Annotated in this window: 98 protein-coding genes (2 of these 98 cut by a window edge); 36 read left to right on the top strand and 62 right to left on the bottom strand. The window is 35.5% G+C overall.

The features are described from left to right. The 8 genes from LNQ34_RS21140 to clpB form a co-directional block, all read right to left on the bottom strand. Positions 1–1,282, bottom strand: partial view of a hypothetical protein gene (locus LNQ34_RS21140; RefSeq protein ID WP_230001144.1) — the 5' portion only. It extends 68 nt beyond the left edge of the window; 1,282 of the gene's 1,350 nt are visible here — the first part of the coding sequence; the start codon lies at positions 1,280–1,282; its stop codon lies beyond the left edge, outside the window. 4 nt (positions 1,283–1,286) lie between these two features. Then, positions 1,287–2,003 (bottom strand): Ig-like domain-containing protein, encoded by a 717-nt coding sequence (locus LNQ34_RS21145; RefSeq protein ID WP_230001145.1) that lies wholly within the window; start codon positions 2,001–2,003, stop codon positions 1,287–1,289. Between the two features lie 293 nt (positions 2,004–2,296). Then, entirely contained in the window at positions 2,297–3,184 is an 888-nt protein-coding gene (locus LNQ34_RS21150) for a DUF808 domain-containing protein (RefSeq protein WP_230001146.1), read from the bottom strand. A 444-nt stretch (positions 3,185–3,628) separates the two neighbouring features. Continuing rightward, positions 3,629–4,669: a hypothetical protein gene (locus LNQ34_RS21155; RefSeq protein ID WP_230001147.1), complete on the bottom strand. Its 1,041-nt coding sequence runs from the start codon at positions 4,667–4,669 to the stop codon at positions 3,629–3,631. A gap of 112 nt (positions 4,670–4,781) precedes the next feature. Continuing rightward, positions 4,782–5,819, bottom strand: coding sequence for a hypothetical protein (locus tag LNQ34_RS21160; RefSeq protein ID WP_202702482.1), 1,038 nt, complete (start codon positions 5,817–5,819; stop codon positions 4,782–4,784). Positions 5,820–5,931: 112 nt separating this feature from the next. Beyond that, entirely contained in the window at positions 5,932–6,975 is a 1,044-nt protein-coding gene (locus LNQ34_RS21165; protein ID WP_230001148.1) for a receptor L domain-containing protein, read from the bottom strand. A gap of 22 nt (positions 6,976–6,997) precedes the next feature. Continuing rightward, entirely contained in the window at positions 6,998–7,489 is a 492-nt protein-coding gene (locus tag LNQ34_RS21170; RefSeq protein WP_230001149.1) for a T9SS type A sorting domain-containing protein, read from the bottom strand. Between the two features lie 135 nt (positions 7,490–7,624). Next, positions 7,625–10,228 (bottom strand): ATP-dependent chaperone ClpB, encoded by a 2,604-nt coding sequence (clpB, locus tag LNQ34_RS21175; RefSeq protein WP_202702485.1) that lies wholly within the window; start codon positions 10,226–10,228, stop codon positions 7,625–7,627. A 207-nt stretch (positions 10,229–10,435) separates the two neighbouring features. Between clpB and ytxJ the strand changes: the two genes are divergently transcribed. After that, positions 10,436–10,825: a bacillithiol system redox-active protein YtxJ gene (gene ytxJ / locus LNQ34_RS21180; RefSeq protein WP_202702486.1), complete on the top strand. Its 390-nt coding sequence runs from the start codon at positions 10,436–10,438 to the stop codon at positions 10,823–10,825. 84 nt (positions 10,826–10,909) lie between these two features. Here ytxJ and LNQ34_RS21185 read toward each other — a convergent pair whose 3' ends face one another. The 13 genes from LNQ34_RS21185 to LNQ34_RS21245 all read right to left on the bottom strand — a co-directional run bounded on the left by LNQ34_RS21185 (position 10,910) and on the right by LNQ34_RS21245 (position 26,893). Beyond that, positions 10,910–12,076: a hypothetical protein gene (locus LNQ34_RS21185; RefSeq protein ID WP_230001150.1), complete on the bottom strand. Its 1,167-nt coding sequence runs from the start codon at positions 12,074–12,076 to the stop codon at positions 10,910–10,912. Next, positions 12,073–13,074, bottom strand: coding sequence for a DUF2157 domain-containing protein (locus LNQ34_RS21190; protein WP_230001151.1), 1,002 nt, complete (start codon positions 13,072–13,074; stop codon positions 12,073–12,075). Before LNQ34_RS21190 ends, LNQ34_RS21185 begins: the two co-directional genes overlap by 4 nt. A gap of 185 nt (positions 13,075–13,259) precedes the next feature. Next, the gene (gene argH / locus LNQ34_RS21195) at positions 13,260–14,540 is read right to left on the bottom strand and encodes an argininosuccinate lyase (RefSeq protein WP_230001152.1); all 1,281 of its coding nucleotides are present in this window, start codon (positions 14,538–14,540) and stop codon (positions 13,260–13,262) included. 237 nt (positions 14,541–14,777) lie between these two features. Further along, a complete protein-coding gene (locus LNQ34_RS21200; protein WP_230001153.1) occupies positions 14,778–15,848 on the bottom strand; it encodes a M20 family metallo-hydrolase in 1,071 nt (356 codons plus the stop codon). Between the two features lie 85 nt (positions 15,849–15,933). Then, the gene (gene argB / locus LNQ34_RS21205) at positions 15,934–16,710 is read right to left on the bottom strand and encodes an acetylglutamate kinase (RefSeq protein ID WP_230001154.1); all 777 of its coding nucleotides are present in this window, start codon (positions 16,708–16,710) and stop codon (positions 15,934–15,936) included. Positions 16,711–16,801: 91 nt separating this feature from the next. Next, complete coding sequence (locus tag LNQ34_RS21210; protein WP_230001155.1) at positions 16,802–17,749, bottom strand: N-acetylornithine carbamoyltransferase; 948 nt, start codon at positions 17,747–17,749, stop codon at positions 16,802–16,804. An 88-nt stretch (positions 17,750–17,837) separates the two neighbouring features. Then, positions 17,838–18,599 carry a glutamate 5-kinase gene (proB, locus tag LNQ34_RS21215; RefSeq protein WP_230001156.1) on the bottom strand — a complete coding sequence of 254 codons (762 nt, stop codon included), beginning with the start codon at positions 18,597–18,599 and terminating at the stop codon, positions 17,838–17,840. A 184-nt stretch (positions 18,600–18,783) separates the two neighbouring features. Next, positions 18,784–19,977: a glutamate-5-semialdehyde dehydrogenase gene (locus tag LNQ34_RS21220; protein ID WP_230001157.1), complete on the bottom strand. Its 1,194-nt coding sequence runs from the start codon at positions 19,975–19,977 to the stop codon at positions 18,784–18,786. 87 nt (positions 19,978–20,064) lie between these two features. Next, positions 20,065–21,204, bottom strand: a complete 1,140-nt coding sequence (locus tag LNQ34_RS21225) for an aspartate aminotransferase family protein (protein WP_230001158.1) — start codon at positions 21,202–21,204, stop codon at positions 20,065–20,067. 78 nt (positions 21,205–21,282) lie between these two features. Beyond that, positions 21,283–22,260, bottom strand: a complete 978-nt coding sequence (argC, locus tag LNQ34_RS21230) for an N-acetyl-gamma-glutamyl-phosphate reductase (protein ID WP_202702496.1) — start codon at positions 22,258–22,260, stop codon at positions 21,283–21,285. Further along, positions 22,253–23,446 carry an argininosuccinate synthase gene (locus tag LNQ34_RS21235; RefSeq protein WP_017497102.1) on the bottom strand — a complete coding sequence of 398 codons (1,194 nt, stop codon included), beginning with the start codon at positions 23,444–23,446 and terminating at the stop codon, positions 22,253–22,255. Before LNQ34_RS21235 ends, argC begins: the two co-directional genes overlap by 8 nt. A gap of 66 nt (positions 23,447–23,512) precedes the next feature. Next, on the bottom strand, positions 23,513–24,154 hold the full coding sequence (locus tag LNQ34_RS21240; protein ID WP_017497103.1) for a GNAT family N-acetyltransferase: 642 nt from the start codon (positions 24,152–24,154) through the stop codon (positions 23,513–23,515). A 468-nt stretch (positions 24,155–24,622) separates the two neighbouring features. Beyond that, positions 24,623–26,893, bottom strand: coding sequence for a M1 family metallopeptidase (locus LNQ34_RS21245; RefSeq protein ID WP_230001159.1), 2,271 nt, complete (start codon positions 26,891–26,893; stop codon positions 24,623–24,625). Positions 26,894–27,079: 186 nt separating this feature from the next. Between LNQ34_RS21245 and LNQ34_RS21250 the strand changes: the two genes are divergently transcribed. The 3 genes from LNQ34_RS21250 to LNQ34_RS21260 all read left to right on the top strand — a co-directional run bounded on the left by LNQ34_RS21250 (position 27,080) and on the right by LNQ34_RS21260 (position 29,182). After that, on the top strand, positions 27,080–27,931 hold the full coding sequence (locus tag LNQ34_RS21250) for an aldose 1-epimerase family protein (RefSeq protein ID WP_202702498.1): 852 nt from the start codon (positions 27,080–27,082) through the stop codon (positions 27,929–27,931). An 11-nt stretch (positions 27,932–27,942) separates the two neighbouring features. Beyond that, positions 27,943–28,500 carry a GNAT family N-acetyltransferase gene (locus tag LNQ34_RS21255; RefSeq protein ID WP_230001160.1) on the top strand — a complete coding sequence of 186 codons (558 nt, stop codon included), beginning with the start codon at positions 27,943–27,945 and terminating at the stop codon, positions 28,498–28,500. A gap of 127 nt (positions 28,501–28,627) precedes the next feature. Further along, positions 28,628–29,182: a DUF3575 domain-containing protein gene (locus LNQ34_RS21260; protein WP_230001161.1), complete on the top strand. Its 555-nt coding sequence runs from the start codon at positions 28,628–28,630 to the stop codon at positions 29,180–29,182. 1 nt (position 29,183) lies between these two features. Here the strand turns inward: LNQ34_RS21260 and LNQ34_RS21265 are convergent, their stop codons facing one another. Together LNQ34_RS21265 and LNQ34_RS21270 are read right to left on the bottom strand one after the other, a co-directional pair. Continuing rightward, complete coding sequence (locus LNQ34_RS21265) at positions 29,184–29,411, bottom strand: VF530 family protein (protein WP_230001162.1); 228 nt, start codon at positions 29,409–29,411, stop codon at positions 29,184–29,186. Positions 29,412–29,513: 102 nt separating this feature from the next. Then, positions 29,514–30,152, bottom strand: a complete 639-nt coding sequence (locus tag LNQ34_RS21270) for an outer membrane beta-barrel protein (RefSeq protein ID WP_202702501.1) — start codon at positions 30,150–30,152, stop codon at positions 29,514–29,516. 141 nt (positions 30,153–30,293) lie between these two features. On the opposite strand from LNQ34_RS21270, the gene smpB reads away from it, so the two are divergent. Together smpB and LNQ34_RS21280 are read left to right on the top strand one after the other, a co-directional pair. Then, on the top strand, positions 30,294–30,749 hold the full coding sequence (gene smpB, locus LNQ34_RS21275) for an SsrA-binding protein SmpB (protein WP_017497111.1): 456 nt from the start codon (positions 30,294–30,296) through the stop codon (positions 30,747–30,749). A gap of 301 nt (positions 30,750–31,050) precedes the next feature. After that, a complete protein-coding gene (locus tag LNQ34_RS21280; protein WP_202702502.1) occupies positions 31,051–32,100 on the top strand; it encodes a Fic family protein in 1,050 nt (349 codons plus the stop codon). Between the two features lie 32 nt (positions 32,101–32,132). Here LNQ34_RS21280 and LNQ34_RS21285 read toward each other — a convergent pair whose 3' ends face one another. Continuing rightward, positions 32,133–32,774, bottom strand: a complete 642-nt coding sequence (locus tag LNQ34_RS21285; protein WP_017497113.1) for a protein-L-isoaspartate(D-aspartate) O-methyltransferase — start codon at positions 32,772–32,774, stop codon at positions 32,133–32,135. Positions 32,775–33,308: 534 nt separating this feature from the next. Here LNQ34_RS21285 and LNQ34_RS21290 point away from each other — a divergent pair. The 10 genes from LNQ34_RS21290 (at position 33,309) to LNQ34_RS21335 (ending at position 44,385) form a co-directional block, all read left to right on the top strand. Next, positions 33,309–35,492, top strand: a complete 2,184-nt coding sequence (locus LNQ34_RS21290) for a prolyl oligopeptidase family serine peptidase (RefSeq protein ID WP_230001163.1) — start codon at positions 33,309–33,311, stop codon at positions 35,490–35,492. A 250-nt stretch (positions 35,493–35,742) separates the two neighbouring features. Beyond that, positions 35,743–36,816 (top strand): sensor histidine kinase, encoded by a 1,074-nt coding sequence (locus LNQ34_RS21295; RefSeq protein WP_202702504.1) that lies wholly within the window; start codon positions 35,743–35,745, stop codon positions 36,814–36,816. A 2-nt stretch (positions 36,817–36,818) separates the two neighbouring features. Further along, the gene (locus LNQ34_RS21300) at positions 36,819–37,541 is read left to right on the top strand and encodes a LytR/AlgR family response regulator transcription factor (RefSeq protein WP_202702505.1); all 723 of its coding nucleotides are present in this window, start codon (positions 36,819–36,821) and stop codon (positions 37,539–37,541) included. Positions 37,542–37,635: 94 nt separating this feature from the next. Further along, complete coding sequence (locus tag LNQ34_RS21305) at positions 37,636–38,601, top strand: Gfo/Idh/MocA family protein (protein WP_230001164.1); 966 nt, start codon at positions 37,636–37,638, stop codon at positions 38,599–38,601. A 91-nt stretch (positions 38,602–38,692) separates the two neighbouring features. Next, on the top strand, positions 38,693–39,586 hold the full coding sequence (locus tag LNQ34_RS21310; protein WP_017497120.1) for a 3-hydroxyacyl-CoA dehydrogenase family protein: 894 nt from the start codon (positions 38,693–38,695) through the stop codon (positions 39,584–39,586). Positions 39,587–39,598: 12 nt separating this feature from the next. Next, positions 39,599–40,258: a YggS family pyridoxal phosphate-dependent enzyme gene (locus LNQ34_RS21315; RefSeq protein ID WP_230001165.1), complete on the top strand. Its 660-nt coding sequence runs from the start codon at positions 39,599–39,601 to the stop codon at positions 40,256–40,258. A gap of 67 nt (positions 40,259–40,325) precedes the next feature. Beyond that, entirely contained in the window at positions 40,326–41,687 is a 1,362-nt protein-coding gene (locus tag LNQ34_RS21320) for an exonuclease domain-containing protein (protein ID WP_230001166.1), read from the top strand. Between the two features lie 30 nt (positions 41,688–41,717). Then, positions 41,718–42,557, top strand: a complete 840-nt coding sequence (locus LNQ34_RS21325) for an ion transporter (protein ID WP_202702509.1) — start codon at positions 41,718–41,720, stop codon at positions 42,555–42,557. Between the two features lie 85 nt (positions 42,558–42,642). Further along, on the top strand, positions 42,643–43,563 hold the full coding sequence (gene miaA / locus LNQ34_RS21330) for a tRNA (adenosine(37)-N6)-dimethylallyltransferase MiaA (protein WP_230001167.1): 921 nt from the start codon (positions 42,643–42,645) through the stop codon (positions 43,561–43,563). Between the two features lie 75 nt (positions 43,564–43,638). Then, positions 43,639–44,385 carry an acyl-[acyl-carrier-protein] thioesterase gene (locus LNQ34_RS21335; RefSeq protein WP_202702511.1) on the top strand — a complete coding sequence of 249 codons (747 nt, stop codon included), beginning with the start codon at positions 43,639–43,641 and terminating at the stop codon, positions 44,383–44,385. A 121-nt stretch (positions 44,386–44,506) separates the two neighbouring features. Here LNQ34_RS21335 and LNQ34_RS21340 read toward each other — a convergent pair whose 3' ends face one another. The 18 genes from LNQ34_RS21340 to LNQ34_RS21425 form a co-directional block, all read right to left on the bottom strand. Next, on the bottom strand, positions 44,507–45,010 hold the full coding sequence (locus LNQ34_RS21340) for a tetratricopeptide repeat protein (protein ID WP_202702512.1): 504 nt from the start codon (positions 45,008–45,010) through the stop codon (positions 44,507–44,509). A gap of 76 nt (positions 45,011–45,086) precedes the next feature. Continuing rightward, on the bottom strand, positions 45,087–45,776 hold the full coding sequence (prfH, locus tag LNQ34_RS21345) for a peptide chain release factor H (RefSeq protein ID WP_202702513.1): 690 nt from the start codon (positions 45,774–45,776) through the stop codon (positions 45,087–45,089). Beyond that, a complete protein-coding gene (locus LNQ34_RS21350) occupies positions 45,764–46,375 on the bottom strand; it encodes a hypothetical protein (protein ID WP_230001168.1) in 612 nt (203 codons plus the stop codon). Before LNQ34_RS21350 ends, prfH begins: the two co-directional genes overlap by 13 nt. Before the next feature lie 12 nt (positions 46,376–46,387). Next, a complete protein-coding gene (locus LNQ34_RS21355) occupies positions 46,388–47,779 on the bottom strand; it encodes an RtcB family protein (RefSeq protein ID WP_202702515.1) in 1,392 nt (463 codons plus the stop codon). 3 nt (positions 47,780–47,782) lie between these two features. Next, complete coding sequence (locus tag LNQ34_RS21360) at positions 47,783–48,529, bottom strand: hypothetical protein (protein ID WP_230001169.1); 747 nt, start codon at positions 48,527–48,529, stop codon at positions 47,783–47,785. 615 nt (positions 48,530–49,144) lie between these two features. Beyond that, entirely contained in the window at positions 49,145–49,861 is a 717-nt protein-coding gene (locus LNQ34_RS21365; RefSeq protein WP_017497133.1) for a response regulator transcription factor, read from the bottom strand. A gap of 3 nt (positions 49,862–49,864) precedes the next feature. After that, the gene (locus tag LNQ34_RS21370) at positions 49,865–51,451 is read right to left on the bottom strand and encodes a sensor histidine kinase (RefSeq protein ID WP_230001170.1); all 1,587 of its coding nucleotides are present in this window, start codon (positions 51,449–51,451) and stop codon (positions 49,865–49,867) included. Between the two features lie 59 nt (positions 51,452–51,510). Further along, on the bottom strand, positions 51,511–52,107 hold the full coding sequence (gene coaE / locus LNQ34_RS21375) for a dephospho-CoA kinase (RefSeq protein ID WP_089078003.1): 597 nt from the start codon (positions 52,105–52,107) through the stop codon (positions 51,511–51,513). Positions 52,108–52,109: 2 nt separating this feature from the next. Continuing rightward, positions 52,110–53,108 (bottom strand): glycosyltransferase family 2 protein, encoded by a 999-nt coding sequence (locus tag LNQ34_RS21380; RefSeq protein WP_202703248.1) that lies wholly within the window; start codon positions 53,106–53,108, stop codon positions 52,110–52,112. A 127-nt stretch (positions 53,109–53,235) separates the two neighbouring features. After that, positions 53,236–54,426 carry an enoyl-ACP reductase FabV gene (gene fabV, locus LNQ34_RS21385; RefSeq protein WP_230001171.1) on the bottom strand — a complete coding sequence of 397 codons (1,191 nt, stop codon included), beginning with the start codon at positions 54,424–54,426 and terminating at the stop codon, positions 53,236–53,238. Positions 54,427–54,495: 69 nt separating this feature from the next. Then, a complete protein-coding gene (locus LNQ34_RS21390) occupies positions 54,496–55,194 on the bottom strand; it encodes a hypothetical protein (RefSeq protein WP_202703246.1) in 699 nt (232 codons plus the stop codon). A 53-nt stretch (positions 55,195–55,247) separates the two neighbouring features. Further along, positions 55,248–56,900, bottom strand: a complete 1,653-nt coding sequence (gene recN / locus LNQ34_RS21395; protein WP_230001172.1) for a DNA repair protein RecN — start codon at positions 56,898–56,900, stop codon at positions 55,248–55,250. Positions 56,901–56,949: 49 nt separating this feature from the next. Then, positions 56,950–57,834, bottom strand: coding sequence for a type IX secretion system protein PorD (porD, locus tag LNQ34_RS21400; protein WP_202703244.1), 885 nt, complete (start codon positions 57,832–57,834; stop codon positions 56,950–56,952). 74 nt (positions 57,835–57,908) lie between these two features. Continuing rightward, positions 57,909–59,123, bottom strand: coding sequence for a bifunctional phosphopantothenoylcysteine decarboxylase/phosphopantothenate--cysteine ligase CoaBC (gene coaBC, locus LNQ34_RS21405; protein WP_230001173.1), 1,215 nt, complete (start codon positions 59,121–59,123; stop codon positions 57,909–57,911). A 9-nt stretch (positions 59,124–59,132) separates the two neighbouring features. Next, positions 59,133–59,450 carry a DNA-directed RNA polymerase subunit omega gene (locus tag LNQ34_RS21410; RefSeq protein ID WP_007807938.1) on the bottom strand — a complete coding sequence of 106 codons (318 nt, stop codon included), beginning with the start codon at positions 59,448–59,450 and terminating at the stop codon, positions 59,133–59,135. A gap of 9 nt (positions 59,451–59,459) precedes the next feature. Then, positions 59,460–60,254 carry an outer membrane protein assembly factor BamD gene (locus LNQ34_RS21415; protein WP_202703242.1) on the bottom strand — a complete coding sequence of 265 codons (795 nt, stop codon included), beginning with the start codon at positions 60,252–60,254 and terminating at the stop codon, positions 59,460–59,462. Between the two features lie 298 nt (positions 60,255–60,552). Then, on the bottom strand, positions 60,553–61,434 hold the full coding sequence (gene dapA / locus LNQ34_RS21420; RefSeq protein ID WP_017497142.1) for a 4-hydroxy-tetrahydrodipicolinate synthase: 882 nt from the start codon (positions 61,432–61,434) through the stop codon (positions 60,553–60,555). Between the two features lie 16 nt (positions 61,435–61,450). Continuing rightward, complete coding sequence (locus LNQ34_RS21425; RefSeq protein ID WP_202703241.1) at positions 61,451–61,963, bottom strand: DUF6913 domain-containing protein; 513 nt, start codon at positions 61,961–61,963, stop codon at positions 61,451–61,453. 47 nt (positions 61,964–62,010) lie between these two features. Between LNQ34_RS21425 and LNQ34_RS21430 the strand changes: the two genes are divergently transcribed. Both LNQ34_RS21430 and LNQ34_RS21435 read left to right on the top strand, forming a co-directional pair. Further along, positions 62,011–62,790 carry a 5'-nucleotidase C-terminal domain-containing protein gene (locus tag LNQ34_RS21430; protein ID WP_202703240.1) on the top strand — a complete coding sequence of 260 codons (780 nt, stop codon included), beginning with the start codon at positions 62,011–62,013 and terminating at the stop codon, positions 62,788–62,790. A gap of 27 nt (positions 62,791–62,817) precedes the next feature. Beyond that, positions 62,818–63,729 carry a bifunctional metallophosphatase/5'-nucleotidase gene (locus LNQ34_RS21435; protein ID WP_017497145.1) on the top strand — a complete coding sequence of 304 codons (912 nt, stop codon included), beginning with the start codon at positions 62,818–62,820 and terminating at the stop codon, positions 63,727–63,729. Here the strand turns inward: LNQ34_RS21435 and LNQ34_RS21440 are convergent. From LNQ34_RS21440 to rpsF, 10 genes are all read right to left on the bottom strand, one after another. Then, positions 63,719–64,414 (bottom strand): lysoplasmalogenase family protein, encoded by a 696-nt coding sequence (locus LNQ34_RS21440; RefSeq protein WP_202703239.1) that lies wholly within the window; start codon positions 64,412–64,414, stop codon positions 63,719–63,721. The two genes, LNQ34_RS21435 and LNQ34_RS21440, sit on opposite strands and share 11 nt — an antisense overlap. Then, positions 64,401–66,407: an NAD-dependent DNA ligase LigA gene (gene ligA, locus LNQ34_RS21445; protein ID WP_230001174.1), complete on the bottom strand. Its 2,007-nt coding sequence runs from the start codon at positions 66,405–66,407 to the stop codon at positions 64,401–64,403. Before ligA ends, LNQ34_RS21440 begins: the two co-directional genes overlap by 14 nt. A 246-nt stretch (positions 66,408–66,653) precedes the next feature. Further along, positions 66,654–68,591 carry an OmpA family protein gene (locus tag LNQ34_RS21450; protein ID WP_230001175.1) on the bottom strand — a complete coding sequence of 646 codons (1,938 nt, stop codon included), beginning with the start codon at positions 68,589–68,591 and terminating at the stop codon, positions 66,654–66,656. 12 nt (positions 68,592–68,603) lie between these two features. Further along, positions 68,604–69,536 carry a PorP/SprF family type IX secretion system membrane protein gene (locus tag LNQ34_RS21455; protein WP_202703236.1) on the bottom strand — a complete coding sequence of 311 codons (933 nt, stop codon included), beginning with the start codon at positions 69,534–69,536 and terminating at the stop codon, positions 68,604–68,606. 46 nt (positions 69,537–69,582) lie between these two features. Further along, positions 69,583–82,176: an Ig-like domain-containing protein gene (locus tag LNQ34_RS21460; protein WP_230001176.1), complete on the bottom strand. Its 12,594-nt coding sequence runs from the start codon at positions 82,174–82,176 to the stop codon at positions 69,583–69,585. A gap of 1,227 nt (positions 82,177–83,403) precedes the next feature. Next, positions 83,404–83,877, bottom strand: a complete 474-nt coding sequence (locus LNQ34_RS21465; RefSeq protein ID WP_202704417.1) for a DUF6495 family protein — start codon at positions 83,875–83,877, stop codon at positions 83,404–83,406. A gap of 119 nt (positions 83,878–83,996) precedes the next feature. Next, positions 83,997–87,167 carry a TonB-dependent receptor gene (locus LNQ34_RS21470; protein ID WP_230001177.1) on the bottom strand — a complete coding sequence of 1,057 codons (3,171 nt, stop codon included), beginning with the start codon at positions 87,165–87,167 and terminating at the stop codon, positions 83,997–83,999. A 100-nt stretch (positions 87,168–87,267) separates the two neighbouring features. Beyond that, positions 87,268–87,708, bottom strand: a complete 441-nt coding sequence (rplI, locus tag LNQ34_RS21475; protein WP_070908551.1) for a 50S ribosomal protein L9 — start codon at positions 87,706–87,708, stop codon at positions 87,268–87,270. A 68-nt stretch (positions 87,709–87,776) separates the two neighbouring features. Then, a complete protein-coding gene (gene rpsR / locus LNQ34_RS21480; RefSeq protein WP_002987043.1) occupies positions 87,777–88,073 on the bottom strand; it encodes a 30S ribosomal protein S18 in 297 nt (98 codons plus the stop codon). Between the two features lie 5 nt (positions 88,074–88,078). Then, positions 88,079–88,420 carry a 30S ribosomal protein S6 gene (gene rpsF / locus LNQ34_RS21485; RefSeq protein ID WP_007810575.1) on the bottom strand — a complete coding sequence of 114 codons (342 nt, stop codon included), beginning with the start codon at positions 88,418–88,420 and terminating at the stop codon, positions 88,079–88,081. 177 nt (positions 88,421–88,597) lie between these two features. On the opposite strand from rpsF, the gene LNQ34_RS21490 reads away from it, so the two are divergent. Then, the gene (locus tag LNQ34_RS21490) at positions 88,598–89,296 is read left to right on the top strand and encodes a LytR/AlgR family response regulator transcription factor (RefSeq protein ID WP_026110001.1); all 699 of its coding nucleotides are present in this window, start codon (positions 88,598–88,600) and stop codon (positions 89,294–89,296) included. Between the two features lies 1 nt (position 89,297). Here the strand turns inward: LNQ34_RS21490 and priA are convergent, their stop codons facing one another. The 6 genes from priA to nadC all read right to left on the bottom strand — a co-directional run bounded on the left by priA (position 89,298) and on the right by nadC (position 95,412). Further along, positions 89,298–91,748 (bottom strand): replication restart helicase PriA, encoded by a 2,451-nt coding sequence (gene priA, locus LNQ34_RS21495; protein WP_230001178.1) that lies wholly within the window; start codon positions 91,746–91,748, stop codon positions 89,298–89,300. Between the two features lie 184 nt (positions 91,749–91,932). Beyond that, positions 91,933–92,166 (bottom strand): hypothetical protein, encoded by a 234-nt coding sequence (locus LNQ34_RS21500; RefSeq protein ID WP_230001179.1) that lies wholly within the window; start codon positions 92,164–92,166, stop codon positions 91,933–91,935. Between the two features lie 86 nt (positions 92,167–92,252). Continuing rightward, positions 92,253–92,996: a subclass B1 metallo-beta-lactamase gene (bla-B1-FLAV, locus tag LNQ34_RS21505; protein ID WP_230001180.1), complete on the bottom strand. Its 744-nt coding sequence runs from the start codon at positions 92,994–92,996 to the stop codon at positions 92,253–92,255. Positions 92,997–93,015: 19 nt separating this feature from the next. Further along, entirely contained in the window at positions 93,016–93,447 is a 432-nt protein-coding gene (locus tag LNQ34_RS21510; protein ID WP_202703767.1) for a DUF2147 domain-containing protein, read from the bottom strand. A 1-nt stretch (position 93,448) separates the two neighbouring features. Further along, complete coding sequence (locus tag LNQ34_RS21515; protein ID WP_070908557.1) at positions 93,449–94,372, bottom strand: YihY/virulence factor BrkB family protein; 924 nt, start codon at positions 94,370–94,372, stop codon at positions 93,449–93,451. Positions 94,373–94,554: 182 nt separating this feature from the next. Next, positions 94,555–95,412, bottom strand: a complete 858-nt coding sequence (gene nadC, locus LNQ34_RS21520; RefSeq protein WP_202703765.1) for a carboxylating nicotinate-nucleotide diphosphorylase — start codon at positions 95,410–95,412, stop codon at positions 94,555–94,557. A gap of 194 nt (positions 95,413–95,606) precedes the next feature. Here nadC and LNQ34_RS21525 point away from each other — a divergent pair, with 194 nt between their 5' ends. The 7 genes from LNQ34_RS21525 (at position 95,607) to rlmH (ending at position 101,330) form a co-directional block, all read left to right on the top strand. After that, entirely contained in the window at positions 95,607–96,707 is a 1,101-nt protein-coding gene (locus tag LNQ34_RS21525) for a DNA alkylation repair protein (RefSeq protein ID WP_230001181.1), read from the top strand. A 365-nt stretch (positions 96,708–97,072) separates the two neighbouring features. Beyond that, complete coding sequence (locus LNQ34_RS21530) at positions 97,073–97,954, top strand: pirin family protein (protein ID WP_230001182.1); 882 nt, start codon at positions 97,073–97,075, stop codon at positions 97,952–97,954. 3 nt (positions 97,955–97,957) lie between these two features. After that, entirely contained in the window at positions 97,958–98,353 is a 396-nt protein-coding gene (locus tag LNQ34_RS21535) for an OsmC family protein (RefSeq protein ID WP_202703762.1), read from the top strand. 6 nt (positions 98,354–98,359) lie between these two features. Beyond that, positions 98,360–98,644: a GNAT family N-acetyltransferase gene (locus LNQ34_RS21540; RefSeq protein WP_070908561.1), complete on the top strand. Its 285-nt coding sequence runs from the start codon at positions 98,360–98,362 to the stop codon at positions 98,642–98,644. 410 nt (positions 98,645–99,054) lie between these two features. Then, positions 99,055–100,473 (top strand): amidohydrolase family protein, encoded by a 1,419-nt coding sequence (locus tag LNQ34_RS21545; RefSeq protein WP_230001183.1) that lies wholly within the window; start codon positions 99,055–99,057, stop codon positions 100,471–100,473. Between the two features lie 71 nt (positions 100,474–100,544). Beyond that, positions 100,545–100,853 (top strand): antibiotic biosynthesis monooxygenase family protein, encoded by a 309-nt coding sequence (locus tag LNQ34_RS21550; RefSeq protein ID WP_230001184.1) that lies wholly within the window; start codon positions 100,545–100,547, stop codon positions 100,851–100,853. Between the two features lie 3 nt (positions 100,854–100,856). Then, positions 100,857–101,330, top strand: a complete 474-nt coding sequence (rlmH, locus tag LNQ34_RS21555) for a 23S rRNA (pseudouridine(1915)-N(3))-methyltransferase RlmH (RefSeq protein ID WP_026982293.1) — start codon at positions 100,857–100,859, stop codon at positions 101,328–101,330. 78 nt (positions 101,331–101,408) lie between these two features. Here the strand turns inward: rlmH and LNQ34_RS21560 are convergent, their stop codons facing one another. Further along, positions 101,409–102,056, bottom strand: coding sequence for a hypothetical protein (locus LNQ34_RS21560; protein ID WP_230001185.1), 648 nt, complete (start codon positions 102,054–102,056; stop codon positions 101,409–101,411). Between the two features lie 48 nt (positions 102,057–102,104). Continuing rightward, positions 102,105–102,929, bottom strand: a complete 825-nt coding sequence (gene folP, locus LNQ34_RS21565; RefSeq protein WP_230001186.1) for a dihydropteroate synthase — start codon at positions 102,927–102,929, stop codon at positions 102,105–102,107. Positions 102,930–103,348: 419 nt separating this feature from the next. On the opposite strand from folP, the gene LNQ34_RS21570 reads away from it, so the two are divergent. From LNQ34_RS21570 to tpiA, 4 genes are all read left to right on the top strand, one after another. Next, positions 103,349–103,891 (top strand): DUF1599 domain-containing protein, encoded by a 543-nt coding sequence (locus LNQ34_RS21570; RefSeq protein ID WP_230001187.1) that lies wholly within the window; start codon positions 103,349–103,351, stop codon positions 103,889–103,891. A gap of 91 nt (positions 103,892–103,982) precedes the next feature. Continuing rightward, positions 103,983–105,083: a BT_3928 family protein gene (locus LNQ34_RS21575; protein WP_230001188.1), complete on the top strand. Its 1,101-nt coding sequence runs from the start codon at positions 103,983–103,985 to the stop codon at positions 105,081–105,083. A gap of 420 nt (positions 105,084–105,503) precedes the next feature. After that, positions 105,504–105,998, top strand: coding sequence for a TlpA family protein disulfide reductase (locus LNQ34_RS21580; RefSeq protein WP_230001189.1), 495 nt, complete (start codon positions 105,504–105,506; stop codon positions 105,996–105,998). Between the two features lie 72 nt (positions 105,999–106,070). Continuing rightward, positions 106,071–106,823 (top strand): triose-phosphate isomerase, encoded by a 753-nt coding sequence (gene tpiA, locus LNQ34_RS21585; protein WP_230001190.1) that lies wholly within the window; start codon positions 106,071–106,073, stop codon positions 106,821–106,823. A 1,029-nt stretch (positions 106,824–107,852) separates the two neighbouring features. On the opposite strand, the gene LNQ34_RS21590 is transcribed toward tpiA, so the two are convergent. Next, a complete protein-coding gene (locus tag LNQ34_RS21590) occupies positions 107,853–110,192 on the bottom strand; it encodes a hypothetical protein (RefSeq protein WP_230001191.1) in 2,340 nt (779 codons plus the stop codon). Beyond that, positions 110,152–111,288: a hypothetical protein gene (locus LNQ34_RS21595; RefSeq protein WP_202702968.1), complete on the bottom strand. Its 1,137-nt coding sequence runs from the start codon at positions 111,286–111,288 to the stop codon at positions 110,152–110,154. The genes LNQ34_RS21590 and LNQ34_RS21595 overlap by 41 nt, the downstream gene beginning before the upstream one ends. A 113-nt stretch (positions 111,289–111,401) precedes the next feature. On the opposite strand from LNQ34_RS21595, the gene prmA reads away from it, so the two are divergent. From prmA to LNQ34_RS21625, 6 genes are all read left to right on the top strand, one after another. Then, positions 111,402–112,235: a 50S ribosomal protein L11 methyltransferase gene (gene prmA, locus LNQ34_RS21600; RefSeq protein ID WP_017496581.1), complete on the top strand. Its 834-nt coding sequence runs from the start codon at positions 111,402–111,404 to the stop codon at positions 112,233–112,235. A 118-nt stretch (positions 112,236–112,353) separates the two neighbouring features. Continuing rightward, complete coding sequence (locus LNQ34_RS21605; RefSeq protein ID WP_026109999.1) at positions 112,354–112,629, top strand: ATP-dependent Clp protease adaptor ClpS; 276 nt, start codon at positions 112,354–112,356, stop codon at positions 112,627–112,629. A gap of 64 nt (positions 112,630–112,693) precedes the next feature. After that, positions 112,694–113,965: a sterol desaturase family protein gene (locus LNQ34_RS21610; RefSeq protein WP_230001192.1), complete on the top strand. Its 1,272-nt coding sequence runs from the start codon at positions 112,694–112,696 to the stop codon at positions 113,963–113,965. A 7-nt stretch (positions 113,966–113,972) separates the two neighbouring features. Beyond that, a complete protein-coding gene (locus tag LNQ34_RS21615) occupies positions 113,973–114,650 on the top strand; it encodes a lysoplasmalogenase (protein WP_202702970.1) in 678 nt (225 codons plus the stop codon). 112 nt (positions 114,651–114,762) lie between these two features. After that, positions 114,763–115,215: a 2-dehydro-3-deoxyphosphooctonate aldolase gene (locus LNQ34_RS21620; RefSeq protein ID WP_202702971.1), complete on the top strand. Its 453-nt coding sequence runs from the start codon at positions 114,763–114,765 to the stop codon at positions 115,213–115,215. A gap of 28 nt (positions 115,216–115,243) precedes the next feature. Then, positions 115,244–115,343, top strand: partial view of a hypothetical protein gene (locus tag LNQ34_RS21625; protein WP_230001193.1) — the start only. 221 nt of this gene lie beyond the right edge of the window; 100 of the gene's 321 nt are visible here — the first part of the coding sequence; the start codon lies at positions 115,244–115,246; the stop codon falls past the right edge of the window.

The following is a 115,343-nucleotide window of genomic DNA, read 5'->3' on the forward strand; positions in this document are numbered from 1 at the left end:
TTCTTGAACAATTTGTACTAAAATTACTATCCGTAACAGTTACCGTATAATTAGAACTTTCAGTTGCCTTGTAAGAACTATTGTTTGCACCAATTATATCAATAGTGTCTCGTTGCCATTGGTATAAGAACCCGGGCTTTTCAATTGCTTTCAAAACTACACTGTCACCATCACAAAATGTAGTAGGACCAATAGCTGTTATTGATGCATCAGGCAATGGATGTACTATAACTGATGTAGCTTTTGAAATAGCTGAGCAGCCATTTGCATCAATAACCTTAAGTGTATAATCTGAACTTTCTGTTGCCTTGTAAGAGGCTGAAGTACCTACGATAACATTGTTTTTATTTCTCCATTCATATGATAAATTAGTTTTCATCTTCGAAAGTAATGTAACACTACCACCCTCACAAAATTCTAAGGACTCAGCTGGTAAAATTGTAATTTCGGCAACAGGAAGAGGATTGACTTTAACGCTAATTGGGGCCGATGTTTTTATACAATTATTTCCATTTGTAACCTGTACACTATAATCGGAGCTTTCTGTTGCAACATAGGAACTGTTTACTGCACCTATAATATCCATTCCGCCTTTTTTCCATTGATATTTCAAATTAGATCCAGTATTTGCATTTAGTACCACACTTCCACCAAAACAAAAAGTAGTAGATCCTTTCGGGGTAATCTCAGCCAATGGTAACGGGTTTACAACAACAATCCCGCTAGAAGCAATACTAACACATCCTAAAGAATTTTTCACTTTTACACTATAATTACCCGCTGTACCAGTAGTAATACTTGAAACATTACCGGGATTTCCTCCAGAGGGTGTGGTCCATTCATAAACATAGTCATTTCCAGTATCTGCGGGGGTTACTGTCGCATATAAAGTTGCTTTCGAACCTTCACAAATCACAGCATCATTTACTGTAACTACCGGAAGATCCACAATGGTTACCACTAAAGTAACTTTATCTCCTGAACAAGCAGAATTAGTTTCTGTTACCTCTAAATGATACTCCCCTACTGGAGTAGATCCCCAATCTACGGTAATAGAATTAGTGTTTTGATTCTGAATAACCCCGGAAAACATTGCCTCAACTACACGCCAATTATATGTAGAACCCGGAGTTCCCGATACGCCATCAGCCAAATCAACTGAGTATTTCTTACTTGTGCCAAAACATACCTTTTGCGTAGAAGTTGTTAATTGGGCTTGTACAGATGAGAAAAAAAATACAGTTAATAAAACCAGTACTTTTTTTAGAATTTTATGTGTCAAAATTTTAATCATGAGTAATTACAGAAGTCTGCGGTATATTTATAATATTATAAGTCTTTATTGTTTCACAGTTTAAATTTCCCCGTAATTTAATTTTCACGATACCTTCTTTTAAAAATTTTACCTCTCCGGTTTCAGGATCTACCGTCGCAAGACTTGGGTCAGAACTTGACCAGGGTTTTGCTGGTAAAACAATAGCAGATGATTTTAGATAAACACTTTTACTTTTACAGGGATAAAATGGAATTTCGGGCTCAATTATTTTTGGCGGGGGATCATAATTATTAATTGCATTAAATCTCATAATTACATTATTTAAATCCAGACATCCGCTTTTTGATATGATCACGTATGCACCTGAATAAAAAGCCTGTGAATTAAACTGAATTGTTGATTGCTTGCATTTTATACAATCAGATGCATCGTCGTTTGATGCTAACAATACACCCGAACTATTATACAAAGCCAGAAAAGTATCTTCTGATGATTCCCCAACGGTTGTAAATGTATAGGTATTATTGAACGTTAAAGGAGATAAATTAATTCTAAGCTGTCCTCCTGATGGGTGTGTAACCCATTGAAAAGAACAAACCGGATTATATAAAACCGAATCTGTAAAAGTAGGCACACATTGCCCATGCACAATTCCTAGAAAAAAGTAGAAAAAAAAGAGTAAATTTCTTTTTTTTCTATAATATATAACACCTGATTTATTCTCCAAAAACCACCCCACTTTTTTTCATTATTGAAAGGCAAATTTATAAAAAAAAGAATACAAATTACAAGTGATAGTTAAAAATTAACATTTATTTTCTTTCAAAACAGCAAAGTTAAACAAAACACTATAATTCATACTGTAAGTATTTTATTACTACTAGTCTGTCAAATATACTTACCCATCGGATTAAAACACTTTAAGCATTAAAAAAATATTTACAATACTCAAAAAAAAAAAAAAAAAAAAACACCAGCCTTTCGACTGGTGTTTGTTGTATTTATGGTGCTATTTTTTTTTTAAGCAACTTCTTTTTTACCAAATATCTTTTTAAACAGACTTATTACAGCCAATACTGCAAAACCTAGCACTAAACCTGTCACAAATTCTTTTATGATAGAAGGAACATTAATTTCTTCCATTAGATGATGTAAAAACGGAATATAGTGTACAAAGATTCCTCCTGCTACTAAAATCAAAGCTATTGTACCAATCACGGTTAAACTTTTAATGACCAAAGGCAATGCTTTTACTAGTATGTTTCCAATAAATTTCGATATGCTTTTCTCTTTTTTACTGAATTTAATAAGCTTATACCCTGCTTCATCCATTCTTACAATAAGTGCCACGATACCATAAACACCAACAGTTGCCACTAAGGCAATTATTGACGTTACTATGATTTGCTGACTAAGAGGCTGACCCATTACGGTACCTAAAGCAATAATCACGATTTCGACTGATAAGATAAAATCGGTTACGATCGCCGATTTTATTTTTCCTTTTTCAGCTTCTAAAATTTCTTCTTCTGTAAACGTTTCATCTGTGATTCCCTCCGATTCTTCGTGATGGTGCGGAAATATAAATTCGTAGATTTTCTCTGCTCCTTCGTAAGCCAAAAATAAACCTCCAAGTACCAGAATTATAATGATAGCTACCGGCAAAAAAGCACTTAACACAAAAGCAATTGGTAAAATAATCACTTTATTCAATAAAGACCCCTTGCTAATTGCCCATAATACCGGAAGTTCTCTCGAGGATGCAAACCCTGAAGCTTTCTCCGCATTTACGGCCAAATCATCACCCAAAATACCTGCTGTTTTTTTTGCTGCAACTTTACTCATTACTGCAACATCATCCATGATTGCTGCGATATCGTCTAATAGTACGAAAAAACCTGATGCCATTATACTTATTATGTTTTAGAAAAATCACTTAATTAACTGGTTTTAAATACACCAAATTAATCCGTAATCCTCGTTGTTTATTGCTGCGAATCTAAGACTTTTTTGTTGATTCTTCTAGCCAAAAATTAACTGCATTGTCCTAAAAGCACCCAAATAATAATAAACACGAAAATAGTTCCAAAACAGCCTCCACCTAATTTTTTCGCACCGTAACCCGCTATTAATCCTCTAAAAATATTGTTCATTGTATTTCGATTAAGATTATTCCTCTTTTTATTTGATTTTCAAACCACTATAGTAAAGATCATCACTTTATTGCCAATTATTTTACATTACTTTCAGAAAAATTTATATCATTTATGGAATTATGAGTTCGCGTTCAAACAAAAAAAACAGTATTTCTACTGGTGTCTTTTTGGATATTATTCATAAAAAGAAGTTCATTTAATCTGTTGCGACAGAATAGCCTCTGCTTACTAAAGTTGCTTTATCGGTAATACCTTGTCCTGTAGGAGGAGCTGGAGGATTCTGATCCTGTAACTGAACATAACTTCCTGTGTTAGAAGGAAGATTAAGCAATCTGTGTAAAATTAGATTAACTTGTGAACTCGAAAGCGCATTTTTATTAAAATTAATGGATAAATTTTTATCTGTAATTAAGGCTAATGATGGCAATTCGATAGAAGTAAGAATCTTATTATTACTAAAATAAAGCCCTTTACATGAAGTTAACAAAGGAAATAAAATAGAAGTTAAAGACGGATTATTTAAAATACCTGTGTCGTATCCATGCAGTGTTTTCATAAGAGGAAACCCAATTGAAGTAAGTTTGTCGTTATTTGACACGTCCAAATCGTTATACACTTCAGCAAGGTTACTTACATTCACATTCACTAACTTTAAGTTATTTTGGATCTTCAAATTTATTAAACTCTTTATTACACTTAAATCTAAAGTCGTTAAGTTTGTCGTACTGGTTACATAAATATTTTCTGTATAAGGCCCCAATTCAGCGATAATCTGTGCTGCTGCCTGCGCATCTGTGACATCTCCCGTTATAACAATACTTGGTTTTCCTTTATTTTGGCTGCTTCCCGCATACAAGGCATAAGGCACACTCAACAACTGACTTGTACCGCTAATGGTGTAGTTACTTCCTCCTGTTGGATCAATTTCTGTCTTGATAAAGTGCGATCCTGCTCCCCAGTTTATTCCTGAAAAAGTTCCTGTAGTTGGTGTTCCTCCTCCTATTTCTATAGTGGCTAATCCATTGTTGTTTGTTGTGGTGGTTTGGGTTTCTACATAAGAAGCAGTGCCACTTGTTGATCCTAATAATATACTGGTTTTAATACTCACCAGAGTACCTGCAACCAATGTACCATCCGTTTTACGAATAACCGATTGGTAGCTCATTTTTTGCGGAGCCTGGGCAAATAAAAAGGTAAAAGAACTTAATAATAGTAATGCTAGAGTAATTTTCTTCATATATTTTTCTTGATTTTAGAATGTTAATCTTTTATGATCTTACTGTATTTATCGGATATTCTTCCAAGAACCTAAATTTATTAGAAACCTAAATAAAAAGAATTCCAATAAACTAGTCCGTAGTAACTGAATTACCTGCATTTATTAAAGCTGCTTTATCGATAAGTCCTTGACCAGTAGGAGGAGCTAGTGGATTTTGTCCTTGTAATTGAATCGATTTTCCTAAAGCAGGTAAAACATCTTTTAGTTTACTTAACAACGAATTAACCTGAGAACTTGGTAATGCATTATCACCAAATCCAATTTGCTTACCAGTAGTAAGAGATAACGTAGGTATATTAATCGTATTCAAGCTCGAATTAGAGGTAATATACAAACTATTAATTTGGGTTAGTAGTGGAAAAGAGACTGACGCTAAAGACTTATTATCGTATATCGTAGCCTGATCATCTCCTAATATTACGTTTAATACTGGAAATACAATTGAACTCAATTTTTCGTTATATCTTATATTAAATTCATCCTGAACTACACTAAGATTGTCAAACTTTACAGCAACTAGTTTAGAATTAAAACTTATATCAAGATAAAATATTCTTTTTAATACGCTCAAATCTAAAGTTGTCAGGTTTGTGGTACGAGTCACATAAATCTTCTCTGTGTGAGGCCCAAACTCAGCCAGTATTTGTGCCGCCGCCTCTGCATCTGTGACATCTCCCGTTATAAAAATAGTTGTTTTTCCTTTATTTTCACTACTTCCCGCATACAAGGCGTAGGGTACACTTAAAAGCTGACTGGTACCACTAATGGTGTAGTTACTTCCTCCTTTTGGATCGATTTCAGTTTTGATAAAGTGTGATCCGGCTCCCCAATTTATTCCGGAAAAAGTTCCGGTAACGGGTGTTCCTCCACCGATTTCTATAGTAGCCAATCCATTGCTGTTTGTTGTGGTGGTTTGTGTTTCTACATAAGAAGCTGTACCAGTTGCTGAGCCAGCCAGGATACTCGTTTTAATACTTACTAAAGTACCTGCAACCAACGTCCCATCCGTTTTTCGAACAACCGATTGGTAGTTCATTTTTTGCGGAGCCTGCGCAAACAAAAAGGTAAAAGAGCTCAATAATAGTAAGGCAAGAGTAATTTTTTTCATATATTTTTCTTGATTTTAGAATGATAATCTTTTATAATATTACTGTATTTATTGGATATTCTTCCAAGAACCTAAATTTACTAGAAACCTAAACAAAAAGAATTCCAACAAACTAATCCGTAGTAACTGAATTACCTGCATTAATTAAAGCTGCTTTATCGATAAGCCCTTGTCCTGTAGGAGGAGCGGGTGGATTTTGTCTGTTAAAATGAAAATTTTTATCTGAAGCTGGTAAAACATTTAATAGTTTACTTAATAATAAATTGACCTGAGTACTTGAAAGAGCACAACCTACAAATTGAAGAGTTTTAACTTTACCATCCAATGACGCTAGAGAAGATAAGTCTACTGAACTAAGTGCCGGGTTAGCATTTGCATAAAGATTTTTAACTCTGATCAACGCGGGAAAAGAAAGTGATGCTAATGATTCGTTGCCCATAATTTCAAAATCACTTCCACCACGTATCACTTTCAAAGCCGGAAATGACAGAGATGCCAATTTTGGATTATTATAAATATATATCGAATTATTAATTTCACTAAGATTTCTAAAATTTACAGAAACCAATTTCAAATTATCATTTATTTTTAAATCTATTACTTTTTCTACCGCACTTAAATCCAAAGTTGTCAAATTTGTTGTACCAACAATGTAAACATTTTCTGTTTCAGGTCCAAATTCAGCTTTAATCTGTGCCACAGCTTCCACATCTGTAATATCTCCACCTATAAAAATAGTCGTTTTTCCTCTACTTTGACTGCTTCCCGCATACAACGCATAAGGTACACTTAACAACTGACTTGTACCACTAATAGTGTAATTACTACCTCCTGTTGGATCGATTTCGGTCTTGATAAAATGGGATCCCACACCCCAATTTATTTCTGCAAAAGTTCCGGTAACAGCTGTCCCTCCACCTATTTCTATAGTGGCTAATCCATTGCTGTTTGTTGTGGTGGTTTGGGTTTCTACATAAGAAGCAGTGCCACTTGTTGATCCTAATAATATACTGGTTTTGATACTCACTAAGGTACCTGCAACCAATGTCCCATCCGTTTTTCGAACAACCGATTGGTAACTCATTTTCTGTGGAGCCTGTGCAAATAAAAAAGTAAAAGAACTTAATAATAGTAATACGAGAGTAATTTTCTTCATGTATTTTTCTGCTGTTATAATTTTATTTTTTGATGATTTTAAAAGTTTTTATCGTCTTGCCTTCTTTACTTACTGCCAGAAAATAAATCCCATGGTTTAATTGCTGCATGGGTACACTTGTTTCGGAGCCTGTAATTTTTAAATTTTCGGATACGATTTTTCCTGTCGTATCAAAAAGCCTGCAAGACAAATCATTCCATTCTTCTTTGGTAATGACTAAAGTAAGCACATCAACAGCAGGGTTTGGATAAGCAGTCATGACAAGGTCAATACCTTTAAATTCATCATTACCCAAAGTAATTACCTCATAAGGCTGTTGAACACCTTGCAAAACGGAACCATTATCACCGGTCAAACTCACATAAGCGATCTGTCCAACCGAATAACTAGAACTGCCCCCGCTTCCGGTTGCATTTCCTCCTGCAACTACTACATTTTGTTGAGAATAACCATTGGTTACAAATAAAACAGCGGTAATAAATAAAATTGAAAAAGTGCGTTGATTTTCTTTCATATAATTGTTTTACTGATTAGTCATTCAAATATAGAATAATTATTATACAGAATATTATTACCAAGAAAAGATTGTGTAAAAAAAAACACCAGCATTTCTGCTGGTGTTTCCCATACTTCATAATTAACTGAAAAATTATTCTTCCTTATGTGTTTGATTTCTAAAAACCAATTGCCCGTCAAAAGCGTCTAACAGGATGATACTGTCTGTTGTAATTTTTCCTGCCAGAATTTCTTTTGACAGCTGATTTAGTACTTCTCTCTGAACGACTCGTTTTACAGGTCTCGCACCAAACTGAGGATCATAACCTTTGTCTGATAAGTACGCAATAGCTTCCGGAGTGGCATCCATTGTAATACCTTGCAGTGCCAGCATTTTTGTAACACTCTTCAGCTGTAAACCTACAATTCTGGAAATATTATCTACGGTTAAAGGTGTAAACATCACGATCTCGTCAATACGATTGATAAATTCCGGACGAACAGTTTGTTTCAGTAATCCTAAAACTTCAACCTTTGCCGATTCAGTAGCTGATTCAATACTTCCTTTTAAGTTTTCAAACTTATCCTGTATAATCTGACTTCCCATATTAGAAGTCATAATAATAATGGTGTTTTTAAAATCAGCCAGACGTCCTTTGTTATCCGTCAAACGACCTTCGTCTAAAACCTGAAGCAGAATGTTAAACGTGTCCGGATGCGCTTTTTCGATCTCATCTAACAGAATAACAGAATATGGTTTTCTACGAACCGCTTCAGTCAGCTGGCCACCTTCATCATACCCCACATACCCAGGAGGCGCACCTACCAAACGGCTCACACTATGACGTTCCTGATATTCACTCATATCGATACGGGTCATGGCATTTTCGTCATCAAAAAGATATTCCGCCAAAGCTTTAGCCAACTCCGTTTTACCCACTCCGGTAGTTCCTAAAAACAAGAACGTTCCAACGGGTTTTTTCAAATCCTGCAAACCGGCACGGCTTCTGCGTACAGCATCACTCACCGCTTCAATTGCCTCTTCCTGACCTACCACACGTTTGTGCAATTCGTCTTCCAAATGCAATAATTTTTCTCTTTCGGTCTGAAGCATTTTCATCACCGGAATTCCGGTCCATTTTGCAACCACTTCAGCAATGTCTTCACGGGTTACTTCTTCTTTAATCAAAGAATTACCAGATTGAAACTCCAGCAATTGCTTTTGTAACAGCTCCTGACGTTCCTGCGCTTCTTTTATTTTACCATAACGAATTTCGGCTACTTTTCCATAATCACCATCACGTTCCGCACGTTCCGCTTCGTATTTAAATCCCTCTATTTCGAGTTTTACCGCCTGAATTCCGTCTACAATATCTTTTTCTGATTTCCATCTAGCATAGATCTCATTACGCTCTTCTTTTAAGTTCGCGAGATCCATACCCAGGATTTTCAGTTTGCTTTCTTCTTTTTCACGCTTAATGGCTTCAATTTCAATCTCCAGCTGCATGATTTTACGATCCAATACATCCAGCTCTTCAGGTTTTGAATTGATTTCCATGCGCAGTTTCGAAGCGGCTTCATCCATCAAATCGATAGCTTTGTCCGGCAAAAAACGATTGGTAATGTAGCGCTGTGACAATTCTACCGCAGCGATAATGGCCTCATCTTTAATCTGAACTTTATGGTGCGTTTCATACTTTTCTTTAATTCCACGTAAGATCGAAATCGCACTTTCTGTGTCTGGCTCATCAATTAAGATTTTTTGGAAACGACGTTCCAGCGCTTTATCTTTTTCAAAATACTTTTGATATTCATCCAAAGTTGTTGCTCCGATTGCTCTTAATTCACCACGAGCCAAAGCCGGTTTCAGAATATTAGCTGCATCCATCGCGCCTTCTCCTCCACCTGCACCTACAAGCGTGTGAATTTCATCAATGAACAAAACAATATCTCCATCGGCAGAAGTAACTTCTTTTACTACTGCTTTTAAACGTTCTTCGAATTCACCTTTAAACTTTGCACCGGCAATTAATGCTCCCATATCCAAAGAGAAAACGATTTTATCTTTTAAGTTTTCCGGCACGTCACCATCTACAATTCGGTGCGCCAGTCCCTCTGCGATAGCCGTTTTACCAACTCCCGGTTCTCCGATTAACATTGGGTTGTTTTTGGTTCTTCGTGTTAAAATCTGTAATACACGACGGATTTCCTCGTCACGTCCGATGACAGGATCAAGTTTTCCGGTACGAGCCAGTTCGTTTAAATTTTTAGCGTATTTGTTTAATGAATTGTACGTTTCTTCAGCTGAAGCCGATGTTACTCGTTCTCCTTTTCGGAGTTCTTCAATGGCAGCCTTAAGCCCTTTTCCAGTAACTCCCTGATCTTTTAAAATCTGTGAAACTTTGCTTTTAGAATCAAAAATAGCTAAAATTAAATGTTCGATAGAAACGTATTCATCGTTCATTTTTTGGGCAATAATTTCCGCTTCATTCAATGCTTTGTTTGCGTCTCTGGAAAGTAATATATCACCTCCCGAAACTTTTGGAAAGCTTGCAATAGTGCTGTCTAATATTTGTAAAAACAGCGGTACATTTACGTTTAGTTTTTTCAAAATAAACGGAGCAACATTTTCATCTACTTCAAAAATAGCTCTAAAAATGTGTTCATTTTCAATCTGTTGTTGTCCGTTGCGTTGCGCCAGTTGCTGCGACAACTGTATAGCCTCCTGCGACTTTATTGTAAATTTATTTATATTCATATGTATAGGATTTAGGATTGATTATTAGTGATATTGTTCGATGTACTTAAAATTACAATTTATTGGATTAAATTTTTAACTTTAAATATTCTAACTTTGCTCAAGAACATTCAAATTATATTCCACACTAAAAATACAGACAAAATGTCGCTTAAAATTGATTTTTAATCTATTTTTAACGTCAAAAAGTCATAAAACAAGTCAAATATGAGTTTTTTAAATTCAATCTTCGGAAATTCAGAGTCAGCAGACACTCCAAAAAGCAATGTAAATTGGACTCAATTAACCGATGTTGCCCAATTAATGGAAATCGAAGCGATATCCAACGAAAAACCGGTAGTCATTTTTAAACACAGTACAAGATGCAGTATTAGCCGTATGGCTTTGAAGCAATTCGAACGTGAATATGCTCTAGAAGATACTGTAGGTGCTTATTTTTTGGATTTAATAGCGTATCGTGATGTCTCAAACGAAATTGCATCGCGATTCAGTGTCTACCACGAATCTCCACAATTAATCCTGATCAGAAACGGGAAGGCTGTTTATGATGTTTCTCACAGCGATATTGATGCAGAAGCATTAAAAAATAAAATCTAGATTTTTTTTGTAAAATGCGAGATGTGAAATGTTACTAGGATAGTTTCACATCTCACATTTTACATATAACATCTCACATTTAACTTAAAAAGTTCCTTCTGAGCCTCCTCCACTGAAACCGCCACCTCCAAAATCCATTGGAGAGTCTTCTGGCTTCGCTTCGGGTTTTACTCCAAATGCCGAAGCAACAATTAAGGTTTCCATATTTAAAAATGGGTTTGACGAATTCAATCGATCCGGTTTAAATGTTAGACCACTTTCTTTGTCTTTAAGTTTCTTTATTGAAAAATAAGCTATTGCAAACAAAACTATCCCGCCAATTGTCAGCGCAATTTCTATTGGTAAAACCGAATAATAAAACCGAATGGTATAAATTGAAAAGCCTACCGCTAAAAAACTAATCCAAAGTAAAATTCGATCCTTAGTTTTCAAAGCCTGAACCAAATACACAAGAGGCACGATCAAGGTAAAACCATAAAAGAAAAAAGCAAATGGTATGTCCTTCCCTATAACAATTGGATTATCCATAAAAGCCACCGAAAGTTCCCTAACCACTAAATAATTACAAGAAAGATAAAACAATATCAGACAAAAACTATTGGCAAACAGAAGCCCATTATAGTGATACGTTTCGGTTAGTTTTTGAATATTCTTCTTAGTAAAAAAGTAAAATCCTGCCGAAAACAATAGCGTTACAAAGGGTAAAATCATTTTTCCAATTTCTCCCAGTTCTAATAGCCCAAAGAATAAAATAGCAGCCGAAGCCATGCAAAACACCAATAATGCCGGCAAATTCAAATATCTTCTATAAAGCAAAAAGGATTTAAATGCCACAAAAATGGCAATTATGAGCTCGTATCCTTCGGTAGTGATTGCCACCGCAATTCCTAAATTCAAAATTGATCCTAAAACAAAAGCATCGTCTAAACCGTGTCGGTAATATTTCAGATTAGCCAAAAGTTCGGCTCCAACAAAACCAACCAAAGCAAAAATGTAACAGCAGATACTGAAAAAGAATTGCTCTCCGCTAAGTCCTAATAATGAAATGGCTCCGCAAATGGAGAGATACAACAATGATCCCAGCAGAAAAAATCCCAGTCGAACCAAAATATTGTTTTGCATTTTAAAAGCAGTCAACTCACTTTTAATTCTATCTTTCTGATTTTTATCTATAAAACCAGCTGAATACAGAGAAGCTGCTTCTTCTATTAAAGTTAAATCATCTAATTCCTCTTTATCGTATGCTGTCATGCTGCAATTTCTTTATTGAATTTCTTAATTAATTTAATGAATAGTATGATTGAACCTATAAAATATAAAGGAAGTATTAAAATAAATAATTCCCAGATATCAGAAAAATTAATACTCTCAAAAACTCTAAACACGAATATATTGAGACCTATATAAGCATAAATAATCATAAAAACATACAATGAAATGGCTTTAAGCTTGTAGCTTGCTTTATAAAAATAATACGTTGACGCAGCCAAAACAATTGCAAAAAGTACCCAAATACCATCTGTATAAAAATCCGTCAGGTTATGAATTAATGCAATACTGGCAATGTGCAAGGCAAAAGTGTGATAAATGATATTGAAATGCGTTTTTAACTGAATTCTGGAGCTGTAAACGGTCCATAAAATAAGTAAAACAGCCAATAAAATTGCCGAATAACTTAAACTTGGATCCTGGTAGAAATTACTGTTATTGACCAAATCCTGTGGTGTAACGGAAAGTCCGACATAAGCTGCCAAACCAGTAATCGCGATTGTCAAAACGCTTTTATTATCGAAATAATACGCACAAAAGAAACTTACCAGAGTTGGAATTAAAGTTGCCAGTCCGTAATGCGTTCCGAAGGTTTGGTACTGGAACTGTAAATACCCAATAAAAATACAAGTAAGTATAGTAGCGGCCAAAACCAAGTATTCTAAAACCGGATGCTCAAAGGTAGTTTCTGTTTTTTGAAATCCTCTGGCATTTTTAAAACAGAAGTAAAAACAAACTCCAATAACAATCAACAACAACGAAAGAATTGCAATGTGACCTATTGAATCAATATTTTTATAAATTAATATTCCGATTCCTGAAGTAAACAACAATACGGACAAGTACAGGGCTAATTTAAGTTCTGCATTTAACGAAAAAATATTCAATCCGCGATAGGACGTAATTTCCTCATACTTATTTTTACTCAATAATCCCCTTTCCCAAAGGCCTTTGGTGGCCTGATCATCAAACTTATTCATACTTTACTTTTCAAACTAAAAATCAAAAATAAACTTTTTTTATCAAGAACAATCATCGTAAGTAAAAAAAAACCTACTAAAGTCAATCATTAAAACGCAAAACCCGAATACTTTTAAACTGTAATAATCAAAAAAAACCGATTCGCATCAGATACAAATCGGTTTTTTTGATTGGTTCGCTTCCTTTATAAAGCTGCTTTCATTTTATCTTTAATGGCATTCAGGCATAAATTGTTGATACTGCCTTCATGGGTGTGTTTTGTTTCTTTAGGCGATTGGTAGGTTCCGGCTTCCAATTGTTCTGCAACTTCTTTGTACGCGTCTCTGAAAGGTATACCAGCTACTACCATTTCGTTTAAAGTATCTACTGTAAACAAATAATCGTATTTTTTATCTTTCAGTATGTTATCTTTTACGCTAATATCTTTTACAGAAAAAATAGCAATATCCAGACAGGCTTTTAAGTTTTGAATCGCAGGAAACAAACCTTCTTTTAAAAGCTGAAAGTCTCTGTGGTAACCACTCGGTAAATTATTGGTGATTAAAGTTATTTCGTAAGGAAGTGACTGAATCTTATTGCATTTTCCTCTGATCAATTCAAAAACATCCGGGTTTTTCTTGTGAGGCATAATACTGGAACCTGTTGTAAGATGCGATGGCAAACTTATAAAATCAAAGTTCTGGCTCATATACAAACAAACGTCCATGGCAAATTTTGACAAGGTTGCAGCGACACTGCTCATAGCAAAAGCTACTGTTTTCTCTGCTTTTCCACGGCTCATTTGAGCAGCAACGGCATTGAATTTTAAGGTTTCAAATCCTAATTCCTGAGTGGTAAAAGTTCTGTTGATTGGGAACGAGCTTCCATATCCTGCGGCAGATCCCAGCGGATTCTGGTCGACTACTTTCGAGGCTGCATTTAACATGGTGACGTCATCAATTAAGCTTTCGGCGTAGGCTGAAAACCACATTCCAAAAGACGATGGCATCGCAATCTGCAAATGTGTATATCCGGGTAACAAAACATTCTGATGTTTCTCTGCTGATTCCATCAACAAATCAAAAAGTGTTTTTACCTGCTCTTTTATTGCTTTTAACTCATCTTTTAAATACAAATGAACATCTACCAAAACCTGATCATTACGGGAACGCGCTGTGTGAATTTTTTTTCCGGCGTCTCCCAGTTTTACGGTGAGTAAATACTCTATTTTGGAGTGTACGTCTTCAAAACTGTTTTCTATTTCGAAATTTCCAACAGCAACATCAGCAATAATCTCATTTAACGCATCCACTAAAGAAGTGGTTTCTTCCTGAGTTAACAAACCAATTTGCCCGAGCATTTTGGCATGAGCGATTGAACCTAAAGCATCATATTTTGCTAAAACTAAATCCAGTTCACGATCGTTTCCTACAGTGAATTGTTCGATTTGTTTATCTGTTGGTATTCCTTTTTCCCAAAGTTTCATAACTTAGATTTTTAGACTTCTTAGATCGTTAGACTACTTAGATTTTTAGATCTTAATTTTCTAATTTATTCTAATGTTGTCGTTTATATTGTTGGTGTTTCTAGCCCCGATCGCAGTGGAAATCCTTTTATTTTTTTCTTTAAAAAAATAAAAGATTACTTCACTTAATTCTCATTTTAATCGGAGTTCAGTGAACTTCGTTTGGAACGGATAGCGGGAAATAGCTCCTAATTAATATTATAATTTAAAGAAATCGGTTAGTATTTTGATATACAAATCGATTCCTTCTTCAATTTCATTTACAAAAATAAATTCATCTGCTGAATGTGAACGCAGGGTTTCACCAGGTCCTAGTTTTAAAGACTGGCAACTCAAAACGGACTGATCTGAAAGTGTAGGCGAACCATAAGTAGTTCTTCCTAAAGCGATTCCGGCTTGTACCAAACCATGTGCAACCGGAATTGATGAAGCATTCAGGTGCATTGATCTTGGTGTTACTTCGGCGTTTACATTGGCTTTTACTACTTCCAAAATTTCGGTATTCGAATAACAATCAGTCACACGAATATCGACCACTAAATCACATTCTGACGGCACTACATTGTGCTGTTTTCCTGCACTGATTTGTGTTACGGTCATTTTTACAGGTCCTAGAACCTCTGAAATTTTATCGAATTTATAATTTTTAAACCATTCCATTACGGGAATTGATTTATAAATAGCATTATCGTCGTTTTGATGTGCAGCATGACTCGCAGTTCCTTTGACTTTTACATCTAAAACTAACAATCCTTTTTCGGCAACTGCTAACTGCATTAAAGTAGGTTCACCTACAATAGCGCAATCTAATTGGGGTAAGTGCTTTAAAACGCTGTTTAAACCATTCTTTCCGCTGCTTTCTTCTTCGGCAGAAGCTACAATAACGATATTATGCGATAAGTTTTGGTTTTCGTAGAAGTGTACAAATGTTGCCAGCAACGAAACCAGACAGCCTCCGGCATCATTACTTCCTAATCCAAATAATTTCCCATCCTTTTCGATGGCTTTAAACGGATCGTTAGTATAAGCCTGATTAGGTTTTACGGTATCGTGGTGTGAGTTTAATAAAAGTGTTGGTTTATTTTCATCGAAATATTTGTTGAAAGCCCACACATTATTGTTTTCTCTTTGAAAAGGAATTTCGTTTTGATTGAACCAATTTTCGATTAAAAGGGCTGTTTGGTCTTCTTCACTTGAAAAGGAAGGGGTCTCGATAAGACTTTTTAATAAATTAATTGCTTCTTTAGTAAGCGTTTCTATGTTTTTCATTTTTATTAGGTACTGAGGCACTAAGATTCTGAGGTTATAAGACTGCAAAAGTCTTGGTTTCTTAGGAACTTAGCAACTTTTTCTTTTATAACGTAATCGTTGTATGTGGAATCTCTGAATTTTGAAGCATTTTGTGGTGTCCAATTTTAATTTGCTGTACTCCTCTTGACAAACTATTGAAGCAATTATCTAATTTTGGAATCATTCCTGAATGGATTACTTTTTCTTCTTTAAGTTTGTTGTATAAGGCTTCGTTGATTTCGGTTATTACTGATGTATCGTCTTCTGAATCCTGCAAAACGCCTTGCTTTTCAAAACAATAGGTCAATGTAACCTCAAAAACTTCAGATAAAGCAATGGATAACTCACTTGCAATGGTATCGGCATTGGTGTTTAACAATTGTCCGTTTTTGTCATGTGTGATGGCACAGAAAACAGGAACAATTCCGTTTTCTAATAACGTAGCCAATAACTTGGTATTAACTTGTTTTACATCTCCCACAAAACCATAATCAATTGTAGGATGATTTCGTTTTACAGACTGGATTAAATTTCCGTCGGCTCCTGAAAATCCGATCGCATTATTGTCTTTTGCCTGTAATTGTGCTACAATATGTTTGTTGATTTGGCCTGCGTAAATCATGACTACAACATCAAGCATTGCGGCATCTGTAATTCGACGCCCCTCAATCATTTGTGGTACCAATCCAATACTTTGAGCCATTTTTGTAGCCGATTTTCCTCCACCGTGAACTAATACTTTATGACCTTCAATCTTAGAAAAATCAGTTAAGAATTGCTCTAACTCCGCCGGATTATCGATGATGTTTCCACCTATTTTTATTATTGTAACTTTTTCCATGAGGTTCTAAGTTGCTAAGGTTCTAAGGGACTAAGTTTTTTTCAACAGTTTCTCAGCATCTTAGAAACTCAGAACCTTAGTACCTCCAAAATTATAATTTCTTCAAAATCTTCTGTAAAACTAACTGTGCTGAATACGTTCTGTTATTGGCTTGCTGAATTACAATTGAATTCTTACCGTCAAGCACTTCATCGCTTACAATAACGTTACGACGAACAGGAAGACAATGCATGAATTTCCCATTGTTAGTTAAAGCCATTTTCTCGGCCGTAACAGTCCAGTTTGAATCTGTATTGGTTACTTTTCCGTAATCGTTAAAATTGCTCCAGTTTTTTACGTATACAAAATCGGCATTCTCAAACGCTTTGTCTTGATCGTGTTCTATTTTACAGTCTTTTGTGATTTCGGGGCTAAGTTCGTAACCTTCGGGGTGTGTGATTACAAAATCCATATCTTTTTGCATTTGCATCATTTCTACGAATGAATTGGCAACGGCCTGTGGCAAAGCTTTCGGGTGAGGCGCCCAGGAAAGTACTACCTTGGGTTTATGCTTGGTTTTGTATTCTTCCATGGTAATAGCATCCGCCAAAGACTGCATCGGATGACGAACAGCACTTTCCATATTAACTATGGGTACGGTTGCATGTTTCAAAAACCCTGAAATTACTGTTTCAGCATAATCTTTTTCTTTGTCTGCCAGACCTGCGAAAGCACGAATGGCAATAATATCGCAATACTGAGACACTACTTCTGCAGCTTCTTTAATGTGCTCTGACGCACCGGAATCCATAATGGCTCCGTCTTCGAATTCTAATGTCCAGCCTTCGTTGGTAAAATTCATCACCATAACATTCATCCCTAAGTTTAGAGCTGCCTTCTGAGTGCTCAAACGCGTTCTTAAACTTGGATTGAAAAATAACATCCCTAAGGTTTTATTCTTCCCTAAGGCCTGATTTTTAAGCGGGTTCTTTTTAATTTTTAACGCCCCTTTTACCCATTTTGATAAGGAGTCGATATCTTGTATTGAAATGTAATTCATTGTTTTTTCTTTTTAATTTAGATAATGTGATAATTAGAAAATTGGATAATTGTGTATTATCTAATTAACTAATTTTCTAATTGACTCATTAGATTATTTTAGTAAAAGGTATCTCATCCTTTATAGCCTTCAAAATAAAATTATCATCTAATCCATTTACGATCCAGGTTTCAATATTGGCTGCTTTTGCAATTGCGGCAGCTTCTATCTTCGACTGCATCCCTCCTGTTCCATGTGATGATTTTGATTCTCCAATTTCTTTTTCCAATATTTTTAAATCCTGTACCAATTTGATTGTTTTCGGAATTTCATCGTGAATAGAATCTTTGGTATAAATCCCATTTGTATTGGTAGCAATAATCAGAATATCAACATTTAAAAGAACGGCTGTCAGTGCTGCCAATTTATCGTTGTCTCCAAACCGAATCTCATCTGTGGCAACCGTATCATTTTCATTAATAATCGGGATGTAATTGTTTTCTACCAAAACGTTTATGGTATTGACAATATTGACTTTAGACTGCTCTTTCTCGAAATCAGAATAAGACAATAAACACTGCGAAGTCAACAAACCTAAATCGCTGAAATTCTCATGAAAAATCCGCATCAAATGGGGTTGGCCAATTGAAGCTAATGCTTGTTTCACTACAATTTCTTTTCCTTTACTTTCGAGCTTTACAAATTGCTTTGCCGCTGCAATTGCTCCGGAACTCACAATTACAAACTCGTATTCTTTGTTTAAAGCTGCAATCTGCATTCCGAGGTCTTCAATCTTTCCCCGTGAAATATGATTGGTTTCTTTGGTTAAAGTATTACTTCCAATTTTTAATAAAATCCGCTTTTTTGACATGCTGTATTTTTTTTACCGCAAAGGGCGCAAGGTTTTTTTATACTGTTTGTGTTTACAAATGCTAAGTTCGCGAAGCTTTGTTTTTGATAAATTCCAATCTTTAAAAGTCCAAATTCCAATAATTTAAAGTCTAAAATTCTAAGAAGTCTAACAATCTAACTGTCTAATTATCTAATTGCCTCAATTACCTAATTTGCCCTTCTCCATACACGTACCATTTATTGGTTACGAGATGCTGAAGTCCGATAGGGCCCCGCTGATGCAATTTATCAGTACTTATCGCTAATTCTCCTCCCAGGCCAAACTGACCTCCATCTGTAAAACGTGTTGAGGCATTTTGATAAACGGCTGCAGTATCCACGGCATCCATAAATTCCTGTGCTGCCTTATCGTCTCTTGTAATAATTACTGCCGAGTGTCCTCCACAATATTTATTTATTTTTTCGATTGCCTTTTCTTCAGAATCAATGCTTCCGATTACTATTTTATAATCCAGAAATTCCTCGTACCAAATATCTTCGCTTTGAAGTGTTTCTGTATCTTCAAAACTTTTTAGCGACTCATCAACAATTACTTCTACTTTATACTGTTTTAATTCTTCGATTAAAATAGCTGTAAATCCTTCAAAATTGGGTAGTTTCGAATCTATTAAAACCTTATCGACTGCGTTACAGGCTGAAATTTTAGAGGTTTTGGCATTTATAATGATTTTCAAAGCCAAATCTGTATCTGCTTTTTCATGAACGTAAACAAAGTTATTTCCTCGTCCGCTTACAATAACCGGGCAAGTGGCATGTGCTTTTACAAACTCAATTAACTTTTCTCCTCCTCTTGGAACAATTAAATCTACTTTTTGAGTTGGTTTTTCTAAAAAGGTCTGAGTCTCTGCGCGATTAAAATTCAAATATTCCACCCAGTCCTTCGAAACTCCATTTCTCTCTAAAGCCTGATGCCATAGACTCACAATTTTCAAATTCGATTTTAAAGCTTCTTTTCCTCCTTTCAATAAAATCTTATTTCCGGATTTGAAAGCTATTCCCCCGGCTTCGATTGTAACATCGGGGCGGGATTCGTAAATGATTAAAATCGTCCCGAAAGCGGCCGTTTTGTTAATCACTTTTATGCCATTATCATGAATAAAATGAAAACGTTCAACTCCAACGGGATCTTCTTGTGAAGCCAGTTGATTGAGTGATACAATCATTTCATCCACTTTTTTATCATCTACCTTTAAACGCTCTTCCATTGCTAAGTCTGAGCCGTCATAATCAGCAAGATCTTCCTGATTGGTTAAGATAATCTGGTTCCGCTCCTGCTCGACCAGCTGCGCCATAACACGCAAAACCAGATTACGTTTTTCAATTGATAATGGGTTCATTTTTTTGGTTTAATTGGTTAGTTGTTAATTCATGTAATCGATTAATCAAATAAACGATTAAACGAATTAACAGTATATGGTTAAACTTTAATTTTTAAGTTCTTCCAAACTCTCTTTTAAAGCTTTTACAAACGTATCAATGTCTGCTTTTTTTACGGTAAGCGGCGGTAAAATTCTAAGTAGATTTTTGTTGTTGGCACTTCCTGTAAAAATGTGTTTTTCGATGATTAGTTTTTTCCTTAAAGCTGCTACATCAAAATCAAATTCTACTCCAAGCATCAAACCTTTTCCTTTTACTTTTTTAATTCCTTCAACTTCTTTAATTTTTTCTAAGAAATAAGCTGAAACTTCGTTTACATTCTTCTGCAACTCCAGTTTTTCAATTACATCCAGCACTGCAATTCCTGCAGCACATGATAAATGACTACCTCCAAAAGTGGTTCCCAACAATCCGAAACTTGCTTCAAATTTTGGAGAGATTAAAATAGCTCCAACGGGAAAACCATTCCCCATTCCTTTGGCAACCGAAATAATATCAGCGTTGATTCCGTGATGTTGAAAGGCGAAAAATTTTCCACTTCTTCCATACCCTGACTGTACTTCGTCTAAAATCAAAACCACATCATGCTTTTTACAGGCTTTTTCTAAAGCTTGAAAAAATTCAGTTGTTCCCTCGTCTAAACCTCCTACTCCTTGAATTCCTTCTATAATTACTGCTGTAACATCACCTTTTGCAAGTTCTGCCTCAACTAATTCGATTTGATTTAGGGGTAAAAAAGTAACTTCCTGTTGCGCATTTATTGGTGCAACAATTTTTTTATTATCAGTAACCGCAACTGCTGCAGAGGTTCTCCCGTGAAAAGAATTATCAAAAGCTACAACTCTTGATTTTCCGTTATGAAAAGAAGCTAATTTTAATGCATTTTCGTTAGCTTCAGCACCTGAACTGCATAAAAACAATTCATAATCTTCTAATCCGGAAAGCTTTCCTAATTTCTGAGCCAGCTCTACCTGTAATGGATTCTGAATCGCGTTGGAATAAAATCCTAACTGATCCAATTGGTTCTTTAATTTAGTTACGTAATCCGGTTGTGTATGGCCAATCGAAATTACACCATGTCCGCTGTACAAATCTAAGTATTCTACTCCTTTGTCATCTACAATTGTACAATCTATAGCTTTAACCGGAGTGATGTCGTATAATGGGTAAACGTTGAATAAGTTCATTTGTTTTTGTTTAATTGTTTAATCGTTGATTTGTTTAATCGATTAACCGAATTAACGATTAACCGCTTAACCAACAATTTAAAATCCGCTTGGTTTCAATTTTAAACCGGTGGTTTCTTCTAATCCGAACATTAAATTCATATTTTGAATGGCTTGTCCTGAAGCACCTTTGGTTAAATTATCAATAATTGAAGTGATCAGAATCCGGTTTCCTTTTTTCATTAAACTAATGATACATTTGTTCGTCTGAACAACTTGTTTCATATTGATGTTTGTCGTTGTCACAGTCACAAAAGGCTCATTTTTATAGAATTCTTCGTATCTGGATACCGTCTGTTCCAGACTTTCATCAGAAATGGTATAAAGTGTGGCAAAAATTCCTCTTGGAAAATCTCCTCTGTTTGGAATAAAGAGTAATTCACTTTCAAAATCATCTTGTAACTGAACTATGCTTTCCCCAATTTCTCCCAAATGCTGGTGTTCGAAAGCTTTGTAATGTGACATATTGTTGTTTCTCCAGCTAAAATGAGACGTTTCTGAAAGTCCCACTCCCGCTCCGGTACTTCCGGTTGTTGCATTAATATGTACATCATTAAGCAACAGATCACTGTTTGCTAAAGGCAGCAGAGCCAATTGGATCGCTGTAGCAAAACAACCCGGATTTGCAATATAATTTGCCTTTTTGATCGCCGGTTTATTCAATTCCGGAAGACCATAAACAAAATCTTTTCCTTCAAAATGGGCATCTTTGTTCAATCTGAAATCATTTCCCAGATCGATGATTTTCGTGTGGCTTGCAAACTGGTTCTCTTTCAAAAACGAAATAGATTTTCCGTGACCAAGACATAGAAACACCACATTTACATTCGGATTAACCACATCTGTAAAGTTCATTTCGATATCTCCCATCAAATCCTGATGCGCTACAGAAAGCGGTTTTCCTGAATTGGTTGTACTGTAAACAAAATCGATGTTTACTTTGGGATGATACATTAAGATTCTGATGAGCTCTCCGGCTGTATAGCCTGAGCCACCAATTATTCCGATATTAATCATGATCTAAATGGTTTACAGATGAAAATATGTTTTGAGCATTACCTAAAATCTTAATAAATCCTTTTGCATCGTCAGATGTCCACGCATTATTCATTTCTCCATACTGACCAAAACCTGTATTCATTAGATCATTTTTAGATTCAATTCCATCAAGTGAAAAATGATAAGGTTTTAGCGAAACTGTTACAGTTCCGTTGACTGTTTTTTGAGTATCCTGCAAAAAGGTTTCGATATTACGCATTACCGGATCTAAAAACTGACCTTCATGGAATAACATTCCGTACCAATTTCCTAATTGTTCTTTCCAATATTGCTGCCATTTACCAAGTGTATGTTTCTCTAATAAATGATGGGCTTTGATAATAATTAAAGGTGCAGCGGCTTCAAAACCAACTCTTCCTTTAATTCCGATAATCGTATCACCTACGTGAATGTCTCTCCCGATAGCATAAGCATTTGCCAGCTTTTCAAGTTTGACAATATTTTTTTCAGGAACATCTTTTTTACCGTTTAATGCCACTAATTCTCCCTGCTCAAAATGCAAAGTCACTTTTTCTTCTCCTTCTTTTTGCAATTGTGAAGGATAAGCTTCACTTGGCAGAGGTTCACTTGACGTTAAAGTTTCTTTACCTCCAACACTAGTTCCCCAAAGTCCTTTGTTAATTGAATATTGTGCTTTCTCCCAAGAATAATGCACTCCATTTTTAGACAAATAATCTACTTCTTCTTGTCTTGAAAGTTTTAAATCTCTAATTGGAGTAATGATTTCAATTTCGGGAGCAATAGTCTGGAAAATCAAATCGAAACGGATTTGATCATTTCCTGCACCCGTACTTCCGTGTGCAATGGCACTTGCTCCAACTTTTTTAGCATATTTGATTGCTTCAATTGCCTGAAAAACACGTTCAGCGCTCACTGATAGCGGATATGTATTGTTTTTTAACACGTTTCCGAAAATCAAATATTTTATAGCTTTGTCATAATATTTGTCTACAATTGTTAGGTTTGCGTGTTGTGCACTTCCTAATTCATACGCTCTCTTTTCGATAGCTGACAATTCTTCTTCATCAAATCCTCCTGTATCTACCAGAACCGTATGAACTTCGTATCCTTTTTCATTTTTTAAATATTTCAAACAATACGAGGTATCTAATCCTCCACTATAAGCTAATACAACTTTTTTCATTTTTTATAATTTAGGCCAATACTTTCGTATTTAGCAAGTTTGAGATTCTAATTTTTAGTTTATTTTTTAAGATAAGAACCCGAAAAACAATGTTTTATTCAGGAACAAAGCTTGTTTGATTTTTTTCAATCTGCTTAAAACCGCTACGTTAAATGGGTGTTTTGGCGGATCTTTTTGTTTGTCTTTCGGGTCATGCAACATCCCTGTACAAAGACACATTTTGTTTTCTTTGCTTTTTAAAATTTCGTAATTCGTACAGGTTTTACATCCAGCCCAAAAACTTGGATCGGTAGTCAGTTCGGAAAAAGGTACAGGTTTATATCCTAAGTCAGAATTTATTTTCATAACCGCCAAACCTGTTGTAATACCAAATATCTTGGCATCAGGATATCTTTCCAGAGAGTAATCGAAAACTTTTGATTTGATTTTTTTGGCTAAGCCTAAACTTCTGTAATCCGGATGCACAATTAAGCCGGAATGAGCAACAAACTTTCCGTGCTCCCAACTTTCGATGTAACAAAAACCTGCAAATTTTCCGTCTGCCAAAGCAATCATCGCATCACCATTCGACATTTTTTTCTGAATGTATTCAGGAGTCCTTTTAGCAATCCCGGTGCCTCTTAACAAGGCTGATGATTCTATTGTATCGCAAATTTCCTGTGCGAATTTGAAGTGTTCTTCCTGAGTAACAACAATAGAGATTTTCATTTCAATAGTTGAAGTTAGAGTTAAAAATTAAAACGTATTGTTTAGTTTGAAATCCTGAATTCAATCCAATAAAAATAAGCAAAATAGAAGTAACATTCTCAAAATCAAAAACTTGATTAAGAAAATTTAAAAAACAATATATACTTTTAGGATATGTTTGTCCAATGGACAAATGATGTGATTTCAAAATGAAAAATGAATATAAATAAATACGCGGCGAAAAACTCTGTGGATACTATAGAGATAGTGTCCGTACTTCGGGAGAAGTTACAGCTGAGTTTGTCCGTGACAAAGAAGTTATATGTAAACTTATTTTATTCATCGACTGCAAAAGTACACTATTTTTTTATTTACAAAACAAAAAAATAAAATTCTAACATTTTTTTTACAGAATGTTAATATTGGTCCATAAAAAACCCGATAGTTAAAAATAACTATCGGGTTCTTAAGTATTTACTTTTTTATATTTTAATTTTTAGTAAACGGTATTGCATCACCGCTACTCAAAATAATCATATCAAAACCTGTTTTAGCCTCATTAAATTTGAACTTTAGTCCAGCTTCAGCTGATTGAAAGACATCTTTTTCATTTTCTACCGCCTTTACTGTAAACTTCGGATAGTTTGTTATCAGAACATTCAATGCATTATTCTTTTCTGTAAAATCGATTTTCAAAGGAGCTTTTGAAGTTGAGTAGGTTCCTAAATAACCATCCAAAACTACATCTTTTTCTATTTTACCGTTACTGGTTGTCCAAACATTATTAGCATCATTATTGTCCGGAAAAACATGATCCGGATCAAGCGTGATACTTTCTATTTCTTCAGTAGAATTGTGTTTAAACGTCCAAACATTGTTACGTTGCCATACTTCAACAGGCAATTTAACTCTTGTCACTTTCCCGCTTTTAGTTTTCACATCTAAAATAACCGGCATAGGCATTTTATCGAAATTCTCAACTGTGATTGCAACTCCTTTTGACGGATCATTTTTTATGTACTTAATTGAATTGATCCCCTGATTAAAGTGCCAATTGTTTACAAACCAGCTTCTCCAGAACCAGCTTAAATCTTCACCTGCAACGTTTTCCATTGATCGGAAGAAATCATCCGGCTGAGGATGTTTATAAGCCCAACGTTCGATATAAGTACGGAAAGCAAGATCAAAACGCTCTTTTCCTAAAATCTGCTCTCTTAAAATTACCAAACCAGAACCCGGCTTAAAATAACACAGCATCCCAATATTAGCCTCTTTCATATTATCAGGAGAACTCATTATAGTTTCCAGATCCGGTCTTGTGAATGGCTCTGCTAATTTGTGCAAATTCGATGGCGCTTCTTTATATTCGCCCTTATTAAATTCCTCAGTGCTTAATGAATTAATAAAAGTATTAAATCCTTCATCCATCCAGGCGAACAATCTTTCGTTTGAACCTACAATCATAGGAAACCAGATATGTCCAAATTCATGATCGGTTACCCCCCATAAATCTTGTCCTTTTGACTCCCAGCTACAAAACACAATACCAGGATACTCCATTCCTCCTTCATTTCCTGCAACGTTTGTGGCCACCGGATAAGGATATTCAAACCATTTTTTAGAATAGTGCTCAATTGATGCTTTTACATATTCAGTAGAACGCCCGTAAGCTTCTTTTCCGCCACTTTCTACCGGATAAGCTGATAAAGCCAATGCCTTTTTACCACTAGGCAGATTAATTTTGGCACCGTCTAAAACAAAAGCAGCCGAAGAAGCCCATGAAAAATCACGAGCATTTTTTATTTGATAATGCCATGTTTTCTCTCCTGTTGTTTTTGAATTTGCTGTTGCAGCAACTTCTTCGGCAGAACGAATTGTTACGGTTTTATCGCTTTGCCCCGCTTCTTTATAACGCTTAAGTTGTTCTGCAGGCAATACTTCTGCTCCATTTATTAATTCTCCCGATCCCACAACATAATGATTTGCAGGTACCGTTAGTTTTACATCAAAATTTCCATACTCTAAATAAAACTCTGATGCACCCAAGTAAGGGGCAGTATTCCATCCTTTTACGTCATCGTACACACACATACGCGGATACCATTGCGCAATTGTAAAAATTTTACCGTTTTTAGTTTCCAAAACTCCCATTCTGTCCGATCCTTCAAAAGGCGCAATGAAAGAAAACTCAATTTTAATTTTTACAGCTCCCCCTTTTGATACTAATGTTTCAGGAAGAAATATCTGCATTCTGGTATCTGTAACTACATATTTTGCTTCAATTTCAGTCTTTTTCTTTCCACCTGAAATTACTTTAACTGATTTAATTTTGTTTCCTCCATCAAAAACCTGTCCCTGAGCACCGTTACGGCTTCCCGATAGCGGCACCACCGCATTCCCTCTTGAATCACTTTTGAATAAATTCTGATCTAAATTCAACCATACAAATGACATTTTTTCCGGACTATTATTGGTATAAGTAATTTCATCTGTACCGGTAATCTCATTTGTAGTTCCGTTTAATTTTGCCGTTATCTGATAATCGGCTCTATTTTGCCAATATTCAACTCCCGGCTGACCGTTTGCAGAGCGCGTTGGTGTCCCATTTTTGGTATAAAAATTTGGCCCAAACGCATCGTGGTAATCGTAATTGTTAACAGGATTTACTACTGTTGCAGGAGGTGTTTGCTGTGCCCAGACAGAAGAAACTCCAACAAACAAAGCCATGGTTAATAAGGCTTTTGAGGATTGTTTTTTCATAATTTTTAGCTGTTTATGTAGCAAATTAATGAAAAAAAAAGCTATTTACAGAGAAATTATAAAACGTAAATCCAATTTTAGCAAAATTTTATGCAAAAAATATTTTAAGCTATTTTCCTAAAAAAATAAAATTTATAAAATATATTTACATCAACATATCAGTAATCTTTTTCAATTTCAAACACTTTGAATACAACTATCAACAATTCAGCGATAAGCGTCTCAATAAAACATTCTGGAGCAGAATTATTCTCATTAAAAGACAATCAAAATAAAGAATACATATGGGAAGGTAATCCAGACTTCTGGGGCAAACATTCTCCGGTACTTTTCCCGATTGTGGGCACCCTGAAAAACAACACTTATACGATTGATGAAAAAGAATACCAATTGCCGAGGCACGGTTTTGCCCGCGATATGGACTTTCAATTGATCAACAAAAATGAAAACAGTGCAATCTTTGCTCTAAAATCAAATACCGAAACACTCCAAAAATATCCTTTTGAATTTGAACTACAGCTTATTTACAGCGTTGAAAACACCACTTTAAATATTGAGTACAAAGTAATCAACACAGGAAAAACCAAAATGCCATTTTCGATTGGAGCTCATCCAGCGATAGCATTACCAGGAGATTTTAAAAATTATGCATTCCAATTCGAAAAACAAGAAGTTTTAGAATATTATCTTTTAGAGAATGATTTGATTTCTAGTCAAACAGAAACCTTGAAAAATAAAAATGGATTAATTCCGTTTGACTACCAATTATTCGAAAACGACGCATTAATTTTTAAAACCCTAGAATCAAAATCGCTAACGCTTATTCAAAACTCCAAACCCTATGTCAAAGTTGATTTTGAAGATTTTCCGAGTTTAGGAATCTGGACAAAACCACAAGCTCCTTTTATTTGTATAGAGCCCTGGCTTGGATACTCTGACACTGATGAAAATTCGGGAAATTTATTCGAAAAAGAAGGGATTTTAGTTTTAGAAGCCAATCAAAACTTTACTTCAAAATTTAGTATATCAATATTATAATCTACAAAAAAATGCTGGAATTTAATTTTACTCCATTCCCTGTAATCGAAACAGAACGTTTGCTTTTACGAAGAATCACAAATGACGACGTCAATGAAGTTTTCGAATTGCGTTCAAATCCTGAAACAATGAAATTCATCCCTCGTCCCTTAGTCAAAGATGCTGAAGATGCCTTAGCACATATTAAGATGATTGAGGACAAAATTGTCGCAAATGAAGGAATCAATTGGGGAATTACTCTAAAAGGCAACTCTAAGTTACTGGGAATCATTGGCTATTACAGAATGCAGCCAGAGCATCATCGTGCCGAAATAGGCTATATTTTACTACCTGAATTTCATGGAAGAGGGATCATCCCGGAATCAGTAAACGGATTGATCACTTATGGTTTTGAAGAATTAAAATTGCATTCGATTGAAGCAGTAATTGACCCTGAAAATTATGCCTCTGAGAAAGTATTACAAAAGTGTGGCTTTGTAAAAGAAGGACATTTTAAAGAATGTGAATTTTATGATGGCAAGTTCATTGATAGCGTAATCTACTCATTATTAAGCAATAAAAAACATTAGATTTTTTTGAACAAAAAATATTCCTGTTAAATTAATGATTCCGGATAATAGTAACTATTGGTTTGCGTTATATTTGCAGTCGAAATAAGAAAAAAGAGCTTATTTCGACATCACGAAAGCCCGTTTTATGAAAAAAATCTTTATTGCCCTTGTTCTTTTCTTTTCAATTCAGTCTCAAAGTCAGACTTTTATTAAGTTTAATGCTGCAACCGCTTTATTGGCAGTGCCAAATGTTGGAGTTGAAACCAGTATTGGAAAAAATCTAACTTTTAGTGTTGACGTAATGGCATCATTTTGGGAGTCTTTTAACGGACATAGTCCAATGAAAATCTACACACTAACACCTGAACTTCGTTATCATTTTAAAGAAAACTATAAAGGTTTTTACGTTGGTGGCCATGCAGGACCAGATATTTATCAAATTCAAAAATGGAACTATTGGGGATCAAACCATTACGAAGACGGTTTTGGTTATCGTTTAGGAGTTACAGTTGGATACAATATTAAATTAAACGATAAATTTTTACTGGATATTTTTGCAGGAGGTGGCTGGCACCAAGGTTTCTATCATGGATACTACAATGATGGAACTCCGGGAAGATATGAAAAAACGCAAAACTGGAACAAAAGCGGCGAATGGCTTCCATACCGCGGAGGTGTTATGATTTCTTATAAACTATAAGTTACTTCGCCAATTTAGGCAGTGATTTTATATACAAATCTTCCACTTTCTTTCGTGCCCAATCGGTTTTTCTTAAAAAAGTCAAACTTGATTTTACACTTGGATTTGAAATAAAGCACTTTATCGGAATTAATTCTGCCAGAGTATCAAAGCCATAGTATTCTACTAATGCTTCTACTATTTTCTGAAGCGTTATACCATGTAAAGGATCTTTCGATTGATTTTGCATTTTATACTTTTAAATAATTATTAAAAAGACCGTACTTTCAAAAAGCACGGTCTTTTTTTTACAAAACTACTAAATTAATTTACACCTACTCCCATCGTTTGTTTAAAACAGAAACTTAAACCCAAAAGAAAGTGGAGAAGTCAAATTTGGTCTGCTTCCGGCCAAAGCAGTGTTGTAAAAAGGATCAACATTTGCCACATGTGCTAATCCGAAATTGGTTACTGTGGTTTTCTCACCGCTTTTAGGCTCCAATGTTGTTGACGTAAAGTTTGCCAGATCGTATGAAAACTCAACCGAGAAATTTTTACTAATAAAGTAATCAAACCCTCCCGAAACTGATAAGCCATATTGGCTAATCTTCAAATCACTTTCTTTCTCTTTTCCTGTGATAATAGGAGCTGCCAATTGCCCAAAGAAGTACAACGAACCCGCAACATTCCAATATTTTCTAGCCAACGGCTGAATAACAAGCAAATCTGTTTTTGCCACAGTTCCGGCTTTTGCATCAGCTTTTATGTTAATAATACCAAATCCCGCTCCTACTGCAACGGAAGGCGTTACAAATGTCCCCACAATTGGCAATACAGAAAGATTTGTATTCTTAACGTCGCCAGTTTTAGTTTGTTGATAACCAAATTGCGATGTTGCGAACCAGGTTCCTTTTAAGCCCTGATTTGCATCCTGAGCTTTTGCGGTTAAGCTAATAAATGCAATACTTACTAATGTTAAAATTTTTTTCATGTTTTAGTATGTTTTAAATTATTCAACAAACTTATACGTAAGCATTTTCTTTAGGTATGATCAAAATCATAGATTAAAAAAAAACTTTAATTCTTTCAGATTTTATTAAAGTTTTTCATTTTTGTTTTACATTTGTACACTATGTTAAAAACAGTCAATATACTTAATAAAAGAGCCCGGTTTGATTATGAAATAATCGATACTTATACTGCGGGAATTGTTTTGTCGGGAACCGAAATTAAATCCATACGACTAGGTAAAGCTAATATTACTGAAAGCTTTTGCGAATTTAACAATATGGAACTCTTTGCCATTAATACCTATATTGAAGAGTATTCTTTTGGCAATCAATTCAATCATAAATCCAGAAGCGAAAGAAAATTACTTCTAAACAAAAAGGAGCTCAAAACCTTGCATAAAAATGTTCAGGCAAAAGGACTTACTATTGTTCCTTTGAAATTATTTACCAACGAAAAAGGACTTGCTAAACTGCAAATTGGTCTTTGTAAAGGAAAGAAAAACTACGACAAGCGTGAATCTTTAAAAGAACAAGATACGAAACGCGATCTGGATCGAATTAAAAAAGCATACAACTAAACAGAATATCTTTCCAAATCACTACTAAACAAGTGTTTATTACTATTTTATCGTTATTTTTACTATAAACAATTTAACCTTAAGAAAAACAATAAACTAATCTGGACAGGTACTACTAAATCAGAATATGTTACCGACCTAGGTCAAACTGTTGATGTAATTATGCAAGCAGTGGTAAAAGAAATGAAAAAAGACGGTTCACTCCCTCCTAAATAGTATTTTGAAAAGCAATATTAAAATATTGCTTTTTTTTCATTAAAATTATGACTAAATTTGTCAAGACAAATTAAATAAAATAAAAATGAAATCGCTCCTTAAAAATGCAAGAGAACAAAAAGGTCTAAAAACCCGCGAAGTAGCACAACTACTTGGCATCGATCAGGCTTTAATAAGCAAATTTGAAAGCGGTTCGCGAAAACCGACCAAAGATCAAATTGTTAAGCTATCTCAACTTCTAGAAATAGACTATGAAACTTTAATGATCGCATGGCTGAAGGAAAAAATTCTATATGAAATTGGTGATGATGAATTTGCTTTAAAAGCGCTTGAAGTTGCAGAGAAAGAAATCAAATACAATAAAACAGTCTCCAAATTAAAATTATCAACCACTTTAGAAAAAATCCTTAGTGAAATAGATGTTTTAAAAGAAAAACTGGATACTTACAGACAGTTTGATAGCTATAAAATCAGTCAGGCACTTGAACTCGAATATACTTTTGAAAGCAATCGAATTGAAGGAAATACCATGACGCTTCGCGAAACCGATATGGTCATCAACGAAGGTTTGACTATTTCAGGAAAAAGCATGAGAGAGCATCTTGAAACCATTAATCATCAGGAAGCGATTGGTTTTATCAAAGATTTAATGCAAAAAAGCAACAGCTTAAATGAACGCGATCTTTTATCTATCCATAATTTAATTTTGCGAGGTATAATTCCAGAAGATGCAGGTCGTTATCGAAAAGTACAGGTCATGATTCAGGGAAGCAGTCACATGCCTCCACAGCCTTTTTTAGTTGCAAAGGAAATGGAAGAGTATTTTATTTGGTATGAAATCAACAAAAATAAACTACATCCGGTTATTCTTGCAGCCGAAATGCACGAAAGACTAGTTACAATTCATCCTTTTATTGATGGAAACGGCAGAACCTCCAGATTAGTCATGAATTTAATTTTAATGCAAAAAGGTTATCTGATTGCCAATATAAAAGGAGATTATGAAAATAGAATGCAATACTATCAATCTCTGGAAACCGCTCAAACAAAAAAAGACAAAGAAGATTTTTTATTCTTTATCGCCAAAATCGAAAAAGAAAGTCTGGAGCGTTATATTAGTATTATTGGCCAATAAAATAAAACCCACTATTGCTAGTGGGTTTTATTTTAATTTTTATCTTCTAATAAAGGAACAAATCGAAATTCTCCAAACTCATGTTTTTCAAATTGTGTTTCATTCTTTCGAATCAATAGGGTCATAATCTGAACATCTTCTCCTAACGGAATAACCAACCTTCCTCCTATTTTAAGCTGCGCCATTAAAGGCTGCGGAATAAACGGAGCTCCTGCCGTAACAATAATACTATCAAAGGGTGCATAACTTGGTAGTCCTTTATAACCGTCTCCGAAAGACAGGTGTTTTGGGCGAATGTTTAATTTTGGAAACAAATTAGAAGTTGTTCTAAACAACTCACTTTGTCTTTCAACGCTATACACTTTTGCTCCTAACATAAATAAAACAGCTGTTTGATATCCTGAACCTGTACCAATTTCTAAAATCTTATGATCTTTTTTAACCTCTAACAATTGCGATTGAAAAGCAACTGTATAGGGCTGCGAAATAGTTTGTCCCGCCCCTATAGGAAATGCCTTATCCTGATATGCATAATCTTCAAAACTTGAATTTAAAAAAAGGTGTCTCGGGATTTTTTTTATCGCATCCAAAACCGCTTTATCAGTAATTCCTTTTTGTTCTAAAGTGCTTACTAATTGATTGCGAAGTCCTTGATGTTTGGCAGTATCTTTCAAAATGGATTGGTTTTATTTTTGCAAAAATAGGAAAGTAAATCAATTTTAAATGCTTTCACGCAGAATGTTTTCAACTCAGAAACTTCTTTCAAATTAATGTTATCCGAACCATTTACCATTCAAATGCTTGTATCAACCGTTCGTCATTTTTTTTAAAATTTTCAGCTGATGTGTTGCTACTTTTGAAACATCAATCAGCAAATAATAATTTAAAAACCAAAATTATGAACACATTAAATTTTAAAACTCCGACCGAAGCTCTAAAACCATTAGCTGTTGGTTTTGCAATCGGACTTATTACCAATTTCATTAGTTTTTTAATTCACTTGTAAAAAAATCAATCAATCAATCAATCAATCAATCAATCAATCAATCAATCATTAAAACTAAAAATTATGGAAACCCAAAAAGAAGTAAACGTTTACAAAATCGTTAAATCATTTATCGTAGGATTTATAATCGGATTTGCGCTTTATAAATTTATCACTGTAATTGTATTCAATTAATTTAATCCTCAATCAAAAAACATCAATCATGAAAACCAATGCATTAAAAAAAATCGCTTTTCTATCTCTTGGAATTGTTTCTACAGGAAATTTATGCGCACAAAACAAACCTGAAAAAGCCCCCTCTGTTCCGGCTAAAGATACTTATTTTGGAATTACGGTGGAGGACAAATACAGAAACCTTGAGGATTTAAAAAATGAACAAACACTAAGTTGGTTAAAGGCTCAGGCAGATTACACAAACCATATTTTAAACTCAATTCCCGGAAAAAAAACGCTTATTGATGAGCTGACCTCCATAAATGACAGAGTTACCGAAGCGATCAGCGGATTGCAAATTATGGAAGACGGCACTTATTTTTATCAAAAAACAACTCCAAAAGATCAGGTGGCAAAACTTTATAAAAGAGCTGGTCTAAAAGGAAAGGAGACGTTAATCTTTGACCCACAAACGCTAAAAGGCGAAGCAAAAGACATCTTTACTATTAGTTCTTTTTCTCCGAATAAGAGCGGAAAACTAATTGCCGTAAATATTTCTAAAAATGGTGGTGAAATGAGTGAAATGCTTTTAATAAATGTAGCCGATAATAAAATTTTAGCCGATAAAATTGACAAGCTAAGATTTGGAAATGCCAATTGGTTAAACGATGACAAATCGTTTTTATATGCACAATCACCAACAGCCGATATTCATGATGCCAAAGCACAATTGAATATTGTAACAAAATTGCACGTTGTGGGACATGATGTAGCGCAGGATAAGGTAATTTTTTCGAAGGCCATGTATCCTGAATTAAAAATTGCAGAGGAAGAAATTCCTTTTATGGGGTATGACGCAGACAGTAAGATCCTGTTTCTGATGCCTTATTCTGTAAATCCGAACATGAAAATGTTTATAGCCAAAGGTTCTGAGTTGAATAGTGACAAAATTAGCTGGAAGTTATTAACGGACAGAAAAGATGAAATTAAAAATTTCTCTTTCAGCGATAAAGACATTTATTTTTTCACGAGTTTGAATGCTCCAAAATTTAAAGTAACAAAAACCAGTATGGCTAATCCAAATTTAGCAACTGCAACACTAGTTATCCCTGAAGACAAAGAAGCCAATTTAAACCCTATTACAATTACCAAAGATGGGATTTTTTACACCAAAACAAAAAACGGAATCGAAAGTACATTATTCTTCACTGATTTTGAAGGAAAAAAACACAGCGAAATTAAGACACCTAAAAAATCTGCTACTATTGTTTTAACTTCAAGAGGAAGTAAATATTCAGACTTATGGGTTCGAACAACAGGCTGGACAACCAAAGGAGAACGTTATAAATACGATGTAAAGAAAAACAATTTTATCAGAGAAGAACTCTCTACGATTACTGAATACCCGGAATTCGAAAATTTTGAAATTGAAGAATTAATGGTAAAATCGCATGATGGTGTCGAAGTTCCACTATCCATTATTTATAAAAAAGGAATTAAAAAAAATTCAAACAATCCTGTTTTGTTCTATGGTTACGGTGCCTACGGAATGTCTATGTCTCCTAGTTTCAATCCTAGCCTGCTTTTATGGGTAGAAAGAGGCGGAATACTTGCTGTTGCTCACGTAAGAGGTGGTGGAGAACTAGGAGAAAAATGGCATTTGGAAGGTCAAAAAAGTACAAAACCAAATACTTGGAAAGACGTAATTGCCTGCACGGAATACATGATTAAAGAAGGATATACAAATCCGACAAAAACGGCAATCTACAGTAGAAGCGCCGGTGGAATTTTTGTAGGAAGAGCCATCACTGAAAGACCCGATTTATATGCAGTAGCCATTCCGGGAGTAGGAAGCATGAATACTGTTAGAGGCGAAAATGCACCAAACGGACCTGCAAATACACCTGAATTTGGAACCATGAAAATCGAAGATGAAGCCAAAGCTCTTATAGAAATGGATTCTTATTTACAACTAAAAGAAGGTGTTAACTATCCTGCAACCTTAACAACAGCAGGATTTAATGACCCTAGAATCATTGTTTGGTCTCCTGCTAAATTTGCCGCACGACTGCTTGAGGTAAACACGTCTAAAAAACCAACTTTGTTAAAAGTAGATTATGAAGCAGGTCATTTTGGCGGAGCTTCAAAAGCAAAATCATATGAAGAAGTTGCCGATGTTTTAAGCTTTGCACTATGGCAAGTGGGACATCCGGATTTTCAACCTAAAAATTAGTTATTTAAAATGTAACTTTGGCAATGCTGGCATTGCCAAAGTTTTTAAAACTTAAAATTATGATCAAAATAATTATAGCTTTGACTGTTGCAATAAGCCATTTGTTATTTAAAATTTTATCTTAATGAAATTAACCGTAAAAATCCTGGTGACTCTAGTCGTTATATTCTGCCTGCTCTTTATAGGCGCTTTTATCGCAGGAATGGTTTATGGATATCAAGTACCGCTGAAAGCAAAATAACTTATAAAAATGTTTCAAAAAAAGAATCACGTTTTCGTTTTAATTCAGATCATTATATGGACTATCTATTCCGGAATAATTTTTATTCCTCAAATTATTATTCCGGAATTTAATATATTGAGATACAAAAACTGGCAACTTCTATTAGACTACTTTTCTAGTGTTTGCGTGCTTACATTCCTTTCGATAGCTTTAAAACATGTTTATGACCGATACATAAAACTGGACGATTTTAAACTTTGGGAAATTATTAAAATGCTTTTTCTAATTTTCGCAGCTGCTCTCTTTTTCTTTGGGATACTAACGGCATATAATTATCTAATGATCAATTATGTTTATGAAAACCCTGAAGTATTTGATCACCCTTCTCAATCTGCAAAAAGACAGGTTTTCTTTATTTTTCTGATGGCATTTCTTTTCTTTCTTTGGATAATTGTGTACACCATTTACAAAACAACCTCGCAAATCAAGAATAATAAAATGGATCGAATGGAAATTGAAAACACTTTAAAAGATTCTCAACTGAATGCTTTAAAGGGGCAAATCAATCCGCATTTTATGTTCAACAGCTTAAACAATATTCGCGGACTAATTCTGGAAAATCCTGAAAAATCGAGAGAAATGATCACTCGATTGTCCGAAATGCTTCGATATTCCCTGACCAAAAACGAGATTACAACAATTGCACTGGAAGAAGAAATTGAAATGGTAGAAAACTTCATTGAAATTTCAAAAATTCAAATGGAAGAACGCTTAAGTTTTACTTCTGAAATAGACCCAAATACTTTAAAGCTGCAAATCCCCCCCATGATCATTCAAATGCTGATCGAAAATGCGGTTAAACATGGAATTTCAAAATTAAAAGAAGGAGGTCAAATTGCATTAGAAACCAATCTGGAAAACAACAGTTTGACTATTGTCGTTTCAAACACAGGAATACTTACCATTGAAAAAGATTCCACACAATTAGGAATCAAAAATATCGAAAAAAGATTGCATTTAATTTATGGCGAGAAAGCTCGTTTTAAATTACAGGAAATAGAAAATAAAGTAATTGCAAAAATAATAATTCCAATACTTTAAGTATGAAAAAAATAAAAGCTGTTATTGTTGAAGATTCCCGTCTGGCCAGAAATGAGCTTAAAGAATTAATTAAAAATCATCCGGAAATTGAAATTATTGGAGAAGCAGAAAATGTAGATTCGGGCTTTAAACTGATACAGGAAACCCAACCGGATTTACTTTTTTTAGACATCAATATGCCCGAAAAAGATGGTTTTGAATTGTTGGAAATGCTCGATAAAGTTCCCATTACCATTTTCACAACGGCTTTTGACGAGTACGCCATTAAATCTTTTGAATACAATGCTTTAGATTATTTACTAAAACCTATAAATCCAAAAAGATTTGCTCATTCAATCGAAAAAGTAAGTCAAAATCTAATTGAAAAAGAAGAAAAAAGCAGTAAGAAACTGACGCCAAACAATCAGATTTTTATTCGCGATGGCGAGAAATGCTGGCTTGTAAAAATTGCCGATATCTTTCTGTTTGAAGTCGATGGCAATTACACCAAAATATTCTTTCAGGATGAAAAAGCTGTACTTAATAAATCATTAAACCATATTGAAGAGAAGCTTCCTGATGATTATTTCTTCCGGGCCAATCGAAACCAAATTATCAATATAGAATACATACTCAAAATAGACCCTTGGTTTAGTGGTAATCTGCTCGTACAGCTTCCAAAAGAAGTAAAAGTAGAAATATCGCGAAGACAAACCAATAACTTTAAAGAGAAGTTAAGTATGTAAATACATTTAAAATTGTTCAAATAATTTCGACTTTGTCATCACTAAACTTTTACTTTCAACAAATAAATTATATTTTTGTTTAAAATACATTCTCATGTTAAAAGTAGGAGTTTTAGGTGCAGGTCATCTTGGTAAAATACATTTACGCTTATTACAACAATCTGACCAATACGAATTAGTTGGATTTTACGACGAAAATCAGGAAAATGCCGAAAGAATCTCAAAAGAGTTTGGCTATAAAAACTTCAACACAATTGCAAAATTAATTCACGCTGTGGATGTTATCGACATTGTGACACCAACTCTTTCACACTACAAATGTGCTAAGGTAGCCATCAAATCAGGAAAACATATCTTTATAGAAAAACCAATTGCCAATACTGTTGAAGAAGCCGAAGAAATCATTGCTTTGGCGGCAGAACATCGTGTAAAAGGTCAGGTAGGTCATGTTGAACGCTTTAACCCTGCGTTCATTGCTACTAAAAACATGATCGAAAATCCAATGTTTATAGAAACACACCGTCTCGCCGAGTTTAATCCGCGTGGTACAGACGTTCCTGTGGTTTTGGATTTAATGATTCATGATATAGATGCTATTTTGAGCGTTGTAAATTCAAAAGTAAAAAATATCAATGCAAGTGGTGTTTCTGTAATTAGCGAAACTCCGGATATTGCCAATGCCAGAATCGAATTTGAAAATGGATGTGTGGCTAATCTAACCGCAAGCAGAATTTCGATGAAAAACATGCGTAAAACAAGATTTTTTCAAAAGGATGCCTACATTTCTGTAGATTTTCTGGAGAAAAAATGTGAAGTGGTTCGAATGAAAGATGCTCCGGAAATTCCTGGTGATTTTGATATGATTTTACAAAATGCAGAAGGTGTAAAAAAGCAAATCTATTTTACAAATCCTGATGTGGAACAAAATAACGCAATTTTAGATGAGCTGGAATCATTTGCCAATGCGATAAAAACAGACACAACTCCGATTGTAACTCTGGAACAGGCAACAGATGCATTACGAGTGGCCTATCAGATAATTGATTGTTTCGATAAATAATTTGGAAGTTTTAAAAATAAAAATTAGCCACGAGTTCATCAATTAATTTGTGAACTCGTGGCTAAAATCATAAATATAATATCAAATTTAAATGAAAACTATAGCTGTAATTGGTGCAGGAACAATGGGTAACGGAATTGCTCATACATTTGCACAAAGTGGTTTTGTGGTAAAACTAATTGACGTTTCTGAAAAATCATTAGACAAAGGAATGGCAACTATTGCTGCCAACTTAGACCGAATGCTTTCTAAAGGAACCATCACTCAGGAAGAGGTTACCAAAACGATCACTAATATTATTACGTATACTGATATTAAAGACGGAGTTGTTGGTGTGGATTTAGTAGTTGAAGCTGCTACTGAAAATGTAGAGTTAAAACTTAATATTTTCAAACAATTAAACGAAGCTTGTTCTCACAACACCATTCTGGCAACGAATACTTCTTCGATATCTATTACTCAAATCGGAGCAGTTGTAGCACATCCTGAAAGAGTTATCGGAATGCACTTTATGAATCCGGTGCCGATTATGAAATTGGTCGAAATTATCCGCGGATACAACACCAGCGATGAAGTTACCAAAACCATCATGGACTTATCTGTAAAATTAGGCAAAGTTCCTGTTGAAGTAAACGATTACCCTGGTTTTGTGGCCAATCGAATTTTAATGCCAATGTTAAACGAAGCTATCGAAACCTTATACAACAAAGTTGCGGGAGTTTACGAAATTGACACGGTAATGAAATTAGGAATGGGACACCCAATGGGGCCTCTTCAATTAGCTGATTTTATTGGTCTTGATGTTTGTCTTGCTATTTTAAATGTAATGTACGACGGTTTTAAAAATCCAAAATATGCCCCTTGCCCACTATTGGTGAATATGGTGAGAGCCGGAAAGTTAGGAGTAAAATCAGGTGAAGGTTTTTACGATTACAGTGAAAGTAAAAAAGCAGAGAAGATCTCTAAACAATTTATACTTTCCTAAAAAAGAAATACCATGTCGATAGCATCGAATTTAAATACAATCAAGACAGGTTTACCCGAAACTGTAACTTTAGTTGCCGTTTCTAAAACAAAACCGGTTCCCGACTTAATGCAGGCATATGATGCCGGTCAGCGCATTTTTGGAGAAAATAAAATCCAGGAAATGACTGAAAAATGGGAACAAATGCCAAAAGACATTCAATGGCACATGATTGGTCATGTACAGTCGAATAAAGTAAAATTTATGGCGCCTTTTGTAAGTTTGATTCATGGTGTTGACAGCTTAAAACTGTTGCAGGAAATCAATAAACAAGCATTGAAAAACGATCGAATTATTGATTGCCTGCTTCAAATACATATTGCCGAAGAAGAAACTAAATTTGGTTTAGACGAAAACGAATTAAATGAACTACTGTCTTCACCTGAATTCAAAGAAATGAAAAACATACGTATCTTAGGACTAATGGGAATGGCGACTTTTACAGAAGATCAAAACCAAATTAAAAAGGAATTTACACATTTAAAATCTATTTTTGATTCCATAAAAGAACTGAAAACTGAAAACGGCAATCTGACTACTGTCTCTATGGGAATGTCCGGAGATTATCAGCTTGCCATAGCATGCGGCAGTACAATGGTTCGCATTGGAAGCAGCATTTTTGGAGGAAGATAAGTCCTAATTGTTAATTGTCAATTGTAGATTATAAACTGATTACTAAAAACTGAGACTGAATACTAATTTGTACGCAATACTAGACATAGAAACCACTGGAGGCCAGTTTAATGAGGAAGGAATTACCGAAATCGCCATTTATAAATTTGATGGACATGAGGTAATTGACCAGTTCATTAGTCTTGTCAATCCTGAAATTCCGATTCAGCCCTTCGTGGTGAAATTAACCGGAATCAATAATGCTATGTTGCGCTCTGCTCCTAAGTTTTTTGAAGTTGCGAAACGAATTATAGAAATCACTACAGACTGTATTATTGTAGCACACAATGCTTCTTTTGATTACCGAATTTTACGTACAGAATTCCGACGTTTGGGCTACAATTTTGAAGCCAAAACTCTTTGTACAGTCGAACTTGCCAAAAAATTAATTCCGGATCAGCCTTCCTATAGTTTAGGAAAACTGGTGCGAGCACTTGGAATTCCAATGGCAGACAGACATCGTGCCAGCGGAGATGCAATGGCAACAACCAAGCTCTTTAAAATGCTTCTGGAAAAAGACCTGGAAAAAACCATTGTAAAAGATTTTATCAAACTGGAAGTAGAAAAAGGAATTGCCCCAAAATTTTTGGATATTCTGGCACAAATGCCTGCGAAAACCGGTGTTTATTACATTTATAATGAAGGTGGAACCCTAATCTACATTGGAAAAAGCCAAAACATCAAAAAAAGAGTCAATCAACATTTTACGGGAATTACCACCAAAAGCAAAAAAATACAGGCAGAAGTTTTCACCATCACGTATGATGAAACGGGAAGCGAATTAATTGCGCTCTTAAAAGAAAGTGAAGAAATAAAAATAAATCGCCCTAAATATAATCGTTCACAACGAAAAACGATTTTTCAGTATGCTTTATATGCAGAGAAAGACACTAATGGTTATATCAATTTAAAACTTGAAAAAGCAGACGGTCGTAAAAAAGAAATTACCTCATTTGGTACTTTACAGGAAGGTAAAAATGCTCTGTTCCGATTTACGTCAAAATATCATTTATGTCAAAAGCTAACAGGACTTTATCAAACCAAAAAAGAGTGTTTTCAATATAAAATCAAAGAATGTGATGGTGCCTGTATTGAAGAAGTAACACCCGAAGTTTACAATACCCGTGTACAACAATTTATCGCGGAAAACAGTTTCGAAAATAAAAGCATGATTTTGCTGGACAGAGGCCGAAATGTCAACGAAAGAAGCGCCATTTTAATTGAAAATGGTCTTTATAAAGGATATGCCTTTTACGATCTGAATTATCAGATTACAAACATCGAGATTCTAAAAAACATTTTAATTCCGATGCAGCATAATCGCGATGTGAAAAACATTATTCAAAGCTACCTCCGAAAGAGTAAATCACTAAAGGTTCTTCATTTTTAACACTGCAAAACTTTCCTTATCTTCGTGAGGATGAAAAAAATAAAATCAAAATACGAAATCTTCCGGGAAAAAGTCAAAATCATCCTCTACGGGACAGATACGTTTTTTGGGAAAATGTTTGATTTAGTTCTGCTTGGATTGATCTTACTAAGTGTTATTTTGATTATGATGGAAACCGTTCAGGGAATCAATCAAAAATACCATACTCAGCTTATTATCTGCGAATGGATTATCACCGTATTTTTCACCATTGAATATGTACTTCGAATAATTTCGATTCAAAAACCAATCCGATATATTTTTAGTTTTTACGGAATTATTGATTTAATGGCAGTTTTGCCAATGTATTTATCGATATTTTTCCCCGGAGCAAGTGTCCTTTCCATAATAAGAGCCTTACGTTTCTTTCGATTGTTTAAAATCCTGCATATTCCGCAAATCTCCCATCAGTCCATTCAACTTCGGGAAGCCATCGAAGCCAGTAAAGAGAAAATCCTTGTTTTTATCTATTTCGTATTAATCAGCACCATCATAATCGGTTCGATTATGTATCTGGTCGAAGGTAAAGAATCCGGCTTTACAAGTATTCCAATAAGTATTTATTGGACCATTGTTACTCTAACCACTGTAGGCTATGGCGATATTTCTCCACAGACTCCTCTCGGTCAGTTCATAGCTGCCTTTGTAATGATTTTAGGTTACGGAATTATAGCTGTTCCTACCGGAATTGTAACCGCTGAATTTGCAAAAAGCAGTCTAAAAAACAGTGTTGTAAGCAGCAAAAAAACATGCAAAAATTGCAATGCACAGGTACATTTTGATCATGCGCAATATTGCTTTGAATGTGGAACGAAATTGCCTAACAGCTAATTCAACGAAAATTTATCCATCTCATTTTTATTAAAAGTTAAACCCTGCAAGTCTAAGGTTTTACTACCATTAAGACTAAAAAAATATGAAATATCTAATTACCATCGTCGGACCAACAGCAATAGGCAAAACAGCTTTAAGCATTGCTCTGGCACAACATTTTAATTGTGAGATAATCTCCTGCGACAGTCGTCAGTTTTTTAAAGAAATGACAATTGGTACCGCAGTTCCTACTCCCGAAGAATTACAGTCAGCGACACATCATTTTATACAGAATAAATCTATTTTAGAAAATTATACTGTTGGTGACTACGAAAAAGAAGCGCTTTTAAAATTAGAGGAGTTATTCTCAGCAAATGATTTCGCTATATTGATTGGCGGCTCAGGATTGTATGTTGATGCCATTTTAAAAGGATTCGATGAATTTCCGGAAATTGATCCTGAGATACGTTCTGACATAAACGCAAACTACGAAAAACTAGGAATCAATTATCTGCAGGAGCAATTACAAAAACTGGATCCTGATTATTATCAAAAACTCACTGTAGAAAACCCGCAAACACTCCAGAATCCACAAAGAATGATGCGTTTTACCGAGGTTTGCATTGGAACCCAAAAACCCTACTCTTCTTTCTTAAATCAAAAGAAAAACAATCGAAACTTCATTCCTATTTTAATAGGTTTAGAAGCCGACAGAGCTGTAATTTACGACCGTATCAATCAGCGTGTAGATCTGATGATGAATGGCGGTTTACTGGAAGAAGCCAAAGCTTTGCATCCCAACAAAACGTTAAATGCACTTCAAACAGTCGGGTATCGCGAATTATTTAGTTATTTTGACGGAGAATTCTCGTTGCCATTTGCCATCGAAGAAATCAAGAAAAATACCAGACGTTTCTCAAAAAGACAACTTACCTGGTTCAAACGAAACGAAGCTACCAAATGGTTTGATTACGCGACAGATAGAAAAGAAATTATAGATTATATTGAAAATTCATTCAAGTAAAAATCATTTTCTGTACTCTTTACTCTATTTTCTAAATCAATCAAAAATCAACAATCTAAAATCTAAAATTCAGCAATGCCAATATCTCCTAATTTTACTTCCATTCTAAGCAAAGACTGGGAAATCAATTTTACGCAATGTACACCCAATGGTTTTCTAAAGTACACTGACTTATGCAACATTCTGCAATTGACGGCTGCTGCACATTCTGAAATTGGAGGCATCAGCTTTACGGATATGCAGGAATTTGATCAGGCCTGGGTATTAAGCCGTATGCGGGTGGAAATTACTGCTTTGCCAAAATGGCGGGATATTGTTACGGTAACAACATGGATCAACAGTCTAGAAAATTCTCGTTCCGTTCGTGCTTTAGAGATACACGCAAACGGAAAAAAAATAGTAGGATGTGAAACGTACTGGGCTGTTTTTAATACAAAATTACGACGTCCGGAAGCTTTAGCCCTGCCTTACGAACATTTTGAATTGTATCCGGAAAAACGCGCTACTACAGAAGGGTTTTCAAAAATAAATATCACTCACGAAAAAGAAGCTATTTTTGAAAAAACAGTTTACCTCTCTGATCTGGACATCGTAAATCACGTCAATAATGTCAAGTATCTGGAATGGTGTCTCGATCACGTTGACCCAAAAAGAATCCTGAAACAGGAAGTAAAAAGTTTTGAAATGAACTTCATGAAAGAACTTTCGCTTCAGGATAATGTAATCATTCACGAGGGCGAAAACGATAATCAAACTATTTCAACATTCAGCATTACCAAAGGCGAGAAAACATCTTTTGCTTTAAAATTACACTGGAAATAAAAGAAAATTAACGAAAAGCTGTTTTTCATTGCCCAACCATTATCTGCTGTATTTAAAATTTGATTCCGTATCATGAAAATAAAAAACGATGCAGTATTGCATCGTTTTTTATTCAATCAGGTTACTTTGATTTTTTCTTCTTCTTTAACAAATCCATCTTACCTTCAATTCTTTTCTCTACTTCCTTAATGTTGCATTCAAAAGCAAATTGCAACGTACATAGTTTGGCTTTTTTAATTTCTTTTAATGCTAATCCAAACTGTTGCTGTGCTTCGTAAAGAATTGCTTTTTTGACAAAAATTTCAGATTTGTTTATTCCTTTTACTGTTAAAGCAAAATCAATTAATTTTTCTGCCTCTTCAAAATCTTCATTCAAAATTAAAGTTTGTACATAATGTGGATATATCTCAAGCGCATGAATGTTTATTGCTAAAGCTTCCTGAAAATACCATTTGGCTTCTTCGTAATTCCATAATTGTTCGGCCTGAATCCGTCCATACAAACAGAAAACCATCGTATTCTTAGCATCATATGAAAATGCATAATCTAAAGATTCAATCGTTTCTTCTAATGAATAAGGATAGCTGTCCAGCGCCTGAAAGAGATATTTATCTATTGTTTTCATTTTATGTGTCGCTATTTATTGTTTTTTTTGGTCACCTCTAATTCGCATATAATCATTGCTTTTTGCGACCAACTTTTTAATTATGCTCATTTCGTAAATCTGTTTTTAACTTCTGACGCGTTCCTTTATAACTCTTCTCTGTTTTATTCTTTTTAAAATCCGTTCCGGTAAAAACTCTGACAGGATTCCCCCGCTCAATGTTCAGTTGATTTTCCCATTGTTTCCCAACATGGTTTTTAAGTTGCTGTAAAGTTTCGTCTTCCAGTTTTTTTAATAATCGTTCTGTTGCCAGTTTTTTATTCTGATGCTGTGAACGGCTGTCCATCGCAACAACCGCAATTCCGGTTGGCACATGAGTTGCTCTGATTGCTGAACTCACCTTATTTACATGCTGTCCGCCAGCCCCGGAACTACGCATGGCCTGATACTGAATGTCACTTTCTAAAAATGATGTATTCTGTTGTGGTTCAATCTCAAAAATGCCAATAAACCAATTTTTACGTTTGTGCATTTTCCTAAACTGACTTTGACCAATCCATTGAATAGTTCCCGTCCAGGAAGCTGCAAATTGAGTGGCATTTTTACCTTTTACTGCAATTGTTGCCGTTTCAATTGTTCCATTCTCCTGGCCCACTTCTCGCTGAAGCAAAGTCGTTTCTAATTGCTCCTCCTGTGCTTCTTCCAGAACTTTTTTAAGTACCTGAGCCACTACCCAGGTACATTCTGCCGGTCCCCGACCCGCTGTTATCTGAATTATTTTTTCCATTTTTCTATTATCTTAAGAAGCTTTTCTCTGTTTTTAGCTTCCTTTACAAATTTTGGAAGTCTTGAAACCATAGTACTATTACCGCTTCCATTATTATTTCTTTCTCGTAATTCCGCTTCAATATATCTCCCTAAATAATCAATGTGCTGCTGGTTATAAGCCCAAAAAACAGCTGTTCCCACTTCTTTTTGAAACCAAAGCGGCAAATTGTAATAATGCTCTTTAACTAAGCCGTCATCCCTTTTTGAATTCTTCAAAACCTTTTCCACTTTTGGTTTCCATTCTTCCTGAAAATTACAATGCGGACATCTTGTTTTATATACTTTCGGTTTGTCTTTTAAGGGTTGTGATTTAAATTCATATCTCTCATAACATTGATTACAATGTGCTTTGCCATAAGCAATGTATTGATAAACGGGGCTGTCAAGTTTCAGAAAGCAATCTTTACATTCAAAAACTTTAGTGGAGCAATGCCCGCACTTACATCCTTCTGAAAGTTTACTCTTTACCTTAGCTTTAGCATCACATTTTGGACACCTTACTAAAATCTCGTTTATAAAACTTTCTAAAAACTTATTCTCATCCTGAAATCTTTTCATAATCTTTGTTTTTTATCGGTCCATTCTAACAATCTTTGGTGTGAAAGTTCCCAGAACTTCAACCAAATCACTTTGATTTGACATCACTTTGGTAATGTCCTTGTACGCCATAGGTGCTTCATCAATATTCCCTCCAATCAAGGTAACCTCATTCGCTTTTAATACCTTTTTAATTTCACTTTGTGTAAAAGTACTTTTACACTTTGCTCTTGAAAATAAACGTCCCGCACCGTGAGACGCAGAGTTTAAACTCTCAGCATTACCTTTACCCTTCACAATGTAACCGGGAGCAGTCATCGATCCGGGAATAATCCCCAATTGGCCTTCTGCGGCAGGTGTTGCCCCTTTTCTATGTACAATACATTCCTGACCGTTTACCATTTCTTTCCAGGCAAAATTGTGGTGATTTTCAATCGTAACCACTACCCTTTTCCCAATAGCTTTGGCAATTCGTCTGTGAATATCATCGTGACAGGCCTTTGCATATTCACCGGCTAAATTCATAGCAAGCCAATATTCCTGCCCATCATGCGTATTCAAATCTAACCAGGCCAAATGCTGCACATTTTTTGGTAACGGACATTGTTTTGTCGCCAAATAGGTATAATGCTTCGCAATATTTGCTCCTAATCCCCGAGATCCACTATGCGATAAAACGGCGAAATACTCCCCTTTGTCAAGCTTCCACTCGTTTTCAGGATTCTCAATTTTAGCAATTCCGAATTCGACAAAATGATTTCCTCCACCCGAACTACCCAATTGTTTATACGCCTTCGGTAAAAGATTTTTCAATAATGGAATGTCTTGAAATTCACTTTTGTAAAAAACATCATGATCTACTCTTGAAGCATGAGTTTCATACATTCCAAATTTGGTATTGTCCCTCAAAATAGCTTCTAACTGATGTTCTTTACCTTTAAAATGAGAAGCTGGCAAGTCAAAAATCGAAAGACTCATTCGGCATCCAATATCCACTCCGACTCCATACGGAATTACAGCATTATCGGTTGCCAAAACTCCACCAATGGGCAATCCATAGCCCGAATGTGCGTCCGGCATTAAAGCACCCGCCACTGAAATTGGCAGTTTTAACGAATCATACAATTGATATTTCGCCTGTTCATCAATCTCATTTTCACCAAAAATTTTGAAGGGAGCTCTTGTTGTTTTCAACTGATGCATTCTTACCTGAACCGGCTTTATTAAACCTTCAGCCACCTTGCCCCAGGTACCATTTCCTTCGTACTTTTCGGGATTCAGCAGAACATCTTTTGCTTCGGTTAGAATAGATTCTTTTTTCTCTCTTTTTCTATATCTGTTAATTTGCCCTAAGGCAATGTTTATTGAATTGTTTTTTGGAAACCCCAATTTAATCAGGTCTTTTCCGGATAATTTATTTCCCATGATTTAGATCATTTCGTCTACATATTGCTGATACAATGCCTGTAGACTTTTATTTTTAATTGGACTTATCTCTTTTGGATTCTCTTTTTCGTAGTAACTCCATTTATGAGAAATGCCCTTTATTAATCTGTTTATTTTATATCTCAGATGATTGTTTACAATATAATTGTCTATAAACTGAATTTGACTTTCCAAGTCAGAATCAACCATTTTGGCATGTGTTATCATATAAGGACTAACACGCAGTACATATCGCCAGGGCTCATTGAATACATAGTGAATTTTGTATCGTTTACAATTGCTGCACCAGCGTTCTCTTTTATAAAAATGTACTTTTTCTTTTTCGGTCAATTCGAGTTTTGAACTTTTCCATTCCCATTCTGAAAATTCTTTTACCGTTTGGATATTTTCAACATATACATGCTTTCTTTTTCTCTTTTTCTTTCTCTTAAAAGATTTTTCAGGAGAAAACTGCCATGTATTTATTTTTTCCAATAATTCTCTGTAAAATGAAGCTTCACTTGATCTGGCGACATCATCTCTTAATTTAAAATTACGCTGCCATCCTTTCTGATAAGGAACTTCTAAAGGAACCAATGGCAAATTTCTACGCTTTTTCCAAAGGTTAACTTCAAGTTTTCTTAACTCAATTAATTGTTTTTCAAAATCTTCTTTAATTAATCGTCTTTTCTTTCTTTTACTTTTAAAACGAGCACATAAAGCATACTCGTCTACCGTATAATTTTCCATAAAAAAATTATAGTGCATTAAATTAACAGCCCAATAGGCTTAGCATTTTATCCTTGAAGGATAAATAAAATCGATTTTTCGGGAAAATTTGAAGTATCTAGAATAAAAAAAAGCCCGAAACTAAATGTCTTCGGGCTTTTATATATCTAAAAATATATTTCTAAGATTGAAATAAGCCACGAAGAAGCACTGCACCAAAATTGTTTGATGTGAAGCTCTGAGATGTAGATGTAAATACAAACATTTTTTCTTCGTTTTTAAAGGGTTATTATTTTTTTCGTCTGCAAATATTCAGAATACTTTTTCGATTTTCCAAATTTATTTTAAGAAAAATCAGTACAAAAAAAATATTTATATTATTCCTAAAGCCAAAAAATAGACTACAGAACTCAAAATCAAAAAGATAGAAATCGTATTTTAAGAATATTTTTCTTGATATTTTTTTACTTAACCGCAAAGAACGCAAAGAAAAAAACGCAACGTTCGCAAAGCTACAAAACTAAATCGTTGCGAACTTTGCGAAAATCGTTGCGTGCCTCGCGGTTAAAATTCTGCATAAAAAAAGTCCTGATTTCTCAGGACTTTACTATTTTTTTTGTTTGGTTATGTTTTTTGTTACTCTGTAACTTTGCTTTTAACAACTAGTCTGAAACCTTCACCGTGAATGTTTAGAATTTCAACATCTTCGTCAGCTTTTAGGTATTTTCTAAGTTTGGCGATGTAAACGTCCATACTTCTGGATGTAAAATAGTTATCGTCTCTCCAGATTTTAGTCAAAGCTAATTCTCTTGGCATTAAGTCATTTTCATGAAGAATCAACATTTTAAGCAATTCGTTCTCTTTTGGAGACAATTTAATTGGCTCTTCATCCTGGAAAGTCAGGAATCTTAGTTTTGAATTTAAATGAAATTTACCAATATTGAATTCGAACTGTACCTGTTCTGCTTTTGTATCAGCCGATTTTCTTTGAATGATCGCTTTAATTTTCATCAATAAAACTTCTGAATCAAAAGGCTTATTCAAATAATCATCAGCACCGGCTTTGTACCCTTTCAATACATCTTCTTTCATAGACTTAGCTGTTAAGAAGATAATCGGCACTTCGCTGTTCTTTTCTCTAATCTCCTTGGCTAAAGTATAACCATCTTTATAAGGCATCATCACATCAAGAATACACAAATCATATACATCCTTCTTGAATTTTTCGAAACCTTCCATACCGTTTTTAGCTAAAGTAACTTCAAAGTCATTTAACATTAGATAATCTTTAAGAACTGCCCCAAAATTAAGGTCATCTTCTACTAAAAGTATTCTTTTGTTATTATTTTCCATATTTTAATTTATTAATGGTATTTTTATTATAAAGGTGCTACCTTTTCCTTTCTCGCTTTCAACATATACTTGACCATTATGGTCCTCTACTATTCTTTTCACATAAGCCAGACCTAGCCCGTGTCCTTTTACATTATGTAAATCTCCTGTATGTTCTCTATAAAATTTCTCAAAAACTCGTTTTTGAGCTACCTTACTCATACCAAGACCATTATCTTTTACTTTTATCAGAATCATGTCTTTGACATTTTCTGTAAAAATTTCTATTTCAGGCGTACCTGGAGAATATTTTATCGCATTCTCCAAAATATTAACCAACACATTTGTAAAATGCACTTCGTTGATCAGACAGGTTGTTCTCGCCGCATGAAAATGTTTGGCGACACTTCCTCCTCTGTCTTCTAAAATTAAATTTACATGTTCAATTGCATCATCAATGATATCATGAATAGCAGTTGGTTCTTTTGTAATATCCAGTTCTCTCTTTTCCAGTTTAGAAATGCGAAGCACGTTTTCTACCTGAGCATGCATTCTTTTATTTTCATCCCGGATCATTTGAAGGTAACGATACACTTTTTCTTTATCTTCAATTATCTTAGGGTTTTTAATAGCATCTAATGCCAGATTAATTGTCGCTATTGGCGTTTTAAACTCGTGCGTCATGTTATTTATAAAATCGGTCTTGATTTCAGAAATATGCTTTTGACGTAACAATTGATTTAGTGCACTGGTATAAGCAACTATAATAATTAATGTGAAAATTATTGACAGTATCGTAATACTTAATAATTCTGACAATAAGAATTTCTTTTTATGCGGAAATGTAATAAACAATTCATATTTACTATTTCCTTCATTATCTGTATAAATTGGCACGTGGTAACTTGCGTCTTTATCGTAATGAAATCCATCTGATCTTACTTTTGTCGCAAGACCATTGTTGAGAACTCCGTATTCAAATTTGGTTTTCACACCGTATTCTCCCAGTTCTTTCTTTAGGAGTTTTTGAAGTTTATCCTTTGTAATTCTACCTTCTATAGGCGTCAAAGAAGCAACGTCTTTGTACTGAATTTGCTGTTGAACTTTATTTAAAATATCAAGACTTCCTGATTTTTCGATTTTTAAATCAGGTATAATACTTTGCCCTAAAGCATTATTGTCAATATTATTGTTATTGTTGTATACTTCTGTAACTCTTTTTGAACTAAAGTTTTTAAATCTTTCGCTGCTAAATTTTTTATTAAAAATCGAGCCGCTAATATCATAATCTTCAGAGGTAAGCGTATTAGAATAAACTATTGTTTTGTTTGTTTTTGCGTTTCTTTGAATGTAAAAAACCTGAAGTAAGTCTTCTTTTTTAGGTGTTTTTCCGGTACTGTCTTTAATGCGGTTGTATTTATCGTAAAAACTGTATTCTTCCTGCTGCTCCAATTTATCAGCAACATTCCCAATTACCTGAGTAACATGATATTTAAATTGCTCATCGTTATTTTTGAACGAAGAATTAAACCAATATACCTGCACCAAAATTATCCCGATTAAGGACAAGCTCATCAATAAAACAAGTAATCTAAAAAATAATTTATTCATCGAAACAAAATTAATATTTTAACAATATACTAAATAATACATTAACCAAATATTAACATTTAAGACTGATTTTGTTTTATATTTAAAATTTTAAGAATTTTAACAACTTCTTCTCTAGCAATTTTAAGATTACTGTTATTAATAACAAAATTGCTTAAAGAAATTCGTTTTTCATCATCCCACTGCATTTTCATCCGACTTAAAACTTGCTCTCGTGTGGTTTTATCACGCTTAACAACTCTTTCAATTCTCATCTCTTCGGGAGCTGTAACGGTTACTATAACATCACAATCTTTATAACGACCGCTTTCAAACAAAATTGCAGCTTCGTAAATCACATAGTGGTATTTTTTATTTTTCAACAACCAAAGCTCGAAGTCTTCTTTAACTGCCGGATGTACAATTGCATTTAATGTCGCCAGTTTATCAGCATCATTAAAAACAATCTCGGCTAATTTAGCTCTGTTTAAAACATCATTTTCAAAGAGCGAGTCTCCAAAAGCAAGTTTAATTTGTTTCACAATCTTTTCAGACTGCATTACTTTTTTGGCTTCATCATCGGCGATATACAAGGGTACCCCCATTTCTGCAAAATAGTTTGCAATAGTGGTTTTTCCACTTCCTATTCCGCCTGTCAGGCCAATAATTTTAGCCATACCTATATTTTAAAAAACATTTTAGGAAAAGCCTCCTGGGGTTTTTTCTTTAAAACAATAACTTTCAGAAACGAATTCAGAAATCCAGTTCCGTAACCATAAAATTGCTTCCATACTGCAATTACAGATAAATATCCAATTTTAATGCTTTTATTCTGAATAGCGGCTGTTAGAAAAATTACTACGAAATATACAAAATATAATTGTAATAAGATATCAATATTAAAAATTAACAATAAAAAGGCTAATAATAATCCCAGGATAAAAACGGTAGGAAAGAAGAATGTCAGCTTATTATGTTCCGGATACCAACTATTTAATATTGGTCTTGCGATTCCAAATTTATTCACCTGAATTGAAAACTTTTCCCAATCAATTCTTCGCTTATGATATACATACGCTTCCGGGAACAATCTGGTTTCAAATCCCAGGTTCCACAAACGAATAGAAAGATCAGGATCTTCTCCCGGGTGAATGTTTCCAAAACCTTTTGAAGCTATAAAAGCTTTCTTTGAAATCCCCATGTTAAAACTTCTGGGCTGAAATTTATTGATCTTCTCAGATCCTCCACGAATTCCTCCCGTCGTTAAAAATGAAGTCATCGCAAAATTAATAGCTTTCTGAATATCCGAAAAACTATCTAATGCTTTATCCGGCCCTCCAAAACAATCCACATAACCCTCATTAAGCGCTTTTCGAACTTCCGTCAGGTAGTTTGCCGGAATAATACAATCCGAATCAAAAATGATAAAATAATCCCCTCTGGCCTTCTGCATTCCAAAGTTCCTCGAATCTCCCGGACCTGAATTTTCTTTAAAATAATACGATATATTCAATTTGCCTTGATAGTTCATCACGACATCTTTACAAGGTATTGATGATCCGTCTTCGACAAGAACAATTTCAAAGGCTTCATTATAATCGGATTTAGATAAGCTTTCTAAAAGTTCATCTACTTCATCCGGACGATTATACACGGGTATAATTAAAGAAAAAATCATAGCGATCACGCGGTATTAAAGTGGCAATATTTTAAATTTCAAAATTTTAACAAAGATATGTTATATTCATAAAAAAACCATTCGTCGCAACGAATGGTTTTCCTATATAGTAGTATTTTTTTCTTTTTTATTTGATACTTTCAATTTCTACAACTTCATTCGCTTCGGCAGCATAGTCTACACCAGCAAATTCAAATCCAAATAGATTCAGGAAGTCATTTCTATATCCGGCTAAATCTCCTATTTGAGGTAATGTTTCGGTTGTAGCCTCTAACCAAAGTTTCGCCACTTTAGCCTGCACATCCTCGCGCATTTCCCAATCGTCGATTCTGATTCTTCCTTTTTCATCTACAGGAACTTCTCCTCCGTTATACAATCTATCCTGAAACAAACGTTGGATTTGCTCGATACAACCTTCGTGTATTCCTTCTTCTTTCATAATTTTATATAAAAGAGAAATATACAATGGAATAACCGGAATTGCAGAACTTGCCTGTGTTACCAAAGCTTTGTTTACCGAAACGTAGGCTTTTCCTCCGATAGATTTCAGATTATCTGTAATAGAGAATGCTGTTGCTTCTAAATCATCTTTAGCGCGACCAATTGTACCTTTACGGTAAACTGCTTCTGTTAATGATGGTCCAATATAAGAATAAGCTACTGTTGTAGCACCTTCAGCCAATAAATTCTCTGCTTTTAAAGCATCCATCCACATCGTCCAGTCTTCACCTCCCATTACAGCAACTGTATTCGCAATATCATCCTCATTTGCCGGAGCAATAGAAACTTCCGAAACGTTTCCAGTGTGAAAATCAACTGTTTTATTGGTAAAAGTTTGTCCGATTGGTTTTAAAACCGAACGGTGTAAAACTCCTGTAACCGGATGCTGACGCACCGGAGAAGCTAAACTGTAGATTACCAAATCAACCTGACCTAAGTCGGCTTTGATTAAATCTAAAGTTTGTCTTTTTATTTCGTTTGAAAAAGCATCTCCGTTGATACTTTTAGCATATAAACCTGCTTTGTGAGCTTCTGTTTCAAATGCAGCAGAATTATACCATCCTGGTGAAGCCGTTTTTCCTTCAACCGGTGCTTTTTCAAAAAATACTCCAATTGTTGCAGCATCAGATCCAAAAGCACTTGTTATTCTTGAAGCTAATCCGAAACCTGTTGAAGCACCAATAACTAAGACTTTTTTTGCACCAGCAATTGGTCCTTTTGATCTGATATATTCTATTTGATTTTTAACATTTTGCTCGCTACCTTTTGGGTGGGCAGTCAAGCAAATAAATCCTCTCATTCTAGGCTCTATAATCATACTTTTTTTATTTCAATTTAATTTGATCTAAACAACATATTCTATTTCAACAAAATAGACAAATATTTACTATTTAATAATTTTATCAACATTTTCCCTAACCGTTAAAATGTCAACTTTTTTATCTTTACATTCAATTTTAACTCCATTGTACTCTTCAATCAATGCATTTAAATTTTCGCACTCTCTTATGAAGTTAAATTCTTTCTTATCAACATTAAAAACGATTCCTTTTAACGTATTCAAATTGGCTGCAATAGCTCCACCAACTGCTCCTCCATTATAAGCAAAAGCCTTAGACCACAAATTAGCAAATGGTCCTTCGAGATACAAAAACTTTCCGTCGTTTAAAACTCTATGATACGAATTTGGATTATCAGCAGACATATTTCCATCTTCTTTTGATGCAAATTTCATTAAATATCTTTGCTGAATATACAGGTTACCATTGTAAACAACAGCAAAATAATCTGTGATTTTTGCATTGTTTCTTTTCCAGCAAAAGAAAACATGATATGCATCTACACTTTTTTCAATTGATTTATAACCCACAATAGTGCGTCTTTCTAACGCATCACCCATGAAAATTCCCGTTTTTGCAATGAAATCTTCATATGTTTTATAAACACCTTCAGGAAAGTCTTTTACTAAATAAGATTTAACTTCTTTACCAGCTACTTCTGTACCTTCTTTTACAGCAGTATCCTGAGCATTTATTTTGCTAATAAACAAGCAAATAAAAGACAAAACATATAGTTTTTTAATCATATTTTATTCTGATTTTGGTCTAATAGTTATAGAAGCAAATATAATTTAAATATTTAATTTAATAATTCTTTTGCATGATTTAATGCCGAATCAGAGATTTTTGCACCCGATAACATCTGCGCAATTTCGGTAACTCTTTCTTCCTGAGACAATAGCTTAAGTTCTGATTGTGTATCCTCATCAACCGTTGATTTAGAGACTTTAAAGTGTGAATCTCCTTTGGCTGCAATTTGAGGCAAATGGGTGATGGCAAAAATTTGCATTGTACCACTCATTTCTTTCATAATTTCTCCCATTCTAATGGCAATTTCTCCTGAAACTCCGGTATCAATCTCATCAAAAATCAAGGTTGGAAGTTTTGAATATTGTGCTAAAATCGCTTTAACTGCCAGCATAATACGTGACATTTCTCCTCCTGAAGCTACTTTTTTCAGCAAGCCGAAATCAGTTCCTTTATTTGCTGAGAATAAAAACTGCAACTCATCTTTTCCGTTTTGGAAATAAGCTTCAGAAGACAAAAGCTCCATATTGAAACGCACATTTGGCATTCCCAATGTTTCTAATATTGTAACTAACTTTTGTGACAAAACCGGAATTGCATTGATTCTATTCTGATGAATAGCTGCCGCAAAAGCGTCTAATTCTGTAACTTTTTGCGCTATTGATTCTGACAAAGCGGTAATTTCTCCTCCAATATTATCCAATTCCACCAGGGAATTTTCTAATGTCGCCTGTATTCCAAGCAATTCATCAACAGAAGTTACCTGATGCTTTTTTTGCAAATTATAAATCAACTGGAGTTTTTGGCTCACCAATTCTAATTGTGCAGGATCATTCAAAAGTTTTTCAGAAGCATTTTGCAATTCTTTTGAAACATCATCAAATTCAATGGCCAAACTGCTAATCCTTTCAAAAACATTTTGGTACTCCGGAGAAAAAAGTGCTATTTTTTGTAAGGCTGTTTTTATTTCATTCAGGCTGTGAAAAACACCAAATTGCTCTTCATTGGCAATTGCCAATGATTTATCCATAGCTTCTTTAATAATTTCAACATTGTTCAGTTTTTCAAAATCAGCCTCCAATTCTTCCTGCTCTCCTGATTTTAATTTTGCAGTAACCAATTCATTTAACAAATAGGTATTGTATTCCTGCTCTTTTCCTGAATCACTTTGTTTTTTCAGCAAAGCATTTAGTTTGGACTTATCTGATTTATATCCTTTCAAAACATCCTGATACGATTGAATCACTTCTCCATTATTAGCAATAGCATCAATAATTTTAAATTGAACTCCTTCATCAGATAACTCCTGAGTCTGCTGTTGTGAATGAATATCAACCAAAAACAAGCTTAAATCCTGTAATTCCTGCAAATTTACCGGACTATCATTAATAAAAGCACGCGATTTTCCTGAAGGCAAAATTTCTCTTCTAATAATAGTCTCCTCTTCATAATCGAGATCATTTGCTATAAAAAAATCTTTCAGGTTGTATTTAGAAATTTCAAACTGTGCTTCGATCACACATTTTTCTTCTTTATTTTTTAGTGAAGTTAAATCGGCTCTTTTTCCTAAAACCAATCCTATCGCTCCCAATATAATAGATTTACCCGCACCTGTCTCACCAGTAATAATAGAAAAACCTTTTGAGAAATCAATAGTTAATTTTTCAATAAGTGCATAGTTTTTAATCGACAAGGACGTTATCATAGGAAATTTGGGAAATATAAAAATTAATAAAGAGAGTAATTAAAATGGTCTAAAATTTAATCTGCGACCATTTGGTGGTATTCAACGGAGATACTTTATTCAGCACATCGGTCAGATCTGTAATCGGAATACTTGGTCCTCCAGAAAATATGGAGACAATTTCGTCTGATTTGGCATCAAAAAACACTCTGGTCAAAAAGGCGTTGGGTTTTACCGAATTCAATTTTCCGGTAAGCATCAAGGCTGATTTGATTTTTTCTTTGGATGCTTTCAAATCCTGACTCATGCCGTCTAAGCCGTTATGATACATGAACATGGTTTGACGTAAATCGCTGTACATTGGCGAAATCATATCGGTAATCAAATAATAACGGTTTTGAACTCCGTCTGACTGGCTCCAGCCTTTTGATCCTCCTTGTTGTGCTACACTTGCAATATTCTGAGCGGTTTCAAGATATTGACTTCCTGCTCCCATTTGAAAGCTATCTGCGTCCATCGCTAAAATTAAATAACTGTAAAAAGAAACTACAGATACTAAATTAGACTCAAACGTGGTCGGATTAAACAACAAAGGCTCGTATTCAATATACCTGAAGTTAAAATCTTTGTCGTTGTAATTTAATATTGGTGAAGAATAAGTAGAATTATAAATCAATCGTGAGGACTGCACCTGAATAGTGCCCGAAAACTGATCGGAACTGTTTGACGATAGTGTTATGTACATCGAGCAATTGATTCGCTCATTTTGTTTTAAGACTGTTCCCGTCCAATCTGTTTTATTTACAAACTCTGACAACGAAGTCTGAAGTGTTTTAAACACTTGCTGATTGGGATTGGGTAATCTTTCTGTATTAATAGTTACAGTGCAATTTAGCTGCTGTGCTTGTGTGAAGCCAAAGATTAAAAATGCTAAAAAAGTAACTAGTTTATTCATACGAAAGATATTATTTTGATTACAGCATATAACAGACTTACTCTCCTTGTTATTGCTTTGTTTACTCTAAATCTTTATGATTTCGCAAAATACAAAACCACTTTATTTAAAATATCAACAGCAACAGATTCTTTTGATTTCAATTCCATCGGTTCGATTTTAAAATCCTGATCAATAAAGGTTACTTTATTGGTTTCTTTTTTAAAACCGGCTCCTTCATCCTGTAAGGAATTTAGAACAATCAAATCTAAGTTTTTTTTCTGAATTTTCAGCTTCGCATTTTCAATTTCATTCTCAGTTTCCAATGCAAATCCAATTAAAAACTGATTTTTCTTTATCGCTCCTAATGAAGCCAGAATATCTTTTGTTTTTTCAAGTTCAATCGAAAATTCATCTGCCGCTTTCTTAATCTTTTGTAAAGCGACTACTTTTGGTCTGTAATCGGCTACTGCGGCCGCAGCGATTGCCACATCAACATCATTAAAGTACTCATGACAGGCATCATACATGTCTTGTGCCGAAACTACATTGATCACTTCCACCAAACCATTTTTAGCTTTATAATGTGTTGGTCCTGCAACCAAAATAACCTGAGCACCTAAGTTTGCTGCTTCATTTGCTAGATCAAAACCCATTTTTCCCGAAGAATGATTTCCTATAAAACGCACAGGATCGATTGCTTCGTATGTTGGACCGGCAGTAATTAGTATTTTTTTTCCTTTTAAAGGCAATTTACTTTCTAAATCGGCTTCCAGAAAGGCAATAATATTTTCAGGTTCAGCCATTCTTCCTTCTCCGGACAGACCGCTGGCTAACTCACCGCTTTCAGCCGGAATCATAATGTTTCCAAAACTTTTTAAGGCCGTAAAACTAGACAAAACTGAAGGGTGTTTGTACATATCCAAATCCATTGCCGGCGCAAAATAAACCGGGCATTTGGCTGATAAATAAGTAGCTACTAAAAGATTATCACTATTCCCTGTTGTCATCTTAGACAAGGTATTGGATGTTGCAGGCGCAATCAGCATCAAATCGGCCCAAAGAGCCAGATCCACGTGATTGTTCCAGACAGCATCTTCATCATCCTGATTAAAGAAACTGGAATGTACCGGATTTTTTGATAGTGTAGATAAGGTAAGTGGAGTTACAAAATCCTTAGAAGCAGGTGTCATTATCACTTGGACATGTGCACCTGCTTTTATAAAGAGTCGTACTAATGAGGCTGTTTTATAGGCTGCAATTCCACCAGAAACCCCTAGTAAAATTTTCTTCCCGTTTAAAACTGACATTATACTATATTATTTGTTTGAACCTCTGTGGTATGTTTTACCGTCTAACCACTCCTGAACTGCTAAAGCGTGAGGTTTTGGTAATTTTTCGTAAAATTTAGAAACTTCGATTTGTTCTTTATTTTCAAAAACTTCTTCAAGACTGTCATTATAAGTAGCAAACTCTTCTAATTTCTCTGTCAATTCTTTTTTAATTTCAGAGTTAATTTGATTTGCTCTTTTAGCCATAATGGTAATTGCTTCATACACATTTCCTGTTGGCTCTTCAATAACTGTTTTATTGTAAGTTATTGTATTTACAGGAGCATTCGTCTTTTTTAAATCCATGACTTTATTTTATTTAGTAAATTTTTGTAAATCTGTTTCCACTCTGGCATTCATTTCATCTGCCTCTTTTTTATACTTCGTAGCACCATTAAACTTAATCAAGTTTCCATAAGCTACTTTAGCCACATTTAAACGCTCTTCCATTTTTGAAGGAATACTGTTTATTGCTAATTTATATGCCGAATCGTATTTATAAAACAATGCATCTTCTTTTAACGGTGTTCCCGGAAAATCAGCAATAAAATTATCAAAAGCGATTAATGCCGATTTGTAATCAGAAATTGTATTGTATCCTTTCGCGTTCTCGTATGCTTTTTTCTCCAGTTTACCATTTAAAACTTTTACAGCTTCGTTTGCCTGAGCGATATACTCAGAATTTGGGTAACTTTCGATAAAAGTTTGTAATTTCTCTAAGGCTTTTACAGTGTCTGTCTGATCCAGGCTATAAGCAGGCGCTAATTTAGAATAGCTGTACGCTCCTAAAAAAGCAGCTTCCTGAACTTTTTCACTTCTAGGGTAACCTGAAACGAAACTTTCAAACTGGTAACCTGCTAAGTAATATTGCTTTGTTTTGTAATACGATTGTGAGAACATGTAAAATAATTTCTCTGCTTGAGGTTTCCCTCTGTAAGAAGATGCCAATTGTTCAAAAAGACGAATGGCTTTTGAATATTTACCTGCATCGTACATTTTCGTTGCAACTTCGAATTTTGCAGCAACATCATCGTTCTTTAATGCCTTTTGGTATTCGCTACAAGAACAAAAAAGGACAACAATAATTAACAGAGATACTATTTTTTTCATTTTCTTACTTTTATTATGATTTCTTAGACAATTGTGCCAAAGCAAAATCACACCGAAGTTTCGGTGGCAAATTTAGTTATTAATTTAGCTACTACAAAATATTTTTTGGTACAGAGCCTGTTTAAATTTTATTTATTGGATTTCTTATCCTAATTTTCGGCTGCAACTTCGTTAATTTTGCATACAATAGCACTGCTATTCTATAAAAACTTGTCTTGTTTCGCTCGAAAATACTTTGGTAATAAACCTCAAAAATAAATCCCAAACAGACTCTAATAAAATACCGACAATCTCATGCTTATTTTATGCTGTTTTTCACAAATTCATTCAATCTGCCTGCTAATGAATCATCAACAGCCACTAATGGTAAACGTACTGTGTTCTCAGCAATACCAAGGGCTTGAAAAACTTGTTTGATTCCGGCAGGATTTCCCTGCTCAAAAATCATATCAATACAATCAGATAAAAGATACTGTGTTTTAAACGCTTCAGTTACCTTTTTATTGAGTCCTAAACGAATCATTTCTGTAAATTCTTTTGGAAAACCTTGTCCGATAACCGAAATCACCCCTGCTCCACCTGCCAAAACAATTGGCAAAGCAATCATATCATCTCCTGAGATAATTAGAAAACCTTCTGGTGCATTTTTAATCAACTGTAAAGCCTGAGCCATATCTCCGGCAGCTTCTTTAATCGCTACCACATTACTAAAATCATTCGCTAAACGAATTACTGTTGACGGCAACATGTTACTGGATGTTCTTCCCGGAACGTTATATAAAATCACAGGAATTGGAGAAGCTTCTGCAATAGCTTTAAAATGCTGATAGATTCCTTCTTGTGTTGGCTTATTATAATAAGGAGAAACAGAGAGTATAGCTTCAAAAGCAGAAAAATCACCTGTTTTTAATTCCTCCACAATTTGCATGGTATTATTTCCACCAACTCCAAGCACTAATGGGAGTCTTCCTTTATTAGTATCTATAACCGTTTTAATCACCAGTTCTTTTTCGGCTTGTGTCAGAGTAGCATTTTCTGCCGTTGTTCCCATAACTACAAGATATTCAACACCACCGTCTATCGAAAAATTAACGATGCGCTGTAAAGCTTCGATATCTACTGAAAAGTCTTTTTTAAATGGGGTTACAAGCGCAACACCAGTTCCTATTAATGATTGCATATTCTACTTTATAATTTTATTTTATACTCTTTAAATATCTAAACAATTCGTGCACGAAAAGTTTGTAGTTCTTTATAGCAGTATCAATCATCCATCGATTTAATTTTTCATCTACTGATGCGAATCCTACTTTAAACTTCGCTTTTGACTTGGCAGTTATCAGCATCAAAACAGCCGTTTCAATATCATAATAACTAATCAAAAGATCAAATTCTGTTTTTACAAATTCATTTAAGAAACCTTCTGTAATTTCCCCCTTCCAATTGACGCTTTTTCGTCCAAAAGTTGGTCTTGAATACGTTTGTTTCTCGCTAAATTTACTTCTGTACACTGCAATTTTGATATTCTCAGGAGTAATTCCTTTCGAGACCAACTCCTTTATCAGGTCTTCTGAATGATCAAATCTACTTTCATCAATCAGTAAACCAATTGTTTGCACATTACTTGTAAACACTTCGTTTTTGACATTATTCAGGTTATTTTTTAATGATTTTTTTACAAAAAATTCCTTTATATAATTTAAAAACATAGTACTTTTACCAGATTACAAAATTAATTATTTAAGTAGCATTTAAGATGGTAAAACTAAAAAAGTATAACGGGTTTTTGAAACTTTTTGTTATATTCTTAACACTTTTTTTTATATTTTCCTGTAGCCAGAAAAATTATAATCTAACAAAAATTGAAGGAAAGCAACTTCCGATAACTGAAAAAGGAACTGAAACCCCTGCAATTGAAAACTTTATTAAGCCTTACCGCGATCACATCAACAAGGATTTGGACAATGTTTTGGCGTATTGCCCGGAAACTCTTGATAAAAGTACCGGAAAATGGCAAACCAGCATTGGAAATCTTATGGCTGACGTTTGTGTTAAAAGAGGAAACCTGGTTTTTGAGGCACGGGAGAAGAAAAAAATTGATTTATGCTTACTAAATCATGGCGGTATCCGAGCTATATTACCTAAAGGAAATGTAACCAACAGAACAGCATTTGAAATCATGCCTTTTGAAAACAGTATGGTGGTTATGGCTTTAAAGGGGGATCAGATTTTAGAGATGACTTCCTATATTATTAAGGCGCAAAAAGCACAACCCTTATCCGGTATGACTTTTACTATTGCAAAAGACAAGACTGCAAAGAACATTATGATTCAGGGAAAACCTCTTGATCTTAATAAAATTTACTATGTAGCAACAAATGATTATTTGGCAAATGGCGGAGACAGTATGTCTTTTTTCGCAAAAAGTGTTCAAAAATATGATCTGAACTACAAACTGAGAGATGTATTAATTGATTACTTTAAAGAAGTTGATACGATTCCGGTAGCAAAAGACATCCGAATTACAGAAGAATAAAAATCCCATTTCGCAAAAACATACAAAATGAAAAGAAGAGAATTTATCGAAAAAACAGCTGCAAGTACTGCCTTATTAAGTTTAGGTTTGTCGTTGAGCAGTTTTGAAAATAACGATATCAAACACTTAACCATTCTACATACTAACGATGTTCACAGTCATATTGATCCATTTCCGGCTGATGATCCTCGTAATCCGAACAAAGGTGGTGTCTCACGCAGAGCCGCACTTATAGAAACGATTCGTAAAGAAAATCCAAATGTGCTTTTACTGGATGCCGGCGATATTTTTCAGGGAACTCCCTACTTTAATTATTATGGAGGGGAACTGGAATTTAAACTGATGAGTATGATGAAGTACGACGCATCGACTATTGGAAACCACGATTTCGACAATGGTCTTGACGGATTACATGCACAAATGCCTCACGCTAGTTTTGATTTTATCTGCTCGAATTACGATTTTAAAAACACGGTGATGAACGGTCTTGTAAAACCGTATAAAATTTTCAATAAAAACGGAATTAAAGTAGGTGTCTTTGGCTTAGGAATCGAGCTTGCCGGCTTGGTTGACAAACAAATGTATAAAGAAACGGTTTACAACAATCCTGTAGAAATTGCACAGGATATGACACAATTGTTAAAGAAAGAAGAAAAATGCGATTTGGTTGTTTGTCTGTCACACCTTGGATACAAATACAAAGATGATGAATCTAAAATTTGTGATTTAAAACTGGCTGCTCAAACTCAGGATATTGATTTGATTATTGGAGGTCATACACATACTTTCTTAGACAAGCCAACTGTTGTAAAAAACAAAGCCAATCAGGATGTTTTGGTGAATCAGGTAGGATGTTACGGAATCAATTTAGGAAGAATAGATTTTTACTTCGATAAGAACAAAGCTCACACGAACGAAGGGAAATCAATTATTGTTTAGCGCTTTTCTTTTTTTTGGTTTTCGTTTTTTCCAGGAAATACTCGACCATAAAAAAGTACGCTAAAATTTGAGTGACATCTCTGATCAATACCAGAACTACAGAATAGGAAAAGTATTCATTGAAAATATAGAATATATCTGAAAAGATATAGGAAATTGCCATTAATGACATGAGTAAGGCCAAGTAGGTTCCTTTGGTAATATAACTAATGAAGGACAAACAGCTTAACACACTTAAAACAATTCCGTAGATCATATAAATCAGACTAAATCGTTTCATATTATCAAATTGCATTCCTAGTGCTGATACTAAGAGATATACAATAAAAATAACTACTATAGAAACTGGAAGAAAATCTTTTTTTTCCAGTTTTATTTTTTCATGCCCTCCCAGATAAAGTCGGATAATTAAAAGGTAAACGACTAAAAAGCACAAGACTCCTCCTAGTTCAGAGCTCTCGATATCCATTAGATTAAACACCTGGCCAATAAAACTGAATAAAAAGATAACCCCTTCGATTTTCCCGATATTGAATTCGGTGCTAATCAAAAAGTAAATAAAAATCGAAGGAATTACAATGGCTTTGGCATAAGTCGCAAATAAAAACAGCTCGGTCCAGTCAAAAATGGCCGTGCACAATAATGCTAAAAAAAATAAAATCAACGACGGTTTATTCGCTTTCATTTAGTTTGTTTATAAAATCTTCTTCAGACAGAATAGGGATATTTAATTTACTGGCTTTTTCTAATTTAGCCGGCCCCATATTATCTCCTGCGACAACAAAATCTGTTTTTGCCGAAATAGAGCTTCCTACCTTACCACCATTGTCTTCAATCGTTTTCTTCAATTCGTCTCTGGAGAATTGAGTAAATACTCCTGAAACCACAAATGTTTTTCCGATAAATTTTTCGGTAGCATTCGGGTTTATCTTCTCTACAATTTCAAACTGAATACCATAACTTTTGAGACGGTCTATAATTTCCTGATTCTCTTTATTCTCAAAAAATTCAATTACACTTTTAGCAATTCTTTCTCCAATTTCATCTACCAAAATCAAATCCATCAGGGTAGCCTGACGTAATGCATCAATATTTTTATAATGTTTCGCCAGTTTTTTGGCAACCGTTTCCCCTACAAAACGAATTCCTAAGGCGAAAAGAACGCTCTCAAATGGGATTTCTTTTGATTTTTCTACTCCTTTTACCAGATTCTCGGCAGATTTTTGCGCCATTCTCTCTAAAGGTAAAATATTTTCAACTTTTAACTCGTACAAATCGGCATAATTGTGCACCAATCCATTGTTAAAAAGCAAGGCAACCGTTTCACCTCCAAGACCTTCAATATCCATCGCCTTTCTTGAAATGTAATGTTGAACTCTTCCAATAATCTGCGGTGGGCATCCATAAAAGTTAGGGCAATAATGATTGGCTTCTCCTTCATTTCGAATCAATTCGGTTTGACATTCCGGACAATGTGTGATGTATGCAGTAACTTCCGAGTCTTCGGGGCGTTTGGACAGGTCAACAGCAATTATTTTTGGAATGATCTCTCCGCCTTTTTCTACAAAAACGGTGTCATTGATTCTGATGTCCAATTTTTCAATCTGATCTGCATTGTGCAAAGAGGCTCTTTTTACAATGGTTCCAGCCAGTTGTACCGGCTCTAAATTGGCAACTGGTGTTATTGCTCCCGTACGGCCTACCTGATACGAAATAGACTGAAGTGTGGTAGAAACCTGTTCTGATTTGAATTTATAAGCTATGGCCCAACGTGGAGATTTTGCAGTGTATCCTAATTCTTCCTGATGCTGAATGCTGTTTACTTTTACCACTACACCATCGGTTTCGTAAGGTAAATTATGACGGTGTACGTCCCAATAATCAATGAAGTCGAAAACTTCCTGCATATTTTGCACCAGTTTTGCTTCGTTAGGCACTTTGAACCCCCAATTTCTGGCAGATTCCAATCCTTCAAACTGGGAAGTAAACGGGAGATTATTCCCTGTAACGAAATACAATAAACATTCTAACGGACGTTTGGCTACCTCAGCACTATCCTGTAATTTCAAACTTCCTGAGGCTGTATTTCTTGGATTTGAATAAGGCGTTTCCCCAATTTCAATTAGATCCTGATTCATTTTTTCGAAACCGGCAAAAGGCAGAATTATTTCTCCTCTAATATCAAATTTATCCGGGTAGTTTCCTTTTAATTGTAAAGGAATCGATTTTATGGTTTTGATGTTGTTGGTTACCTCATCTCCCTGAAAACCATCTCCTCGTGTTAAAGCCTGAACCAGTTTTCCGTTTTCATAAGTAATGCTAATCGAAGCCCCATCGTATTTTAATTCGCAGGTATATTGCAGATCAACATTCCCTAAAACTTTCTGAATTCTGGTTTCCCAATCCAGTAAATCTTCTTTAGAATAGGAATTATCCAAAGAATACATCCTGTACTGGTGTGCAATAGTTTTAAAATTCTTAGTCACAGCACCTCCTACTCTTTGAGTTGGAGAGTTTTCATCAAAAAACTCAGGATGTTTATTTTCTAAATCCTGAAGTTCCTTTAACTTAATATCAAAATCATAATCAGAAATTGTAGCGTTGTCTAACACATAATAATTGTAATTATGCTGATTAAGTTCGTTTCGTAAAGTCTGAATTGTTTCTTGAATACTCATAAGATTTTAATATACAGGAGGTTTTGATTTTGAATAACTGAATACCAAAATTAGGATTATTTTTGTTCAAAAACAGTAAAATCCAAAAGTTTTATAAACTCAAAAATCAAGTTGCAAAAAGATGCAACTTGATTTTCTTCCTGCCCATTCTTCTTAAAAAAGAATTAATAAAAACCAACTTCCAAATGGTTTCTTCATTTCACATATTCATACTAAAAATCCAATCATTAGTGTGAAAATGTAACTCTATTTTTGAATTATAATAAAGTCTGAGCGTCTGTTTAACAAATGTTCCGCCTCGGTACATTTTACACCATTTTTGCATTTATTGATCGGACGGCTTTCACCGTAACCAATAGCACTTTCGATTCTTGCAGTGTCAATACCTTGTGAAAGGATATAATCACGTGTTGATTTAGCTCTATTATCTGAGAGTTTCAAGTTGTAAGCATCTTTACCTCTGGAATCGGTATGGGACTCAATTTTGATGCGGATTTTAGGAAATTTTCGCATCACAAATACTACTTTATCCAGCTCAGTGGCTGCCAAAGGTGTAATATTGTATTTGTCGTAATCAAAATAGATCGGATTAACGTCTACTTTTTCGACTCCTTGTTTTTTCACTACCAGGTCATCATAATTACTGAGCTCAAAATCAACATCGGTAATTTCGGCTTCATTGATTTTGGTTGTTGCAACCTTTTTTTCGTCGTCACTGTAATTAAACTTTGAAGCTACCAAACGAACCGCTTTATTGCAAGGAACTGTTACCGCATATTTACCGTCAAAATTGGTTTTAGTTTCTGCCAAAACTTCATTATACGGATCATAAGCTATTACTGTAACATCGGCTAAAAGTGCTTTTGATTTATGATCGATTGCTTTACCTGAAATGTTCTGATTGCAAACAGGCTGACCTTTTGTAAAGGAATAAATATCATCATCTCCTCTTCCTCCTGCCCTGTTTGAAGACACATATCCATAACTTCCGGTTTTATCAATCACAAAAGTAAAATCGTCTTTATTACTGTTTATCGGAGCTCCTAAATTTTTCGGTGCCGAAAAGCTTCCATCGGATAACAATTTACTTTCGTATACATCTAAATCTCCTAAACCATAATGTCCGTCTGAAGAAAAATAAAGTATTCCGTTTCGAAAAAATGGAAATAAGTCATTTCCTAATGTGTTGATTTTTGGTCCTAGATTTTGAGGTGAACTCATGGTTCCGTCGTTTGCAATTTTTACCATGTACAAATCCGTCTCACCATAACCGCCCGACATATCGGAAGCGAAGAAGAGTAATTTCCCATCGTCGCTCAAACTAGGGTGTCCAACAGAATAATCATCACTATCAAAGAAAATCTTTTGCGGGTTTTCTACCTTTCCGTCTACCAAAGATCCTTTTAGAATTTGGAAGTTATTGATTCTGTCCTGATCAACTACTAATTTGTTTTTCTTGACAATATTAGACGTATAGTAAATTGTTTTTCCGTTGGCATCAAAAGAGGCGGTTGCTTCGTGATATTTAGTCATCACGTTAGGGATAAACAGCTTTTCGTTAAATAAACCTCCGTCAGCAGGATTTCGTTCTGCTACATACAAATTAAGAAAAGGCTGATTGTTCCAGTTGTAAAGTTTATCAGCAAACTTCGTAGTATCTCTGGCCGATGAAAACACAATTCGGTCCTGAAAAAATGTAGCTCCAAAATCAGATTTACCAGTATTAATGTCTAAGTTTCTAATGTCGTACAAAGACTTTGTTTTGGTCAGACTGTCTAATTGTTTTTTCTGAGCAACATACCGATTGATCTCTTTCTGATCTCCTTTTTTATTGAGATACTCTTTGGTAATTTTATCGGCCTCGTCATAATCCATAACAGCTTTCATGCACTGAATGTAGCGCAGGTAATAAATGTCGGTCAGATTATTCCCCTGTATCTGATAGAGCCTTTTATACCATCGAAGCGCATTTCTTCCGTCGGAAATAAAATAATAAGAATCTGCAGCATTTTTTATGGTTTGTGCTGTTGGATTCTCTATATTCTGTAAACACTCTTCATAAGCTTTAGCTGCATCGGTATAAGAGAAGTTTCTAAACAATGCATCGGCCTTTTTTAAATTAGTCTTTTGAGCAAAACCAAAGGTAATGCTCAAGACTAAACTGAGGATATATAGTTTTTTCATAGAATTTATGTTTTAGAAGAATCGAGGTGATTTGATTTTACTTTGTTTTTTAGTAAACTGATAACGCAAGATGATCTCATGTGATCCATCGTTGTATTTATTCAAATCACTAACGGTATAATCAAAAGCATACCCTGCGTAAAAACTTCTGGATATCTGAAAACCTGCCAGAATACTTATCGAGTCGTCTGTTCGGTAAGATCCTCCTATTACAAACTTTTCTGCTATCATAAAATTTGCCGAGATATCAGCAGTAAGTGGTGCTCCACTCACTGCTTTTACCAAAAATGCCGGCTTAAATTTTAAGTTTGGATTCAGATCAAAAACATAACCTCCCATCAGGTAGTAGTGCAGTCGATCGTAAGATATAGATTCCTGAATATCATTATAATAATCACTTCTGATAAAACTTGGAACTGAAAGCCCAACATACCATTTGTTAGTATAGTAGTAAACTCCTGCTCCTACAGCCAGTTTCAATTGATTGTTAATATTCTGATTCAGCAATACATCATTGTTATTATAGAATCGTCCTTTTGACCAGTCTATATTTAACATTCTCATACCTGCTTTCAACCCGAATGCGAGTCTTTTTTCATATCCCAAAGGAACTGAGTAAGCGAAGTTTCCATCAATATACAATTCGTTCGACGGACCAATCTTGTCGTTAACAACGCTTAGTCCTAAACCAATCATCTCGTTTCGAAGCGGTGAATGAACAGAAAATGATTGTGTTTCGGGTGCACCATCGATTCCAACCCATTGCGAACGATGTAAAAGTGTCGCCTCTATGGTTCCGGTAGATCCCGCATAAGCTGGATTCACCGACATCGTATTGTACATGTATTGCGTGTACTCCGGATCCTGTTGTGCACTGGCACAAAATGTGATAAAAGAACATATTAAAATGAAATACGATTCTAATGATTTTATATATAGTTTCATAACGATACTTATTAAGTTTAATTAATTAGATGATTAATACGGCAGCTTATCTCATTATAGATAACCATCCTTTTTTAACCGTTCCGTCTCCTATTGCTATCACATAGAAATAAGTACCTGTTGGCAGCATATCTCCTCTGTTGATAACTCCGGATACATTAGCGGTTCCGTCCCAATCATTTTCATAATGTTGTTTACTATATACTAATGAACCGTATCTGTTATACACTTTCAACTCATTATTTGGATAAGTTTCGATACAATCAATTCTGAACAAATCATTTGCCCCGTCATTGTTTGGAGTAAATTCATTGTAAACGGTCAAACAAACTGGCTCAACAGAAACTGAAGCCGAATTATTTGATGGATCTACATCTAACGGAGTGGAAGTCTCGACAGTTGCAACGCTTAAGTATTTACCTCCCGGCAATACTTCTACTACAATTGTAAGCACAACACTTTGTCCCGAATTCAACGTTGGAATCGTCCAAATTTGAGATAACAAATTGTATGTTCCGGCAGTTGCAGATGCGCTTATCAAATTATATCCGCTAGGTAATAAATCGCTCACTATTGTATTGATAAAATTACCCTGACCAATATTATTTACTGTTACGGTAAATGTTATCTGATCACCAAAATTAGGTTTCGCATTGCTTACTTTATTGGTTATCGTTAGATCAGAACAAGTTGCTACAGTTACATTTAATGATTTTGTAGTTCTCTCGTTGCAAGTATTAATATACTCAACCTCAACTTTACCTAGTCCAATATCCGACCAGGAAACGGTTACAGAACCGTCGTTAAGTCCTCCGCCTGAAGTAATTGTTCCGTTAGAAACTGACCATACATAATTTGATTTTCCATTGGCAATCGAATAAGTAACTCCCTGGAATACACATGGCGTATCATCCGTCGTAGTAATAGGAACCAATGCATCGTTGTCAAATGCAACAGTCACTCCTAATCTCGGAACTAATCCACAGCCATTGGTAATGTTGCTTTGTGCCGCTGCGTAATAAGTTGCCGCAACAAGAGGTGTATTCGCTGCCAACGGAGTTCCTCCAGTTGTAGTTGTATACCAAACAATGTTCGCTTCATTTACTACAATATCCTGAACTGTTGGCCCTGCTGATAAACAAAATACTTGTGTCGTTCTTGGAGTAGTAACATTAAGCGGTGTGTTTACAGTTACTGCAACGGCCAGTCTAATTGGATTTTCACAACCAGAACTGCTTGAGATTACTCCATAATAAGTACCAGTCGTTAAAGCTGTAGCTGCCGGAATAGCAGTTCCGCCTGTTGGAGTGCTGTACCAGATTACACCGGATTCATTCACTTGAATGTTAGATACTTTTGGTGCATCTACCGAACAGAAGTTTTGAGTTGCCGAATTAGTTGTAGGCGTCGCCATTGGGGTTACAATGGTAATGACAACCTGCAAACGATTAGCACTTTTACATCCTGTTACCGGATCTGTAAGCTCTCCGTAATAGGTACCGGAAGTTAAAGCGGTTGTTAATGGAATTGCTGTTCCGCCTGTTGCGCTGCTAAACCATGCTACATTACTCTCGTTAACCTGAATACTGGCAAAAGTTGGAGCACTTGTAGAACAGAAATTCTGAGTCGTAGCAGTTGTGGTTGGATCTTTAGAAATTCCAATAGTTACCGTAACTTTTAATCGCACGGTGCTTTCGCAACCGGACACCGGATCTTTTATCGCTGCATAATAATCCCCATTTACTAGTGGTGTAGTTCCCGCAACGACAGTTCCGCCAGTTGCAGTTGTATACCACACAATGTTGCTTCCGTTTACCTGAATGTTAGCAACCGTTGGATTGTTTCCTGAGCAGAATACCTGAGTGGCAGCTGTTGTTGTTGGCGTACCCGGGTCGGTCACATTGATTGTTACCGCTAATCTTACGGCACTTTCACATCCTGACACAGGATCCTTTATTACTGCATAATAAGTACCACTGGTTAAAGCTGTAGTGGAAGAAATCACTGTTCCTCCAGTCAATGCTGTATACCAGACAATATTAGCCTGATTAAACTGAACACTGGCAAAAGTTGGTGTATTTACCAAACAGAAGTTTTGTGTTCCTGCTGTTACTAAAGTTGGTGTACCTGGATCAGTAACATTAATCGTTACTGCTAATCTTACGGCGCTTTCACAGTTTGTAATTGGATCTTTTATTACAGCATAATAAGTACCACTGGTTAAAGCTGTAGTCGAAGAAATAACTGTTCCTCCAGTCGGTGCAGTATACCATACAATATTAGCCTGGTTAAACTGAACGTTGGCAAAAGTTGGCGTATTTGCCAAACAGAAGTTTTGTGTTCCTGCTGTAACTAAAGTTGGTGTGCCCGGATCTGTAACATTGATCACTACAGCTAATCTAACTGCACTCTCACAATTGGTTACCGGATCCTTGATTGCAGCATAATAAGTACCACTGATTAAAGCAGTAGTAGAAGGAATTGCTGTACCTCCAGTCAGTGCGGTATACCAGATAATATTAGCCTGATTAAACTGAACACTGGCAAAAGTCGGAGCATTTACCAAACAGAAGTTTTGTGTTCCTTCCGTTACTAGTGTTGGTGTACCCGGGTCGGTCACATTGATTGTTACCGCTAATCTTACGGCACTTTCACATCCTGATACCGGATCTTTTATCACTGCATAATAAGTACCACTGGTTAAAGCTGTAGTGGAAGGAATCACTGTTCCTCCAGTCGGTGCTGTATACCAAACTATGTTTGCCTGATTAAACTGAACACTCGCAAAAGTTGGCGTATTTGCCAAACAGAAGTTTTGTGTTCCCGCTGTTACCAGTGTAGGTGTCCCAGGATTAGCAACATTGATCGTTACGGCTAATCTTACGGCGCTTTCACAGTTTGTAATTGGGTCTTTTATTACGGCATAATAAGTACCGCTAGTTAAAGCTGTAGTAGAAAGAATAACTGTTCCTCCAGTCGGTGCTGTATACCAAACAATATTAGCTTGATTAAACTGAACACTTGCAAAAGTTGGAGCATCGGCCAAGCAGAAGTTTTGCGTTCCTGCTGTTACCAAAGTTGGTGTACCCGGATCGGTAACACTGATCACTACAGCTAATCTAACGGCACTTTCACAATTGGTTAGCGGATCTTTAATCGCTGCATAATACGTACCACTAATTAAAGGTGTAGTTGAAGGAATAGCTGTTCCTCCAGTCAGTGCAGTATACCAGACAATATTGGCTTCATTAAACTGAACACTCGCAAAAGTTGGTGCATTTACCAAACAGAAGTTCTGTGTTCCTGCGGTTACCAAAGTTGGTGTACCCGGATCGGTAACACTGATCACTACAGCTAATCTAACCGCACTCTCACAGTTCGTGATTGGGTCTTTGATTACAGCATAATAAGTACCACTGGTTAAAGCTGTAGCAGAAGGAATAACTGTTCCTCCAGTCAACGCTGTGTACCAAACGATATTGGCTTCATTAAACTGAACACTGGCAAAAGTTGGTGCATTTACCAAACAGAAGCTTTGTGTTCCTGCTGTTACTAGAGTTGGAGTACCCGGATCAGTAACATTGATCACTACAGCCAATCTTACGGCGCTTTCACAGTTCGTGATTGGGTCTTTGATTACAGCATAATAAGTACCACTGGTTAAAGCTGTAGTAGAAGGAATAACGGTTCCTCCGGTAAGCGCCGTGTACCAAACAATATTAGCCTGATTAAACTGAACACTTGCAAAAGTTGGAGCATTGACCAAACAGAAGTTTTGTGTTCCCGCTGTTACTAAAGTTGGAGTGCCTGGATCAGTTACGTTTATTGTAATTGCCAATCTCACATTACTCTCACAATTTGTGATTGGATCTTTGATCGCAGCATAATAAACTCCGGTAGTCAAAGCTGTAGTCGACGGAATTAAAGTTCCTCCGGTCAGCGCAGTATACCAAACAATATTAGCAGCAACGGCCGGACTTACATCAATAGAGGCAAAAGTTGGTGCATTCACCAAACAGAAATTCTGTGTAGTTTCCGTAATCACAGGAGTTCCCGGATCGGTTACGTTGATGGTAATGGCTAATCTAACATTGCTTTCACAATTCGTTACAGGATCTTTTATAGCGGCATAGTATGTACCACTGGTCAAAACTGTAGTCAAAGGAATTAAAGTCCCTCCTGTTAAAGCGGTATACCAAACAATATTAGCAGCAACGGCCGGACTTACATTGATTGATGCAAAAGTTGGCGCATTGACCAAACAGAAATTCTGTGTAGTTTCTGTAATCACAGGAGTTCCCGGATCAGTAACATTAATCGTTACTGCTAATCTAACAGCACTTTCACAATTTGTGATTGGGTCTTTGATTACGGCATAATAGGTACCGCTGGTTAAAGCTGTAGTCGAAGGAATCACGGTTCCTCCAGTCAGCGCTGTATACCATACAATATTAGCTTCATTAAACTGAACACTCGCAAAAGTTGGTGCATTTACCAAACAGAAGTTTTGTGTTCCTGCTGTAACTAAAGTTGGTGTTCCCGGATCGGTAACACTGATCACTACAGCTAATCTAACGGCACTTTCACAATTGGTTACCGGATCTTTGATTACGGCATAATAAGTACCGCTGGTTAAAGCTGTTGTAGAAGGAATAACGGTTCCTCCAGTCAACGCTGTGTACCAAACGATATTGGCTTCATTAAACTGAACACTCGCGAAAGTCGGTGCATTGACCAAACAGAAGTTTTGTGTTCCTGCTGTAACTAAAGTTGGCGTTCCCGGATCGGTAACACTGATCACTACAGCTAATCTAACTGCACTTTCACAATTGGTTACCGGATCTTTGATTACGGCATAATAAGTACCGCTGGTTAAAGCTGTTGTAGAAGGAATAACGGTTCCTCCAGTCAACGCTGTGTACCATACAATATTGGCTTCATTAAACTGAACACTCGCAAAAGTTGGTGCATTGACCAAACAGAAGTTTTGTGTTCCTGCTGTAACTAAAGTTGGGGTACCAGGATCGGTAACACTGATCACTACAGCTAATCTAACGGCACTTTCACAATTTGTAATTGGGTCTTTGATTACGGCATAATAGGTACCGCTGGTTAAAGCTGTTGTAGAAGGAATCACTGTTCCTCCAGTCAGCGCTGTATACCATACAATATTGGCTTCATTAAACTGAACACTCGCAAAAGTTGGTGCATTTACCAAACAGAAGTTTTGTGTTCCTGCGGTTACCAAAGTTGGTGTTCCCGGATCGGTAACACTGATCACTACAACTAATCTAACTGCACTTTCACAATTGGTTACCGGATCTTTAATTACGGCATAGTAAGTACCGCTGGTTAAAGCTGTTGTAGAAGGAATCACTGTTCCTCCAGTCAACGCTGTGTACCAAACGATATTGGCTTCATTAAACTGAACACTCGCGAAAGTCGGTGCATTGACCAAACAGAAGTTTTGTGTTCCTGCTGTAACTAAAGTTGGCGTACCTGGATCGGTAACACTAATTGTTACGGACAATCTAACAGCACTTTCACAAAGAGTTGTTGGATCTTTAATTACGGCATAATAAGTACCACTGGTTAAAGCTGTTGTAGAAGGAATAACGGTTCCTCCGGTAAGCGCGGTGTACCAAACAATATTCGCTTCATTAAATTGAACGCTGGCAAAAGTCGGCGCATTGACCAAACAGAAGTTTTGCGTTCCGGCAGTAACTAAAGTTGGGGTACCAGGATCGGTAACATTTATTGTAATTGCCAATCTCACATTACTTTCACAAAGAGTTGTTGGATCTTTGATGGCAGCATAATAAACTCCGGTAGTCAAAGCTGTCGTTGATGGAATTAAAGTTCCTCCTGTCAAAGCCGTGTACCAAACAATATTGGCGGCAACAGCAGGACTTACATCAATAGAGGCAAAAGTTGGCGCATTTACCAAACAGAAATCCTGTGTAGTTTTAGTGATTACTGGTGTTCCAGGATCGGTTACGTTGATGGTAATGGCTAATCTAACATTGCTTTCGCAAAGAGTTGTTGGATCTTTAATCGCAGCGTAATAAACTCCGGTAGTCAGAGCCGTTGTCGATGGAATTAAAACTCCTCCGGTAAGTGCTGTGTACCAAACAATATTGGCGGCGACAGCCGGACTTACATTGATTGATGCAAAAGTTGGTGCATTTACCAAACAGAAGTTCTGAGTAGTTTCTGTAATCACAGGAGTTCCCGGATCAGTTACGTTTATCGTAATGGCTAATCTTACATTACTTTCACAAAGAGTCGTAGGATCTTTGATCGCAGCATAATAAACTCCGGTAGTTAAAGCTGTAGTAGATGGAATTAAGGTTCCTCCGGTCAGCGCCGTATACCAAACAATATTAGCAGCAACAGCAGGACTTACATCGATTGATGCAAAAGTTGGCGCATTCACCAAACAGAAGTCCTGAGTAGTTTTAGTAATCACAGGTGTTCCCGGATCGTTTACGATTACGGTTACAACTGATCGAACTGAGCTTTCACAACCATTCACATCTCTAATCGCACCATAATAGGTTCCGTTTGCCAAAGCAGTTGTCGGATTTAATGCTACTCCTCCTGTGGCTGCACTGTACCAAACCACATTAGTCTGATCGGCCTGAAGATTAGCAACTGTAGGATTACTTATCAAACAGAAATTCTGATTATAAGTGGTAGATGTTGGTGTCCCCGGATCATTAATAAGCACGGTCACCAATCTTAATTCTCCATTTTTATTTTGACAAGTAAAATCACTTGAAACTGCAACATAATAAATCATCGGACTCATTGCCGGTGTTAAACCTGTAGCGGTTAAAACTCCGCTACCATTAATTGCATAGGTTACTCCGCCAATTGTTCCGCTAAAAATAGGTTGCGTTTTGTTCGCATCTAAATACCAGGAAAAAACAGGATTTGTCAGAGTGCTTGACGGTGTTAGTACCGCGGGGGTATCATGACAAATAGAAGCATTGTTTATTGAAATATCGGATACCAGTGAACTTGGCAGAATAGTAAAAGTCACTTGTTTTCTGTCTGCCGGAGCAGTTTCGCAATATTCGTCAGAACTTACTCCGACATAATAGGTATAAGTCCCTGGAAGTAAACCGGTAACTATTAATTTAGAAGTTACCTGACCAGGAATTGGCTGACTTGTTGTACCATCAAAACTATACCAGTGGTATACCGGATTGGTAAGTACTGGTGTAGCACTTAGAACAGCATCTAGTGTTACTGTACCACTTTCAGAACAAATAATAGTCGCACTACCTCCATTTATAGTAACGTTTGTAATAGTTGCTGCAGGAACAGTTGCTCTTACAGTTACTGTAACTTCACCTCTTTCCAGAGCAGGACATCCGTAACGAATTGGCTGAATATAATATTTGTACGTTCCGGCAGCTAATGTAGCAGGAAGTGTATAAGTTTGACCGCTGGCCAGCAGATTTCCTCCCGTAGGCGAATCGTACCAGGCATAATCAGCACAAGGTTTCGGAGGGACGACGAGCGTGAGGTTGGCCCCCGGACAGACTGTTATTTTATTATCAGGATCGGCTCCTATAACTTCTGTATTGGTTGTACGATCAACTGAATGAACTCTAAGCTGATCTAAAACAGTAGCAACACCTCCATAAGTTATCACTACTTTATCGTAAGGCTCCGTTTGAGGTGCAACAATAGTCATAGCCATTGTATCTCCTGAAAGCAGTTTTAAAGTCAAAAGACTGCTTGTATTGGCAATTGGTCCGCCAACCGGAATGTTTCCGGAGTAAAGCTGAATGGTAAATCCGGTAAGTAAATTAAGATTTAAAACGGTTCCCGGTTTAGAAATTACAATTCTTAAACTGTCACCTACCATAGAAGGTGTTCTAAAAGTTGCAGTCAACTCCGAAGCCGCCAATACTCCTACAGCGTTAAACATTGTTGCGTAAGTTGCAATATCTTTATCGGCTATATTCCATGGATTTGAAACTCCGACCGTAGCCGTTAAAGCTCCTACTCCCAAATCTTTTACGCCAGAGAAAACATCTTCGATATCGCCCTGACCACAGGTGATCTGAGCCACTTCTCTTTTGTAATAAGTATCATAAACATTGATATTTTGTGCTACACTTAAAACAGATCCCAGCTGTACACGGATACCGTCGTAATCCTGAAGTCCGGAAGCATTAGAAGGAACAAAAGTATATTCAAATGAATTTTGCCCCGGTAACAGGTTCAATAAAGATCCTGTAACTGATTGTAATGTTCCAATATCGATAGGATTATTAGATCCGTCACGTTTAGTACCTACAACCGAGATACTTTGTGCTACAGCAAGCAAACTGTTTTCTAAACCTAATTTTACCGTTACCGGTGTTCCTTTGGCAATTGTAGTTGGCCATTGCAAATTTTGCCAGGTCGTTCCAATACCCAAAAGTCCTAAACCGGTTGTAATAGTTGAATACGTGCTTGGATCATTATCGACAGCAAGAGGTCCATTAGTTACCCCTCCGGTAATAATTGTTCCTGAAGATTGTGTATTGGCATACACTCTTTCCTGTAAGGTATCACAGGCAGCAGGATCAATCACACTAATCGTGATGGTCTGACTAACTGTACAGGTACCATTGCTGGCTATTACGGTATAAGCAAAAACACCAACCGTATTAAGAACACCTGTATTATTTGAAGGCAACACATTACCCTGCTGATCGTACCAGGTTATAGTTCCGTTTGAAGTCGCTGTTAAAGCAACTGAAGAACCTTTAGTAACCGCTACTGAATTTGTTAGTACTGTTAAAGTTGGCAATGGATTAACCGTTACTGCTACAGGTAGCTTAACTGACGGACAATTGCCTCCATTAAGCTGAGCCTGAATAAAATAATTACCATTTGCAGTAATATTTGACGCTGCCTGATCTGTAATAGGATTATTTCCCGCATCAAAGAACGTATAAGTAGTGTTTCCTGATGTATCAAAGTTTGTAATCGCATCTTTCAGACTTACTTTAGCACAACCAGACAAAGTTGGTGTTACCGTTAAAGCAGTACCTGTTGGGAAATTAACAACAACTTCCTTAAGAAATCCTGATGCATTCTCGCAGATACCTCCATTTAGTACAGACACATAATACGTATAAGGAGCATTTAAGGCTGTAAGTCCACTGATAGTAAGGGCGCCTGTTCCTAAATCTTTAGAATAAGTAACCCCGGCTATCGTTCCGGTTGCTTCCTGTGTTTTACTTGCATCTAAATAATACTTGAATGTTGCTCCTGCTAAAGGAGAAGAAGGAGTCAAAACAATACCTCCTGCACAAGAAGCTGTTACAGGACTTGTTATATTGATATCACTGGCTGTTGGCAGTGGTAAAACTGTTACCGTAACTGCCTGACGAACTGTATTGATACAAGTTCCGCCACGTGTAGCCTCTAAATAAAATGTAGTGGTGGCACTTAATGCAGCTGTTGGATTCACAGCTACTATATTTCCTCCGGTTGGCGCATCGTACCACACAAATGTATCTCCTCCGGTTGCAGATGCTGTTAAAGAAGCTGTTTGTCCGGCACAAATTGGTGTTGCGTTCCCTGTTATTACTGCATTGGCAAATCTATAAGAAGCTTCGTAAATCTCCAGACTTGATAAAAGAGTAGCTAATCCATTTAATCGAACACGCACACTGGTAAAAGTACCCGCTGCAACAAAACTTGCTTTGAAACGATTTCCGGATAAGATCTGAACATTCAGAAGATTATTGATGGTGCTAAAATCTCCGTTAGGTACCCCAGAATTAAAACTTTGCAGGCTAACATTAGAAAGTGCACTAATATCAAGAAGTCCAACCGGAATTCCCAGTTCCACATCTATGATATCGCCTGCCTGCCCCGTTGTTGGAAAAGTTAAATCTTGCTGAATATGATCTGTTACTAAACCAATAGGGATTGAAAGAGTAGCTGCTGTAGCATTATTACCGTCTACAGAGTTTCCATCTGCACTGGAACTACAGGTTAAACAGTTTGTAGTACCTCCTTTAGTAGTTACTTGTGAATTGGCTAATAAACAATTATTCACTCCGCTAATTACAGTAACAACAATTGCAGTTCTTGTACTACTGGCACAATCTGACGTTAAATCTACCGCCTCAACGTAAAATGTTTTACTGGCGGTTAGAGCCGGACTAGGTGTAAAACTGTCAACATTAGTGGCCAAAAAAGTCCCTCCCGTAGGTACATCATACCACGTATGTTTAATCCCCGGATTAGTCACAACCGCCAGTGTTACATCCTGACCAGACTGAATAATCACAGGTGAAGATACCGCAACTGGTGCTGAAGGTCGTGGATTAACATTGACTGTAACCGGTGTGCGGGTTGCACTGATACAACTTGCGATTGAAGCTTCGACATAATAAGTAGTCGTAGCGGTCAGATTTGGCGTATTGAAAACAGTACCTGTAAACACCAAATTTCCGCCGGAGCTTGCATCATACCATTTGTAAACAGTCCCCGCAACCGGTGACTGAATGGTAATTGTTGTTGAAGTTCCGCTGCACAAATTCAAAGGACTAGCTACAACCGTTCCCGGTGCTATCGGATTATTTACCGTAACAGAAACAGGATTTCTTTCGCTATTCACACAACCATCGCGAGTAACTTCTACATAATAAGTAGTATTTACCGTTAATGCGGGAGTAGTATAAGCCGCTGTACTGGCTAATAAAGTTCCTCCTGTTAGCGCGTCATACCATTTAATAGTTTCGCCAGCAACAATATTTGCCGTTAAAGTAGTCGTTTGCCCTCCGCAAATTGTGGTATTTCCTGTAAATGACGGCAACTTATAGCGATGAGTAGCCTGATAAATTTTTAATGTCGTTAAGGCAGATACCAGTCCGCCTAATCTAACTTCTACACGATCAAAATTAGCTCCCGCAGTAATAGTCGCTCTAAATTTATTCCCTGACAACAGCTGTAAGGTAACCAGAGCGTTATTGATAAAATTGCGATCATTATTATAAGTAGCACCATTATAAGTAGCCAGACTCACAGCTCCTAACAAGCTCAGATCAGCTATTCCTCCCGGTAACTCCAAATCAACATCTATAAAATCACCTGTTTTTCCGGGATTATTAAATTGTAATGTTTGCTGAATCCATCCATTAACCAAACCTACCGGCAGCGTAATAGAAGACGAAGTAGTACTATTCCCGTCAACAGAATTGCCCTGGTCACTTGAAGAACAAAGTAAACAAAGACCGTTTTGAGTAGTTTGCTGACTGTTGGCTTCCAGACATCCTCCCAAAGGATTCGCTAAAACCGTTACTGTAACAGGAGCTCTCGTAGCACTAACACAGCCTCCCGCGCTGGTACGAGACTCCACATAATATGTTTTGGTTGCCACTAATATTGGAGTGGTAAATGTATTTGAATCTCCTAATAATTTTGTTCCACCAGTGGGTACGTCATACCAATCCAGAGTTACTCCTGCTTCAGCTGTTGAAGCACTTAGAGTAGCATTCTGACCGGATAATATAGATACGCTTTGGGTTAAAATAGTAGCGACCCCGGGAACCGGAGTTGAAGTAACCGTAACCAAAGTTCGTGTTGGTGTCACACAGGAACCAATCGATGCTTCGACATAAAAATTGGTCACACCCGTCGGAACGGTTGGCGTATAGGCACTGCCTGTACTCAATGCCACACCACCTGTTGGTGCACTGTACCAGGAGTAAGTCGTTCCCAGTACCGGATTAATAACCGACAAGGTCGTTGCCTGTGTCGCTCCCGAAGAACAAATTGAAGTTCCAACCGTACTAATCGTTGGCAATACAGGGTCTAAAACATTAATAGTTACCGGAAATCTTTCGTCACTTTCACAACCTGCACTTCTTGTTATACCTATATAATAAGTAGTACTTGTGGTTAGTGCCGGTGTTGTAAAAGTATTCACGCTTGAAAGAGCTGTAGTAGATGTTGGCGAGCTGTACCAGGCCAATGTAGTTCCGGCAGCAGGAGTTGCAGTAAGTGCAATAGACTGTCCTACACAGACAGATTGAGTGGCTCCTCCGGTAATGGTTGGTTTTGCAAACTCCAATCGCACATCGTATATACGTATATTGGTCAAGACACTAAGTAATCCCCCAATTTCTACCTTAACCTGATCGGAATCGGCCGTTAGGGTATACTTTATTGTACCTGTAGTTGCTCCGCTAATAGCGTTCACATTCAGCAATGGACTGTTTAAAGCCAATGCCGTACTACTTGTACTATTGACTGAATTGCTTGGCTGGATTGTCGCATTAGACAATAATCCAACATCCAGCAAATCGGCATTTGATCCGTACACAATTACAATCTGGTCGCCGGCTTTCGCCATCTGACTAAACTTAACTGTTTCCTGCACGGAACAAAGTACACCCAGCGCATTGGTCAATGATGCATACGTACTTGTATTTGCATCATAAGCAAAGGTTGGGTTTAGTACTTCTGTAGTCCCCAAACATACTCCTGCTCTACTGTTGGTTTGAGAGGTGGGTCTACAAAAAGTCTGGGCAAAATTTTCATTGCAAAAAAGCAGTAAAAAAATTAATCCCAATAATCTCCTCTTCATAAGAAGATCATAAAAAGTAAATTTTTTTTTCATAATTTGGAAGATTAGAAAATGGACAATAAAATACCTCTTGCGATAAGCACTTATGCTTAGGCAATTTCAAAAAACACTAATAATCAACTTGTTGAAATAAAATTTAGATTCCCAGAATACTAAGAATGTAAACAACATTTCAGTAAAAAAAATCATGCTGTACACTCTAAACAGAAGTACATTAAAGAACCGCTCCTATTCTTTCGAATAAAAGACATACCAAAAAAAGTGTGGAAATACCGATCGAAATCAGACTCCCAAAAAGGGTGATTTGTTATTAACCAATTTTCATGAAAGAAAATATACGTTTTGGAGAACTGGGAAATTCTACCTCCTATATAGTCTGATTCAATATTCATAAAAAGCTGATTATTCTTTTTATAAACTTTGTTTTTTTTAGAACAGAACTCTAAAAATTGAATCAATTCATTTTTAAAAAACGCAGTGCGGATTTAAAAAATTTTAAACACAACAATACGTTTCATCAACAAACCCCTTATTAGGATTTGAAAATAAAAAAATACTAAAACTGGAAAATTTATGAAACAAGTCTGAAGTGGAACAAAAATTAAATTTGATGATAAATTCATTTTTTTTCAAACTCTTACAAGATAAAGCTAAAACAATACGAAAACCTAATGCAAACTTGATAAAGAAAGTAGTGATCAATTCCATACGCAAACTAATTAAGTTATTATAAAAAACCTCAACTCTAGATAATCATACAAAAAACACTATTTGATGTATTACATAATAACTTAAATAGTTGTTTTTGGAAAAAGAACAAAAAAGTTTTGTTTAACTTTTTCTTATACTAAAATTAGAAAAAAGGAAAACACTAAACAAGTATAATTTTCCAGTTTTTTCAATTTACAGAAAAAAGGAAAATAGAAAAAACAGGTAAATCATCGGAAAAACCTGCCCTAATAACGTCAAAATGAGACGAATTAAAAGAATGAAAATATTTTATCTTTTTTTAAAATCATCAAAAAAGAAAGTAAAAGACTACATTTAAAAAAGGTAATCGATTGAAATTGAACAAAAAAGACATAAAAACAGCAAGAATCCCATATTTACTATACTAAAACTGCATTCTTTAAATTATTCAGAAAAAATGCGTAGAAATACGGGTATAAAAAAACATTAAAACTTCAACAAAAGTTAAAAAACTAAAAATTAGCAAACATCTAAACGTTAAACATTTACTAATTTTTAATCTTAAAAAAGCTATGATTCGATAATAGTGTTGATCTGCGTAAACAATTGACCGTCACTTAAAAATGCTCCTTGCTGAATTAATTCAAAAATAGAAGCGTTTCTCTCCTCAGTGAACACTTTTTTTCCAACCTTCATTTCTATGTTTTCGGTAAACATATTATCAGACAGCCATTGCAATCCTTCTTTACTCAAAAAATCAGTTTCAGCAACCAATGATTTCAATACGATCGACTGAACATGAGTTTCAAAACACTGGAATAAGAAAATATGGTTTTTAGAAAAATGCTCCAAAAATTCTGCTCTCGACAAAACACCTTCCCAGATTAAATCGGAAAAAACATCCAGTTCCTGCTCCGCAACTTCCGGTTTGTTTATTTTAAGCTCATCCCACTCTGCTTTATCGATAGCCTGCGTTGCCAAAAAGCTTGCAAATTCTGCATGCAATTCATCAAATTGCTCTTTTGTTAATCTTGCGTATTTCATTTTTTTTCTTGTGTTAAACACTCTAAAAAGAGCTTATATAAAATTGGAGAACTTTCTGTGCTATTTATAAAAAAAGCCCCCGCAAATGCGAGGGCAAATTTATAACTTTTTTTGCTTTACTAAAAGATGTATCGTATACCAAATTGCGCCTGCCATCTGGACAATAAACTAGCGTCATAATTAAACGTTTTGGTCTGAGTACCATTAAAAGTATACGTTGGTGTATTTCCGGCAACCGTAACCCCGATAGGCTGAACACTTGTAGGCACCTGAACAACTCCCCAATTTGAATTCAGTAAATTCCCGAAATTCAAAACATCGATGCTAAACTGAATGGTATTCTTTTTATCTGAGGTAGAAGAAATCTTAAAATTATAATCCTGAAGAATTTTTAAATCACATCTGCCTCTCCACGGAGATATTGCTCCATAACGCTCGGCATATTGTCCTCTCCTGTCCTTCATGTATTTATCCTGAGAAATAAATTGATCAAAAGCAGCACCTTCTCCCGGTGCGCTAAAATTCATCAAAGCTATTTCAGCCGTTGTAGGGATATAAATCAAGTCGTTAACACTAGAGCCATCTCCATTAATATCTCCGCCATACGTGTAATTAAAACGCCCTCCTTGAGCATATTCAAGAACAGTAGACACTGTTGTCGCCCATTTATCTTTTCCATACTTCCATTTCTTGGAAGCTACTGCTATAAAACGATGATTATCTCCATATTTAGAATTCGAAAGCACATCGTTATTTACATTTCCTAAAGCCGGATTAAAAGCAAAAGCATCTCCTGTAATTTCAGCTTCAATAGAGTTAACATCTTTAGATTTTAAATAATTATAAGCCACACTCGCATACAATCCATTTTCAAAGTTTTTCTGCACTTTTAAAGTGGCATTAAACGCACTTCCCTTATTCGAGTTCGTCATTACATAAGCATTGTTTGCACCTTTATCCGCTGCAACATAAATAGGTCGGTTATCCACACCTGCTAATGTTCCGGTTGGAGATTTCAATCCCCAATTCTGAACGTGTACTGCATTAATATCCTTATTATAAGACAAATCTGCCGTTACAATATAATTATTTTCAAATCGATGATCAAATCCTAAACTGGTTCTCCAGACTTGTGGCCATTTATAATCCGGATCCATAATCTGCAAAAAGCCATCATCAGCGCCACTTACCTGATTTCCTAACCACACAAAAGGAATTCTTCCGGTAAAAATTCCGGATCCTCCGCGAAACTGTGAGGTAGCATTACCGTTAACATCCCAGTTAAAACCTATTCTTGGCGACCATAAAATTCGATCACTTGGCAAATTGGTCGAAATCAATTTAACCGCTTGCCCAGTCTGAGGATTGAAATAATCGGTATCGTTATTTCTTTTGGCTCCGCCATTATTAGTATCTATATATTTTTGAATCAGATCGGCAGTATTAAAATACAAAGGCTTATCAATTCTTAATCCCAAAGACAGTTTGAAATTATCATCGATACTGATATCATCCTGTGCATAAAATGCGAGCTGTCCTACGTTCAATTCCGCTAGTTTCCATCCCCCATCAGTTCCTACTTTAAAATTATTCTTGGCGGCGAAAACATCCTGAGCGTATTTCAAATTCTGCGCAATAATACTCGTAGCAAAAGGCTTAGCCGCATCATTTAAAAAATCCTGTGTTGTGAAATAGGGTGTAAAGAAGGTTCCGGCATATCCGTTTGGATTTCCAAAATTATCATATCCGGCCAGATTAAAAGAGTTTTCAAACTTAAACTTCTCAAAAGAAGCACCAAAAGTAAACGCGTGTTTGCCCACATTATAATTCAGATTATTAGTGATCTGAATGACTTTCTGATCTAAAGTATTATTGATAGAAAAAGGCTCATGCCCCGCAATAATATAATTAGCACCCGCTCCGTCCTGAATATTAATCACAGGAGCCGGAACCGAAAATGGCACCCTGTAATCATTAAAATGCGAATAACCCGCTTGTAACTTATTAGAAACCGATTCACTAAATTTTGAATTCAACTCTACCAGAAAAGAACTCAGGTTATTATTAATCTGATATCCGGCATTTCTGAACTGCAAAATAGAAGCATTCGGCCCTCTAAAACCCAGTGCAGTAGGATGCGCCGGTTTGTCTTTTGAAGCATCCAGAAAATTATAAATAACCGCCAGTTTATGATTGTCACTGATATTCCAGTCGATCTTAATAATCCCTTTATTCGAATTCGATTCATGCTTAAATCCCTGATAAGGTCCTGTTTCATAACCTAAATTAGCCAAGGCTTTTGAAACCGCAATTAAATCCGATTCTAAAACTCTCGATTCATTAATTCCGGTTACACCATCATTATTATTAGCCACAAAATTGGATCCTAAATCACTTCGTTTGTCAATTTCAAAATTTCCAAAGATGAACAATTTATCCTTTATAATAGGAGCTCCCAAACTAAAACCTGCCTGGGTTTGTTCTAAAGTAGGTACAAATATTTTTTCTCCCTTGATCTTATTTCCCGTCAAATCCTGATTTCTGTAAAAACCATAAGCCGTACCATGAAACTCATTGGTCCCCGATTTAGTTACCGCATTAACAGAAGCTCCTGTAAAACCCGACAAAGTAACATCATAAGGAGCTGTCGCTACCTGAATCTGCTCAATAGCATCAAGCGAAATAGGCTGTGATCCTGTCTGACCTCCCGGTGTTGCAGCATCTAGTCCAAACGGATTATTAAATACCGCACCATTTAAGGAGTAATTATTGTATTGATCGTTTCTTCCGCCAAAAGAACCTCCGCTTGCCGTTGGTTCCAAACGCGTAAAATCTTCCGCCGATCTTGAAATTGTAGGCAAAGCCGTTAACTCTCTTTTTCCAATCGTAGTTTCGGCACCTGTTTTGCCACTTTTAAAAACTTTATCCTTAGACACGATTTTCACCTCTTCGAGCGTCTGACTTTCGTCTTCCAGAACCACATCAAGATTAAAAGGTTTTCCCAAATCGAGATTCACATCGGCATATTCATGATTTCGAAAACCCACAAAAGTCACAACAATTTTGTATGGGCCTCCAATTCTCATGTTCAAAATATTAAACCTTCCGTCTTCGTTGGAAACAGCTGAATATTTACTTCCTGTGGGAGTATGGATTGCTAAGATAGTAGCACCGGGCAAGAGTTCGTTGGCAGAACTCTTGATAATCCCCTTAATACTCGAAGTTGTGGTTTGCCCGATAGCAGTGGTTATGGCAAACACACCTAGTAATAATGCAAAGATTTTTTTCATTTTCCTGGTTTTGAGAGTGTTATTCCTCTCAAAATTAGGCAAAAAAAAACCACTCAAAAGAGTGGTTTTTATATTTTATTAACAAGAAGTTAACAAAATGTTATTTTTCAGCGATAATCTCGTATGCTAATTCTACAATAACATCTCTGTGTAAACGGATGCTAGCTGTATATTTTCCAGTACGTTTTACGATACCACTAGTGATGAATTTTCTATCAATAGCGTTACCTGATTTCTCTAAAGCTTCAGCAATGTCGATGTTTGTGATAGAACCAAAAAGTTTCTCTCCACCAGCTTTTGCAGTAAGTTTAATTTCAAGAGCTTTTAAAGTTTCAGCTAATGCTTTAGCATCAGCAACCACTTTAGCTTCTTTATGTGCTCTTTGTTTTAGGTTTTCAGCTAAAACTTTTTTAGCAGAAGGAGTTGCTAAAGTAGCAAAACCTTGAGGAATTAAAAAGTTACGACCGTAACCAGGTTTTACAGATACTACATCATCTTTAAATCCTAAGTTTTGTACGTCTTGTTTTAAAATAATTTCCATGTTGTTGTCCTTATTTTTAGAAGTTAGGTTCTGATTAAACAGAAACCAGCGACTAGATTTTTTTTATACTATTTTAATAAATCGGCCACGTATGGCATTAAAGCTAAGTGACGAGCTCTTTTTACAGCTACAGACACTTTTCTTTGGTATTTTAATGAAGTTCCTGTTAAACGACGAGGAAGAATTTTTCCTTGCTCATTTACGAATTTCAATAAGAAATCAGCATCTTTATAATCGATGTATTTGATTCCTGATTTTTTGAAACGACAGTACTTTTTAGTTTTGTTAGTTTCAATGTTTAAAGGCGTTAAATATCTGATATCTCCGTCTTTTTTTCCTTTTGCAGATTGCTCGATTGTAGACATAATAATTACGCTTTAGTAGATTTTAATTTAGCTCTTCTTCTTTCCGCCCATGAAATAGCATGTTTGTCTAAACTTACAGTTAAGAAACGCATAACTCTTTCGTCACGTCTGAATTCAGTTTCAAAAGCAATTAGAACTTCTCCAGCTACTTTGAATTCGAATAAGTGATAAAAACCACTTTTTTTGTTTTGGATTTCGTAAGCCATTTTTTTAAGACCCCAATCCTCTTTCGATACCATTTCAGCTCCTCTACTAGTAAGAAATTCTTCAAATTTCGTTACTGTTTCCTTCACCTGAACTTCAGATAAAACGGGATTTAAAATGAAAACAGTTTCATAATGATTCATAAACAATATATTTATTTGTTAAAATTGGGTGCAAAAGTAACCATAAAATTTAAATATACAACACTTTTTTACTTTTATTCGTTGTACAGCAAAAAATACACGTCAATTTTAGTTTTTTTCTTAAAAAAAGAATACATTTACTATTGCTATCCTGAATTTATTCTAAATTTTTATGTTATGAAGCTAAACTGTGTTGTTGTAGATGATAGTTCTATACAAAGAACTATTATTGCAAAATTAGTTAATAATCACCCAGGTTTGCATTTAATCGGGGATTTTTCAAATGCAATAGAGGCAAAAAGCTGTATCTCTCTAAATAATATTGACTTAATTTTTCTTGATATAGAAATGCCCGTTATTAATGGGTTTGATTTTCTTGACGGACTAAAATCTAAGCCACAAATTATATTTATTACTTCTAAAGCAGAATATGCTTTAAAAGCTTTCGATTATGACGCTACGGATTACCTTCAGAAACCTATTGCGGTAGATCGTTTTAATGCCTCTGTAAAAAGAGCCATTGACATGCATTTACTAAAAAAGGACATCAAAGAAGAAGAAGGCGAACATATATTTATCAAAAGTAATCTGAAAAAACTCAAAATATTCACTGCAAAAATCAAATGGATTGAAGCTTTTGGTGATTATGTGAGAGTGGTTACCGAAGACGACAGTAATCTGGTGCTCTCGACCATGAAATCTTTTGAAAACGATCTTTCAAAAGACAAGTTCATTCGTGTGCACAAGTCCTATATTATTAACATTGATAAAGTAGAACGCTTTAACAGTAAATTTGCTGAGATTGGCATTACCAAAATCCCTCTTAGCCGAAACAAAAAAGAAGATCTGGTAAAAGCACTCTCCACTTCTTCTTAATTTAATAGAAGTCAACATTAGCAATAACTTTTATAGCTCTGTACTGAGCAACAGCCTCAAAACTATTCAGCATCTTCTGAATAGTTTTTTTCGTATTAACCAAATGCTGGTTCTGCGGAATCTTAATCAAAATCGTTCGGATATACTCATTTCTGATCCTGCTGATCGCTGGTTCTTCCGGCCCCAGTACCGGCATATTCAAATTTTGACTCAAAACCTGATACAGCCACACCGAACCCTCCTTTAATTTATCGAAATCACGATGCTTTAAAGTCAGTTTTATAATTCTGAAATAAGGCGGGTATCTGTAAATCTGGCGATCATACAATTGCTCCTTATACATACCTATATAATTATGGTTGGTCACCTGCTGAATCGTATTGTGATTCGGATTATAGGTTTGAATCACCACTTTCCCTTGTTTTTCAGATCTACCGGCTCTCCCCGCAACTTGTGTCATCATTTGGTAACTCCGTTCGAAGGCCCTAAAATCGGGATGATGCAGCATATTATCCGCATTCATAATTCCAACCAAACTCACATTATCAAAATCCAGTCCTTTCGCCAGCATTTGTGTACCGACCAAAATATCAATTTCACGATTTTTAAAGGAATCTATTATTTTTTCGAAACCAAATTTACCACGAGTCGTATCCTGATCCATTCGACCGGTTTTGGCTTTGGGAAAAAGTGTTACCAGCTCCTGCTCGATTTGTTCTGTACCGAATCCTTTAGTCGTCAAATCGATACTGGAACAGCTATGACAATGTGTTGGTTTTGCAATCGAATAACCACAATAATGACAACGCAACTGATTTTTATGCTTATGAAAAGTCAGACTCACATCACACTGTTGGCAATGCGGTACATGACCACAGGTCATACATTCTATTATAGGTGAATATCCTCGTCGGTTCTGGAACAAAATAATTTGCTCTCCCAAAGACAAAGCCTCTCCTATTTCTTCAATTAAAAGATCACTAAAATGCCCAGTCATTCTTTTCCTGAAATGTTTGTCTTTTAAATCTACTAAAAGAATTTCAGGCATTCGAACATTATTATAACGTTCCGTAAGCGATACCAAACCATACTTATCGGCCTGTGCATTAAAATAGGTCTCAATACTTGGTGTCGCCGACCCCAACAGTACTTTTGCTTTATGAAAATTAGCCAAAACAATTGCCGCATCTCTGGCATGATAACGTGGCGCAGGATCGGTTTGCTTAAAAGTCTGTTCGTGCTCTTCGTCTACAATCAACAAACCTAAATTGTCAAAAGGCAAAAACAGAGCCGACCTTGCTCCTATTACAATTTGCGCTTTCTCCGAATTTTCAAGAGTCTGCTTCCAAACCTCAACTCTTTCATTATTACTGTATTTCGAATGAAAAACAGCTACTTTATCACCAAAATAAAGTCTTAATCTTGAAACTAATTGTGTCGTTAAAGCGATTTCGGGCAGCAAATAAAGAACCTGTCTTCCCGTTTCCAGATATTCTTCAATCAGTTTGATATAAATCTCTGTTTTACCACTTGAGGTAACTCCATGCAGTAAACATACTTCTTTCTCTGAAAGACTCTCTTTAATAGCTATAAAAGCTCTCGTTTGCGCTTCACTTAACAACAATTGATCGTCTGTTGTTCGCCCTGTAAACAAAACTCTGTCCTGCTGTAAAAGGTACTCCTCAAAAATCTCTTTATCAATCAGAGCTTTTACGGCAGCCGAAGTAGAATTTGAAACCTCAACCAACTTTTTCACAGTGATTGGTTTCTTTTCAGAGGCCATAATTTGAAAATACGCCAACACCAATTCCTTTTGCTTATTAGCATTTTTTAGAACTTCCAGCAATTCTCCTAAACCATTATCGGATTCATATTTAGCATGCAGCTTCACATATCGAACCAGTTTGGGTTTGTATCCTTCTTTAATTTCTTCTTCTAAAACAATAATATTTCGGGCAATCATTTTTTGAAGAACAGGAAGAATATTTTTCTTATTCAGCATCGAAATAATTTCCTGGATCCTTAAAGAACTTTGCTGTTGCAGGGCTTCATAGACTAAATATTCATCATCAGAAAGTTCGTCCTGATTTACCTCCGCATCAGTTTTATACGAAACAACCGTTTCACTCTCTAACAACAGGCCACTTGGAAAAGCTCCTCGATAAACATCACCGATAGCACACATATAATAATTCGCCACCCAAAGCCAGTGCTTGATCTGAACTTCGGTCGCAATAGGTTTTTCATCTAATATCTGATGAATTTCCTTGGCTTCATACAAACCCGGTTCATTTTGATGCAACTCAATAACCAATGCCGTATAAATTTTATTTTTACCAAATGGTACCGCAACCCGCATTCCTTTTTTAATAAAATGGAATTCAGCCTCAGAAACACGATAGGTAAAAGTTTTAGCTAATGAAAGCGGTAAAACGACTTCGATAAAAAACATGTGGATATTTTATAGAAACTTTAAAACAAAACTAAACAGTGACAATAAGAGAAATATTTAACTTCTTTCAAACCAATTTTCAATTTGAATTCCATCCAACATCTTAAAATCCTTAACATTATCAGTTACAAGTGTTAATTGATTTTCAATTGCTGTCACCCCAATTAAAAGATCAAATTCGTAATTAATTGGTTTCCCAATTTTTCGGAGTCTGACTAGATTTAATATCAGAAACAATTTCCTCAGCAGATTTTTCAGATTTAAATGCTCCAAAAGATTTATAAAAATTACTTTCTTTAGATTTAGCTCCTTTTATAGACTTCGTCAATCTCTCGATTAACTCTATTTTATTAGAAAAGCTCAGTCCTTCAAATAAATTTGAGTAGGTCTCAAGTAAATTTTTATCCGTAACAGTCATCTTTTTTCAAGTTTAATTATTTTATATAATAAACAAAGTTAAGCTTTTTACAACTACAACAATTTGCAATCTATTCTAAAAAAGTATTACTTACCAGAAGGCTTTGCTGCATTGTATTCCTTAACCAGTTTTAGTGTATGCTTCAAAGAAGTCAAATCTTTCAAATCATCATGACCCGTAACAATGTATTTTGGGTTTTTAAACTTCGACTGTACTTTCAGAATAGATTTCTGCCATTCTTTAACATCTGCATCTCCAAGATAGCCCAAATCTTTTGCTTCCACACTTTTAACAAAACAACCTCCGTAAAGTATTTTTTGCTTATTGAACCAAACCACAATATTATCTGACGCGTGTCCTTTTCCCGGGTAATACACTTCAAAAGTATATTTACCCACTGTAAACAAGGTGTCATCCGGAATAACAAACTCAGCTCTTGCTTCCTTATTTTTCTCCAGAATCTGATCTGTTGCTTTTATCGTATAGGTTTTAATTCCTTTTTTACGGTAGAAATCCAAACCACCCGCCCTGTCTTCATGGGAGTGCGTGGCAAAGTGCATCACAACTTCTTTATGATGTCTTGCTTTAATACTGTCCAGCAAAGGCTGAAATTGTGTTTTGTCCCAAGGCGCGTCAAACAGGACAACTCCTTTATCTGTAACCAAATACATGGCATTGGCCGAAATCAGCGTACCTTTATAATCGTGAAACGTCTTATAAACATAAAAGTCACCCGTAAGATGACTTATTTGTAATGGCGAATTCTTAGATTGTGCAAAACTATGGGATAGCTGTACCAGAAATAAAGCTATCAATGCTAATTTTCGCATTTTATTATTTTTTATAAAATTAATTCTTCACTCTGCTCCAGTATTGTGTTCTTCCCATGATAGAAATACCAACATAACCACGAAGTTTTAGTTTATCTGCTGATTCTAATGCAATATAACATTTGTATTTTTTTCCGCTTGTTGGATCTAAAATAGTTCCTCCACTGTATTCAGAACCGTCTTTTTTAAGTCCGTTGATGATCACCATACCCAAAATTGGTTTGTTTTTATCTGCTCCGTCACATTTAGTACATAAGTCCTTTTTGTGGTTTTCGCGAAGTATTTCTACAATTTTGCCATACACTTTACCGGATTTTTCATAAATCTCTACAATCGATTTAGCTTCACCGGTTTCATCATCAACTGTTTTCCATTTTCCAATTACACCCTGGCCCTGAATCGTGCCTAATGTTAGAAAAAAAACACCAATCGTTAACATCCAATTTTTCATCTTATTTATTTTTTTTTTGTTTTAATTTTCTGATAGTGGCATTCAATTCAAATCCCAAAAGCAGAATCATACAGTTTATCCAAATATAAAACATTAGAATTAATAATGTACCTATCGAACCATAAAGTTCGTTATATTTTGAGAATTTTATAACCCAAATCCCAAAAAAGAATGAGGATATCACAATTAAAATAGTTGTAAAAACAGACCCAATACTTATAAAAGGCACTTTGTTATATTGCCTCGTACCATAACGCAATAATAGTGAAGAGGTTATCAGAATCATTAAAACAACGAATAAATATCGCCCCAAAATAATCAACGGAATGCGATCGCTTAACACATCCTGAATGATTGTTTTTTGAATGAATACCTCAAAAACAACAATTGTTGCTACTGTTACAAACAATATAATCGTCATGATGAGTGAAATTGCCAGCGCCACCAGATACTGATTCAGAAAACCGCGTTTATCAAAGACATGTTTCGAGGATTCGAAACCGCTCAGAATACCGTTAATACCATTTGCCATTAAAAATATCGAAAGCAAAAATCCCGACGACAATAAACCGGAGTGACTGTTGTTTAAAATATCACTTATAATCTTACTGATCGCCTCATAGGTATTCGGAGGAACTCCCTGTTGCACAAACTGCAAAAAGTCCTGCTGAAATCCTTCAATAGGAATAAAGGGAATTAAGTTTAAAATAAATAATGCAAAAGGAAATAAAGCCATAAAGAAGCTGAACGAAACAGCACTCGCATGATACGAAAATGCTCCTTCAATAATACCGATGGTATACATTTCAAGCAAATCATATAACGAAAAACCTTCAAGCCAGGGTAATTTTATTCTCTTGAAAAAACGAACTACAGATCGCACCACAGGAACTTTCTCAATCCGCTCTTCTATCTCTTTTGACATATTATTTTAGATTTTTAGATCTTTAGATATTAGATTGTTAGATTTTTGGATTCTTAGATAGTAGATTTCAGAATTGTAAAATACAAAATCTATATGAGCTAGGTTCTCCTTATAATTTTTACTCATAACTCATAACTCATAACTCACATCTTACATTTCACATCTCACATCTCACATTTCATTTAAAAAGCCTTCAAACTTAAATCCATGTTATAAACAGAATGCGTTAGTGCTCCTGACGAAATGTAATCGACACCGCAGAGTCCGTATTCACGAATTGTTTTTTCATTAATATTGCCTGAAGATTCCGTCTGGCATTTATTGCCTATTAATTGCACTGCTGTTTTAGTGTCTTCGTAATTAAAATTATCGATTAGAATTCTGTGAACGCCTTCACTTAATAAAATTTCGCGAATCTCATCTAAATTTCTGGCCTCAACAATAATTTTTAAATCTAAATTATTCTCTTTTAAATACTCTTTGGTTTTCTTGATTGCCAATGTAATTCCTCCTGCAAAATCAATATGATTGTCTTTCAGCATAACCATATCATACAATGCAAAACGATGGTTTTCTCCTCCTCCAATCTTGACAGCCCATTTTTCGGCAACTCTGAAATTTGGAGTCGTTTTACGGGTATCTAATATTTTAGCTCCGGTTCCATCCAATAGCTGCACATACTGATCCGTTTTGGTCGCAATGGCCGACATACGCTGCATACTGTTCAAAACCACTCTCTCTGCTTTTAAAATAGACTGAGAACTTCCTGAAACTTCAAAAACTACATCACCATATTCTACATGAGTTCCGTCTTCTATAAAAACTTTCATTTTTAATTTCGGATCTACGTATTCAAAAATCATTTTCGCCAATGCAACACCGGCAATAATTCCCTGGTCTTTCACCAGTAATTTAGCCTGCCCATGTGCCGTGTCCGGAATACAAGCCAGTGAACTGTAATCTCCCGTACCTACATCTTCCCGAATTGCATTGCTGATTAATAATTGTAATTCGCTTTGAAACTGTTCTTCGCTAATCATTTTCCTAAAATTTTTATATGATGCTAAAGTAGGACATATTTTGTGGATTTAAAAGCTTCGCTTTGATTTTAAAATTGAAAAATTAGCCGAAGATTGAGGAAAATAAAGATTAAACTCTTAACTAAACTTAATCTTTTACCAGCTCCAATAATTAACAAACATTAAATATCTTTGAGGTTCATTCAAACAAAATCATGGGATTAATTAAAGACATTTACTCCGTTTCTTTCTACGAACAATTTGGTCAGGCTGTTACTGAAGTACACCCAACATTTGACAAACAAAAATTCATTGCAGCCATTTACGAAGGCGATTTTAGCCAAAAAGAATGGAAAGACCGCATGAAACACACCACGGTTGTTTTACATCAATTTATGCCTGAAAATTTCCCGGAAGCTGTCTCTTTACTGGACAAGATCATTGAAAACTTAAAGAAAAACAGTTTTACCGATAGCAATCTGGCATTTATATTTTTTGCCGATTATATTGAAATGTACGGCTTGGATGATTTTAAAACTTCAGCGAAAGCCTTTGTTTCTATCACGCAATTTATAAGCTGCGAATTTGCTGTTCGTCCTTTTATTCTAAAATACAAAGAACAGATGATTGATGAAATAACCAAATGGTCTCTGCATGAAAATCATCATGTTCGCAGATTGGCCAGTGAAGGTAGCCGACCAAGATTACCCTGGGCAATGGCGATTCCGTACTTAAAAAAAGACCCTGACTCTATTCTGCCAATTTTAGAGAATTTAAAAAACGATCCTTCGGAATATGTGCGTCGAAGTGTCGCCAATAACCTGAACGATATCGTAAAAGACAATCCGCAAATCGTCTTGGAAATTGCCCGTAAATGGCAAGGTCATAGCAAAGAAACAGATGGAATCATCAAACACGGCTGTCGTACTTTATTAAAACAGGGACATCCTGAAATTCTGAATCATTATGGTCTGAACAATGCTAATATTGAACTTTCTTCTTTTGAAATCAAGACACCAATTGTAAAAATTGGAGACTATCTGCAGTTTCAATTTCATCTGAACAATAAAAATAATGAGCCGAAAACGATTCGTTTAGAATATGCTGTTCATTATAAAAAAGCGAAAGGGCATCTGGCAAAAAAAGTCTTTAAAATTAGTGAGAAGATCTATCTCCCAAATGAAACCATTAAAGTAGAGCGAAATCAGTCATTTAAAATCATTACAACACGTGTTTTTCATACCGGAAAACATCAGTTGTCTATTATCATTAATGGTACTGAGAGTGAAGCATTGGAGTTTGAATTGATTGAATGATTAAAACAAGAACGCGAATTACACCAATTAACACAAATTGATCGAGTAAATTTTTAAGCACATAGAAACATAGTTTTTGATTGTACCAATTAAAGTCATTTTAAATAAGACTCATCATTTTGTGAAAAAATCTTGATTTTCCTGAATCTTCCTCCGCATCCTATTTAGGGTTCTATGTTTCTATGAGTTCAATCATAACACAAAATTAGTTCGTGAAAATTGGTGTTCTTTTTCAATTCAAATCAAATCTTTTTAATTCTATTCCTTACTTTTATAAAGAATACCAAAAACAAACTTTCTTAATCTAAATTAAGTTACAGATTGTGACTACAGCTGTAATTTTGCTTTCAACTAAAACAAAGAACATGTCAAATATCAGTTTAATCATCGAAGAACGCGCTGCCAATATTGGTAATTTTATGGTAGGTCGTCTATTGCCTTTCCGTGAAAAAAGAGCCGTTGGTCCTTTTGTATTTATCGACCATATGGGTCCCGCACATTTAAATCAGTATCAAAATATGGATGTTCCTCCACATCCGCATATCGGACTTTCTACTTTGACTTTTTTATTTGAAGGCAGCATTATGCATCGCGACAGTCTGGGTACCGAACTGCAAATAAAACCCGGTGCCGTAAACTGGATGACAGCCGGAAAAGGGATCGTACATTCAGAGCGAACTCCTGAATATTTAAGACATTCTGACAAGATGCTTCACGGTCTTCAAATTTGGGTGGCATTACCTAAAGAACTGGAAGAAATGGATCCGGACTTTACACATGTAGAAGCCAGTGATATTCCGAGCTGGGAAGAAGATGGCGTTTCGTATAAATTAATCGCGGGAGAAGCATTTGGTAAAAAATCACCTGTTCCTGTGTATAGTCCGCTTTATTTTATTGAAATCAAAAGCACCGAAGCCCGAAAAATCAACATTGGAAAGGATCTTTTTGGCGAAAGCGGTTTATACATTTTGGAAGGAAGTATTAAAAGCGGTGAACACATTTACGATCCGAAACAAATTCTGATTACCAATGACAGTACTTTATGCGAGTTCGAAATAGCCGAAAACACAACGGTTTATATTTTTGGGGGACAGCCCTTTCCGGAAGAACATTTTATCTTTTGGAATTTTGTTTCCTCTGATAAAAACCGAATAGAAAAAGCTAAAAAAGACTGGACAGAACAGACTTTCCCTAAGGTTCCGGGTGAAACTGAATTTGTTCCTTTACCTGATCCTAAAATGAGATAACTTATGAATACACTATCAGCACATATCGATACCCGTTTGTATCGCACGGAGATCACATCTGCCAGCGGAAATATTGTAATTGCAGATGAGCCACAAGAAATGGGGGGCAAAAACTTAGGATTTAGTCCGTCAGAACTGTTGGCCTCTTCTCTGGCCTCCTGTACTTTGATCACACTTCGCATGTATATCAATCGCAAACAATGGGAGGTTACCGAAATCAATATCAAAGTTGACTTTGAAAGAGATCTCGACCAAAAAATCTCCTTGTTTACAAGAAAAATAGAAATTATCGGCGAGGTCGACGACAAGCAAAGACAACGTCTTGAAGCCATTGCTAACAGCTGTCCGATACATAAAACATTAACAAATTCAATCGAAATAAAAACCACACTAATATAACACATCATGGAAATTCAACAAATAAACGATACAAGAAGAGGCTATTTTGAAGCTGTAGAAGACGGAAAACAAGCCGGAAAAATGACTTATACCTGGGCTGGTGATTCAAAATTCATCATCGACCATACCGAAGTAAATGAGGAATTTAACGGAAGAGGCGTCGGTAAAAAACTGGTCATGGCCGCTGTAGAATATGCCCGAACTAATAACCTGAAAATTATCCCGCTTTGTCCTTTTGCAAAAAGCGTTTTTGATAAGGTCGAGGAAATTCACGACGTACTTTTTTCTTAAAGAGGCTGAGGGACTGAGGTTCTAAGTTTTTTTTTGAACCGCAAGACTCGCAAAGAATTACGCAAAGTTCGCAAAGTTGTTTAGGTAAAGCGTTGCGAACTTTGCGTTTATATAAAATTTAGCACATAACAAAACCTTGCGCTCTTGGCGGTAAAAATTATTCCCAAAATCTGCTCCAGCAGAGCGTAACCTAAATCTTTTAAGAAGTTTTTTTCGAACCGCAAGGCTCGCAAAGAATTACGCAAAGTTCGCAAAGTTTTTTTAGGTAAAGCGTTGTGAACTTTGCGTTTATATAAAATTTAGCACATCACAAAACCTTGCGCTCTTGGCGGTAAAAAAACAACACAACGAAATCAATTTTTAAATCTCGGCAGAAACTCGTATATTTGCATGTAATTTAAACTTAGAGTATGACAAGGATAATTACACTTTTCTGTATTTTCATAGCACAGATCGGTTTTTCTCAAACGGCTGATAGTTATTTAGAAAAAATAAGAAATAACGAAGCGCTCTCCACAGCTTTCTTCCAACAAATGCCAAAAGGCGGTGATTTACACCATCATTTTTCCGGATCGATTTATGCAGAACCTCTTTTAGAAAGAGCTATTGCAGAAGATTTTTATCTGAATACAGAAACGATGGCGGTATCTAAAACCAAACCTTCAATAGGCAACTGGCAAACGTTCTCTTCTCTAAAAAACGATGGAAAACTGGCTTATTATGAGCAGCAAATCATGCAAACCTGGTCGGCTAAAGATTATAACGGGGTAAGTGTTCCTTCTGATGATTTGTTTTTTGATTCTTTCCAAAAATTCGAATCAACAATCCAGGGTCATTTCGCTGAAGGAATGCTGGAATTAAAAAAACGTGCTCTGGCTGAAAATGTAAGTTATATTGAAACTCAATTATCAACAATTCCGTGTGATATGAATGTTTCTGACCTTACTGATTTCAATGCAAAACTTCGTCAGACCGCGACTCAAAAAGATGAAAAAGCGGCTCTAAAGCTTTTAGACGAATTGTACCAATCACTTCAAAAGAAAGAAGCCAAAAAATATGCTGCAGACTTCAACACTAATTTTATTACCAAACTGCACAAGGATCTGAAAATTGACGACGAGCGCTTTACGATGCGCTATCAGAATTTTGTCCTTCGCTTTATGGATCCTGTAGATTTATTTAAAAACCTGACGATTGCCTTTATTTCTGCCAACGACAGCAAATTGGTTGCAGGTGTAAACATTGTTTCACCGGAACATGGCGAAAACTCCATGAAGGATTACTGGCTGCACATGGTCATGTTTAAATACTGTAATTCTAAGTTTCCTAATGTAAAATACACGCTTCATGCCGGTGAACTGACTTTAGGACTGGTTCAGCCGGAAGAATTAACCTGGCACATCAACGACGCTATTCACATCGCCGGAGCCAACAGAATCGGACATGGCGTTGACATTGCGTATGAAGCAAATTCTTATGATTTATTGCGTCACATGGCTCAAAGAAATATTCCAATCGAGATTAACTTAACCAGTAACGAGTTTATTTTGAAAGTAAAGGAAAACAGACATCCGTTTACACTTTACAAAGAATTTAATGTGCCTATTGTAATCAGTACAGACGATGCCGGAATTTTGAGAACCAATATGACCGAGCAATATGTTTTACTAGCCAAAAGATACCCTGATGTTTCCTATGCAACGATAAAAAAATACGTATACAACAGCATTAACTACAGTTTTATTCAGGATGAAGCGGTTAAGAAACAATTGATTAAGGATCTGGACAACCGTTTTAAAACTTTCGAAGCGAAGTTCTCTAAAAACTAGTACCACTAAAAATCTGCTTAATCTGCGGGAAAAAAATTACTCTCGCAGATTAAGCGGATAAAATCATAATAATGAATATGATTCTGGAAGCTGCATTTCTTTTTGTTAAACCGGAATTGGCCTCTCAATTTGAAGCTGATTTTACGAAAGCAAGTCAATACATTTCCTCTATAAATGGATACTCAGGACATCGTTTAGAGAAATGTCTTGAAGTCGAAAACAAATATCTTTTATTGGTAGATTGGAATACTCTTGAAGATCATACAGTGGGTTTTAGAACCTCTGAGGCTTATCTGCAATGGAAAAAGATCTTACACCACTACTACGAACCTTTTCCAATTGTAGAACATTTTGAAACGGTTTTTGAAAACAAAAAATAAGCAATGAATATCAAACTTATCGCCATTGGCAAAACAGACAACAAATCGCTTCAAACTTTAATTGACGATTATACTAAACGTTTGTCGTTTTATATCAAATTTGATTTGGAGATTATTCCGGATATCAAAAATGTAAAGAATTTATCCGAAAGTCAGCAAAAAGAAAAGGAAGGTGAATTGATACTGTCGAAACTCTCGCCAACGGATCAACTGATTCTATTGGATGAAAACGGCAAAAACTTCTCCAGTGTTGGTTTTTCTGAAGAGTTACAAAAGAAAATGAATTCAGGAATCAAAACTCTGGTCTTCGTAATTGGTGGACCTTATGGATTTTCAGATACGGTATACAGCAAAGCACAGGGCAAAATCTCGCTTTCGCTAATGACGTTTTCCCACCAGATGGTACGTTTGTTTTTTATTGAACAATTGTATAGAGGATTTACTATTTTAAGGAACGAACCTTATCACCATCAATAATTATCAATTGTTAATTATTAATTGCTCTTCTTAGCTAATACAACTTATTGCTTATTGCTTAAAGCTTACAGCCTAAAGCTAAAACACAAACTCTTCTTCTTTGTTTATAAAAACAAGAGATTTTTGCTTTAATTCTAATTTTTCGAGGAAAGTTTTGTACTGAATATATTCTCCGTAAGATATATTTTTATCAAATGAAAAAGTAATCTGCGCTTTTGGATTGATGATTAAACTGTCTAAAAACTTTGGCAAATCATTTTTAGGGAAATCATATGTTTTTCTTCCGCTGTATTGTATCATCCCGTTCTTTTTAAAATACAACTGGCTTCTGTTGTTGGCAACTTCCATTTTGTAATACACCTTAGTGAAAGGCAGGAAAGCTAAGTTCTTTCCGATCGAATCGGCGTAGGAATAATAATTTTTAGCATTTTCGTTTTTATGGGCACTGTCAGCTCGCTTTTTCTCTTGTAATTTCATTACTTCCGGAATGACCAATTTTAAAGGCAGACGCTTGTCAATATTGAAAATCCAATTGGTTGAAATAATGCTGCTTTTTCGGTTCACATCGGCGATGGTGTCTTTTCCTTCGGTTTTAAAGAAGATATAAATTGGTGAAAGATCTTCCACATCTTTTACAATCGTAACATTGGATTTTGGAAGTAAAACGTCCTCTTTTTTACCACAGGATAAAAGAAGGAAAGCAAGAATCAGCGTAAAGTATTTCATAATTTATTTTTTTAACATAAAACCCACATAAAGTTGTCATTCATATACTTATACTTTCAGTTTATTAAACAAAGTAACACATTCCACTGCTTCTTTTACATCGTGAACACGAAGAATTTTTGCCCCTTTGGTTAATGCAATAGTATTTAAAAATGTTGTTCCGTTTAAAGCTTCCTGTGGCGTTATATCAAGCGTTTTATAAATCATTGATTTTCTTGAAATCCCGGCTAAAACTGGTAATTCTAACACATTAAAAAGCTCCATTTTTTGCATTACTTCATAATTCTGATCGGTCGTTTTAGCAAAGCCAAAACCCGGATCTAAAATGAGATCATTGATTCCAAAGCTTCTTGCTTTTTTTACCTTTTCTGAGAAATAAAACAACATCTCTTTTACAATATCGTCGTATTGTGTGAGACTCTGCATCGTTTGCGGATTGCCCCGCATGTGCATCATGATGTATGGCACATTGTAGTGCGCAATCACTTCAAACATTTTATCATCTAACTCCCCTGCCGCAATATCATTAATAATGGCTGCACCGCTTTCGATACTTGCTTTGGCAACTTCGGCTCTAAACGTGTCAATCGACAATAAAGCCTTTGGGAAATGTTTTAAAATCAATTCGATCGCCGGAACAATTCGTTCAATTTCCTCTTGTTCTGATACAAATTCTGCACTCGGCTTACTGGAATAAGCTCCAATATCAATAAATGCAGCACCTTCAGAAAGCATTTTACCAACCTGATCAATTATTTCATCTTCATTTTTATACTTTCCACCGTCAAAAAAAGAATTAGGGGTCACATTTAAAATTCCCATTACTTTTGGAACCGATAAATCGATAAGCTGGCCTTTGCAATTAATTGTCATTTGTTCTTATTTTTTTGTTTCAGGTTTTCTTTGTTTCAAGTTTCAAGTTTCAGGTTTTCTTTGTTTCAGGTTTCAGGTTTCAAGTTCCGCAACTTACACAATCTGTATCAACTTGAAACCTGAAACCTGAAACTTTTTTAAACTCTTCCCGGGTTTCAAGTTCCGGAACTTACACAATCTGTATCAACTCGAAACCTGAAACCTGAAACTTTTTTAAACTCTACCCAGGTTTCAAGTTAAGAAAACTACACGATCTGCGTCAACCTGAAACCTGAAACCTAAAACTTTTATTTATAGTTTCAAAATCCGGCATTAACACTTTGTTTAGAAAAAACTTGAAACAAAGAAAACCTGAAACTTGAAACTCTTTAATATTATCCCTATTTTTGAAGAAATTTTCAGCAAATATACAGCAATAAATGAAGAATACTTCCCTTGAATTTGATAATGTAATTACGGTTTGCCGTACTTTGTTTATTAATAAAATGAAAGATTACGGCAGTGCATGGCGCATATTAAGATTGCCATCCTTAACCGATCAGATTTTTATAAAAGCACAAAGAATCAGAAGTCTGCAGGAAAATGAAGTCCGTAAAATAGACGAAGATGAAAAAGGCGAATTCATTGGAATCATCAATTATTCGATCATGGCACTGATTCAGTTAGAGCTTGAAGTTGTTGATCAGCCTGATTTAGATGTTGAAAAAGCAACTGAACTGTACGATGCTCAGGTAAAACGAACCAAAGAGTTAATGGAAGCCAAAAATCATGATTATGGCGAAGCCTGGCGCGACATGCGCGTAAGTTCCCTGACGGATTTGATTCTGCAAAAAATACTTCGCGTAAAACAAATCGAAGACAATAAGGGGAAAACTATAGTATCTGAAGGCATCGATGCCAATTATCAGGACATGATTAATTATTCTGTTTTTGCTTTAATCTTAAATCCTATCACTAAATAAAATTTCAATCTTAAAAATCCCAAATCCCAAATTTTATTGAAAAAGTTGGAATTTGGAATTTTAGTTTTGGAGTTTTAAAATCATTATTTTTATGAAAAACATCATTACCCAATTTTCCAGATTATTTGTCGGAGTACTTTTTATTATTTCCGGACTAATTAAACTAAACGATCCGGTTGGTTTCTCCTATAAATTAGCCGAGTATTTCAGTGAGCCTGTTTTTAACATGCCGTTTCTGGAGCCATTGGCTTTAGGATTAGCCATCTTTTTAGTAATTCTGGAAGTAGTTCTGGGGGTGATGTTATTGGTAGGATACAAATCAAAACTTACGATTTGGGCTTTGTTATTGTTAATCGTTTTCTTCACTTTCCTTACCTTTTACTCTGCTTATTTTGACGTTGTAAAAGATTGTGGATGTTTTGGAGATGCTTTACACTTAACCCCTTGGCAATCTTTCACCAAAGATATTGTTTTACTTTTCTTTATTCTGATACTGTTCATCAATAAAAAACTGGTTAAACCATTATTCTCCAAATTCATCACCAATATGCTTACTTTGGTAAGTATCATTTTGTGTGTTATTATGGCGGTTTGGGTACTCAACCACAATCCGATCAAAGATTTCCGTCCGTACAAAGTAGGAAGCAATATCGAGAAGGGAATGGAGATTCCGGAAGGCGCCCCAAAATCTGTGGTTGAAATGATTTTCATCTACAAAGTAAACGGTGTTGATAAAGAGTTTACAGAAAAAGACCTGATGAACATTCCGGAAGGTGCTACGTTTGTAGACCGCAAAGACAAAGTAATTACAGAAGGTTATGTGCCGCCAATTCACGATTTTACGATGACTAAAGACGATTCTGATTACAAAGACGAATTATTGAAAGAGCCTAAATTATTGATATTTGTAACGTATGATTTAACATTGTCTAATCCTGAGGGAATGAAAAAATTAGAAACACTGAACAAAGAGGCAAAAACCAAAGGTTATAAAGTAATTGCAATGACCTCTTCAGGTCCTGATGAAATTACAAAAGCAAAAAAACAATACGGCTTAGATGTTGACTTCTATTTCTGTGATGCCACTACGCTAAAAACAATCGAAAGAGCTAATCCAAGTATCGTAGTGCTGCAAAATGGAACTGTGGTTCAAAAAGTACATTATAACGATATCAGCGATTTAAAATTATAAAATAGCATTCAACCCGAAAGGTTACAAGAATCTAACAAAGTCCGCAACGTTATAAAAACGTTGCGGACTTTGTTTTTTTTACTCCTCTTAGATATCTTCATTAAAACGGTATAAGATTCCATTTTAATACGTTTCAAATACGTATTTCAGGAAGCTTTTTTTAAAGTCAATCTGACGTTTTTTTCCCGCCAAAAACTTATCGTTCCCAAAAAAATATTTCTCTTTTTTGCTTTTTCACAGATTTACTTTTAAAAATTCATTCCATTTTGAAGTTTATTCCCTCAACTATTACGATTTCACTCCTCTTTTTTTAACCGAAATTGGCTGATTTGTGATAAAATAAACGAGTCTTCAATTTTTGTTAATGTCCGATTGGCATTCCATTTGTTTGTTTAACTTTGTTCGAAATCATTTACCACTATGAAACAAATAACGCTAATCTTTATTGCATTTATCACTTTTTCATGCTCACAAGCTCAGAAAACCAGTTTTTCTAAAGAAGCTTTGTCTGAAAAATTATTAGCAGCCGATGATAGTCAGGTTGCTTTCAAAAACATTTTAAAAAAATACAAAGGCAAAACTTTGTTAATCGAAGTTTGGGCTTCCTGGTGTGGCGACTGTGTTAAAGCAATGCCTCATTTAAAAGAGCTACAAGCCAATAACCCTACTGTTTCTTACTTATTCCTTTCTGCTGACAAAACTGCTGACAAATGGAAAGCCGGAATTGAAAAACACGAATTAAAAGGCGATCATTTTATGATGAACGACGGTATGAAAGGTGTTTTTGGAAAAGCAATTGATTTAGACTGGATTCCGAGATACATCATTGTAGACAAAACCGGGAAAATTGTACTCTATCGTGCCATTGAAAAAGATTTTGACAAGATCAATGAAACCTTAAAAGGTTTAAAATAAAACCGCAATATGCATTGCAATTGCAATGGTAAACGTGAATAAAATAAAAGCAAAAAATAAAAAACTACCACAATGAGAAAAAAGATTGTTGCAGGAAACTGGAAAATGCATAAAAACGCAGCACAAACTGAAGAATTATTAAACGAATTAATCGCTAAAATACCTGCACAAACTACCGCACAAGTAATTGTAGCACCAACTTTTGTAAACTTGCAGGCAGCAGCTACTAAATTAAAAAACACCACTATCGGTGTTGCAGCGCAAAACGTTCATCAGGCTGAAGGCGGTGCTTTTACAGGAGAAATTTCTGCTGACATGCTAACCAGTGTGGATGTAAATACCGTAATTCTGGGTCACTCTGAGCGTAGAGCTATTTTTCACGAAACTGATGCCTTAATTGCTAATAAAGTAGACACTGCTCTAAAACATGACATGACTGTAATTTTCTGCTTTGGAGAGGAATTAAAAGACCGTCAGTCTGACAATCACTTTAATATTGTTGAAAACCAATTGCGCGACGGATTATTCCAGATCGCAAAAGAATCATGGTCTAAGATTGTTTTGGCTTACGAGCCGGTTTGGGCAATCGGAACAGGAGAAACGGCTTCACCGGAGCAAGCACAGGAAATGCACGAATTTATCAGAGAGGTTGTTCGTAAAGCATTTGGCGCAACTATCGCTGATGAAGTTTCTATTCTTTACGGTGGCTCTGTTAAACCTGAAAATGCTAAAGAAATCTTCTCTAAACCAGATGTAGATGGTGGTTTAATTGGTGGTGCAGCTTTAAAAGCAGATGACTTTTTAGCGATTGTTACTGCTGTCTAGGTCTTTAGATCTTTAGATCTTTAGATCTTTAGATCTTTAGATTGTTAGAACTTTAGATTATTAGATTTTTAGATTTTTAGACATTTCAGATAATTAGATCATTGAGAATAATAGAGTCTCAGAAACTTAGAATCTTAGAGTCTTAGAATCTTAGAATCTCAGAAACTTAGACATTTCAGATAATTAGATCATTGAGAATAATAGAGTCTCAGAAACTTAGAATCTTAGAACCTTAGAATCTCAGAAACTTAGAAACTCAGACTATTAGACATTTCAGATAATTAGATCATTGAGAATAATAGAGTCTTAGAAACTTAGAATCTTAGAGTCTTAGAATCTTAGAATCTCAGAAACTTAGACATTTCAGATAATTAGATCATTGAGAATAATAGAGTCTCAGAAACTTAGAATCTTAGAGTCTTAGAATCTTAGAATCTTAGAAACTTAGACATTTCAGCTAATTAAATCATTGAGAATAATAGAGTCTCAGAAACTTAGAATCTTAGAACCTTAGAATCTCAGAAACTTAGAAACTCAGACTATTAGACATTTCAGCTAATTAAATCATTGAGAATAATAGAGTCTTAGAAACTTAGAATCTCAGAACCTTAGAATCTCAGATTATTAGACATTTCAGCTAATTAGATCATTGAGAATAATAGAGTCTCAGAAACTTAGAATCTTAGAATCTCAGATTATTAGACATTTCAGCTAATTAAATCATTGAGAATAATAGAGTCTCAGAAACTTAGAATCTCAGAAACTTAGAATCTCAGATTATTAGACATTTCAGCTAATTAAATCATTGAGAATAATAGAGTCTCAGAAACTTAGAATCTCAGAACCTTAGAATCTCAGAAACTCAGATTATTAGACATTTCAGCTAATTAAATCATTGAGAATAATAGAGTCTCAGAAACTTAGAAACTTAGAAACTCAGCACCTCAGAATCTTAGAATCTTAGAATCTCATAAAAAAAAAGCGTTCGTAAAACCCGAACGCTTTTTTTTATGAACTGTCTGCTCCCTATTACTTAAGATACGATTCTAACAAAGGACAATTGTATTTTTGAAAAGCAGTCGTTTTTCTATAAACCGAATAGAAATTAATCAGCTCCTGCCCTGCTTTAAACGGGTTCTTTTCTTCTTCCTCCGTTGAAACAATATTGGCGTAGTGATTGTAATACTTGCATTCAAAAATCATTAAACTTGCCAGGGCTTTTTCATTTGTATTTTTAGACATTTTCAAGGCTTTCTCGTAATACATTTTGGCCATGGTCAAATTATAGTAATTGCCTTTTTGATATTTCTTTTCATTTTCTGAATTATCTCCATACACATAATCCACATACGATTCACCCGAAGTCCAATCGTACGCCGTCATCATCCAGGAATTCCCCAAATACGACACATTAAAATAAGCATGTGCCAGTTTCAGATTGCTTGTCGCGGTATTTTGTTTTTTTAGCTGAATCAACTGCGCAATAAAATCGGCTTTATTAAAACGATAGTCGAACTTTCGCTCTGTATCTCTTTGCAGAATTTTGGGCGTAAACGGATTCTCGTTTAAAAAGTCTTTATACGCATAATTTTTCTCCCAAAAATCTTTCGGCATACTGGCAAAAGTTTGGTAAGCCAGCTCCAAATTATTATTTCGGAATGCAATCGTTCCTTTCAGATCTTTATAATAATTGACATTTGGCGCTATTGTTCCTGAACAGATATACCTTTCGAAAGGCGTTTTGTCTTTTTTTTCCTGAAGTGCTATCAAACGATCTATATCTGCCTCGGTTGCACTATTCCGGTCAAAGTAACCAATATAACTGTAAAAATAAGGCGTATTGTAGGCGGAGTATTCTCCTTCGTTTTTAATATCTGATTTCATCGCCAGCAAACCTGCTGTCACGCGATCGCCTTTTGCAGCAAAATCTTTGCTGGCGATTCGATACAAACTGTATAAATTCTTAAACAAACCTAAATCGGTTTCCACCAAATTTTCAACCGAATCAAAATATTTAAAAAGCTGATTTTGAACCTCGTTATTTTTCAAATCGTCCTGCTTTAAAGAAACCAATGCTAACTGAATATTCTTTTGCATTTGTATCGAAGAATTGGCCTTTTCTGAAATCATATCCGTGTATTTCTTTCCCAGGTCAATTTCGTCTCCTATAAAACAAAGCTGTGCAATCGCTGCTGTGATATAGTCCTTTTGCTCGCCTGAAGTCTGCTCTCTGATGGAAATCAAATAATATTCTAATTCCCTTAAATACAAAATATCATTCCTGAAATTCTCCTCCTTTGCTTTGGCATAATTTTCATACCAGACGGTACTGTCAAAAACCACCGAAGGAGTTCTGTCATTGGTGTATTGGGGTGTAAAAATCCAATCTTCAAGTTTGTTCACTTCCCTCCCGATCAAAAAACTCAAATACAAGCTGTTCGGACTCAACTCGTAAACCTCCTGAATGTTTTTCAAACCTGGTGCCGGATTGCGCAAGCCTTCAATGGCCAGAATCACACTGCGCTCTTCATCGTTTTGAGCCAATGCCAAAGTCTCTGCTGTTAATTTCCAGTTGTAATGCTGCAAAACCGCAAATGATTTCTCTTCGCAGGAAACAAATACTTTACTCAGTAAATAATTCTGCAAAGCTAAATCCTCAACACATAAAGCTTTATAATACAAAGCCCAGGGGCTTAAGATCGTGTTTTTATCAGCTGCAAAATAAGTATCGTACAAACGAATCACTTCATTCTTATCAGAGGCATAAAAACTGTACCTCAACAGTAAAAAGGCATAACGCTGTTTCAAAAAAGAATCTTTTGCCGTTTTGATTTTCTTTTCGAAATCACTAACATCGGCTATTTTATGATCTTTACTGTCATAACCAATATTACCCCACGACTCCCATTTCACATCAGGATTACTGTTGTACTCTAATTTTTTCGCAAACAAAATATAATTGAGAAGCGCCTTATTCTTTGAAAGTAATAAGGCTTCAATAAAAGTGTTCTTATCAAAAACTTTTTTCAGCGATTTCGTTTCGTAAGCGGTTTCAAATTTCTCAGCATCCGTTTCGTACAAAATAACATGTACGTCTTTTGGATCGACCTGACTGCCCAGTTTTTTCTTCCACTCTGTACAATTCAATTCCTGATCTGCTCCCGAAACAGTATGGGTATCGTAGTAATTATCGGCCGAATAATAAAAAGGTGTCAGCTTAAAAAATCCTTCCCTTTGCGCTTTAAACAAAGCCAGTCTGCTGGTCTCAGGCGAAACACTCCACCCACAAGCCAAAGAGACCTGAACACTAAAAACAAAAAGTAAAGAGCTAAAAACGCGCATAATAACCGGATATATTTTGGGTTCCATAATCGTTGATGTATTTTTTATCGAAAGAGAAAAACGTCACTTTGGTCTGACTGTCGATTGGAATTTTACTTTTTACGATCGAAATCATTTTGTCAAGTTCGTCTTCAGAAATTTTCTCAATCCTGATTTCGTCCCCGTTTCTCAAATAAGTCTGTCCCACTAAAATATCGTCTTGCAGTATATATTTAGCGTCTGATACTTTTTTTAATTTAACGGTATCGTTTTGAATCCTGTCATAATCGGATAAAATTCCCTTAAACTGATTGCCTCTGAAAACAACTGCCCAACTGTACAATGGCAGAGCAATATCAAGCTTTAAACCGTATTGGTTGTGTGTAATATATTGTGCCAATTCTTCGCTGGTTCCTATGGAATTTTTGGTAGTAAAATCTTCCGGTTTACTCAAATTGTAACACATCAGCAAGCCTTTATCTACAGGTGGAATTCCTGCTTTTGAAGCATATTTGTATTGCCAGAGTCTTATGGTAGCCGAAACTGCAGTCGCAGGATAGTTTTTCTTGATTTGCTTTAACAAGTAAAAATAATTGTCTTTTGATTTTTCCGACCAGTCACAATCAATCAGGATTTCTTTAAAATCAACTTTCAATTTTGCCATTTCACTCGATTTTACCGAATCATAATTCAACTGTTTACGATTCTCCTGCTTGTAATAATCTTTTGGATACACAATCGAACTGGCTATTTTCTCGGCTTTTGAGTCATTCCTTTTCATTCCTATCTGTTCAATACGTTTGGCAATTCTCACAGCCAAACTGTCCAGTTGCTTTTTTCCGGATTTCAAAACCACTTCATTGGTAATAAAAATACTGGGGGTAATTTCAGGATTGCTTTCATTTAATCTGATATCGTGAAGGGTGGCAACCGGCAAAGGTTCTTTAGCATACGGATTCCAGTCTACATCAAAAAAACGAATGTACAAATGTTTTACTTTCAAGTCTTTTATCAACGAATCATCTGTGTTTTCGAAATTCAAATCGGTTTTCCAATAACAAAACGATCGAACCACTTCATGTTCCTTCTCACAAGTTGCTCCGTTAAGTACCACAAAGAGCAAAATAAAAATGATATTCTTCATATTTTAAAAATCCTTACAAATTCCAATCAAAATTAACATTAATTAAGGTAAGGATATTGATTATTTATGAACAACTTTTGCTTTGGATTCTTACCTTTGCAAAAATTTTTTTTATGTCGAATATATATTTAGGGTACCATTTTACAATTGAACCAAAAGAACCGGGTTCTGAAATTTTAATTGCTGAATTAGGCGAAAAAGCGTTTGAGACTTTTACAGAAACGGAGAACGGAATTTCGGCTTTTGTGAAAAAAGATTTATGGGACGAGAATATTCTGGACGACATTTATATTTTACAATCCGAAGAATTCAAAATCGAATATACCATTGAGGAAATCGATCAGGTCAACTGGAATGAGGAATGGGAAAAGAATTTTGAGGCTATTGATGTAGACGGAAAATGCCATGTTCGCGCTCCTTTTCATGAGAAAACAAACGCTGAATTTGATATTGTAATCGAACCAAAAATGAGTTTCGGAACAGGTCATCATGAAACTACACACATGATGATTCAGCATTTACTGGAAATCGATGTTCAAGGTTTGAAAACACTGGACATGGGTTGCGGAACAGCCATTTTAGCCATTTTAGCCGAAATGAAAGGCGCTCAGCCAATTGACGCTATTGATATCGACAACTGGTGCTACCTGAACTCAATCGAAAATGCAGAACGCAATAATTGCCAGCACATCTCCGTTTACGAAGGCGACGCGGCCTTGCTAGCCGGAAAAAAATACGATTTAATCATTGCTAACATCAACCGAAATATCTTATTAAACGATATGCAAAGTTATGTTGATTGTTTAAATCCGAAAGGAATCTTGCTTTTGAGCGGTTTTTATGAAGAGGACATTCCTTTTATCGATGCTTCCTGCACCGAAAAAGGCTTAACATATGTTAAAAAGTTTCAAAGAAATAACTGGGTTTCATTAAAATACGTAAATTAGATAGTTAATTATCTGTTTATTAAATAGTTCACAGATATCGATCTTTTAAATTCCGATGCAATCTGTGCACACTGTGACCAAAAAATTAGTAATTACAACAGTACAAAAAACTAAAAAAATGAGTACTAAAGAAAAAGTAAGAGAAAGAGTTCGCGAAAAGGAAGCGACAGGTTTCAATAACGAAATCATTGTTTACAACGACGATGTAAACACTTTTGATCACGTAATTGACACTTTGATGCGTGTTTGCAGTCATACGCCAGAGCAAGCAGAACAATGTTCCCTAATTGTACATTACAACGGAAAATGCACTGTAAAAACAGGGCCTATTGAAAAATTAAAACCGCAATGTACCCAACTTTTGGAAGCCGGATTAAGCGCTGAAATTGTTTAATTGCAAATAATTTAAAAACGATTCTATTTTATTCTATATTTGAATAAAATAGAATCGTTTTTTTATGGAAGAATACGGAAAGATATTAATTATTGCAACGCCGATTTTTTTAGTATTAATTATAATCGAAAAATTATACGGCATTTATAAAAAGAACGACACCGCTCCTTTAATAGACAGCGTATCGAGTATCAGCTCCGGAATTACCAATTCAGTCAAAGACGTCCTGGGATTGAGTCTGACCTTCATTTCATATGAATCGCTGGTTTCTAAAATTGCGCTTTATCATCTGGAAGCCAACCTACTTTCTTATGGTATTGCTTTTTTTGTAATTGATTTTTATGGCTATTGGAGTCATCGATGGGCGCATCAGATTAATCTTTTCTGGAACAAACATGCCATTCACCACAGCAGTGAAGAATTTAACCTTGCCTGCGCATTACGCCAGCCTATCGCAAGTCTGGTTAATTTGTTTACCTTCTTATTAATTCCAGCCGCATTGTTAGGAGTTCCGGCTTCTGTAATAGCCATTACCCTGCCCCTCCATTTGTTTCTGCAGTTTTGGTACCATACCAAACACATCAAAAAAATGGGCTTTCTGGAATACATCCTGGTTACCCCCTCACATCATCGGGTACATCATGCTATAAACCCTGAATATCTAGATAAAAACCATTCTCAGATTTTTATTTTCTGGGACAAACTTTTTGGTACTTTTCAGGCCGAATTAGACGATGTTCCGCCAGTTTTTGGTATTACAAGACCGGCACAAACCTGGAATCCTATCCGAATTAATTTTCAGCATTTAACTTTACTGATTAAAGACGCCTGGCGTGCCGAAAACTGGAAAGACAAACTCACAATCTGGTTTAAACCCACCGGCTGGAGACCTGAAAATTTTGAAGAAAAATATCCTGTAACCAAAATCGAAAATGTTTTTGCCTTCAATAAATATGGTACTCAAAATTCACAAAAGCTAATTTACTGGTCCGTAACTCAAATGTTAATCACGCTATTGTTTGTGACGTATTTATTTGATAATGTCGCCAAAATCGGATTGCCCAATATCTTCCTCTACGGATTTTTTATTCTGATTACAATCTACAGTTACAGCGAATTGATGGACAAAAGTAAATATGCCATCTTTTGGGAAGGATTACGCTTTAGTATTGCCATAGGCATCATCATGTACTATGGAGACTGGTTTGGCTTAAATCAAGTTATCCCTTTTAGCAATCCTGTTATTTTAACCTATTTGACCTTATCCTTTTTAATTACAATTTACTTTGTAAATATTGATTTTAAAAACTACCGAAACCAACCTGTTAATTCATAAACCGATTATGAGAAATCACTATTTTTTTAAATCCTTTATTGTTGTCAGCATTCTATATCTAATTATTTTGTTTTTAGAATACCAAAATCTGGACTTATTTCTAAAACCTGTTTTGGTACCATTATTAGGATTCGGAGTTTATTTTCGCGGAAAGTTTCCATCAAAAAATATCCTTTTGGGAGCATTATTATTTTCCTGGCTGGGTGATGTAATTCTTCTTTTTGCAGATATTGGTGAGATTTATTTTATTTTAGGGCTTCTTTTTTTCTTGATTGCTCACCTCATGTATTGCGTCCTGTTCAACAAACAAACAAAGAGAAATACTTCTATCAATAAAGTTCTTTTCGCAATTGGCAGCCTGCTTATCGCTTTTTATCTGGTTGGAATGGTTTTATTTTTGATGCCAAATCTAGGTGAATTAAAAATCCCTGTAATCATTTATGCAGCCGTAATTTCGACAATGTTGCTGTTTGCTTTTAATGGTAGTCTGAGTTGGAAAAAAACAGGCAGTCTTTACGTTTTAGTTGGTGCCCTTTCATTTGTTATTTCTGATAGTATTTTGGCTTTCAATAAATTTCATGCTCCCATCGAAAAAAGTTCCTTTTTTATCATGCTTACCTATCTTGTGGCACAATATCTGATTGTAATTGGTATTTTAAAACTAAATACTAAAAAAGCAGATTAACTGCAGAATGTAGTGATGCAACAGATTTACAATCGTTTTTCCTTTAAACCTTTAAATCCTCATCATCTGTAGTAAAAACGCTTTACATTTGTAGGACCAACATTAATAAACCATGAAAAAAATAGCCCTTTTTATTGTTCTCATTATCAGCGTAACGTCTTGTATAAGCACAAAATCAACTTTAAAAAATGTAGATGACAATGCTCCTGATCTTGTTTTAAAGAAAGACAATACATTTTCGATTACGCTTTTCAGCAACGATAAAAAATACGGTTACGACCCTGATTATCCCGTAAACCTGTTTTTTCAAAATACCCGAAATGAAGCTCTAAATGAAACTCGTTTCTTAAATGCTTTAGCAGGTCCAAATGGTGAAAAAATAACCTATACCCGCCTGGAAACCTGTTGTCCTTTTCCAACTAAAAGAAGCGACATGGGTGCCGGGTTCCTGAATGTATATGAACTGAAATGGGACGGGCAAAAGAAGCCGGTAAAACTCTACCTGAACATTTATGAAAAAGGCGTTTTAATGGTGCCAATGGGATTGCGTCTGAAGAGCAATTAAAAAATAAAGTTACACTCAGGATTATACTATGTTAGAAAGCGTACCTTTAATTGTACTTATTCTTCCATTGCTATTTCAGATTATAGCCGGAAGAAAAGCAATTGGTGAAACTATATCTTTAAAATTCG

This window comes from Flavobacterium lipolyticum (genome assembly GCF_020905335.1).
GTDB classification, from domain to species: Bacteria; Bacteroidota; Bacteroidia; order Flavobacteriales; family Flavobacteriaceae; genus Flavobacterium; species Flavobacterium lipolyticum.

Bases quoted from the DNA above. Each gene is read 5' to 3' on its own strand.
- LNQ34_RS21590 (WP_230001191.1), bottom strand. From the start codon at position 110,192: ATGGAACCCAAAATATATCCGGTTATTATGCGCGTTTTTAGCTCTTTA.
- LNQ34_RS21160 (WP_202702482.1), bottom strand. From the start codon at position 5,819: ATGAAAAAAATTACTCTTGCCTTACTATTATTGAGCTCTTTTACCTTT.
- LNQ34_RS21290 (WP_230001163.1), top strand. From the start codon at position 33,309: ATGAAAACCAATGCATTAAAAAAAATCGCTTTTCTATCTCTTGGAATT.
- LNQ34_RS21235 (WP_017497102.1), bottom strand. From the start codon at position 23,446: ATGAAAAAAGTTGTATTAGCTTATAGTGGAGGATTAGATACCTCGTAT.
- bla-B1-FLAV (WP_230001180.1), bottom strand. From the start codon at position 92,996: ATGCGAAAATTAGCATTGATAGCTTTATTTCTGGTACAGCTATCCCAT.
- dapA (WP_017497142.1), bottom strand. From the start codon at position 61,434: ATGCAATCATTAATAGGAACTGGTGTTGCGCTTGTAACCCCATTTAAA.
- proB (WP_230001156.1), bottom strand. From the start codon at position 18,599: ATGTCAAAAAAGCGGATTTTATTAAAAATTGGAAGTAATACTTTAACC.
- LNQ34_RS21280 (WP_202702502.1), top strand. From the start codon at position 31,051: ATGAAATCGCTCCTTAAAAATGCAAGAGAACAAAAAGGTCTAAAAACC.
- rpsR (WP_002987043.1), bottom strand. From the start codon at position 88,073: ATGTCTACAATCGAGCAATCTGCAAAAGGAAAAAAAGACGGAGATATC.
- LNQ34_RS21170 (WP_230001149.1), bottom strand. From the start codon at position 7,489: ATGAAAGAAAATCAACGCACTTTTTCAATTTTATTTATTACCGCTGTT.
- recN (WP_230001172.1), bottom strand. From the start codon at position 56,900: ATGATAACGTCCTTGTCGATTAAAAACTATGCACTTATTGAAAAATTA.
- LNQ34_RS21455 (WP_202703236.1), bottom strand. From the start codon at position 69,536: ATGAAACTATATATAAAATCATTAGAATCGTATTTCATTTTAATATGT.
- argH (WP_230001152.1), bottom strand. From the start codon at position 14,540: ATGAAACTTTGGGAAAAAGGAATACCAACAGATAAACAAATCGAACAA.
- LNQ34_RS21390 (WP_202703246.1), bottom strand. From the start codon at position 55,194: ATGATTAAAAAACTATATGTTTTGTCTTTTATTTGCTTGTTTATTAGC.
- LNQ34_RS21465 (WP_202704417.1), bottom strand. From the start codon at position 83,877: ATGAAATACGCAAGATTAACAAAAGAGCAATTTGATGAATTGCATGCA.
- LNQ34_RS21460 (WP_230001176.1), bottom strand. From the start codon at position 82,176: ATGAAAAAAAAATTTACTTTTTATGATCTTCTTATGAAGAGGAGATTA.
- LNQ34_RS21165 (WP_230001148.1), bottom strand. From the start codon at position 6,975: ATGAAGAAAATTACTCTCGTATTACTATTATTAAGTTCTTTTACTTTT.
- LNQ34_RS21325 (WP_202702509.1), top strand. From the start codon at position 41,718: ATGAAAAAAATAAAATCAAAATACGAAATCTTCCGGGAAAAAGTCAAA.
- nadC (WP_202703765.1), bottom strand. From the start codon at position 95,412: ATGATTAGCGAAGAACAGTTTCAAAGCGAATTACAATTATTAATCAGC.
- argC (WP_202702496.1), bottom strand. From the start codon at position 22,260: ATGATTAATATCGGAATAATTGGTGGCTCAGGCTATACAGCCGGAGAG.
- ligA (WP_230001174.1), bottom strand. From the start codon at position 66,407: ATGAGTATTCAAGAAACAATTCAGACTTTACGAAACGAACTTAATCAG.
- folP (WP_230001186.1), bottom strand. From the start codon at position 102,929: ATGACAATTAATTGCAAAGGCCAGCTTATCGATTTATCGGTTCCAAAA.
- prfH (WP_202702513.1), bottom strand. From the start codon at position 45,776: ATGGAAAAAATAATTCAGATAACAGCGGGTCGGGGACCGGCAGAATGT.
- rpsF (WP_007810575.1), bottom strand. From the start codon at position 88,420: ATGAATCATTATGAAACTGTTTTCATTTTAAATCCCGTTTTATCTGAA.
- prmA (WP_017496581.1), top strand. From the start codon at position 111,402: ATGTCGAATATATATTTAGGGTACCATTTTACAATTGAACCAAAAGAA.
- LNQ34_RS21265 (WP_230001162.1), bottom strand. From the start codon at position 29,411: ATGCAAAATCAATCGAAAGATCCTTTACATGGTATAACGCTTCAGAAA.
- fabV (WP_230001171.1), bottom strand. From the start codon at position 54,426: ATGATTATAGAGCCTAGAATGAGAGGATTTATTTGCTTGACTGCCCAC.
- LNQ34_RS21430 (WP_202703240.1), top strand. From the start codon at position 62,011: ATGGTAAAACTAAAAAAGTATAACGGGTTTTTGAAACTTTTTGTTATA.
- LNQ34_RS21310 (WP_017497120.1), top strand. From the start codon at position 38,693: ATGAAAACTATAGCTGTAATTGGTGCAGGAACAATGGGTAACGGAATT.
- LNQ34_RS21410 (WP_007807938.1), bottom strand. From the start codon at position 59,450: ATGGATTTAAAAAAGACGAATGCTCCTGTAAATACAATAACTTACAAT.
- coaE (WP_089078003.1), bottom strand. From the start codon at position 52,107: ATGGCTAAAATTATTGGCCTGACAGGCGGAATAGGAAGTGGAAAAACC.
- LNQ34_RS21440 (WP_202703239.1), bottom strand. From the start codon at position 64,414: ATGAAAGCGAATAAACCGTCGTTGATTTTATTTTTTTTAGCATTATTG.
- LNQ34_RS21270 (WP_202702501.1), bottom strand. From the start codon at position 30,152: ATGAAAAAAATTTTAACATTAGTAAGTATTGCATTTATTAGCTTAACC.
- LNQ34_RS21560 (WP_230001185.1), bottom strand. From the start codon at position 102,056: ATGAAATACTTTACGCTGATTCTTGCTTTCCTTCTTTTATCCTGTGGT.
- LNQ34_RS21580 (WP_230001189.1), top strand. From the start codon at position 105,504: ATGAAACAAATAACGCTAATCTTTATTGCATTTATCACTTTTTCATGC.
- LNQ34_RS21200 (WP_230001153.1), bottom strand. From the start codon at position 15,848: ATGAAAAACATAGAAACGCTTACTAAAGAAGCAATTAATTTATTAAAA.
- porD (WP_202703244.1), bottom strand. From the start codon at position 57,834: ATGAATAAACTAGTTACTTTTTTAGCATTTTTAATCTTTGGCTTCACA.
- LNQ34_RS21435 (WP_017497145.1), top strand. From the start codon at position 62,818: ATGAAAAGAAGAGAATTTATCGAAAAAACAGCTGCAAGTACTGCCTTA.
- LNQ34_RS21425 (WP_202703241.1), bottom strand. From the start codon at position 61,963: ATGTTTTTAAATTATATAAAGGAATTTTTTGTAAAAAAATCATTAAAA.
- argB (WP_230001154.1), bottom strand. From the start codon at position 16,710: ATGGAAAAAGTTACAATAATAAAAATAGGTGGAAACATCATCGATAAT.
- LNQ34_RS21315 (WP_230001165.1), top strand. From the start codon at position 39,599: ATGTCGATAGCATCGAATTTAAATACAATCAAGACAGGTTTACCCGAA.
- LNQ34_RS21550 (WP_230001184.1), top strand. From the start codon at position 100,545: ATGAATATGATTCTGGAAGCTGCATTTCTTTTTGTTAAACCGGAATTG.
- LNQ34_RS21365 (WP_017497133.1), bottom strand. From the start codon at position 49,861: ATGGAAAATAATAACAAAAGAATACTTTTAGTAGAAGATGACCTTAAT.
- LNQ34_RS21305 (WP_230001164.1), top strand. From the start codon at position 37,636: ATGTTAAAAGTAGGAGTTTTAGGTGCAGGTCATCTTGGTAAAATACAT.
- LNQ34_RS21360 (WP_230001169.1), bottom strand. From the start codon at position 48,529: ATGGAAAATTATACGGTAGACGAGTATGCTTTATGTGCTCGTTTTAAA.
- LNQ34_RS21380 (WP_202703248.1), bottom strand. From the start codon at position 53,108: ATGATTTTTTCTTTAATTATACCCGTGTATAATCGTCCGGATGAAGTA.
- rlmH (WP_026982293.1), top strand. From the start codon at position 100,857: ATGAATATCAAACTTATCGCCATTGGCAAAACAGACAACAAATCGCTT.
- LNQ34_RS21545 (WP_230001183.1), top strand. From the start codon at position 99,055: ATGACAAGGATAATTACACTTTTCTGTATTTTCATAGCACAGATCGGT.
- LNQ34_RS21610 (WP_230001192.1), top strand. From the start codon at position 112,694: ATGGAAGAATACGGAAAGATATTAATTATTGCAACGCCGATTTTTTTA.
- priA (WP_230001178.1), bottom strand. From the start codon at position 91,748: ATGTTTTTTATCGAAGTCGTTTTACCGCTTTCATTAGCTAAAACTTTT.
- LNQ34_RS21490 (WP_026110001.1), top strand. From the start codon at position 88,598: ATGAAGCTAAACTGTGTTGTTGTAGATGATAGTTCTATACAAAGAACT.
- tpiA (WP_230001190.1), top strand. From the start codon at position 106,071: ATGAGAAAAAAGATTGTTGCAGGAAACTGGAAAATGCATAAAAACGCA.
- smpB (WP_017497111.1), top strand. From the start codon at position 30,294: ATGTTAAAAACAGTCAATATACTTAATAAAAGAGCCCGGTTTGATTAT.
- LNQ34_RS21240 (WP_017497103.1), bottom strand. From the start codon at position 24,154: ATGAAAATCTCTATTGTTGTTACTCAGGAAGAACACTTCAAATTCGCA.
- LNQ34_RS21185 (WP_230001150.1), bottom strand. From the start codon at position 12,076: ATGACAGCATACGATAAAGAGGAATTAGATGATTTAACTTTAATAGAA.
- LNQ34_RS21150 (WP_230001146.1), bottom strand. From the start codon at position 3,184: ATGGCATCAGGTTTTTTCGTACTATTAGACGATATCGCAGCAATCATG.
- LNQ34_RS21190 (WP_230001151.1), bottom strand. From the start codon at position 13,074: ATGAATAAGTTTGATGATCAGGCCACCAAAGGCCTTTGGGAAAGGGGA.
- LNQ34_RS21260 (WP_230001161.1), top strand. From the start codon at position 28,628: ATGAAAAAAATCTTTATTGCCCTTGTTCTTTTCTTTTCAATTCAGTCT.
- LNQ34_RS21255 (WP_230001160.1), top strand. From the start codon at position 27,943: ATGCTGGAATTTAATTTTACTCCATTCCCTGTAATCGAAACAGAACGT.
- LNQ34_RS21245 (WP_230001159.1), bottom strand. From the start codon at position 26,893: ATGAAAAAACAATCCTCAAAAGCCTTATTAACCATGGCTTTGTTTGTT.
- LNQ34_RS21340 (WP_202702512.1), bottom strand. From the start codon at position 45,010: ATGAAAACAATAGATAAATATCTCTTTCAGGCGCTGGACAGCTATCCT.
- LNQ34_RS21450 (WP_230001175.1), bottom strand. From the start codon at position 68,591: ATGAAAAAACTATATATCCTCAGTTTAGTCTTGAGCATTACCTTTGGT.
- LNQ34_RS21575 (WP_230001188.1), top strand. From the start codon at position 103,983: ATGAAAAACATCATTACCCAATTTTCCAGATTATTTGTCGGAGTACTT.
- LNQ34_RS21300 (WP_202702505.1), top strand. From the start codon at position 36,819: ATGAAAAAAATAAAAGCTGTTATTGTTGAAGATTCCCGTCTGGCCAGA.
- LNQ34_RS21155 (WP_230001147.1), bottom strand. From the start codon at position 4,669: ATGAAGAAAATTACTCTAGCATTACTATTATTAAGTTCTTTTACCTTT.
- LNQ34_RS21220 (WP_230001157.1), bottom strand. From the start codon at position 19,977: ATGAACCCATTATCAATTGAAAAACGTAATCTGGTTTTGCGTGTTATG.
- LNQ34_RS21370 (WP_230001170.1), bottom strand. From the start codon at position 51,451: ATGAATAAATTATTTTTTAGATTACTTGTTTTATTGATGAGCTTGTCC.
- LNQ34_RS21350 (WP_230001168.1), bottom strand. From the start codon at position 46,375: ATGAAAAGATTTCAGGATGAGAATAAGTTTTTAGAAAGTTTTATAAAC.
- rplI (WP_070908551.1), bottom strand. From the start codon at position 87,708: ATGGAAATTATTTTAAAACAAGACGTACAAAACTTAGGATTTAAAGAT.
- LNQ34_RS21525 (WP_230001181.1), top strand. From the start codon at position 95,607: ATGGGATTAATTAAAGACATTTACTCCGTTTCTTTCTACGAACAATTT.
- LNQ34_RS21615 (WP_202702970.1), top strand. From the start codon at position 113,973: ATGAGAAATCACTATTTTTTTAAATCCTTTATTGTTGTCAGCATTCTA.
- coaBC (WP_230001173.1), bottom strand. From the start codon at position 59,123: ATGTCAGTTTTAAACGGGAAGAAAATTTTACTAGGGGTTTCTGGTGGA.
- LNQ34_RS21335 (WP_202702511.1), top strand. From the start codon at position 43,639: ATGCCAATATCTCCTAATTTTACTTCCATTCTAAGCAAAGACTGGGAA.
- LNQ34_RS21620 (WP_202702971.1), top strand. From the start codon at position 114,763: ATGAAAAAAATAGCCCTTTTTATTGTTCTCATTATCAGCGTAACGTCT.
- LNQ34_RS21530 (WP_230001182.1), top strand. From the start codon at position 97,073: ATGTCAAATATCAGTTTAATCATCGAAGAACGCGCTGCCAATATTGGT.
- LNQ34_RS21510 (WP_202703767.1), bottom strand. From the start codon at position 93,447: ATGAAAAATTGGATGTTAACGATTGGTGTTTTTTTTCTAACATTAGGC.
- LNQ34_RS21595 (WP_202702968.1), bottom strand. From the start codon at position 111,288: ATGAAGAATATCATTTTTATTTTGCTCTTTGTGGTACTTAACGGAGCA.
- LNQ34_RS21540 (WP_070908561.1), top strand. From the start codon at position 98,360: ATGGAAATTCAACAAATAAACGATACAAGAAGAGGCTATTTTGAAGCT.
- LNQ34_RS21500 (WP_230001179.1), bottom strand. From the start codon at position 92,166: ATGACTGTTACGGATAAAAATTTACTTGAGACCTACTCAAATTTATTT.
- LNQ34_RS21295 (WP_202702504.1), top strand. From the start codon at position 35,743: ATGTTTCAAAAAAAGAATCACGTTTTCGTTTTAATTCAGATCATTATA.
- LNQ34_RS21225 (WP_230001158.1), bottom strand. From the start codon at position 21,204: ATGAACTTATTCAACGTTTACCCATTATACGACATCACTCCGGTTAAA.
- LNQ34_RS21355 (WP_202702515.1), bottom strand. From the start codon at position 47,779: ATGGGAAATAAATTATCCGGAAAAGACCTGATTAAATTGGGGTTTCCA.
- clpB (WP_202702485.1), bottom strand. From the start codon at position 10,228: ATGAATATAAATAAATTTACAATAAAGTCGCAGGAGGCTATACAGTTG.
- miaA (WP_230001167.1), top strand. From the start codon at position 42,643: ATGAAATATCTAATTACCATCGTCGGACCAACAGCAATAGGCAAAACA.
- LNQ34_RS21570 (WP_230001187.1), top strand. From the start codon at position 103,349: ATGAAGAATACTTCCCTTGAATTTGATAATGTAATTACGGTTTGCCGT.
- ytxJ (WP_202702486.1), top strand. From the start codon at position 10,436: ATGAGTTTTTTAAATTCAATCTTCGGAAATTCAGAGTCAGCAGACACT.
- LNQ34_RS21535 (WP_202703762.1), top strand. From the start codon at position 97,958: ATGAATACACTATCAGCACATATCGATACCCGTTTGTATCGCACGGAG.
- LNQ34_RS21605 (WP_026109999.1), top strand. From the start codon at position 112,354: ATGAGTACTAAAGAAAAAGTAAGAGAAAGAGTTCGCGAAAAGGAAGCG.
- LNQ34_RS21470 (WP_230001177.1), bottom strand. From the start codon at position 87,167: ATGAAAAAAATCTTTGCATTATTACTAGGTGTGTTTGCCATAACCACT.
- LNQ34_RS21515 (WP_070908557.1), bottom strand. From the start codon at position 94,372: ATGTCAAAAGAGATAGAAGAGCGGATTGAGAAAGTTCCTGTGGTGCGA.
- LNQ34_RS21415 (WP_202703242.1), bottom strand. From the start codon at position 60,254: ATGAAAAAAATAGTATCTCTGTTAATTATTGTTGTCCTTTTTTGTTCT.
- LNQ34_RS21210 (WP_230001155.1), bottom strand. From the start codon at position 17,749: ATGAATTACATTTCAATACAAGATATCGACTCCTTATCAAAATGGGTA.